General features: G+C 65.1%; 105 protein-coding genes, 3 tRNA genes, 2 rRNA genes and 1 riboswitch (2 of these 111 cut by a window edge). Of the genes, 49 read left to right on the top strand and 61 right to left on the bottom strand.

Features of this window, described 5'->3' with window-relative positions; genetic code table 11:
* The 4 genes from BM118_RS16985 to BM118_RS16970 all read right to left on the bottom strand — a co-directional run.
* Positions 1-736, bottom strand: a 23S ribosomal RNA gene (locus BM118_RS16985) (it extends 2,138 nt beyond the left edge of the window).
* Positions 737-1,126: 390 nt separating this feature from the next.
* A tRNA-Ala gene (locus BM118_RS16980) sits at positions 1,127-1,202 on the bottom strand.
* A gap of 33 nt (positions 1,203-1,235) precedes the next feature.
* A tRNA-Ile gene (locus tag BM118_RS16975) sits at positions 1,236-1,312 on the bottom strand.
* A gap of 226 nt (positions 1,313-1,538) precedes the next feature.
* Positions 1,539-3,027 (bottom strand): 16S ribosomal RNA (locus tag BM118_RS16970).
* The 16S and 23S rRNA genes sit together here with 2 tRNA genes alongside, the layout of an rRNA operon.
* Before the next feature lie 1,002 nt (positions 3,028-4,029).
* Here BM118_RS16970 and BM118_RS16965 point away from each other — a divergent pair.
* The 3 genes from BM118_RS16965 (at position 4,030) to BM118_RS16955 (ending at position 8,238) form a co-directional block, all read left to right on the top strand.
* Positions 4,030-6,093 carry a M23 family metallopeptidase gene (locus BM118_RS16965; RefSeq protein WP_177234383.1) on the top strand — a complete coding sequence of 688 codons (2,064 nt, stop codon included), beginning with the start codon at positions 4,030-4,032 and terminating at the stop codon, positions 6,091-6,093.
* Positions 6,094-6,247: 154 nt separating this feature from the next.
* A complete protein-coding gene (locus BM118_RS16960) occupies positions 6,248-7,879 on the top strand; it encodes an NHL repeat-containing protein (RefSeq protein ID WP_092186663.1) in 1,632 nt (543 codons plus the stop codon).
* 92 nt (positions 7,880-7,971) lie between these two features.
* Positions 7,972-8,238 carry a hypothetical protein gene (locus BM118_RS16955; RefSeq protein ID WP_092186662.1) on the top strand — a complete coding sequence of 89 codons (267 nt, stop codon included), beginning with the start codon at positions 7,972-7,974 and terminating at the stop codon, positions 8,236-8,238.
* Positions 8,239-8,397: 159 nt separating this feature from the next.
* On the opposite strand, the gene clpB is transcribed toward BM118_RS16955, so the two are convergent.
* Positions 8,398-11,046, bottom strand: a complete 2,649-nt coding sequence (gene clpB / locus BM118_RS16950; RefSeq protein WP_092186661.1) for an ATP-dependent chaperone ClpB — start codon at positions 11,044-11,046, stop codon at positions 8,398-8,400.
* Positions 11,047-11,285: 239 nt separating this feature from the next.
* Between clpB and BM118_RS16945 the strand changes: the two genes are divergently transcribed.
* Positions 11,286-12,074, top strand: coding sequence for an MOSC domain-containing protein (locus BM118_RS16945; RefSeq protein WP_092186660.1), 789 nt, complete (start codon positions 11,286-11,288; stop codon positions 12,072-12,074).
* Positions 12,075-12,205: 131 nt separating this feature from the next.
* Here BM118_RS16945 and BM118_RS16940 read toward each other — a convergent pair whose 3' ends face one another.
* Positions 12,206-12,982: a TIGR02594 family protein gene (locus BM118_RS16940; protein WP_092186659.1), complete on the bottom strand. Its 777-nt coding sequence runs from the start codon at positions 12,980-12,982 to the stop codon at positions 12,206-12,208.
* Between the two features lie 236 nt (positions 12,983-13,218).
* On the opposite strand from BM118_RS16940, the gene BM118_RS16935 reads away from it, so the two are divergent.
* On the top strand, positions 13,219-14,082 hold the full coding sequence (locus BM118_RS16935; protein ID WP_092186658.1) for an alpha/beta fold hydrolase: 864 nt from the start codon (positions 13,219-13,221) through the stop codon (positions 14,080-14,082).
* 24 nt (positions 14,083-14,106) lie between these two features.
* On the opposite strand, the gene BM118_RS16930 is transcribed toward BM118_RS16935, so the two are convergent.
* From BM118_RS16930 to metX, 3 genes are all read right to left on the bottom strand, one after another.
* Positions 14,107-15,186, bottom strand: coding sequence for a saccharopine dehydrogenase family protein (locus tag BM118_RS16930; protein ID WP_092186657.1), 1,080 nt, complete (start codon positions 15,184-15,186; stop codon positions 14,107-14,109).
* 147 nt (positions 15,187-15,333) lie between these two features.
* Entirely contained in the window at positions 15,334-15,996 is a 663-nt protein-coding gene (metW, locus tag BM118_RS16925; RefSeq protein ID WP_177234382.1) for a methionine biosynthesis protein MetW, read from the bottom strand.
* A gap of 14 nt (positions 15,997-16,010) precedes the next feature.
* Positions 16,011-17,213, bottom strand: coding sequence for a homoserine O-acetyltransferase MetX (gene metX / locus BM118_RS16920; RefSeq protein WP_092186655.1), 1,203 nt, complete (start codon positions 17,211-17,213; stop codon positions 16,011-16,013).
* A 93-nt stretch (positions 17,214-17,306) separates the two neighbouring features.
* A riboswitch (SAM riboswitch) is annotated at positions 17,307-17,386 on the bottom strand.
* Between the two features lie 215 nt (positions 17,387-17,601).
* Here metX and BM118_RS16915 point away from each other — a divergent pair.
* From BM118_RS16915 to BM118_RS16905, 3 genes are read left to right on the top strand one after another with little or no spacing between them, the layout of a single operon-like run.
* Entirely contained in the window at positions 17,602-18,450 is an 849-nt protein-coding gene (locus BM118_RS16915) for a chorismate mutase (RefSeq protein ID WP_092186654.1), read from the top strand.
* Positions 18,451-18,482: 32 nt separating this feature from the next.
* Positions 18,483-19,580 carry a histidinol-phosphate transaminase gene (hisC, locus tag BM118_RS16910; protein WP_092187038.1) on the top strand — a complete coding sequence of 366 codons (1,098 nt, stop codon included), beginning with the start codon at positions 18,483-18,485 and terminating at the stop codon, positions 19,578-19,580.
* Entirely contained in the window at positions 19,577-20,512 is a 936-nt protein-coding gene (locus tag BM118_RS16905; RefSeq protein ID WP_092186653.1) for a prephenate/arogenate dehydrogenase family protein, read from the top strand. The genes hisC and BM118_RS16905 overlap by 4 nt, the downstream gene beginning before the upstream one ends.
* 118 nt (positions 20,513-20,630) lie before the next feature.
* Here the strand turns inward: BM118_RS16905 and BM118_RS16900 are convergent, their stop codons facing one another.
* The gene (locus BM118_RS16900) at positions 20,631-21,815 is read right to left on the bottom strand and encodes a DUF2125 domain-containing protein (RefSeq protein WP_092186652.1); all 1,185 of its coding nucleotides are present in this window, start codon (positions 21,813-21,815) and stop codon (positions 20,631-20,633) included.
* A gap of 110 nt (positions 21,816-21,925) precedes the next feature.
* On the opposite strand from BM118_RS16900, the gene BM118_RS16895 reads away from it, so the two are divergent.
* On the top strand, positions 21,926-22,537 hold the full coding sequence (locus tag BM118_RS16895) for a gamma-glutamylcyclotransferase (RefSeq protein WP_177234381.1): 612 nt from the start codon (positions 21,926-21,928) through the stop codon (positions 22,535-22,537).
* On the opposite strand, the gene BM118_RS16890 is transcribed toward BM118_RS16895, so the two are convergent.
* The 4 genes from BM118_RS16890 to ftsE form a co-directional block, all read right to left on the bottom strand.
* Positions 22,534-23,307, bottom strand: coding sequence for a lysophospholipid acyltransferase family protein (locus BM118_RS16890; RefSeq protein ID WP_092187037.1), 774 nt, complete (start codon positions 23,305-23,307; stop codon positions 22,534-22,536). The two genes, BM118_RS16895 and BM118_RS16890, sit on opposite strands and share 4 nt — an antisense overlap.
* A 22-nt stretch (positions 23,308-23,329) precedes the next feature.
* Positions 23,330-24,034, bottom strand: coding sequence for a YdcF family protein (locus BM118_RS16885; protein ID WP_092186650.1), 705 nt, complete (start codon positions 24,032-24,034; stop codon positions 23,330-23,332).
* Between the two features lie 141 nt (positions 24,035-24,175).
* Positions 24,176-25,144, bottom strand: coding sequence for a cell division protein FtsX (locus tag BM118_RS16880; RefSeq protein ID WP_092186649.1), 969 nt, complete (start codon positions 25,142-25,144; stop codon positions 24,176-24,178).
* On the bottom strand, positions 25,137-25,796 hold the full coding sequence (gene ftsE / locus BM118_RS16875) for a cell division ATP-binding protein FtsE (protein ID WP_027544305.1): 660 nt from the start codon (positions 25,794-25,796) through the stop codon (positions 25,137-25,139). The genes BM118_RS16880 and ftsE overlap by 8 nt, the downstream gene beginning before the upstream one ends.
* Positions 25,797-25,975: 179 nt before the next feature.
* Between ftsE and BM118_RS16870 the strand changes: the two genes are divergently transcribed.
* Together BM118_RS16870 and BM118_RS16865 are read left to right on the top strand one after the other, a co-directional pair.
* Positions 25,976-26,854, top strand: a complete 879-nt coding sequence (locus BM118_RS16870) for an MJ0042-type zinc finger domain-containing protein (RefSeq protein WP_177234380.1) — start codon at positions 25,976-25,978, stop codon at positions 26,852-26,854.
* 47 nt (positions 26,855-26,901) lie between these two features.
* Positions 26,902-27,276 (top strand): response regulator, encoded by a 375-nt coding sequence (locus tag BM118_RS16865; RefSeq protein ID WP_092186647.1) that lies wholly within the window; start codon positions 26,902-26,904, stop codon positions 27,274-27,276.
* A gap of 282 nt (positions 27,277-27,558) precedes the next feature.
* On the opposite strand, the gene BM118_RS16855 is transcribed toward BM118_RS16865, so the two are convergent.
* Both BM118_RS16855 and BM118_RS16850 read right to left on the bottom strand, forming a co-directional pair.
* Positions 27,559-28,713, bottom strand: a complete 1,155-nt coding sequence (locus tag BM118_RS16855) for a DUF4175 family protein (RefSeq protein ID WP_092186646.1) — start codon at positions 28,711-28,713, stop codon at positions 27,559-27,561.
* Positions 28,701-30,635, bottom strand: a complete 1,935-nt coding sequence (locus BM118_RS16850; RefSeq protein ID WP_092186645.1) for a TIGR02302 family protein — start codon at positions 30,633-30,635, stop codon at positions 28,701-28,703. The genes BM118_RS16855 and BM118_RS16850 overlap by 13 nt, the downstream gene beginning before the upstream one ends.
* A gap of 182 nt (positions 30,636-30,817) precedes the next feature.
* Here BM118_RS16850 and BM118_RS16845 point away from each other — a divergent pair, with 182 nt between their 5' ends.
* A complete protein-coding gene (locus tag BM118_RS16845; protein ID WP_008567285.1) occupies positions 30,818-31,201 on the top strand; it encodes a carboxymuconolactone decarboxylase family protein in 384 nt (127 codons plus the stop codon).
* A 218-nt stretch (positions 31,202-31,419) separates the two neighbouring features.
* Positions 31,420-32,328: an NAD(P)-dependent oxidoreductase gene (locus BM118_RS16840; RefSeq protein ID WP_092187036.1), complete on the top strand. Its 909-nt coding sequence runs from the start codon at positions 31,420-31,422 to the stop codon at positions 32,326-32,328.
* A 171-nt stretch (positions 32,329-32,499) separates the two neighbouring features.
* On the opposite strand, the gene lysA is transcribed toward BM118_RS16840, so the two are convergent.
* The 3 genes from lysA to argH form a co-directional block, all read right to left on the bottom strand.
* A complete protein-coding gene (lysA, locus tag BM118_RS16835) occupies positions 32,500-33,765 on the bottom strand; it encodes a diaminopimelate decarboxylase (protein WP_092186644.1) in 1,266 nt (421 codons plus the stop codon).
* 23 nt (positions 33,766-33,788) lie between these two features.
* On the bottom strand, positions 33,789-34,079 hold the full coding sequence (lptM, locus tag BM118_RS16830; RefSeq protein ID WP_092186643.1) for an LPS translocon maturation chaperone LptM: 291 nt from the start codon (positions 34,077-34,079) through the stop codon (positions 33,789-33,791).
* 93 nt (positions 34,080-34,172) lie between these two features.
* Positions 34,173-35,570, bottom strand: coding sequence for an argininosuccinate lyase (gene argH, locus BM118_RS16825; RefSeq protein WP_092186642.1), 1,398 nt, complete (start codon positions 35,568-35,570; stop codon positions 34,173-34,175).
* 105 nt (positions 35,571-35,675) lie between these two features.
* On the opposite strand from argH, the gene tlpA reads away from it, so the two are divergent.
* Entirely contained in the window at positions 35,676-36,341 is a 666-nt protein-coding gene (gene tlpA / locus BM118_RS16820) for a thiol:disulfide interchange protein TlpA (protein WP_092187035.1), read from the top strand.
* On the opposite strand, the gene BM118_RS16815 is transcribed toward tlpA, so the two are convergent.
* The 6 genes from BM118_RS16815 to BM118_RS16790 form a co-directional block, all read right to left on the bottom strand.
* The gene (locus BM118_RS16815) at positions 36,338-36,532 is read right to left on the bottom strand and encodes a hypothetical protein (protein ID WP_027544315.1); all 195 of its coding nucleotides are present in this window, start codon (positions 36,530-36,532) and stop codon (positions 36,338-36,340) included. The two genes, tlpA and BM118_RS16815, sit on opposite strands and share 4 nt — an antisense overlap.
* A gap of 173 nt (positions 36,533-36,705) precedes the next feature.
* Complete coding sequence (locus BM118_RS16810) at positions 36,706-37,587, bottom strand: 3-hydroxybutyryl-CoA dehydrogenase (RefSeq protein ID WP_092187034.1); 882 nt, start codon at positions 37,585-37,587, stop codon at positions 36,706-36,708.
* 208 nt (positions 37,588-37,795) lie between these two features.
* A complete protein-coding gene (locus BM118_RS16805; protein ID WP_011084196.1) occupies positions 37,796-38,740 on the bottom strand; it encodes an electron transfer flavoprotein subunit alpha/FixB family protein in 945 nt (314 codons plus the stop codon).
* On the bottom strand, positions 38,740-39,489 hold the full coding sequence (locus BM118_RS16800) for an electron transfer flavoprotein subunit beta/FixA family protein (RefSeq protein WP_092186641.1): 750 nt from the start codon (positions 39,487-39,489) through the stop codon (positions 38,740-38,742). Before BM118_RS16800 ends, BM118_RS16805 begins: the two co-directional genes overlap by 1 nt.
* A gap of 126 nt (positions 39,490-39,615) precedes the next feature.
* Positions 39,616-40,188: a cob(I)yrinic acid a,c-diamide adenosyltransferase gene (locus tag BM118_RS16795; protein WP_092186640.1), complete on the bottom strand. Its 573-nt coding sequence runs from the start codon at positions 40,186-40,188 to the stop codon at positions 39,616-39,618.
* Between the two features lie 2 nt (positions 40,189-40,190).
* Positions 40,191-40,385, bottom strand: coding sequence for a twin transmembrane helix small protein (locus tag BM118_RS16790; RefSeq protein WP_092186639.1), 195 nt, complete (start codon positions 40,383-40,385; stop codon positions 40,191-40,193).
* A 332-nt stretch (positions 40,386-40,717) separates the two neighbouring features.
* Here BM118_RS16790 and BM118_RS16785 point away from each other — a divergent pair, with 332 nt between their 5' ends.
* The gene (locus BM118_RS16785; protein ID WP_092186638.1) at positions 40,718-41,611 is read left to right on the top strand and encodes a YihY/virulence factor BrkB family protein; all 894 of its coding nucleotides are present in this window, start codon (positions 40,718-40,720) and stop codon (positions 41,609-41,611) included.
* On the opposite strand, the gene BM118_RS16780 is transcribed toward BM118_RS16785, so the two are convergent.
* Together BM118_RS16780 and gluQRS are read right to left on the bottom strand one after the other, a co-directional pair.
* Positions 41,538-42,812, bottom strand: coding sequence for an ATP-binding protein (locus BM118_RS16780; protein ID WP_092186637.1), 1,275 nt, complete (start codon positions 42,810-42,812; stop codon positions 41,538-41,540). The genes BM118_RS16785 and BM118_RS16780 overlap by 74 nt on opposite strands.
* A gap of 104 nt (positions 42,813-42,916) precedes the next feature.
* Positions 42,917-43,789, bottom strand: a complete 873-nt coding sequence (gene gluQRS, locus BM118_RS16775) for a tRNA glutamyl-Q(34) synthetase GluQRS (protein WP_092186636.1) — start codon at positions 43,787-43,789, stop codon at positions 42,917-42,919.
* 178 nt (positions 43,790-43,967) lie between these two features.
* Here gluQRS and BM118_RS16770 point away from each other — a divergent pair, with 178 nt between their 5' ends.
* Positions 43,968-44,621, top strand: coding sequence for a DNA-3-methyladenine glycosylase family protein (locus BM118_RS16770; protein ID WP_092186635.1), 654 nt, complete (start codon positions 43,968-43,970; stop codon positions 44,619-44,621).
* Here the strand turns inward: BM118_RS16770 and BM118_RS16765 are convergent.
* Positions 44,618-45,505, bottom strand: a complete 888-nt coding sequence (locus BM118_RS16765) for a LysR family transcriptional regulator (RefSeq protein WP_092186634.1) — start codon at positions 45,503-45,505, stop codon at positions 44,618-44,620. The two genes, BM118_RS16770 and BM118_RS16765, sit on opposite strands and share 4 nt — an antisense overlap.
* Before the next feature lie 182 nt (positions 45,506-45,687).
* Between BM118_RS16765 and BM118_RS16760 the strand changes: the two genes are divergently transcribed.
* The 6 genes from BM118_RS16760 to BM118_RS16735 all read left to right on the top strand — a co-directional run bounded on the left by BM118_RS16760 (position 45,688) and on the right by BM118_RS16735 (position 53,556).
* A complete protein-coding gene (locus BM118_RS16760) occupies positions 45,688-46,662 on the top strand; it encodes an NAD(P)H-dependent flavin oxidoreductase (RefSeq protein ID WP_092186633.1) in 975 nt (324 codons plus the stop codon).
* 43 nt (positions 46,663-46,705) lie between these two features.
* Complete coding sequence (locus BM118_RS16755; protein WP_092186632.1) at positions 46,706-47,890, top strand: ABC transporter substrate-binding protein; 1,185 nt, start codon at positions 46,706-46,708, stop codon at positions 47,888-47,890.
* A 24-nt stretch (positions 47,891-47,914) separates the two neighbouring features.
* Positions 47,915-49,423 (top strand): acyl-CoA synthetase, encoded by a 1,509-nt coding sequence (locus BM118_RS16750; protein WP_092186631.1) that lies wholly within the window; start codon positions 47,915-47,917, stop codon positions 49,421-49,423.
* A 100-nt stretch (positions 49,424-49,523) separates the two neighbouring features.
* Complete coding sequence (locus BM118_RS16745; protein WP_092187033.1) at positions 49,524-50,609, top strand: DUF2855 family protein; 1,086 nt, start codon at positions 49,524-49,526, stop codon at positions 50,607-50,609.
* A gap of 78 nt (positions 50,610-50,687) precedes the next feature.
* Positions 50,688-52,454 carry a flavin-containing monooxygenase gene (locus tag BM118_RS16740; RefSeq protein WP_143099480.1) on the top strand — a complete coding sequence of 589 codons (1,767 nt, stop codon included), beginning with the start codon at positions 50,688-50,690 and terminating at the stop codon, positions 52,452-52,454.
* 124 nt (positions 52,455-52,578) lie between these two features.
* Complete coding sequence (locus tag BM118_RS16735) at positions 52,579-53,556, top strand: peptidyl-alpha-hydroxyglycine alpha-amidating lyase family protein (RefSeq protein ID WP_092186630.1); 978 nt, start codon at positions 52,579-52,581, stop codon at positions 53,554-53,556.
* A 136-nt stretch (positions 53,557-53,692) separates the two neighbouring features.
* Here BM118_RS16735 and BM118_RS42330 read toward each other — a convergent pair whose 3' ends face one another.
* Positions 53,693-54,013, bottom strand: coding sequence for a Bug family tripartite tricarboxylate transporter substrate binding protein (locus BM118_RS42330; RefSeq protein ID WP_244550165.1), 321 nt, complete (start codon positions 54,011-54,013; stop codon positions 53,693-53,695).
* Positions 54,010-54,279 carry a type 2 periplasmic-binding domain-containing protein gene (locus BM118_RS42325; RefSeq protein ID WP_244550164.1) on the bottom strand — a complete coding sequence of 90 codons (270 nt, stop codon included), beginning with the start codon at positions 54,277-54,279 and terminating at the stop codon, positions 54,010-54,012. Before BM118_RS42325 ends, BM118_RS42330 begins: the two co-directional genes overlap by 4 nt.
* A 162-nt stretch (positions 54,280-54,441) precedes the next feature.
* On the opposite strand from BM118_RS42325, the gene BM118_RS16720 reads away from it, so the two are divergent.
* Entirely contained in the window at positions 54,442-54,999 is a 558-nt protein-coding gene (locus tag BM118_RS16720) for an HNH endonuclease (protein ID WP_018646514.1), read from the top strand.
* Positions 55,000-55,014: 15 nt separating this feature from the next.
* Here BM118_RS16720 and BM118_RS16715 read toward each other — a convergent pair whose 3' ends face one another.
* Together BM118_RS16715 and BM118_RS16710 are read right to left on the bottom strand one after the other, a co-directional pair.
* Complete coding sequence (locus BM118_RS16715) at positions 55,015-56,478, bottom strand: GH1 family beta-glucosidase (protein WP_092186629.1); 1,464 nt, start codon at positions 56,476-56,478, stop codon at positions 55,015-55,017.
* Between the two features lie 2 nt (positions 56,479-56,480).
* The gene (locus BM118_RS16710; protein WP_092186628.1) at positions 56,481-57,482 is read right to left on the bottom strand and encodes a glycoside hydrolase family 16 protein; all 1,002 of its coding nucleotides are present in this window, start codon (positions 57,480-57,482) and stop codon (positions 56,481-56,483) included.
* 288 nt (positions 57,483-57,770) lie between these two features.
* Between BM118_RS16710 and BM118_RS16705 the strand changes: the two genes are divergently transcribed.
* The 3 genes from BM118_RS16705 to BM118_RS16695 all read left to right on the top strand — a co-directional run bounded on the left by BM118_RS16705 (position 57,771) and on the right by BM118_RS16695 (position 60,909).
* On the top strand, positions 57,771-57,992 hold the full coding sequence (locus tag BM118_RS16705; RefSeq protein ID WP_092186627.1) for a dodecin: 222 nt from the start codon (positions 57,771-57,773) through the stop codon (positions 57,990-57,992).
* 179 nt (positions 57,993-58,171) lie between these two features.
* Positions 58,172-60,076: a sensor domain-containing diguanylate cyclase gene (locus tag BM118_RS16700; RefSeq protein WP_177234379.1), complete on the top strand. Its 1,905-nt coding sequence runs from the start codon at positions 58,172-58,174 to the stop codon at positions 60,074-60,076.
* A 242-nt stretch (positions 60,077-60,318) separates the two neighbouring features.
* Positions 60,319-60,909, top strand: a complete 591-nt coding sequence (locus BM118_RS16695; protein ID WP_092187032.1) for an HAD family hydrolase — start codon at positions 60,319-60,321, stop codon at positions 60,907-60,909.
* Positions 60,910-60,933: 24 nt separating this feature from the next.
* Here BM118_RS16695 and BM118_RS16690 read toward each other — a convergent pair whose 3' ends face one another.
* The 6 genes from BM118_RS16690 to BM118_RS16665 form a co-directional block, all read right to left on the bottom strand.
* Positions 60,934-61,902 (bottom strand): ABC transporter ATP-binding protein, encoded by a 969-nt coding sequence (locus BM118_RS16690; RefSeq protein ID WP_092186625.1) that lies wholly within the window; start codon positions 61,900-61,902, stop codon positions 60,934-60,936.
* Positions 61,899-62,894, bottom strand: coding sequence for an ABC transporter ATP-binding protein (locus tag BM118_RS16685; protein ID WP_092186624.1), 996 nt, complete (start codon positions 62,892-62,894; stop codon positions 61,899-61,901). The genes BM118_RS16690 and BM118_RS16685 overlap by 4 nt, the downstream gene beginning before the upstream one ends.
* Positions 62,894-63,811, bottom strand: a complete 918-nt coding sequence (locus tag BM118_RS16680; protein ID WP_092186623.1) for an ABC transporter permease — start codon at positions 63,809-63,811, stop codon at positions 62,894-62,896. The genes BM118_RS16685 and BM118_RS16680 overlap by 1 nt, the downstream gene beginning before the upstream one ends.
* A complete protein-coding gene (locus BM118_RS16675; protein WP_092186622.1) occupies positions 63,777-64,736 on the bottom strand; it encodes an ABC transporter permease in 960 nt (319 codons plus the stop codon). Before BM118_RS16675 ends, BM118_RS16680 begins: the two co-directional genes overlap by 35 nt.
* Positions 64,737-64,765: 29 nt before the next feature.
* Positions 64,766-66,556 carry a peptide ABC transporter substrate-binding protein gene (locus BM118_RS16670; RefSeq protein ID WP_092186621.1) on the bottom strand — a complete coding sequence of 597 codons (1,791 nt, stop codon included), beginning with the start codon at positions 66,554-66,556 and terminating at the stop codon, positions 64,766-64,768.
* Positions 66,557-66,817: 261 nt separating this feature from the next.
* Complete coding sequence (locus BM118_RS16665) at positions 66,818-68,236, bottom strand: M20 family metallopeptidase (RefSeq protein WP_177234378.1); 1,419 nt, start codon at positions 68,234-68,236, stop codon at positions 66,818-66,820.
* Between the two features lie 288 nt (positions 68,237-68,524).
* Between BM118_RS16665 and BM118_RS16660 the strand changes: the two genes are divergently transcribed.
* The 3 genes from BM118_RS16660 (at position 68,525) to BM118_RS16650 (ending at position 70,884) form a co-directional block, all read left to right on the top strand.
* Entirely contained in the window at positions 68,525-69,496 is a 972-nt protein-coding gene (locus BM118_RS16660; RefSeq protein WP_092186619.1) for a S1C family serine protease, read from the top strand.
* A gap of 28 nt (positions 69,497-69,524) precedes the next feature.
* Positions 69,525-70,595: a carboxylesterase family protein gene (locus BM118_RS16655; protein ID WP_092186618.1), complete on the top strand. Its 1,071-nt coding sequence runs from the start codon at positions 69,525-69,527 to the stop codon at positions 70,593-70,595.
* A gap of 82 nt (positions 70,596-70,677) precedes the next feature.
* Positions 70,678-70,884, top strand: coding sequence for a hypothetical protein (locus tag BM118_RS16650; protein ID WP_092186617.1), 207 nt, complete (start codon positions 70,678-70,680; stop codon positions 70,882-70,884).
* 81 nt (positions 70,885-70,965) lie between these two features.
* On the opposite strand, the gene BM118_RS16645 is transcribed toward BM118_RS16650, so the two are convergent.
* The 5 genes from BM118_RS16645 to BM118_RS16625 all read right to left on the bottom strand — a co-directional run bounded on the left by BM118_RS16645 (position 70,966) and on the right by BM118_RS16625 (position 73,771).
* Positions 70,966-71,628, bottom strand: coding sequence for a DsbA family protein (locus tag BM118_RS16645; protein ID WP_177234377.1), 663 nt, complete (start codon positions 71,626-71,628; stop codon positions 70,966-70,968).
* 87 nt (positions 71,629-71,715) lie between these two features.
* Complete coding sequence (locus BM118_RS16640) at positions 71,716-72,438, bottom strand: LrgB family protein (protein WP_092186615.1); 723 nt, start codon at positions 72,436-72,438, stop codon at positions 71,716-71,718.
* Positions 72,435-72,818: a CidA/LrgA family protein gene (locus tag BM118_RS16635; RefSeq protein ID WP_092186614.1), complete on the bottom strand. Its 384-nt coding sequence runs from the start codon at positions 72,816-72,818 to the stop codon at positions 72,435-72,437. Before BM118_RS16635 ends, BM118_RS16640 begins: the two co-directional genes overlap by 4 nt.
* Positions 72,819-72,862: 44 nt before the next feature.
* Positions 72,863-73,339, bottom strand: coding sequence for a PaaI family thioesterase (locus tag BM118_RS16630; protein ID WP_092186613.1), 477 nt, complete (start codon positions 73,337-73,339; stop codon positions 72,863-72,865).
* A gap of 3 nt (positions 73,340-73,342) precedes the next feature.
* The gene (locus tag BM118_RS16625; RefSeq protein WP_092186612.1) at positions 73,343-73,771 is read right to left on the bottom strand and encodes an acyl-CoA thioesterase; all 429 of its coding nucleotides are present in this window, start codon (positions 73,769-73,771) and stop codon (positions 73,343-73,345) included.
* A gap of 112 nt (positions 73,772-73,883) precedes the next feature.
* On the opposite strand from BM118_RS16625, the gene BM118_RS16620 reads away from it, so the two are divergent.
* Complete coding sequence (locus BM118_RS16620) at positions 73,884-74,432, top strand: TetR/AcrR family transcriptional regulator (protein WP_092186611.1); 549 nt, start codon at positions 73,884-73,886, stop codon at positions 74,430-74,432.
* Between the two features lie 174 nt (positions 74,433-74,606).
* Here the strand turns inward: BM118_RS16620 and BM118_RS16615 are convergent, their stop codons facing one another.
* Positions 74,607-75,104: a hypothetical protein gene (locus BM118_RS16615; protein WP_092186610.1), complete on the bottom strand. Its 498-nt coding sequence runs from the start codon at positions 75,102-75,104 to the stop codon at positions 74,607-74,609.
* A gap of 202 nt (positions 75,105-75,306) precedes the next feature.
* On the opposite strand from BM118_RS16615, the gene BM118_RS16610 reads away from it, so the two are divergent.
* Both BM118_RS16610 and BM118_RS16605 read left to right on the top strand, forming a co-directional pair.
* Complete coding sequence (locus BM118_RS16610) at positions 75,307-75,579, top strand: PsiF family protein (protein ID WP_177234376.1); 273 nt, start codon at positions 75,307-75,309, stop codon at positions 75,577-75,579.
* A 99-nt stretch (positions 75,580-75,678) separates the two neighbouring features.
* Positions 75,679-76,764, top strand: coding sequence for an AbrB family transcriptional regulator (locus BM118_RS16605; protein ID WP_092186609.1), 1,086 nt, complete (start codon positions 75,679-75,681; stop codon positions 76,762-76,764).
* Between the two features lie 146 nt (positions 76,765-76,910).
* On the opposite strand, the gene BM118_RS16600 is transcribed toward BM118_RS16605, so the two are convergent.
* Positions 76,911-77,453, bottom strand: coding sequence for a disulfide bond formation protein B (locus BM118_RS16600; RefSeq protein ID WP_092186608.1), 543 nt, complete (start codon positions 77,451-77,453; stop codon positions 76,911-76,913).
* Positions 77,454-77,609: 156 nt separating this feature from the next.
* On the opposite strand from BM118_RS16600, the gene BM118_RS16595 reads away from it, so the two are divergent.
* The 6 genes from BM118_RS16595 (at position 77,610) to BM118_RS16570 (ending at position 84,264) form a co-directional block, all read left to right on the top strand.
* Positions 77,610-77,694 (top strand) — tRNA-Leu (locus BM118_RS16595).
* Between the two features lie 172 nt (positions 77,695-77,866).
* Complete coding sequence (locus BM118_RS16590; protein ID WP_092186607.1) at positions 77,867-78,169, top strand: hypothetical protein; 303 nt, start codon at positions 77,867-77,869, stop codon at positions 78,167-78,169.
* 159 nt (positions 78,170-78,328) lie between these two features.
* A complete protein-coding gene (locus tag BM118_RS16585) occupies positions 78,329-78,562 on the top strand; it encodes a hypothetical protein (protein WP_092186606.1) in 234 nt (77 codons plus the stop codon).
* A gap of 263 nt (positions 78,563-78,825) precedes the next feature.
* Positions 78,826-81,552 carry a DUF2235 domain-containing protein gene (locus tag BM118_RS16580; RefSeq protein ID WP_177234375.1) on the top strand — a complete coding sequence of 909 codons (2,727 nt, stop codon included), beginning with the start codon at positions 78,826-78,828 and terminating at the stop codon, positions 81,550-81,552.
* Between the two features lie 118 nt (positions 81,553-81,670).
* Positions 81,671-82,342, top strand: coding sequence for a response regulator (locus BM118_RS16575; RefSeq protein WP_177234374.1), 672 nt, complete (start codon positions 81,671-81,673; stop codon positions 82,340-82,342).
* Positions 82,339-84,264 (top strand): sensor histidine kinase, encoded by a 1,926-nt coding sequence (locus tag BM118_RS16570; protein WP_092186603.1) that lies wholly within the window; start codon positions 82,339-82,341, stop codon positions 84,262-84,264. The genes BM118_RS16575 and BM118_RS16570 overlap by 4 nt, the downstream gene beginning before the upstream one ends.
* A gap of 270 nt (positions 84,265-84,534) precedes the next feature.
* On the opposite strand, the gene BM118_RS16565 is transcribed toward BM118_RS16570, so the two are convergent.
* Entirely contained in the window at positions 84,535-84,825 is a 291-nt protein-coding gene (locus tag BM118_RS16565) for a hypothetical protein (RefSeq protein WP_027546962.1), read from the bottom strand.
* A gap of 234 nt (positions 84,826-85,059) precedes the next feature.
* Between BM118_RS16565 and BM118_RS16560 the strand changes: the two genes are divergently transcribed.
* Complete coding sequence (locus BM118_RS16560) at positions 85,060-85,284, top strand: cysteine rich repeat-containing protein (RefSeq protein WP_025575760.1); 225 nt, start codon at positions 85,060-85,062, stop codon at positions 85,282-85,284.
* 182 nt (positions 85,285-85,466) lie between these two features.
* Complete coding sequence (locus tag BM118_RS16555) at positions 85,467-87,047, top strand: GMC family oxidoreductase (protein ID WP_092186602.1); 1,581 nt, start codon at positions 85,467-85,469, stop codon at positions 87,045-87,047.
* Positions 87,048-87,050: 3 nt separating this feature from the next.
* Here BM118_RS16555 and BM118_RS16550 read toward each other — a convergent pair whose 3' ends face one another.
* The 4 genes from BM118_RS16550 to BM118_RS16535 all read right to left on the bottom strand — a co-directional run bounded on the left by BM118_RS16550 (position 87,051) and on the right by BM118_RS16535 (position 90,105).
* Complete coding sequence (locus BM118_RS16550) at positions 87,051-87,737, bottom strand: hypothetical protein (RefSeq protein ID WP_177234373.1); 687 nt, start codon at positions 87,735-87,737, stop codon at positions 87,051-87,053.
* A 139-nt stretch (positions 87,738-87,876) separates the two neighbouring features.
* Positions 87,877-88,596, bottom strand: a complete 720-nt coding sequence (locus tag BM118_RS16545) for a hypothetical protein (protein ID WP_177234372.1) — start codon at positions 88,594-88,596, stop codon at positions 87,877-87,879.
* Positions 88,597-88,733: 137 nt separating this feature from the next.
* Positions 88,734-88,982 carry a hypothetical protein gene (locus tag BM118_RS16540; RefSeq protein ID WP_092186600.1) on the bottom strand — a complete coding sequence of 83 codons (249 nt, stop codon included), beginning with the start codon at positions 88,980-88,982 and terminating at the stop codon, positions 88,734-88,736.
* Between the two features lie 157 nt (positions 88,983-89,139).
* The gene (locus tag BM118_RS16535) at positions 89,140-90,105 is read right to left on the bottom strand and encodes an NAD(P)H-dependent flavin oxidoreductase (protein ID WP_177234371.1); all 966 of its coding nucleotides are present in this window, start codon (positions 90,103-90,105) and stop codon (positions 89,140-89,142) included.
* A 108-nt stretch (positions 90,106-90,213) separates the two neighbouring features.
* Here BM118_RS16535 and BM118_RS16530 point away from each other — a divergent pair, with 108 nt between their 5' ends.
* On the top strand, positions 90,214-91,776 hold the full coding sequence (locus BM118_RS16530; RefSeq protein ID WP_092186598.1) for an AMP-binding protein: 1,563 nt from the start codon (positions 90,214-90,216) through the stop codon (positions 91,774-91,776).
* A 421-nt stretch (positions 91,777-92,197) separates the two neighbouring features.
* Here the strand turns inward: BM118_RS16530 and BM118_RS16525 are convergent, their stop codons facing one another.
* The 7 genes from BM118_RS16525 to BM118_RS16495 all read right to left on the bottom strand — a co-directional run bounded on the left by BM118_RS16525 (position 92,198) and on the right by BM118_RS16495 (position 97,978).
* Complete coding sequence (locus BM118_RS16525) at positions 92,198-92,971, bottom strand: thioesterase family protein (RefSeq protein WP_092186597.1); 774 nt, start codon at positions 92,969-92,971, stop codon at positions 92,198-92,200.
* A 233-nt stretch (positions 92,972-93,204) separates the two neighbouring features.
* Positions 93,205-94,173 (bottom strand): NAD(P)H-dependent flavin oxidoreductase, encoded by a 969-nt coding sequence (locus BM118_RS16520; RefSeq protein WP_092186596.1) that lies wholly within the window; start codon positions 94,171-94,173, stop codon positions 93,205-93,207.
* 256 nt (positions 94,174-94,429) lie between these two features.
* Complete coding sequence (locus tag BM118_RS16515) at positions 94,430-95,830, bottom strand: aspartate ammonia-lyase (RefSeq protein ID WP_092186595.1); 1,401 nt, start codon at positions 95,828-95,830, stop codon at positions 94,430-94,432.
* Between the two features lie 36 nt (positions 95,831-95,866).
* Positions 95,867-96,397 carry a hypothetical protein gene (locus tag BM118_RS16510; protein WP_092186594.1) on the bottom strand — a complete coding sequence of 177 codons (531 nt, stop codon included), beginning with the start codon at positions 96,395-96,397 and terminating at the stop codon, positions 95,867-95,869.
* Positions 96,398-96,444: 47 nt separating this feature from the next.
* Positions 96,445-97,047 carry a YqaA family protein gene (locus BM118_RS16505; RefSeq protein WP_177234370.1) on the bottom strand — a complete coding sequence of 201 codons (603 nt, stop codon included), beginning with the start codon at positions 97,045-97,047 and terminating at the stop codon, positions 96,445-96,447.
* A 45-nt stretch (positions 97,048-97,092) separates the two neighbouring features.
* Positions 97,093-97,497: a phosphoribosyl-ATP diphosphatase gene (gene hisE, locus BM118_RS16500; protein ID WP_092186593.1), complete on the bottom strand. Its 405-nt coding sequence runs from the start codon at positions 97,495-97,497 to the stop codon at positions 97,093-97,095.
* 118 nt (positions 97,498-97,615) lie between these two features.
* Entirely contained in the window at positions 97,616-97,978 is a 363-nt protein-coding gene (locus tag BM118_RS16495) for a hypothetical protein (protein ID WP_092186592.1), read from the bottom strand.
* A gap of 227 nt (positions 97,979-98,205) precedes the next feature.
* Between BM118_RS16495 and BM118_RS16490 the strand changes: the two genes are divergently transcribed.
* The 6 genes from BM118_RS16490 (at position 98,206) to BM118_RS16465 (ending at position 105,841) form a co-directional block, all read left to right on the top strand.
* On the top strand, positions 98,206-99,255 hold the full coding sequence (locus BM118_RS16490; protein ID WP_177234369.1) for an ABC transporter substrate-binding protein: 1,050 nt from the start codon (positions 98,206-98,208) through the stop codon (positions 99,253-99,255).
* Positions 99,256-99,340: 85 nt separating this feature from the next.
* Positions 99,341-101,149, top strand: coding sequence for a glucan ABC transporter ATP-binding protein/ permease (locus BM118_RS16485; protein WP_092187028.1), 1,809 nt, complete (start codon positions 99,341-99,343; stop codon positions 101,147-101,149).
* Between the two features lie 190 nt (positions 101,150-101,339).
* Complete coding sequence (locus BM118_RS16480) at positions 101,340-102,800, top strand: D-alanyl-D-alanine carboxypeptidase family protein (protein ID WP_092186590.1); 1,461 nt, start codon at positions 101,340-101,342, stop codon at positions 102,798-102,800.
* Positions 102,801-102,991: 191 nt separating this feature from the next.
* Positions 102,992-104,677: a long-chain fatty acid--CoA ligase gene (locus BM118_RS16475; protein ID WP_092186589.1), complete on the top strand. Its 1,686-nt coding sequence runs from the start codon at positions 102,992-102,994 to the stop codon at positions 104,675-104,677.
* A gap of 15 nt (positions 104,678-104,692) precedes the next feature.
* Positions 104,693-105,247, top strand: a complete 555-nt coding sequence (locus BM118_RS16470) for a DUF924 family protein (protein WP_092186588.1) — start codon at positions 104,693-104,695, stop codon at positions 105,245-105,247.
* Positions 105,248-105,355: 108 nt separating this feature from the next.
* Positions 105,356-105,841 (top strand): peroxiredoxin, encoded by a 486-nt coding sequence (locus BM118_RS16465; protein ID WP_092186587.1) that lies wholly within the window; start codon positions 105,356-105,358, stop codon positions 105,839-105,841.
* A gap of 179 nt (positions 105,842-106,020) precedes the next feature.
* Here the strand turns inward: BM118_RS16465 and rnhA are convergent, their stop codons facing one another.
* The 3 genes from rnhA to ispH are packed head-to-tail and all read right to left on the bottom strand — an operon-like array spanning position 106,021 to position 108,440.
* Positions 106,021-106,485 carry a ribonuclease HI gene (rnhA, locus tag BM118_RS16460; RefSeq protein ID WP_011084134.1) on the bottom strand — a complete coding sequence of 155 codons (465 nt, stop codon included), beginning with the start codon at positions 106,483-106,485 and terminating at the stop codon, positions 106,021-106,023.
* The gene (locus BM118_RS16455; RefSeq protein WP_092186586.1) at positions 106,482-107,465 is read right to left on the bottom strand and encodes a homoserine kinase; all 984 of its coding nucleotides are present in this window, start codon (positions 107,463-107,465) and stop codon (positions 106,482-106,484) included. Before BM118_RS16455 ends, rnhA begins: the two co-directional genes overlap by 4 nt.
* A 6-nt stretch (positions 107,466-107,471) precedes the next feature.
* Positions 107,472-108,440 carry a 4-hydroxy-3-methylbut-2-enyl diphosphate reductase gene (gene ispH, locus BM118_RS16450; protein WP_011084132.1) on the bottom strand — a complete coding sequence of 323 codons (969 nt, stop codon included), beginning with the start codon at positions 108,438-108,440 and terminating at the stop codon, positions 107,472-107,474.
* A 254-nt stretch (positions 108,441-108,694) separates the two neighbouring features.
* On the opposite strand from ispH, the gene BM118_RS16445 reads away from it, so the two are divergent.
* Together BM118_RS16445 and BM118_RS16440 are read left to right on the top strand one after the other, a co-directional pair.
* Complete coding sequence (locus BM118_RS16445; RefSeq protein WP_027546982.1) at positions 108,695-109,390, top strand: DUF1013 domain-containing protein; 696 nt, start codon at positions 108,695-108,697, stop codon at positions 109,388-109,390.
* 222 nt (positions 109,391-109,612) lie between these two features.
* Positions 109,613-109,798, top strand: coding sequence for a hypothetical protein (locus BM118_RS16440; protein WP_092186585.1), 186 nt, complete (start codon positions 109,613-109,615; stop codon positions 109,796-109,798).
* A 69-nt stretch (positions 109,799-109,867) separates the two neighbouring features.
* On the opposite strand, the gene BM118_RS16435 is transcribed toward BM118_RS16440, so the two are convergent.
* Positions 109,868-110,136 carry the 3' portion of an OmpW/AlkL family protein gene (locus BM118_RS16435; protein WP_092186584.1) on the bottom strand. 478 nt of this gene lie beyond the right edge of the window, so only the last 269 of its 747 coding nucleotides appear in the window; its start codon lies beyond the right edge, outside the window; the stop codon is at positions 109,868-109,870.

The raw sequence follows: 110,136 nt of genomic DNA, 5'->3' as shown, positions 1-110,136 counted from the left end.
ACGCCTTCGCCTATCGGCTTAAGCTTGCTCGTTAAATTAAGTCGCTGGCCCATAATACAAAAGGTACGATGTCACCCAGAACGAATCTTGAGCTCCATCTGTTTGTAGGTGTCCGGTTTCAGGTCTATTTCACTCCCCTCGTCGGGGTGCTTTTCACCTTTCCCTCACGGTACTGGTTCACTATCGGTCGCTGAGGAGTACTTAGGCTTGGAGGGTGGTCCCCCCGCGTTCAGACAGGATTGCACGTGTCCCGCCTTACTCGTGGATACATCATCGCATTACTCGTACGGGGCTATCACCCTCTAAGGCCCAGCTTTCCTGACTGGTTCCGATTGTCTTTGATGTATCACTGGCCTGGTCCGCGTTCGCTCGCCACTACTAACGGAGTCTCTGTTGATGTCCTTTCCTCCAGGTACTTAGATGTTTCAGTTCCCTGGGTTTGCTTGAAACCTCCTATGTATTCAGAAGTCTCATACCTTCTCTTGATAACCGGAAATCCAAAACCTCTTCGATCGAAATCTAAAGGCCTAGGCATCTTCCATTATCTGGTCGAACCCCACACCGATGTCTTTCGACAAAGGTCTTGGAGTTCCGGCTATCGAAGGTGGGTTTCCCCATTCGGAAATCCGCGGATCAAAGCTTCTTCGCAGCTCCCCACGGCTTATCGCAGCGTAGCACGTCCTTCATCGCCTCTCAGCGCCAAGGCATCCACCGAACACCCTTAAGGCACTTGATTGCTCTCATTATCAATGTCCACACACTCGGCAGAATGTTGTCTGCAGAACTGCCTTGCGGCACGCGCCCTCGATGAACGCTATCTGCAGCCGGACAATGATTAGAAAGACCAGCTTGCTTCGTAAGATCGTTCCGATAGCGAGGCGGTCAAGCTTCGCTAAAAGGATCATTTACAACTCGCTCGTCTTTCAAGTTTGACCTTGAAGGACGCGTGAGCGCCGAAATGATCCGGAGATAATGAAGTATCGCGCAGAAATCTTCTGCACGATCCAACTCGGATCGATCTCCTCTTTACGATGTCAGAAATCACGCAGCCTGCTGTCCATCCGGACTAGCAAGTGCGAAGTGATGTTTCGCGGACGACGGTCAAGATCTCGGTGATCAAACCATCTGGTGGAGCCAGACGGGATCGAACCGACGACCTCATGCTTGCAAAGCACGCGCTCTCCCAGCTGAGCTATGGCCCCGTAACCAGAAGACGAATGCTCACTCGATGAAAGTGGTGGGCCTGGGAAGACTTGAACTTCCGACCTCACGCTTATCAAGCGCGCGCTCTAACCAACTGAGCTACAAGCCCCTAACGCTATCCTCTCAAGGACTAGGGTCTTGCGTGCATGCACCGGCGACTAGCGCCGAATGCAATCGCACAGCGCAGCCCCGGCGCGTGTTCGTCCGCGAAGAAAGAGAAACGAAGACGGCGAAATCCCGCCAATGGAGCTCAACGATCTGGCGATCTGTTGGCCCCTGATGTTTCTAAAACGATCCGATAGCTAGCCGAAGCTAAGCTGAAGGATCATCCTTAGAAAGGAGGTGATCCAGCCGCAGGTTCCCCTACGGCTACCTTGTTACGACTTCACCCCAGTCGCTGACCCTACCGTGGCCGGCTGCCTCCATTGCTGGTTAGCGCACCGTCTTCAGGTAAAGCCAACTCCCATGGTGTGACGGGCGGTGTGTACAAGGCCCGGGAACGTATTCACCGTGGCGTGCTGATCCACGATTACTAGCGATTCCAACTTCATGGGCTCGAGTTGCAGAGCCCAATCCGAACTGAGACGGCTTTTTGAGATTTGCGAAGGGTCGCCCCTTAGCATCCCATTGTCACCGCCATTGTAGCACGTGTGTAGCCCAGCCCGTAAGGGCCATGAGGACTTGACGTCATCCCCACCTTCCTCGCGGCTTATCACCGGCAGTCTCCTTAGAGTGCTCAACTAAATGGTAGCAACTAAGGACGGGGGTTGCGCTCGTTGCGGGACTTAACCCAACATCTCACGACACGAGCTGACGACAGCCATGCAGCACCTGTGTTCCAGGCTCCGAAGAGAAGGTCACATCTCTGCGACCGGTCCTGGACATGTCAAGGGCTGGTAAGGTTCTGCGCGTTGCGTCGAATTAAACCACATGCTCCACCGCTTGTGCGGGCCCCCGTCAATTCCTTTGAGTTTTAATCTTGCGACCGTACTCCCCAGGCGGAATGCTTAAAGCGTTAGCTGCGCCACTAGTGAGTAAACCCACTAACGGCTGGCATTCATCGTTTACGGCGTGGACTACCAGGGTATCTAATCCTGTTTGCTCCCCACGCTTTCGTGCCTCAGCGTCAGTATCGGGCCAGTGAGCCGCCTTCGCCACTGGTGTTCTTGCGAATATCTACGAATTTCACCTCTACACTCGCAGTTCCACTCACCTCTCCCGAACTCAAGATCTTCAGTATCAAAGGCAGTTCTGGAGTTGAGCTCCAGGATTTCACCCCTGACTTAAAGACCCGCCTACGCACCCTTTACGCCCAGTGATTCCGAGCAACGCTAGCCCCCTTCGTATTACCGCGGCTGCTGGCACGAAGTTAGCCGGGGCTTATTCTTGCGGTACCGTCATTATCTTCCCGCACAAAAGAGCTTTACAACCCTAGGGCCTTCATCACTCACGCGGCATGGCTGGATCAGGGTTGCCCCCATTGTCCAATATTCCCCACTGCTGCCTCCCGTAGGAGTTTGGGCCGTGTCTCAGTCCCAATGTGGCTGATCATCCTCTCAGACCAGCTACTGATCGTCGCCTTGGTGAGCCATTACCTCACCAACTAGCTAATCAGACGCGGGCCGATCTTTCGGCGATAAATCTTTCCCCGTAAGGGCTTATCCGGTATTAGCACAAGTTTCCCTGTGTTGTTCCGAACCAAAAGGTACGTTCCCACGCGCTACTCACCCGTCTGCCGCTGACGTATTGCTACGCCCGCTCGACTTGCATGTGTTAAGCCTGCCGCCAGCGTTCGCTCTGAGCCAGGATCAAACTCTCAAGTTGGACTTGAACTTTGAACCGGCTGATCACAACGTTTGACGAGGTCCCACCATTTTTCCATCGACCGAAGTCGATGAGCTGCCCGCGATTCACATCGCTGGCAACGATGGTGTTTCCTTTAAAACGTGTACCGCCGAAGTCTTTCGTCCGGTCTCGATCAGAAAAGCCGAAGCTTTTCAGAAGCGAGACCCGCAAGGACTCCGCCGTCCACGTTTCTCTTTCTTCATCTTCACTTGTCAAACAGCCCGGGACCTGAGAGGCCCCAACCTTCCTGAGAGGAAGGGTTCCGACACCCTTACCGACGATGGATGAACTCCAACCGACTGGTGTCGGCTGTTGTGTTCACTCAACAAGGTGAGGAGCATCAGTGGCGCGTTCGCTCGCCTTGGTCAGTGACCCGGCGGCGCCGCGCTCAGTGGTTGGGGTTATAGGCCCCACCTTCCGGGCTGTCAACGCCAATCGTCAACAAATCGTCGCACAGTGGATTGTCGTAAAAATTCCAGCGATTACAGCGCATTAGCGAGGCCGTGAGAGCTTGCCCCGAAGCCGCGCGGCAAAAAATCTCAAAAAAAGTTCGCACCCCGGGGGCCTCCGGAGGGGCTCCGGAAGTGGCTTTGGGCGCCTCCCCGAGCGGCTCCCAGCGCCCACCCCTTCAGGAAACTTTTTCGATATTAGGCGCCGTACTTGAGCCACATTCCCGCGGCGTTCTGATAAGAGACAAGCTTGAATCGCGGGGATGCCAGTGGGGGCTGCCGGCGGTTTAGGTGGGGTCAGAGGAAGGCGATCATACGATGAAGCGTCCTTCTTCAGACATTCGAGAGACATCGAGAGATCTTTTTCCGCTTAGCTGTTCGTAATTTCGGCCGGCCCATCATCGGGGCCTTCTGACCGCGGACGCCTGTGCGGCTTGCCGTTTCCTGCGATGCCCCTGCAAGAGGGCGGCCAGGACAGGGCTCGAAACCGGGCTGGTATGGGCCTCTTGGGTCGTTGATTGGGGGACTTGGGTTGAACCACAGGACGTCACGCGGCGCTTATGGGCGTGAGACCGGGATCATCGATCTCGGCCACGAGCCGCCGCTTTCCGTCGATGGTTCCGAAGCTGCCGTCATCGATCGCCGTCGTGTTTCGGTACAATGGTTCAGCGGGACAATTCTGACCGGACTTTGCGGCGCAGCCCTGATCGGCGGCGCCGTTTTCGCTTCGCTCGACGGCGAGATGACCTTCGCCAAGGTGCCGGAGCGGGTCGAAGGCGCGCTGCGTGGTGCATTTGGCGCAGCTGATCGCGCCGCCACGCTGCACAAGAGCGACCGCCTGCCGCCGCCGAGCGAATCCACGGCCTCGCGCAACATCGTGCGCGTCTCCACGGTGGCCCGCGTCGGCAATCGCGACGTGATGCGGGTGCGCCCCTTCGTCCGCATCGCCGGCAATCTGTCGATGACGACGAGCGACCTGTCGGCGAAGATTCCACCGTTCAACGCCCAGCGCCTGCTCACCGACGTCGGCTCCGATCCGAAGACCGCCGCCGACGATCCCAACAACCCCGAAGCGGTCGAACCCGACGCCGAGGTCTCCTTCGTCACCAAGGACCTGTCGCCGGTGCTGCCGAAGGCCAAGATTTCCGCGGTGGTGGCGCTCGACGACATCCTGATGCGGGTCCGCGATGCCGCCAACTGGCGCGGCAATGGCGGGGTGCGCTACGCCTCGCTCGCCAACGCTACCGCCGACGTTTCCGGCGCAACCGGCGCGTCCGACGTCAAGATGGCCTACGCCACCGAAGTGTCGCCGTCCGATCCCTATGCCGGCTTCGAGACGCGCGTGGTGCCGGAAAACGTCACGCTGCTGCCGAAGACCAAGGAGCAGATCACCGGCGGCAATCCCAACGGCGAGCGCGTCCATCTGGTCAAGAAGGGCGACAGCGTCACCTCCGTCCTGCGCGATCTCGGCGCGACGGCCGACGAGATCAAGGCGATCGCCGCGACGCTCGGCCCGCGCGGCCGCGACGGCGGCCTGAAGGAAGGCGAGAAGCTCCGCATCCTGATGGCGCCCGCAAGCCCCGGCGCCCGGCTCCAGCCCTATCGCGTCGTGGTTGCAAACGACACCATGGTCGAGGCAATCGCGGCGCTGTCCGACCTCGGCAAATACGTCGCGGTCGACGTCTCCAGCATGAACACCGTCGCTGACGCCACGGCCAACGCCAACAGCGACGATGACGACGACGATGACGGCACCGGCGTGCGGCTCTACCAGAGCATCTACGAGACCGCGATGCGCAACAAAGTGCCGATGCCGGTCATCGACGACATGATCAAGATCTACTCCTACGACGTCGATTTCCAGCGCAAGGTGCAGCCGGGCGATTCCTTCGACGTGTTCTACGCCGGCGAGGACGAGGGCGTGACGTCGAGCGAAAAGAACGACGTGCTGTTCGCTTCGCTCACGGTCGGCGGCGAGACCAAGAAATACTACCGCTACCAAAGCCCTGACGACGGCGTGGTCGATTACTACGACGAGAGCGGCAAGAGCGCGAAGAAGTTCCTGGTCAGGAAACCCGTCAACAACGCGATCATGCGCTCCGGCTTCGGCGGCCGCCGCCACCCGATCCTCGGCTACGTGAAGATGCACACCGGCGTCGACTGGGCCACCGCCTACGGCACGCCGATCTTCGCCTCCGGCAACGGCGTGATCGAAAAGGCCGGCCCCGAAGGCGGCTACGGCAAGTATATCCGCATCAAGCATAACAACGGCTACGAGACCGCCTACGGCCACATGTCGGCCTTCGCCAAGGGCATGGAGATCGGCAAGAAGGTGCGGCAGGGCCAGGTGATCGGCTTCGTCGGTTCGACCGGCGCGTCGACCGGACCGCACGTCCATTACGAAATCCTGGTCAACGGCCGCTTCGTCGATCCGCTGCGCGTGAAACTGCCGCGCGGCCGCTCGCTGGAAGGCCCGATGCTCGCCGGCTTCGAGAAAGAGCGCGACCGGCTCGACGGCATGATGAGCGGCCGGGGCGGCGCCATCGCCCGTATCTCGGATGCGACCGGCGGACCGTTGCAGGTCACCAACCGGTAAGCCGAAAACCGGCCGACATCGACCGGATACCTTCATCAACACGGCTGAATGGGACGCTCTCGGAGCGATCTGCTTTACGGCGTCACAACGTCAAGTTTCGTTTGCCAAAGCCGCATGACGGGCGAATACTTTCCAAAAAATGGGAGGTCACGCCATGAACAACAGGCTTGCCTGCGCAGCCGTCGTTGCTGCGATCGTCTGCACCACGAGCGCATCGGCCCAGACAGTCCCGGAGACTTGGGAGGTCACGAAACTCGTCCCCGGTTCGGCGTTCCATGGCGTGCATGGGCTCGGGGTCGACAAGGCCGGCCATCTGTTTGCCGGCAGCGTCGCCGGCGCCATGCTCTACGAAGTGGACATCGCCGGTGGTACCGCCAAGGTTGCAATCCCGGCTCCGATCGGAATGGCCGACGACATCGCATTCGCGCCCGACGGCACCATGGCATGGACCGGCTTCTTGGCCGGCGATCTCTATTCGCGCAAGGGCGACGGCCCGATCAAGAAGCTCGCCTCCGGCCTTCCCGGCATCAATTCGCTGGCCTTCCGCAAGGACGGCAGGCTCTACGCCACGACGGTTTTCCTCGGCGACACGCTCTACGAGATCGACGTCGAAGGCGTCAAACCGCCGCGTCAGATCATGGAGAAGATGGGCGGCCTCAACGGCTTCGAGTTCGGTCCCGACGATAAGCTCTACGGTCCCCTCTGGTTCAAGGGACAGGTCGCCAAGGTTGACGTCGACAAGGCCGAGCTGACTGTCGTCGCCGACGGCTTCAAGGTCCCGGCCGCGGTGAATTTCGATTCCAAGGGCAATCTCTGGGTGGTCGACACCGCGCTCGGCCAGCTCGTTCGGGTCGATCCCAAGTCGGGCGCCAAGACCATGGTGGCACAGCTGAAGCCGTCGCTGGACAACCTCGCGATCGACGACAAGGACCGCATCTACGTCTCCAACATGGCCGACAACGGCATCCAGGAAGTCGATCCGGCGACCGGCAAAGCCAGGCAAATCATCATCGGCAAGCTCGCGCTGCCCGGCGGCCTCGGCGTCACCTCGGAAAATGGCAAGGATACGATCCACATCGCCGACGTGTTCGCCTACCGCACGGTGGACGGTGCGACCGGCGAGGTCACCGAGAAGGCGCGCATGCATGCCGCCGGCGTCACGCTCGAATATCCGATGAGCGCGACGGCGAAGGGCAACGACGTGGTCCTGTCGAGCTGGTTCACCGGCACGGTGCAGGTGATCGACGGCAAGACCGGCGCGACGCGCGACATGCTGCATGGCTTCCAGGCGCCGCATGATGCGATCGTGCTCGATGACGGCAGCATCCTGGTGGCCGAGCTCGGCACCAAGTCGCTGGTCCGCGTCAGCGGCGAACACAGCAAGGATCGCACCACGCTGATCGGCGGCCTCGAGGGCCCGGTCGGCCTCGTCGGCGGATCGCGTGGCGAGGTCTATGTCACCGAAGCCTTTGCGGGTGTCGTATCCAAGATCGAGGGCAACGGCGAAAAGACCGTGGTCGCCAAGGAGCTGAAAATGCCCGAGGGCATCGCACGCACCCGCGACGGCAAGCTGATCGTAGCGGAAGTCGGCGCCAGGCGATTGATCGAGATCGCCCCGGAGAGCGGCAAGATCACCGAGATCGCGGCCGACCTCCCGATCGGCCTGACGGGCGCCCCCGGCGGCCTGCCGACCCACGTCCCGACGGGCGTGGCGGTCGGCGCCTCAGGCGTGATCTACTTCTCGTCCGACATCGAGAATGCGATCTACAAGGTGGCGAAGAAGTAGCGTCCGCCGAGCAAGGTTCGGCAGCGATGGAACCGGGACACGGCTTCCCGGTTACACGCTGACGGGAAGCCGACCAGCAGGAGGATCGCCCCATGACGCGGCTCTCACGCGACGATGTCATCAAGGCCGTGGATCGGGCCGACGACGTCACCATCGCCCAGATCATCGGAACCGGCGCGACCGTCGAGGAACTCGCAGAAGCCCAGGCCTGGCTCGCCAATGACGAGCCGATGATCAACGACCTACGTCCGCTGGCGCAAGGCCGCGTGCGCGAGCTTGTCGACATCCTGTCGGAGCTCGAGCAGGAGGACGACGAGCAAGGCCCGGCCGCCCCCGGCTCGGCGTCCGCAATCAGCTAGGAGCGATCAGCTTAGGTATATACCTGAGCACCCACCTCTCCCCACCGGGACGATGGTGAGCATCTCGACTCCGACAAACCAGCCGACTGACCAAAATAAATCGTCCCGGAGAGGACGGACCTCTCCGGGACGATCTTGCCTGGCGGCGAGCGCCAATGATCAGTTCAGCTTCCGCTTCGTCACGGGCGCCTCGAACTGCGCGATCTCCGCGGTTTGCGGTGCCTTGCCGTTGAAGGTCAGCACGTTGCCTTCGGACGAGATCGCGACGTTGTCGCCGTCCCTGACGTCGCCGGCCAGGATCATCTCGGCGAGCGGATCCTGGAGGTAGCGCTGGATCACCCGCTTCAGCGGCCGTGCGCCATAGGCGGGATCCCAACCCTTGGCCGCGAGCCAGTCGCGGGCTGCAGCATCGAGCGTCAGCACGATCTTGCGATCGGTCAGGAGCTTCTGGAGCCGCGCGAACTGGATCTCGACGATCCGGCCCATCTCGCTCCTCTGCAAACGATGGAACAGGATGATCTCGTCGACGCGGTTGAGGAATTCGGGACGGAAATGTCCCCGCACCATTCCCATCACCTGCTCGCGGACGGCCGAGGTGTCTTCGCCCTCGGGTTGATTCACCAGGAACTCCGAACCGAGGTTCGAGGTCATGATGATCAGCGTGTTGCGGAAATCGACGGTACGGCCCTGGCCATCGGTCAGGCGGCCGTCGTCGAGCACCTGCAACAGGACGTTGAAGACGTCAGGATGCGCCTTCTCGATCTCGTCGAACAGCACGACCTGGTAGGGCCGGCGCCGCACCGCTTCGGTGAGCGCGCCGCCCTCGTCATAGCCGACATAGCCCGGAGGCGCGCCGATCAGCCGCGAGACCGAATGCTTCTCCATGTACTCGGACATGTCGAGGCGGACCATCGCGGTCTCGTCGTTGAACAGGTACTCCGCCAAGGCTTTGGTCAGCTCGGTCTTGCCGACGCCGGTCGGTCCCAGGAACATGAACGAGCCGGTCGGGCGGTTCGGGTCCTGCAAGCCCGCGCGCGAGCGGCGCACGGCGGTTGCGACCGCACGCACGGCCTCGGCCTGGCCGACGACGCGGGTGCCGAGCTGCTCCTCCATCTTCAGGAGCTTCTCCTTCTCGCCTTCCAGCATCTTGTCGACGGGCACGCCGGTCCAGCGCGAGACCACCTGCGCGATGTGGTTGGCGGTGACCGCCTCCTCCATCATCTCGCCGGAGTTCTGCGTTGTATTGTCCTTGGCCTCGATGTCGGCAAGCTTCTTCTCGAGCTCCGGGATCCGGCCATAGGCCAGCTCGCCGGCCTTCTGAAATTCGCCGCGCCGCTGGGCGTTGGCAAGCTCGACGCGCAAGCTGTCGAGCTCGGCCTTCAGCTTCTGGGCATCGGAGAGCTTGTTCTTCTCCGCGCTCCAGCGCGCCGTCAGCGCCGCAGACTTCTCCTCGAGCTCGGCAAGGTCCTTCTCCAGCGTCTGGAGCCGGGTCTTGGAGCCGACATCGCTTTCCTTCTTCAGCGCCTCCTGCTCGATCTTGAGCCGGATGATCTCGCGATCCAGCGAATCCAGCTCTTCCGGCTTGGAATCGACCTGCATCTTCAGCCGCGCCGCGGCCTCGTCCATGAGGTCGATCGCCTTGTCCGGCAGGAAGCGGTCGGTGATGTAGCGGTTGGACAGCGTCGTGGCGGCCACGAGCGCGGAATCGGTGATCCGCACGCCATGGTGCTGCTCGTACTTGTCCTTCAGTCCGCGCAGGATCGAGATGGTGTCCTCGACCGAGGGCTCGCTGACGAAGATCGGCTGGAAGCGCCGCGCCAGCGCCGCATCCTTCTCGACGTGCTTCTGGTACTCGTCGAGCGTGGTCGCGCCGATGCAGTGCAGCTCGCCGCGCGCGAGCGCCGGCTTCAGCAGGTTCGATGCGTCCATCGCGCCGTCGCCCTTGCCGGCGCCGATCAGCGTGTGCATCTCGTCGATGAACAGGATGAAGGTGCCCTCGCTCCCGGTCACTTCCTGGAGCACGGCCTTCAGCCGCTCCTCGAACTCGCCGCGGTATTTCGCGCCGGCAATCAGCGCACCGAGATCGAGCGAGAGCAGCTTCTTGTCCTTCAGGCTCTCCGGCACGTCGCCATTGACGATGCGCAGCGCGAGGCCTTCGGCGATGGCGGTCTTGCCGACGCCGGGCTCGCCGATCAGGACGGGATTGTTCTTGGTCCGGCGCGAGAGCACTTGAATGGTACGGCGGATCTCCTCGTCGCGGCCGATGACCGGGTCGAGCTTGCCGTCGCGCGCCGCCTGGGTCAGGTCGCGGGCATATTTCTTCAGCGCGTCATAGGCGTTCTCGGCGGTCGCCGAGTCGGCCGTGCGGCCCTTGCGCAGCGCCTCGATGGCCGCGTTGAGGTTTTGCGGGGTGACACCGCCCTTGTTGAGGATCACGCCGGCCTCGCTGGTCTTCTCCAGCGTGAGGCCGAGCAGCAGCCGCTCGACGGTGACAAAACTGTCGCCGGCCTTCTCGCCGGCCTTTTCAGCGGCATCGAAGGTGCGGGCCAGCTCGGGCGCCAGATAGATCTGCCCGCCGCCGCCAGAGACCTTCGGCACCTTGTTCAGGGCGTCCTCGGTCGCCTTCAGAATTGCGCGGGAATTGCCGCCGGCACGGTCGATCAGACCGGCAGCGAGCCCCTCATTGTCGTCCAGGAGGACTTTCAGGACGTGCAGGGTCGAAAACTGCTGGTGCCCCTCGCGCATCGCAAGCGACTGCGCCGACTGGATGAAGCCCCTGGATCGTTCGGTATACTTCTCAATGTTCATCTTTTCTGTCCCTCGGCCTGCCCATGGAGCCCTCTAAGGCACTCCACACGGCATCTTCATTGGGTTTACAATTACCGCATTGACGTTTCTCAACCGGTAACGGTCGTCATTTACCGACGCTGCCGCCGGCCTGAGGCAGATGTGGGAAGCAGCTCGCGGGAGCGAAAGAGGCGAGTTCACAATTTCGTGCGCTGTTTGGCCGGCTTGGCGCCAGGAGGTCGAATCCCCTAAGTAGCGGCATGACAGCCAGCCAGACCGCCGAAATCACCGATCTCTACCGCTACCCGATCAAGGGCCTGACGCCGGAGCGCCTGTCCCGCGTCGCCTTGCGGCGAGGGGAGACCCTGCCTGCCGACCGCCGCTACGCCATCGAGAACGGCCCGAGCGGGTTCGATCCCGAGGCGCCGGCCTGGAAGCCAAAAATCCAGTTTCTGATGCTGGCGCGCAATGAGCGGCTGGCTTCCCTCGACAGCCGGTTCGAGGACGCGACCAACCGCCTGACCATCCGCAAGGACGGCCAGATCGTCGCCAGCGGCGATCTGGAGACCGCCGCCGGGCGCGCCGCCATCGAGCGCTACTTCAGCGAGAACTTTCAGCCCGAGCTGAAGGGCCCGCCCAAGGTTCTGTCGGGCCGCGACCACAGCTTTTCCGACGTCGCCCGCAAGGTCGTGTCCATCATCAATCTCGACAGTGTCCGCGCGATCGAGGCCATGCTCGGTGGCACCGCCGTCCACCCCCTGCGCTTCCGCGCCAATCTCTACGTGAAGGGCTGGCCGGCCTGGTCCGAGCTCGACCTCGTCGGCCAGACGCTCGCGATCGGTCAGGCCCGGCTGCAAGTGGTCAAGCGCATCGTCCGTTGCCCGGCCACCAATGTCGATCCGCAGACCGCACAGCGCGACCTCGAAATCCCGCCGACGCTCTCGCGCCATCTCGGCCACATGGATTGCGGCATCTATGCCGAGGTGATCGCCGGCGGCGAGATCGGCGTGGGCGATGCGGTCGCGGTGGAAGAGCCGAAGCTGGTGTGAGCTTCGTAGGGTGGGTTAGCCGAAGGCGTAACCCACCACTTCTGTCACCACAGAAACCAAAGAGGTGGGTTACGCCCGCGGACCGCGCTTCGCGCGACCGCGAGCTAACCCACCCTACGCAGCTGTCACCTTCAGTTCGGCATCACATACGCATAGATGCGGCCGCGCGAGACCGGGGCCTCGCGGACGCGGTTGCCGTTGTTGCCGGAGATCATGATCGGATTGCCCTGCGCGTCGACGCCGGTGATGATTCCGACGTGGCCGCCCCGGCCGCCGCGCGACATCACCGCGATGGCACCGACCTGCGGGCCGGAGACACGCGTGCCGTAACGCGCGAACGAATTCGCCATGTCCGAGCCGGTGCCATGGTGGCCGGTTTTCTCAAGCACCATGTTCATGAAGCGCGCGCACCACAGGCTGCCGCGCCCGGTCGGGTTGCCGCCGAGATAGCGGCGCGCCTCGGACACGAGGCCCGATCCGCCGCCGAAACCGCCGCTCATACCCATGTTGCCGGCTTCGCCAGTGCTGCTCTTGTTGACAGCGTAGCTGATGTTGGCAGCGCGGCTCACTTTGCCAGCGCGGCGCATGTTTCCGCCGATGCCCATGTCACCGCCGCCCACGTAGCGCATGTCACCCATGCCGCCGCTGTTGGCGTTCGGATCATAACTGGCCTGGGTGTTCATGAATCCGCCGGCCTGCAGCTGCGCCGCGCTGCGCTCGAAGCGCGAGCTGCGGGCCTGGTGCCGATAGTGATGATATCTGCTGGCGTGATGCACGTAAGCGTGCCGCTCTGCGCTATGACGATGTGGCCGTGCCGAGGCCGGAGAAACAAACGCGGCGACCGCCGCAAAGAAGAGCGCCAGCGCGACAACACAACGCGACAGGCGAGACGCAAACAACTCGAACATTAGTCATCCTTCGTTGACACCCCCACTTCCCAGCCGGCCCGTGCGCGGCCGACATCCGCCGGGCCGTAAAGCTTCCGGATGTGGCGAGAACAAGACGCCGCGCATCGGCGCGAATTAACGCTTCGGGGAGTTGTTGCGATGATTTTGTGTCGATGCAGGTCTGTTGCCGCCGCATTGCGGACAACAGCATTAACTGCAATTCTCGAAACCACGGCTTGAAGAGAGGGAAACGGTTAATGCCCCACGCCACGACCAGGGACGACGTCCGCATCTATTTCGAGGAAGCGGGCCACGGAACGCCGATCATCTTCCTGCACGAATTCGCGGCCGACTACACCAATTGGGAGCCGCAGATGCGTTACTTCTCGCGCGGCCACCGCTGTATCACCTATTCGGCGCGCGGCTACACGCCGTCGGACGTGCCTGAGGGCGAGGTCTACACCTACACGCATTTCTACACCGACGCGCTCGCGGTGCTCGATCATCTCAAGATCGATCGTGCGCATCTCGTCGGGCTCTCGATGGGCGCTTATTCATCGCTTCAGATCGGACTGAACGCGCCGCAGCGTGCGCTGTCGATGACGCTCGCCGGCGTCGGCTCAGGCTCGGAGATCGAGACTCTCGACGCCTGGCGCAAGCAATGCCGCGCCAATGCCGAGCAGTTCGAGACGCTCGGCTCCACGGAGGTGGCAAAAGTCACGCGCGAGGCGCCGAGCCGGATTCCCTTCCTGGTCAAGGACCCGCGCGGCCACGCCGATTTCTACGCCGCGCTGGCGCGGCACGATGCCAGGGGATCGGCGAGCACCATGCGCGGCTTCCAGGGCGGCCGTCCCTCTATCTACACGATGACGAACGCGATCCGGGGCGCCGCAACGCCGGCGCTGGTCATCTGCGGCGACGAGGACGATCCCTGCGTCGGGCCGAGCCTGTTCTTGAAGAAGCATCTTCCGGCCGCGGGCCTCGCGATGTTTCCGAAGTCGGGGCACGTGCTCAATCTCGAGGAGCCCGCGCTGTTCAACGAGACCGTGGAGCGGTTTGTCACACTGGTGGAAGCGGGAAGATGGCCGGCACGCGATCCGAGGTCGCTGCCGGCCGGCTAGGCGCGCCCCCTTGATCGGCGCGCATCAGCCCGTTGGAAACTCAACGCGCAACCCGTTCTTGGCCAGCCTCGCGAAGAACGGACCGGGCTCGATGACCTGCTCCGGCATCCACGCGCCGGGTTCGGGCACCCTTCTTTCGATCAAGGCACGCGCCACTCCGGAAGCACCGGCGGCGGCCGCATCAGCCTGGGTACGGCCATGGAGGATCGCGCACTGTGTCGATCCATTGTGCGTCACATCCACGCGCAGCGCGAAGCGCGCTCCATCGCGCGAGGGGCGGTCGCGCCGTGTCTGCGCGATGCGGTGACGGATCGAATCGATCGACAGCAGGCGTCGGGCACCGGTTTTCGAGAGAACCGCGAGCAAGCCAGCGAGCCAGGACGGCTCGATTGCGAGCCGCGTGCGCACCGAATTCGCGCCCATGGTTCGCGGATAAAGAACCTGGTCCGAGAATGGGAAGAGATAGGCGGAATGGACGCCAACGGGTGGCCCGAAGTCGACGGCACGGGGCTCGCTGAACGGCGAGGCGCGGACATCCCGTCCGTCGACTCTGATATCGAACGGCATCGTCAGCTCTTGCAGAAAATAGTCGAATGAGGCCGGTCCGCTGACGTCGTTCGCGCCGAGCAGCAGCGCGGTCTCGATGTCATCGCAGCCTCCCAGCCTGTCTGCGAGGGCGCGTACAATCACACTGGAGATGCCGGGGACGATTCCGGTTCCGAGAACGACGCGGGCTCCCGCGGCCCGAGCGGCCGCATCAATGCTCTCATAGGCCGCACCACGCCCAAGCTCGGTCAGATGCGGCGTGATGTCCGTGTATGCGAGGCCGCGAGCGATCGACGCATGCAACACCGTGCGGCCAGGCTGATCGATGCAGCTGATCACGGCGGTCACGCCTTTCAGCGCTGCGGCGATCGATTGAGGATCGAGAATATCGATCGCGCGGCCGCGAACGCCATGTCCGATCTCGACGGCACACGCGTTGGCACGCGTCAGATTGCGGCCACCGACCACGATCCGTTCCGGATAGTCCGGAGCGAGGTCCAGCGCGATGCGGCGACCAACGACGCCATAGCCGCCAATGATGAGAATGTCCTGATGCATGCCCGTTCGACCCACCCACGCCGAACAAGCCTAATGCCCGGTGCCTTGGGAAGGTTGACCTGCGTCAACGGCAAAGCCTCGCGGTCACGCGGATGCGTGCGTCCGCAGCCGGGCTCGACGTCGTGCCGTCCCGGAATGACGGAGGGATTACTTCCCTCCGCCGCGTGTCAGCAGAAACACCCCCTGCTCGCCGAACATGTTCCACACCCACCAGGGCAGGTTCAGCGGCACCGGGCGGCCATAGAGATCGAGCGCCACCGAGCGTTCCATCTTGACGTTGATCTCGTCGCAGAGCTCGACGAAATCCTTGATGGTGCAGAAGTGGATGTTGGCGGTGTCGTACCAGGTCGCCGGCAGGTTCTCGGTGCGCGGCATGTGGCCGCCGATCAGGAGTTGGAGCCGCATCTTCCAGAAGCCGAAGTTCGGGAACGACACGATGGCGCGGCGACCGATGCGCAGCAGATTCTCCAGCACCACACGCGGCTGCCGCGTCGCCTGGAGCGTCTGCGACAGGATCACGTAGTCGAAGGCATCATCGGGATAGTTCACGAGGTCGGTATCGGCGTCGCCCTGCACCACCGCGAGGCCCTTGGCGACGCACCGGTTGACGCCCTCGCGCGACAATTCGATGCCGCGGCCGTCGATGCCGCGGGTCTCCAGAAGCTGGAGCAGGTCGCCGTCGCCGCAGCCGACATCGAGCACCTTCGAGCCCGGCTTGACCATTTCGGCAACGAGCAGATGGTCGGCGCGAAAATGACCTGATCGCTCCGAGTCAAGGCCGCCCAGCGGCAGCACTTCCTGCACTGACATCCTGGCCACCCTCGTTAGCTGTTCTTGCCGTTGAGTCCGCGCGCCTTGCCTGCCGATTCCAGGAAGGCGCGGGCGATGTCGAAGAATTCGGGCACGTCGAGCAGGAAGGCGTCATGGCCGCGATCGGTCTCGATCTCGGCAAACGACACCCGCGCGCTCGACGCATTCAGCGCATGCACCAGCGCGCGCGATTCCGAGGTCGGAAACAGCCAGTCGCTGGTGAAGGAGACCACGCAGAAGCGCGTCTTGATGCCGGTGAACGCCTTCGCCAGCACGCCGCCATGGTCGCCGGCGATGTCGAAATAGTCCATCGCGCGCGTCAGATAGAGATAGGAGTTGGCGTCGAAGCGCTCGACAAAGGACGAGCCCTGGTAGCGCAGATAGGACTCGACCTGGAAGTCGGCGTCGAACGAGAAGGTCGGCAGATCGCGGTCCTGCATGCGCCGGCCGAACTTGCGATGCAGCGCGGCGTCGGAGAGATAGGTGATGTGCGCCGCCATCCGTGCAACCGCGAGCCCACGATGCGGATGGATGCCGTGATCGGCATAGCCGCCATTGTGCCAGTCGGGATCGGCCATCACGGCCTGGCGGCCGAGCTCGTGAAAGGCGATGTTCTGCGCCGAGTGCCGCGTCGAGCAGGCAATCGCCAGTGCGGAATACACGCGCTTGGGGTAGGCCGCCGTCCATTGCAGCACTTGCATGCCGCCCATCGAGCCGCCGACCACAGCGAATAGCGTGTCGATGCCGAGCCGGTCGATCAGCATCGCCTGCGCGCGAACCATGTCGGGGATGGTGATGACCGGGAAATCCAGGCCCCACACCTTGCCGGTCGCAGGATTGATCGAGGCAGGCCCGGTCGAGCCCATGCAGCCACCGATGACATTGGCGCAGATGATGAAGTATTGGCTCGGATCGAGCGGACGGCCCGCACCGACCAACGTTTCCCACCAACCGGGCTTGCCGGTGACGGGGTGCACATTGGCGACATGCTGGTCGCCGGTCAGCGCATGGCAGATCAGGATGGCGTTGGAACGATCGGCGTTCAGCTCGCCATAGGTCTGGTAGGCGATCTGGAACGGGGTGAGATCTATGCCGCAGTCGAGCCGCAGCGGCTGGTCGGCGCCGAAATGCACGACCTGCGAGCTCGGATGATCCACCTCATGCGACCGTTCATCGGCACTGATCGCGGGACTCGGAAGCGATGTGACGCCAACCATCTCTGACCATCGACCTCGTTTGCGATCGGACTTCAGACCGCCACTGACATCAGGCCATAAAAAACCCGGCCTGAACGATAGGTTCGGCCGGGATCGGAAGCGTCCCCGGCCTGTTTAGCGAGTTTTTTAACGTGGCTGCAAGCCGGCCGGCTCAAATGACCACGGAACAGGCAAAACTTAGCGGCTTGGACGGTTTTCGTCAAGATACGGTCCGGATTAACCAAATTCGTCCTGTCGCGTCGGCCGAAAGGGCCCAATTTCCCTTTGCATTTCTCTTTGCTTTCGCCGCTCCGACTGCCTAATCAAGACATCGACCGCAGCGGGTCCGACCTTACTGATCTACTTGGCCGACCCGCATTGGAACGCCTCTCAACAGCACTTGCCAGATATGTCCCAACGTCCGCCCGCGCCACCATCGCTGCAGGAATTGCGCAAGGAGATCGACGCGATCGACGAGGGCATGCATCGCCTCCTGATGCAGCGCGGCGACATCATCGACCGCCTGATCCAGGTGAAGCAGACCCAGGAGGTCGGCTCTGCGTTCCGGCCGGCGCGCGAGGCCGACATGATGCGGCGGATCGTGGAGCGCCATCGCGGCATCCTGCCGCTCGACACGGTCGAGAGCATCTGGCGCGTCATCATCGCGACGTTCACTTACGTGCAGGCACCGTTCGCGGTGCATGCCGACATCTCGGTGAGCGAGCCCGCGATGCGCGATTCCGTGCGATTCCATTTCGGCTTCACCGTGCCTTACGTCGCGCATTTCAGCGCGCAGGCGGCGGTCGAGGCGGTGGCGAAATCCAAGGGCGATCTGGCGCTGGTCTCGGCGACTTCCAGCCGCACCCCGTGGTGGCTGGAGCTGGAAGCCGAAGGCGCACCGAAGATCATCGCGCGGATGCCTTTCGTCGAGCGCGCCGACCATCCGGCCGCGCTGCCCGTGTTCGCGATCTCGCGCGTCGCCGACAGCGCCCTGGTGACGGAGGTGGAGACCTTCAGCGTGCGTGTCTCGGGGTGGAATGCCGAGATCGCGCGGGCGCTGTCGCCGCTCGCCGACATCGTGGCGGTGCCCGATACCGCCTTCGACGGCGCGGCGCTGCTGGTCTCGGTCACGGGCGCGAGCAGCATCGACAAGATCAAGGCTGCCCTGATCGAGGCGGGGGCCTCGGTGCGCTCCACGGCCCTCGTCGGCAGCCACGCAACGCGCTATACGGTGCCCCCGACCGGGTCGAAATCGTAAGTCACGAGCCGCCTGCCATTCCGGAGTTGAAGATGTCCCGCCCCGTGCCGAACCCCGGCATTCTCGATATTGCGCCTTACACGCCCGGCAAGAGCCCGGTGCCGGAACCGGGCCGCAAGGTGTTCAAGCTCTCGGCCAACGAGACGCCGTTCGGTCCCTCGCGCAAGGCGATCGAGGCCTTCAAGAACGTGGCTGATCATCTGGAAGACTATCCGGAAGGCACCTCCCGCGTGCTGCGCGAGGCGATCGGCCGCAGCTTCGGCCTCGACCCCAACCGCATCATCTGCGGCGCGGGCTCGGACGAGATCCTCAACCTGCTCGCCCACACCTATCTCAGCCAGGGCGACGAGGCGATTTCGACCACGCACGGCTTCCTGGTCTATCCGATCGCGACCATGGCGGTCGGCGCCAGGAACGTGATCGCACAGGAGACCAACTTCACCTGCAACGTCGACGCCATCCTCAAGGCTGTGACGCCGAAGACGAAGCTGGTGTGGCTCGCCAATCCGAACAACCCGACCGGCACCTATATTCCGTTCGACGAGGTTAAGCGCCTGCGCGCCGGCCTGCCCTCGCACGTGCTGCTGGTGCTGGACGCCGCCTATTCCGACTACGTTTCCCGTAACGACTACGAAATGGGGATCGAGCTCGTCGCCACCACCGAGAACACCGTGGTGACCCACACCTTCTCCAAGATCCACGGCCTCGCCGCGCTGCGCATCGGCTGGATGTTCGGCCCCGAGCACATCATCGACGCGATCAACCGCATCCGCGGTCCGTTCAACGTGTCGACGCCGGCGATGTATGCCGCGGTCGCCGCGATCGAGGACACCGCGCATCAGGCGATGTCGAAGCAGTTCACCGAGACCTGGCGCAACTGGCTCACCGAGGAGATCGGCAAGCTCGGGCTGAAGGTGACGCCGAGCGTCGCCAATTTCGTGCTGATCCACTTCCCGACCGACAAGGGCAGGACCTCGGACGAGGCCGATGCCTTCCTGACCAAGCGGGGCCTCGTGCTGCGGGCACTGAAGAACTACGGCCTGCCGCATTCACTGCGCATGACCATCGGCACCGAGGAGGCCAACCGCCTCGTCGTCGACGGTTTGCGCGACTTCATGGCCGGCAAATGAGCGTACAGCCGCATTTCCAGCGCGTCGCCCTGATCGGCTTCGGCCTGATCGGCGGCTCGATCGCGCGCGCTGCGAAGCTCCAGGGCCTGGCCGGCGAGATCGTCACCACCGCGCGCTCGGAGAAGACGCGCGCCCGCGTGCTCGAGCTCGGCATCGTCGACCAGGTCGTGGCGACGAATGTGGAGGCCGTGAAGGATGCCGATCTCGTCATCCTCTGCATTCCCGTCGGCGCCTGCGGACCGGTGGCGCAGGAGATCGCCGCGCATCTGAAGCCCGGCGCGATCGTCTCCGACGTCGGCTCCGTGAAGGGCGCGATCGTCAGGGACATGGCGCCGCATCTGCCGAAGACCGTTCATTTCGTGCCGGCACACCCCGTGGCCGGCACCGAGCACTCGGGCCCGGACTCCGGCTTCGCCGAGCTCTTCATCAACCGCTGGTGCATCCTCACCCCACCGGAAGGCGTCGACGCGTCGGCCACCGATCGCTTGCGCGCCTTCTGGGCGGCGATGGGTGCCAAGGTCGAGGTGATGACGCCGGATCACCATGATCTCGTGCTCGCGATCACCAGCCATCTGCCGCATCTGATCGCCTACACCATCGTCGGCACCGCCGACGAGCTGCAGCAAGTGACGGAATCGGAAGTGATCAAGTTCTCTGCCGGCGGCTTCCGCGATTTCACCCGCATCGCAGCGTCCGACCCGACGATGTGGCGCGACGTCTTCCTCGCCAACAAGGAGGCCGTGCTGGAGATGCTCGGCACCTTCACCGAGGATCTGGCAAAACTCACCCGCGCGATCCGGCGCGGCGACGGCGAGGCGCTGTTCGACCACTTCACCCGTACCCGCGCCATCCGTCGCGGCATCGTCGAGATCGGCCAGGATTCGGCGGCGCCCGACTTCGGCCGGCCGCATGCGGCGCTGAAGAAGCCGTAGCTCCTGTCATTCCGGGGCGCCCGAAGGGCGAGCCCGGAATCCATTGGGCCACGGCGCACGCGGTGAAATGGATTCCGGGTTCGATGCTACGCATCGCCGCGGAATGACGAGAGAGGTTTTAATACAGCGGCGGGATCTGGCCGACCTTGACCGGGCCGAGCAGCACGGCGCCGTCCACGAATTTCAGCGGGAAGCTGCGGGCCTTCTTGCCTTCCAGCGTGCTCTCGGTGCCGATCGAATTGATGCCGGCGGCAACGCCGGCATTGGCGTTCTGCTTGATGACCTTGCCGAGGCCGGGGACGGCGCGATCGAGCGCGCCGAACAGATTGTTGAGATCCTGCGACTTCACGCCGGGTGCGACGCGGTCGAGGGTTGCCTGCGGCACGCCCTCTTCCAGCATCTTCTCGATGCCGAGCGCCGGGATCACCCGCTCGAGGCCCGTCACCGTCATCTGCAATTCGCCGTCGAGTCGGCCATTGGCCGAGAGTCCGAGCGTGCCGGCTGCGACCGCGATCATCTCGCCCTGCTGGATCCGCGACTGCACGATCTCGATATGGCCGCCGGCGGCCTGGATCTCGCGGAAGCGCTGCGGCCAAGGTTTTGGCGTGAGGTCGGAGAGGCCGGTGACCTTGGCGCGCGTGTCCGCCTCGAACGGCTCGGCAAGCAAGGGGTGCACGCCCTGGATGCTGCCCTGCGCGACATGGAGCACGGTCTCGATCACGGGATGATCGGACGGCGATCCGTCCGCGAGGCGCCCGTGCAACTCGACCTGCTTGGCGCGCGCGAGCGGCACCTGCACGCTGCCGTCGAGCCGGTTGATGACGGGATCGTCGAACACGATGGAGGCGCGGTCGGGCACCGCCGGCAGGCCGACCACGCTGCTACGGCCCTTGCTCCAGTTCACCACGAAGGTGTTTTGCGTAACGCCGTCGGTGAGGGTTGCCGGCGCGGAGAATTCGGCGATGACGCGCTTGGGATCGTAGACCTGGGCGACGACCAGGATGTTGTCGAGCTTGGCCGTGAACGGCGTCTTGCTCGCGTTCTGCGAGACCAGGGCGACGCTGGCACCGGAACACTGGACCTCGAAGCGGAACGGGAAGCCCGCGATCGAGCGCTTGGCGCAATCATAGATGCGGCCGGACTTGGCCTCCTGCGCGCGCCAGGCGTCCGCGGCGATCTCGGCCTGCGAAGCGGCATAGAACCAGAAGCAGCTCCACGCGACGGCGAGGATCAGGAGGAGAATGGGTGCGATGAAAAGGCCCCAACGGGGGCGGCGGCCTGCGGCAACGGTCAGATTGGACATGCGGCGACCCTTTGACCTCAGATGATGGCAAATGTAAGCGAGGTTCGGCTGCGACGAAAGGCGGAGAATTCACTTCGCTTGGAGGCGCGGTTCTGGTAGCCGTGCCCGCCATGTCGGAAATCACCCTCCCCTCCGTCACGACAGCCAAGGGCGACCTCTGGGTGTTCGGCTATGGCTCGCTGATGTGGCGGCCGGGCTTCGAATTTAGGGAGCGCGTCCCGGCGCGGCTGGTCGGCGAGCATCGTGCGCTCTGCGTCTATTCCTTCGTGCATCGCGGCACGCCGGAGAAGCCGGGCCTGGTGCTCGGGCTCGATCGCGGCGGCGCCTGTCGCGGTATCGCCTTCCGCGTCGCCGAAAAGGACCGCGCCGACGTCGTCGCCTATTTGCGGGAACGCGAGCAGGTGACGTCGGTCTATCGCGAGGTGATGCGTTCGGTGTGGCTGGAGAACGATGCGCGGCAGCGCGTCTCCGCACTCGCTTATGTCGTCGACCGCGGCCATGCGCAATATGCCGGCCGGCTGTCGCTCGCCGATCAACATCGCCACGTGCTCCAGGGTCACGGCCAGTCCGGGGCCAACCGCGACTACGTGACCGCGACGGTGAAGGCGATCGAGGCCGAAGGCTTTCGCGACGCGCAACTGCATCAGCTCGCGACCATGCTGCATGGGGAAGCGCATTCCCTGCACGCGCCGGCTCCGAGCGAAGACCGCGAAAGTCGCTAGCTGCCGGTCGGCGCGTAGCTCGGTGCCGAACCGATCAATTGCTCCTGCTCCTTGCGGCCCGCTTCGACGAGGCGGCCGGTCGCCTCTTCGATCGCCGTTTGCACGCGGGAGAGATACTCGTCCTTCGGCAGGCCCGCCGGCAGCGGATCGAGAAACTCCACCACCAGCGTGCCGGGATAGCGCATGAAGGTGCGGCGCGGCCAGAACAGGCCGGAATTGAGCGCGATCGGCAGACACGGCACGCCGCAGGACGAATAGATCTGCGCAAAGCCGGTCTTGTAGTCGGGGGGCGCGCCCGGCGCGCGGCGCGTGCCCTCCGGAAAGATCACGAGCTGGCGGCCGCTGCGCACCGCCGCGCGCGCCCGCCGCGTCATGTCCAGCAGCGCCTTCACGCCGGCCTTGCGATCGATCGCGATCATCCCGGTCTTGACCAGGAACTGACCGAACACCGGAATCTGCATGAGCTGGCGCTTGAGGATGAAGATCGGGCGGTCGAAGAACCCCGGCAACACGAAGGTTTCCCAGAACGATTGATGCTTTGCCACGATCACCAGCGGCCCCTTCGGGATCTTCTCCTGCCCGCGGAATTCCACCTTGATGTTGCAGATCACCCGCATCAGGACCAGCGTCGCCTTCGCCCACCATTCCGCGACCGTCAGCATGGCGCGCGGCGGCATCGCAAAGGTCGGCAGCGCCACGATCGCGAGACACACCAGCACGGCATAGAACAGCACGTTGAACAGGAGCGAGCGCAGGAAAATCAAGAACATCGACGATCCGATCAATTGCCGATCAATTGGCCTGTGCAGTGGCGGGCCGCTTCGGCTGCATCCCGGGAGGCTGCTCCGATACTTCGGGCGAAAGGTCAATCCCGAAATCCTCCAGCCGCACCCTGAGTTCGGCCGCAATGTACTTGACATATTCCGACAGCAGCAGCCGCAAGGTGGACGCCGAGGCCCACCACGGCTCCTCGCGCCATTTGTCGCCGACCACGGCGAACGGGATCAGAATCGTCTGCGGCATCGCGTGCGAGAATTCCACCAGCGCGCGCGGCATGTGATAATTCGAGGTCACCACGATCAGCGATTTGAAGCGGCGCGCCTGCGCCCAGCGGCGCGCCTCCGCCGCATTGCCGCGGGTCGAGAGCGCGGTGCGGTCGAGGTCGACGCAGCAGGTCATGAAGGACTGGTTCTCCGGCAGGGTCCGCGAGATGTCGCTTGCGGTCGAGGTCGGATGCACGCCGGAAATCAGCAGCCGCCTGCCGTAACCGGCAGCCAGCAGCTCCATCGCATCCGACACCCGCGAGGAGCCGCCGGTCAAGACCACGATGCCGTCTGCCTTGCGGTCCGGCACGATCTCGGCGCCACGCAATTGCGACAGGAACGCGATGAAGCCCGCCGCCGCGCCGACGAAGGCGAACGCGATCGTCGACACCACGGCTGCGCGCAGCCAGCCACGCGGCAATTTCGGCGATCGATCGTCGGTCGGCGAGGTCATGCGATGTCGGTAATCCCTTCCCCGGATGATTTTAAAACGTTTTGAGGCGAAGTGGAGTCCGGTTTCTTCACCCTCTCCCACAAGGGAAGAAGGGAAAGCAGCGAGCCCGCGGCAAGCATTTCACTCAACCATACACTTCACTCAATCCACATCATTCAGCGTCGCGAACAGCGTCTGGCGCGAGGCGACGGCGGTGATGGCGCCGATCAGGACTGCCTGCACCGCGAGCACGACATAGCCGGAGGGCCGCAGCGAGAAGGTGCCGAGCAGGGCGGCGAACTGGTCGCCGACGGGCGTCCCCGAAAACCAGCCGGCGATCGACTCGGAGAAGCCGAACACCAGCATGGCGGCGCCGCCGCCGATCACGCCGCCCTCCAGGCCCAGCCTGAGGAAATGGCGCAGGAAGCGGTTGGCGATGTAGCGATCGCCGGCGCCGACGAAATGCAGGACCTCCACGATCGGGCGGTTCGCCGCCATGGCGCCGCGGGTGGCGAACGACACCGAGATGATGGTCGCGATGATGACGAGCGCGAGGATGCCGAGACCAGCGAGCACGGTGGCATTGGTCATCGAGCGCATCCGCTCGATCCAGGCGCGGTGATCGTCGACGCTGGCGCTTGGCGCCACTTGCGTCACGCGGGCGCGCAAGGCGACGAGATCGAGCGCCGTGCCGGGCTGCACGCGCGCGATGATCATGCGCGGCACCGGCAGATCGTCCATCGACAGGCCGGTGCCGAGCCAGGGCTCGAGCAGCTTGCCGCTCTCGTCCTTGGTGAACGGCTTGACCTCGACGATGCCGGCCTGGGCGCGCATCGCTTCGGTCACCGCGGCGGTGTCGCGCTCGAGGTCGCGCCCGGACTGCGGGCGAATCTGGATGGTGATCTCGCTCGCGACATCCGACTGCCATTCGGCGGCGGAGGCGCTGACCAGCAGCACCGTACCGGTGGTCATCGAGGCGAGGAAGGTCATGATGGCGACGACGGCAACCAGCGCGCGGCCGTGGATCGAGGCGCGCGGCACGATCGGCGACATGTTGCGCGCCTTGGCCGGAAGCTGCGGACGCTCCTGTCCGAGATCGACCAGCACGCCGCGATCGTCGGTCCTACTCATAGACGTGCAGCCGTCCCTGATGCAGCACCAGCCGCCGCGCCTCGTACTGGTCCATCAGGCCGATGTCGTGGGTCGCGATGATGACGGCGGTGCCGGATTTGTTGAGCTCGATGAAAAGGCGCAGCAGGCGGCGGCCGAGCGTCGGATCGACGCTGCCGGTCGGCTCGTCCGCGAGCAGAAGCTGCGGCCGCGAGATCACCGCGCGCGCGATCGCCGCACGCTGCTTCTCGCCGCCGGACAGGATCGGCGGCAGCGCGTCCATGCGCTCGCCGAGTCCGACCCAGCGCAGGAGGTCGATGACCTCCTTGCGATAGCTCGACTCGCTGCGGCCCATGACGCGGAACGGCAGCGCGACGTTCTCGTAGGTCGTCATGTGATCGAGCAGGCGGAAATCCTGGAGCACGATGCCGATGCGCTTGCGCAGGTCAGCGATCTCGTCCTTGCCGAGCTGCGAAATGTCGTGGCCGAACAGGTTGACGAGGCCGCGCGTCGGCCGGTGCGACAGGAACAGCAGGCGCAAGAGCGAGGTCTTGCCGGCGCCGGACGGGCCGGTGAGAAACTGGAAGGAGTGCGCCGGGATCTGGAAATTGAGGTCGCGCAGGATCTCCGGCCCCAGACCGTAACGCAATCCGACATTTTCGAACCGAACCAAGCTCAGCTCCGTTCGAGAGGGGGCGATGGCCGCGACGCGACGCTCCGCCACACGCGATCAACGGTTTTTGCGACCGTTATGGTTTCCGGTTCGTTAACGGTCGCCCTGTAGCATCCTGGACGCCCGGGTCTCCGCGACCCTGGCATCGTCAAGACTCGTTCATGCATCAAGGCTCGTCCATGCATATCGTCTGCCCCCATTGTACGACATCCTACGCCATCAAGCTTGCAAGCCTGGGGGCGAACGGGCGGACAGTCCGCTGCTCCCGGTGCAAGCAGACCTGGGTCGCCTATGCCGAGGATGCCATCGAGGAGGCGTCCGTCCCGGCCATGGCCGCAGCCAGCCAGGCCGACGACCAGTCCGACCTCGCCGAGCAGTGGAACTCCTACGCCAAGGACGACGGCGCCACCGACACGCCTGTCGTCGACAGCCCTTCCATCGCCAGCGACTGGCCGGACGAGGACGCCAAGGAAGCCGAGGACGAATGGTCGGCGGCGGCCCGGGAGGCCGAGGATGAGGTCGCCGGCGCGCAGCACCAGTCCTGGTTCCGCGGCCTGTTCAGCCGGCGCGGGGCACGGGTGAGGCGTCAAGCCCCCACCGCGGCGCCGCGAAAGTCCCATTTCGGCCTGCCGACCGCCTGCGCCGCCATGGGCGCGCTGGTGCTGGCCCTGATCGTCTGGCGCGGCGACATGGTGCGGCTGCTGCCGCAGACCGCAGCCTTCTACAAGATGGTCGGCCTCGACGTTAACCTGCGCGGGCTGGCCTTCAAGGACGTCAAACTCTCCAGCGAGACCGTTGACGGTAAGCAGGTGCTGGTGATCGAGGGCGTCATCGTCGGCGAGGGCAAGAAGCCGCTCGACATCCCGCGGCTGCGCTTTGCGGTGCGCGACGCGCAAGGCGCTGAGATCTATGCTTGGAATACGGTGCTGGAGCAGACCGTGCTGCGGCCCGGCGAGCGGGCCTTCTTCCGCTCGCGCCTGGCCTCTCCTCCGCCGGAGGGCCGCAATATCGACGTTCGCTTCTTCAACCGGCGCGACATTGCCGGCGGCAGCGCGTAATCAGGCTCGCAAGGTCCGCACGGGAGATTGGTCCCAAGGTTGGTCCCATGCCAAAAATCTTGATCGCCGACGACGAGGATTCGATGCGCCAGCTGGTGGCGCGCGCCATCGCCATGGACGGGCACCAGACCGTGACCGCACAGGACGGCGCCGAGGCGCTGGAGATCCTGACCCGCGAGGACGGCGCATTCGACTTGCTGCTCACCGACATCCAGATGCCGGTCATGGACGGCATCGCGCTGGCGCTATCCGCCGCGCGCGATTTCCCCGACCTGACCATTCTGCTGATGACCGGATTTGCCGACCAGCGCGAGCGCGCCTCGAACCTCAACGCGCTGGTGCATGACGTCGTGACCAAACCGTTCTCGGTCGCCGACATCCGCACCGCAGTGGCGGACGCGCTGGCGGCGAAGAAGGGGTAGCGGCGGTCACTTCAGCGCTTGTCGCCCGCATGAGCGAAGCGACATGCGGGGAGAGTCGTCCCGGATGTCGCTTCGCTCATCCAGGCTACGGCACTGCCGTTACGCGATTATCGTCCTGCATACACGGTGTCGTCCTGGCGAAGGCCAGGACCCATACCGCGAGGTCTATCTTCCAGGAATCGATAGCCGTACCGGGCGACGAGTCTTCGCCAAACCGCTCCTTGGGGTAATGGGTCCTGGCTTTCGCCAGGACGACATTGGGGAGATAGTTGGGGTATCGCCTCAAAAATCCTTCAGCAGCCGCTCGATATAATCGAGCTCGATCTGCGGACGCGAGGTATCGCCCAGGCGGCGGCGGAGTTCTTCGAGGATGCGGCGGACGCGCTGGGCGTCGATCTCGCCGGGGATCTTGACCGTGTAGTCGTCGCCGTACTCGCGGCCGTGAAGCGGACGACCGAGCGGATCGGTCTGATTGCCGCCGCTCTGCTGGCGGCCGGCCCGGTTGCCCGGACCATCGCCCTGCCCGTCACCATCGCCCTGCTGCATCGCCTCGGCCATCTTCTGCGCGCCCTTGCGCAAGGCTTCGAGAGCCTTGCCCTGCGAGTCCACGGCACCATCCGCATTGCCCTCGCCGAGCTTTGATCCGGCATCGCCCATGGCACCGTCGGCGGTGTCCAGGCTGCCGTCATCATCGCCTTGGTCACCGTCCTGATCGCCATCCTGGCCGGGCTGTCCCTGATCGCCCTGCTGACCTTTCTGCCCCTGTTGCCCTTTCTGGCCCTTTTGTCCCTTCTGCGTGAGGCCGCGCTTGGCGAGCTCGTCCTGCAACTTCTTCAGCCGGTCGCGCAGCGCCTGCTGGTCCTGCTGGAGGTCCGACATCGACTGGTCGCCCTGCGGCTTGCCGCGCGAGCGGTCACGCCGGGAATCCTGGCCCTGCTTGTAGGTCTTGTCGCGCAATTGCTGCTGCTTGCGGATCATGTCGCTGAGCTCGTTGAGCGCCTGCTCCATGTCGCTGTCGCCGGATTGGCCGGGCTGCGCCATCTGGAGATTTTCCATGATCTGCGCCAGCTGCTCGAGCATGCGCTGCGCCGCCTCGCGATTGCCTTCGCGCGCCGCCTTCTCGATCTGCTTCAGGAGATCGTCCAGATCCCGCTGCGTGATGACGGAGCGATCGCGATTGGAGGACTGGTTTCTTTCCGTCGCGCGCTTGTACTCCTCGAGCTTCTGAATGGCGTCGGATTGGTTGCTCAGGCTGCGCCCGGACTCCTTCTGCCGGAGGTTATCGCCGGCATCCTGCATCGCCTTTTCCGCGCTATCGAGCAGCGCATCGGGATCCTGATCCTGCTGGGCAGCGACGGACGGGAGGCCTCCCAACAGGAAGGCGAGGCAGGCGATCGACATCGCCTTCAAGACTGGCACGCGTGCTAGCTTCCGCATTTCCGGTCCCGCGTAAACTGGTTGGCCCCGTCGTCCCCCGCCTTGGCCCGGTTGCTCGCCGACTTGCGATAGGCCTGAAGCTGCTGGCGCAAAGCGTCCTGCTGCTGCGCCAGCTCCTCGAGCTGGTCGGGCGTCGCGTGCTGGGTCTTTTGTCGCAGCTCGACGGCCTTGTCGAGGATGAGCTGGACCTCCGCCGGGAACGGCTGCCGGGGTCCCAGCGGATTTTGCTCGGCGCGCCGGGCGAGGTCGCGCACCTTGCCGGCCATGGCCTCGCGGAGCTTTTGCGTCAGCACCCGGATCTCGTCCTCGCTGGCACCGCGTTCCAGCGCCCGCTTGAGCGCATCCTGCGCCGAGCGCAGCGCGGCGTTGACGCTGCCGGCGACACCGTCGTCCTCGATGGTGACCGCGAACGCCCACATGCTCGCCACCACGTCACGCATCGCGTCGTCGGTGCGGGCCGCCTCGAGCTGGAGCGCCAAGCTGCGCAGACCGAGGTAGCAGCCGGCATCCGGGGTGAACAATTCGGGCGCGATCATCAGCGCGTCGAGCGCGGCGTAGACGTCGGAATTCTTGTTGGCGTCGAGCGCGAGGATGCGGCGCTGCTCGATCAGCGCGCGCGCGAGCGGGTTCGTGAACAGCCGCTCGGGCAGGCGCATGTTGAAGGGTTCGCTTCGGGCCTCGTTGCCGGCCTCGTCCTTGGCGGTGAGCCTCAGCGTGACGTCGGCGCCGGCATAGGGATCCTCGCTGAGGTCCTTCACCGTCTGGCCGACGCCGTTGCGGGTGCGCGCATTCGGCAGCACCAGCGGGAATTGCGGCGGCTGGAACAGCGGCCGTGCGGCAGCCTTGGTATCGGCGTCCTTGCTGCCATCTTTGGCATCGGCGGAGCGCAGGCCAAATTGCGCTTCGGCGCCGGTGACGCCGTAATCGTCCTCGATCTTGTAGGAGAGCTGAAGCGCACCGCGCGCCTGGCGCTCCGGATCCTTGGCCAGCGCGATCGTCGGCGGGCGGTCCGGCGTTACCGCAAACGCCCATTGCGGCTGGCCGGAGGGGGCGCGGACATGCGCGGTGCCGTCGCCGGTGATGGCGAAATGCTTCTCGTTGGTGCCCTTGGGCGTGGCTTCGGTGGGGGCGACCTCCTTGAGGCCGCCGGAGACCGCGACATCCAGGCTGCCGCCGGAGGAGCGCACGATCAGGGTCGAGCCGGCGGGAACGGCGAGCGGGCCGCCGGCGGGCAGCGCCGCGGCCTCCTTGTTGGCGGCCGACAGGATCACCGGCGGCTTGCCGGTATAGAGCGGCGGCGTGACCCAGGCATCGACGCGAACGTTGGTCGGCGCCAGCACGCCGTTCCAGTCGAAGGCCGCGCCGAGCCGCATCGCGCGCTCGTTGCCGGCGGCGAAGAAGGTCGCAACCAGCATCACCATGACCAGCGCACGCAGCGCCCAGGGATCGTGGAGAGCGAGCCGCGGGCGCGGCAGACCGGCACGGATGCGCTTGAGCGAGGCCAGCGTACGCTCGCGCTGCGCCTGCCACAGCGCCTTCGCGACCGGGTCCTGCGAGGTCAGCGTGTCCGTGAGCGTGGTGGCCGGGCGGTGACGGATGCCGGAGCCGCGGTCGAGCCGGCGCAAAGCTTCCTCGCGGCTCGGCCAGCGGAAGCGAACCAGCGGGAACAGGGCGGCAATCGCGACGCCGGCGAAAACGACGAGACCAATGGCGCGGGCAAGGAACGGCAGCGCCAGCCAGAGACCGGCCCAGGACAACGCCAGGAACAGGCCGACGACGGTCAGAAGCCGCGCCAGATTCGGCCAGGCACGCTCCCACGCGATGGCATATCTGGCCCGATCGAGGGCCTGCGCCAGCTTCAGCCGCGACAGAGCGTCGCCATCGCGGATCGGGTCTGACGGGTCGGGGGTGACGCCGTTCAATCAGCTCTCCAGGTTGCCCGGTAAAGAAGAGCGTATCACAACGGCAGCACTGAGGCATCCGTTCCTGTACGGGAGAGCCCCCTTTTCCCGCATAACACGAGGACGTGACTGGCCCGCCGCAACCCCGTAATTTCCGCGCCGCCATCCAAGGGACAAGCAAAAAGGGAAACGAAGGAAACGCCATGGACAAGAAGATGCACGACAAGGGCCTGGAAGTCCGCAAAGCGGTGCTGGGGGAAGCCTATGTCAACAACGCCCTGAAGAACGTCGACGATTTCAACCGCCCGTTCCAGGAGATGCTCAACGAATATTGCTGGGGCACGGTGTGGGGCCGCGAGGAGCTGCCGCGCAAGACCCGCAGCATGCTCAACATCGCGATGATCGCGATCCTCAACCGCCAGCACGAATTCCGCGCGCATCTGAAGGGCGCGCTCACCAACGGCGTCACCCGCGACGAAATCCGCGAGATCCTGATGCAGGTCGCGATCTATGGCGGCATGCCGGCCGCAGTCGACAGTTTCCGCATCGCGCGCGAGGTGTTCGCGGAGATCGACGGGAAGGCGTGAGGGGGCGCATGGGTGAGGGAGGCAATGTCGCTCACCCACGTCGTCCTGGCGAAAGCCAGGACCCATAACCACCGCCGGACGCGGTTACGGGGACTCGGAGTTACCACTTCGCGCCACGACTTCTCCTTGGGTAATGGGTCCTGGCTTTCGCCAGGACGACACCGAGGATGGGGGCGCGCAGATCAATGAACAACAAAGACGAAAAACAAGGAAACACCATGGATATCGGATTCATCGGCCTCGGAAACATGGGTTTCCCGATGGCGCGGCGGCTGGTCGAGGCGGGCCACAAGCTCGTCGTGTTCGACACGCGCAAGGAGGTCGTCGACAAGCTGATCGCGCGCGGCGCGACGCCAGCGACATCACCGAAGGACGTGGCCGATCAGGTCGAGACCGTGATGGCGAGCCTGCCCTCGCTGCAAGCTTCGCTTGAAGTTGCAACGGGGACGAATGGCGTGATCGAGGGCAAGCGCGTCAAGCGCTTCATCGATCTGTCCACCGTCGGCTCGGCGATGGCTTCGAAGATTCACGGCCTGCTCGCCAAGCGCGGCATCGTGCAGATCGACTGCCCCGTCTCCGGCGGCGTCGGCGGCGCCGAGAAGGGCACGCTGGCGGTGATGGTGTCGGGGCCGAAGGCGGAGTTCGAGCTGCTGAAGCCCGCGCTCGATGTGATCGGAAAGGTGTTCTTCATCGGCGAGAAGCCGGGCGCAGCCCAGACCATGAAGCTCGCCAACAATTTCCTCTCGGCCACCGCGATCGTGGCGACATCGGAAGCGGTCGTCATGGGTGTGAAGGCCGGGCTCGATCCCGCCGTGATGATCGACGTCATCAATGCCGGCTCGGGCATGAACACCGCGAGCCGCGACAAGTTTCCGCGCGCGGTGCTGCCGCGCACGTTCGATTTCGGCTTCGCCACGGGGCTGATGGTGAAGGACGTCCGCCTCGCGCTGGAGGAAATGAAGCAGCTCGGCCTGTCGATGGAGGTCGCGGACGCCGTCGGGCGCCTGTGGGAGACCGTGATCAGCGCGGAAGGCGCCGAGTCCGATTTCACCGCGGCGATCAAGCCGATCGAGAAGAAGGCGGGGGTTGTGGTTGGTGGGAAGACGGGTGGTTTGGCGGGAAAGTAGCGCGCCCTTCTCCGCCGTCGTCCCGGCGAAGGCCGGGACCCATACCGCGGAATCTATCGATTGTGGGCGGTAGGAGTACCGAACGACGAGTCTTCGTCAAACCACTCCCTGGGGTTATGGGTCCCGGCCTTCGCCGGGACGACACCGAAATTGTTGAGCCGCTGTCGCGCCTCACAGCCACGGCGCCGGCGTGTCCATGGCGATGAGCTGCTCGACCTCGATGCGCGGGCGCACCACGGCGTACTGGTCGCCCTTCACCAGCACCTCGGGCACCAGTGCACGCGTGTTGTAGGTGCCGGCCTGCACCGCGCCATAGGCTCCGGCGGTCATGATGGCGAGGAGATCGCCCGCCTTCGGCGTCGGCAGCGTGCGGTCGAGCGCGAGATAATCGCCGGTCTCGCAGACCGGGCCGACGACATCGGCCACCATCGTCGCCGCATCGCTGGCCGGCTGCGTCACCGGCAGGATGTCGTGATGGGCTTCATACAGCGTCGGGCGGATCAGATCGTTCATCGCGGCGTCGATGATGACGAAATTCTTGCCGTCGCCGTGCTTCACATAGATCACCTTGGCGACCAGGATGCCAGCATTGCCGACGATCATGCGGCCCGGCTCGAACATCAGCGTGCAGCCGAGATTATGGCTGACGCGCTTGACCATGGCGGCATAGGCATCGGGCGCCGGGGGCGCCTCGCGGTCCATGTAATAGGGAATGCCGAGGCCACCGCCGAAATCGACATGAGAGATGTCGTGGCCGTCGGAACGCAGCGTCTGCACGAATTCGGAGAGAATGCGAAACGCCGTCTCCATCTTGGACAGGTCGGTGATCTGGCTGCCGATATGCACGTCGGTGCCGGTCACCTGGATCCCGGGCATCTTCGCCGCGCGCGCATAGACCTCGCGCGCATGCGCGATCGGGATGCCGAACTTGTTCTCGGACTTGCCGGTGGAGATCTTGGCATGCGTGCCGGCGTCGACATCGGGATTGACGCGCACGGAAATCCGCGCGGTCTTGCCCATCTCGGTCGCAAGGCGCGACAACAGCTCGAGCTCCGGCTCGGATTCGACGTTGAGGCAGAGGATGTCGGCGGCGAGCGCAGCGCGCAGCTCTTCTTCCGTCTTGCCGACGCCGGAGAACAGGATCTTGCGGGCGGGGATACCCGCGGCCAGCGCACGCTTCAACTCACCGCCGGAGACCACGTCGGCGCCGGCGCCAAGCTTGGCGAGCGTGCGCAGCACCGACTGGTTGGAGTTCGCCTTCATGGCGTAGCAGACCAGCACCTTCTCGCCGGCGAAAGCATCAGCGAAGACGCGGTAATGCCGCTCCAGCGTTGCGGTCGAATAGCAATAGAACGGCGTGCCGACGGTTGCGGCCAGCTCGGACAGGTTCACCGCCTCGGCGTGCAGCACGCCGTTGCGGTAGTCAAAATGGTTCATGGCGTTGGCTCAGTTGCCCCAGCCTATCTGCTGGGTTTGTCGTCCAGGAGCGGGTCGAGAATAAACGGTTTCTTCCTGCCCTTGGACGCCGCGGGGGCGGCATCGGCCCCGTAGGTGGGGTTGAACACGCTCGGCGTCTTCTGGGCTTCGGTCTCGGTGTCGGTCGGCGCAGCACCGTTGGCCGCGGGCACGTTGGAGGCGGTTGGCGGCAAATCCAGCGGGCCCTTGCGGCCACAGCCGGCAAGCGCGAGCGCCGTCAGGCTCAAGACAATGATGGCCCACCCCGAGCCGGCCGGGCGAAACTTTGACGTCACGACGAAATCCCCACTACGCGGGCCGCACCATACAGAGATTGGCGCACTCTGGCGAGAGCCGGATGACCATGAAACATAAGCGAAATTTTGCCCTCAGCCCAATTTTCGCTCTTTTTCCAGCCGCTTCAGCCAGGCCTTGGCCTGGGAGGCTACGTTCTTCGGCGCGGTGCCGCCAAAGCTGGTCCGGCTCTTCACCGACGATTCGACCGAGAGCACGCCGAGCACGTCCTTGGTGATCCTGGGCTCGATCGCCTGCATCTCCTTCAGCGGCAGCTCGTGCAGCGCCACGCCGCCCTCGGCGGCCTTGGCCACGATGCGGCCGGTGACGTGGTGGGCCTCGCGGAACGGCATCTTCAGCGTCCGCACCAGCCAGTCGGCAAGATCGGTCGCGGTGGCGTAGCCCTCGCCGGCAGCAAGCCTCATCTTCGCTTCATCGGGCACGAGGTCGCGGACCATGCCGGTCATGGCGCGGATCGCGAGCGACAGCGCGGCAAAGCCCTCCATCGCGCCCTGCTTGTCCTCCTGCATGTCCTTTTGATAGGCGAGCGGCAGGCCCTTCATCACGATCAGGAGACCGTTGAGCGCGCCGATGACGCGGCCGGTCTTGGCGCGCACGAGCTCGGCGGCATCCGGGTTGCGCTTCTGCGGCATGATCGAGGAGCCGGTGGTGAACTTGTCGCTGAGCCGGATCAGGCCCACCAGCGGCGAGGTCCAGATCACGATCTCCTCGGCAAAGCGCGACATGTGCACGGCGCAGATCGAGGCCGCCGACAACGTCTCCAGCACGAAGTCGCGGTCGGAGACCGCGTCGAGCGAGTTCGCCATCGGCCGGTCGAAGGCAAGCGCCTTTGCGGTCGCGTGCCGATCGATCGGGAACGAGGTGCCGGCGAGCGCGGCGGCGCCGAGCGGCGATTCGTTGAGCCGCTTGCGCGCGTCCTGGAAACGGCCGCGGTCGCGCCCGGCCATCTCGACATAGGCGAGCAGGTGATGGCCGAAGGTCACGGGCTGCGCGGTCTGCAGATGCGTGAAGCCGGGCATCACGGTGCCGGCATGCTCCAATGCGCGCTCGACCAGCGCCTGCTGAAACGCGGCGAGCGCCGCATCGGTCTCGTCGATGACGTCGCGGACGAACAGACGGAAGTCGGTGGCGACCTGGTCGTTGCGCGAGCGCGCGGTGTGCAGCCGGCCGGCGGCGGGGCCGATCAGCTCGGACAGGCGGCTCTCGACATTCATGTGAATGTCCTCGAGCGCGCGCTTGAACGTGAAGCCGCCCTTGCCGATCTCTGACAAAATCGTGTCTAGACCCTTGCCGATATTTTTCGCATCAGAGGCCGTGATGATGCCCTGCGTGGCAAGCATCGCGGCGTGGGCCTTGGACGCGGCAATGTCCTGGGCAAAGAGGTGACGATCGACGTCGATGGAGACGTTGATCTCTTCCATGATCTCATCGGGACGTTCCGAGAACCGGCCGCCCCACATCTTGTTGCTCATGATCCCCTGCTCACGCCTTGCTTGTCGCTGGCCACGTTTGCTGGCCGCCGCCAGCCGTATTAAGAGGCCCCTGATAGCCATATCTGCGACCGGATGACAAACGATATGCTCGACACGAAGCCCTCCGCCACGCGCCGGATCCCCCTCGTCATCGCCACCGTGGCGATCGGCGGGCTGGCCGGCTTCGCTGCGCTGTACGGACTGGGCCTGAGCCGGGCGCCTACAGGCGATCCGGCCTGCCGGGCGGCGGTGGCTACGGCGCAGAAAATCGCCCCGCTCGCCCATGGCGAGGTGGCGGCGCTGACCATGGCGAGCGCGCCCTTGAAGCTGCCCGACCTCGCTTTCGAGGACGCCGACGGCAAGCCGAAAAAGCTGTCCGATTTCCGCGGCAAGACGCTGCTGGTGAACCTCTGGGCCACCTGGTGCGTGCCGTGTCGGAAGGAAATGCCGGCACTGGACGAGCTCCAGGGCAAGCTTTCGGGCCCGAATTTCGAGGTGGTGGCGATCAATATCGATACCCGCGACCCCGAGAAGCCCAAGACCTTCCTGAAAGAGGCCAACCTGACCCGGCTCGGCTATTTCAACGATCAGAAAGCCAAGGTTTTCCAGGATCTTAAGGCCATAGGCCGGGCCTTGGGCATGCCGACCTCGGTGCTGGTCGACCCGCAGGGTTGCGAGATCGCGACGATCGCGGGGCCGGCGGAATGGGCGAGCGAGGACGCGCTCAAGCTGATCCGGGCTGCGACGGGCAAGGCCGCCGCGTCGCTTTAAGCGGTGACGTTCAGATTATTGCCGACACCCGCGCCGACATTGGCGAGCGAGGGCTGGCCGGCGCCCATCAGCGTCAGGACGGTGGATTTCTCCATATCCATGTTCTGCTTGGTCAGCGTCGCCGCAATATTCGACTGCAAGGCGCCTTGCTGAGCGGCCAGCATGGTGCTGACCATTGCCATCATGTCCATTACGCGAACCCTCGTACCGGGCGCAGCCTAGGCGCGAGCGGTTAACGCGACATGAATTGTCACGGAGCAGTAGGGTGGGCAAAGCGAAGCGTGCCCACCAATCAGGAACCTGGTTGCGGAGAGATGGCGGGCACGGCGCGTCGCGCCTTTACCCACCCTGCGGCGTTGCGGCCTTATCGCGTCGGAACCGGCTTGGCGCCGCGGTAGTCGTAGAAGCCGCGCTGGGTCTTGCGGCCGAGCCAGCCGGCCTCGACGTATTTCACCAAGAGCGGGCACGGGCGATATTTGGAATCGGCGAGGCCCTCGTGCAGCACCTGCATGATCGACAGGCAGGTATCGAGGCCGATGAAATCGGCAAGCTCGAGCGGACCCATCGGATGGTGCGCCCCGAGCTTCATCGCCGCGTCGATCGCCTCGACATTGCCGACGCCTTCGTACAGCGTGTAGATCGCCTCGTTGATCATCGGCAGCAGGATGCGGTTGACGATGAAGGCCGGGAAATCCTCGGAGACCGCGACCTGCTTGCCGAGCTTGGCGACGAATTCCTTGGACGCCTCGAAGGTCGCATCGTCGGTGGCGATGCCGCGGATCAGCTCCACCAGCTCCATCAGCGGCACCGGATTCATGAAGTGAATGCCGATGAAGCGCTCGGGCCGGTCGGTGGCGGCGGCAAGGCGTGTGATCGAGATCGAGGACGTATCCGAGGCGACGATCGCCTCGGGCTTCAACACGGCGCAGAGCTCGTGGAAGATCTTGCGCTTGACCTCCTCCTTCTCGACCGCGGTCTCGATCACGAGATCGCAGTCGGCGAGGTCGTCGAGCTTCTCGGCGGCCACGATGCGGGACAGCGCCTTGGTCTTGGCCTCCTCGGTGACGACCTTCTTGGAGACCTGGCGGGCCAGATTGCCGTTGATGGTGGCCATGCCCGACTTGAGGCGGTCGGCCGAAACGTCGTTGAGCACCACGTCGTAGCCAGCCAGCGCCGCAACATGCGCGATGCCATTGCCCATCTGACCCGCGCCGATCACGCCGACCTTCTTGATCACTGCCGCCATAATGTCATCCACCGGAACGGCGCGCATATCGCGCCTGTCTATCCCCCAAGCCGGGAGGTCTGATTTGATCAGAACCGTGATTTAATCAGAACCTTGGCTCGAAACCTAGATTGGATCGCTCCCCCGGCGCGCCCCGCGCCAAAGAAAACGCCTCAAAAATGAAACACCGGCCGGAGTTTATACCTCCGGCCGGTGTTTTGAACGTCTTTTACTTGCCAAGCTTGCCGAGTTCGGCCGTCAGCTCCGGAACCGCCTGGTAGAGGTCGGCGACCAGGCCGTAATCGGCGACCTGGAAGATCGGCGCGTCCTCGTCCTTGTTGATCGCGACGATCACCTTGGAGTCCTTCATGCCGGCCAGATGCTGGATAGCGCCGGAAATGCCCACCGCGACATAGAGCTCGGGGGCGACGACCTTGCCGGTCTGGCCGACCTGCCAGTCGTTCGGCGCATAGCCGGCGTCCACCGCCGCGCGCGAGGCACCGACGCCCGCGCCGAGCTTGTCGGCGAGCGGCTCGATGTATTTGGCGAAATTCTCACGGCTCTGCATGGCACGGCCACCGGAGACGATGATCTTCGCCGAGGTCAGCTCGGGACGGTCGCTCTTGGCGACCTCCTCGCCGACGAAGGACGACAGGCCCGGATCGGCCGCAGCCTGAACGCTCTCGACCGGCGCGCTGCCGCCTTCGCCCGCCGCGGCGAAGGTGGAGGTCCGCACCGTGATGACCTTCTTGGCGTCCTTCGACTTCACCGTCTGGATGGCGTTGCCGGCATAGATCGGACGCTCATAGGTATCGGGGGCGACCACCTTGATGATCTCGGAGACCTGCATGACGTCGAGCAGGGCTGCGACACGCGGCATCACGTTCTTGAAGCGCGAGGTCGCGGGCGCGACGATCGCATCATAGGACGGGGCCAGCGAGACGATCAGCGCGGCCAGCGGCTCGGCAAGATCGTGCGCGTAAAGCGCGCCATCGGCGAGCAGCACCTTCTTCACGCCTGCGAGCTTGGCGGCGGCGTCCGCCGCGGCCTTGGCACCCTCGCCGGCCACCAGCACCTCGACGTCCGCACCGAGCGCGGCGGCCGCGGTCAGGGCCTTGTTGGTCGCATCCTTCAACGACGCGTTGTCGTGTTCGGCAATCAGAAGCGTCGTCATCAGAGCACCCCGGCTTCGTTCTTGAGTTTCGACACCAGCTCGGCGACGTCCTTGACCTTGACGCCCGGCTTGCGGCCCGCCGGCTCGGTCGTCTTGAGAACCTCGAGGCGCGCGGTGACGTCGACGCCGTAATCGGCGACGGTCTTGTCCGCGATCGGCTTCTTCTTGGCCTTCATGATGTTGGGCAGCGAGGCGTAGCGCGGCTCGTTGAGACGCAGGTCGGTGGTGACGATCGCCGGTCCCTTCAGCTTGACGGTCTGCAAGCCCCCGTCGACTTCGCGGGTGACCTTGAAGTCGGAGCCGTCGACCTCGAGCTTCGAGGCGAACGTCGCCTGCGACCAGCCGAGCAGAGCGGCCAGCATCTGGCCGGTCTGATTGCTGTCGTCGTCGATCGCCTGTTTGCCGAGGATGATCAGGCCCGGCTGCTCTTCCTCAGCGATCTTCTTCAGAATCTTGGCGACGGCGAGCGGCTCGACGGCGCCCTCGGCCTTCACCAGGATGCCGCGATCGGCGCCCATGGCAAGACCGGTGCGGATCGTCTCCGACGCCTGCGCAGGTCCGATGGAAACCACCACGACCTCGGTGGCCTTGCCACCTTCCTTCAGGCGCAGCGCTTCCTCGACCGCGATTTCGTCGAACGGGTTCATCGACATCTTGACGTTGGCGAGTTCAACGCCCGATCCATCGCCCTTGACGCGGACCTTGACGTTGTAATCGACCACCCGCTTTACCGGCACTAAGACCTTCATCGATCCTCTTTCACTCAATTTGGGAGGGGGGTTATCAACTGGCGCGGAACCTAAAGGCCTGACCGGGCCCGGTCAACGCGCGAAGGGGCCAAATTTTAGACCTTAGAAATGCGCCGCTCTAATGGGTCAGCGATTCTGGCCCGGAACCCAGAGCACGTCGCCGGCGCCGTTATGGTTAGCGGCGCGACTGGCCACGAACAGGAAGTCCGACAGGCGATTCATATACTGGATGCCAGCGGCGCCGACCGGCTCGCCCGGCTGGGCCGCCAGTTCCACAATCACGCGTTCCGCCCTGCGGCATATCGTGCGTGCGACATGGAGGTAGGCGGCGGCGGGCGTGCCGCCGGGCAGCACGAAGGAGGTGAGCGGCGCGAGCTTGTCGTTGAGCGCGTCGATGTCGTGTTCGAGTCGCTCGACCTGGCTTGCCACCACCCGCAGCCGTTCCGCCTTGCCTTCCCGCTCCGGCACCGCGAGGTCGGCGCCGAGATCGAACAGATCGTTCTGGATGCGGCCGAGCATCGCATCGAGCTCGGGCGTATCACGGGTGTGGAGACGCACGACGCCGATCGCGGCATTGGTCTCGTCCACCGTGCCATAGGCTTCGATGCGCAGATCGTATTTCGGACGGCGTTCGCCCGAGCCGAGCGCCGTCGTGCCGTCGTCACCAGTCTTCGTATAGATGCGATTCAGTGCAACCATGTTTACCGCCCCATCGCCCAGACCGCGATCATGGCAATGACGATCGCCACGAACTGCAGCAGCACGCGCCAACGCATCAGCTTCTGCGAGGTGTCGGGCGAGCCGCCGCGCATCATGTTGACGAGACCGAGCAGCAGCACCAACGCCACGGCGCCGGCTGCCGCCGGCAGGATGAAAGTACTCAGGATAGATGCCATCGGGGGTAGATAACACCGTGCGCGCCGGTCCGCCATCTCCCCACCCGTCATTCCGGGGCGCGCCAACGGGTCCGCAACGCGGCCCGGTGGCGCGAGCCCGGAATCCATCAAGCAGCGTCACGCGCGGTGAAATGGATTCCGGGCTCGATGCGCCGGGTCGCGCTTTGCGCGGTCCCGTCACATCGCCCCGGAATGACGACTGGGTTGGTTGGCGATCTGGCTTTTAGGCCAATAATATCAGAAGCTGGCTGGATGATTTCCGATTTGCGTCCATCGCAAACCTTCTTCGTCTCTCCCCGCAAGGGGGGAAAGGGAGCAGTACAGGGCCAGCCGTGAAAGCCATCCGCTACATCTACGTCGTCGTGATGGATGCGTTCTACACGTTCCTGGCCGATGACGGCTGGGCGATCGCGAGCCACATCGCGCTGTCGACACTGATGGCGCTGTTCCCGTTCCTGATCGTGCTGACCTCGCTCGCCGGCTTCTTCGGTTCCAAGGAGCTCGCCGACCAGGCCGCCAGCCTGATGCTCGAGGTCTGGCCCAAGCAGGTCTCCGACAGCCTTTCCGGCGAGATCCACGACGTGCTGACCACGACCCGCACCGGCGTGCTGACCATCGGCGCGGCGCTGTCGGTTTATTTCGCCTCGAACGGCGTCGAGGCGCTCCGCGTCGCGCTCAACCGCGCCTACGCGGTGGTGGAGATGCGGCGCTGGTATTGGCTGCGGCTGGAATCGATCGGCTATACGCTGGTTGCGGCCGTCACCGCGCTCGCCATGGCGTTCCTGATCGTGCTCGGCCCGCTCATCATCGAGGCGACGCGGCGCCACATCCCGCTGTTCGTCGAGTCCAACGAGAGCATCCTCACCTGGCTGCGCTACGGCATCACCATCGGCGCGCTGGTGGTGGCGCTGATCATCCTGCATGCGTGGCTGCCGGCGGGGCGGCGCAGCTTCCTCCAGATCCTGCCCGGCATCGTCTTCACCGTGGTGGCGTCGCTGATCTCGGGCATCGTGTTCGGGCAATATCTGGCGCGCTTCGCCAACAATTACGTGACGATGTATGCGGGGCTGGCCTCGGTGATCATCGCGCTGGTGTTTCTGTATTTCATCGCCGCGATCTTCGTCTACGGCGGCGAGCTCAACGCCGCGATCATCAAGTCGCGGCTACCTCACGGCGTGTCGCTTCAAGCAGCGCAGTCGCTAAAGCACGCGGAGACACGGGCTTGACCAGGAAGGCGTCGGCGCCCGCCTCGCGCGAGGCCGCCTCGTCCTCGCCACGCCCGGAGACGCCGATGATGGGGATTCGAGCGAGCGGCGCCGGCATGGTGCGGATCCGCCGGATGGCCTCGACGCCGTCGATGCCCGGCAGCACCATGTCCATCAGCACCGCGTCGAAGGCCCCCTGCGCGAGCCGGTTCACCGCATCCTCGCCGCGTCCGATGAACTCGGCATGATGGCCGAGCTCGGTCAGAATGGTGTTGAGCACGACGCGGCCGAACGGATTGTCCTCGACGCTGAGCACGCGCAGCGCGGCCGCCGCATCGGCCTCGGCCTCGCCCTTCGCCTTGCGGGACCTGGCCGGTCCCGCCGCGTCCAGCGACACCGTCAATGTGAAGGTGGCGCCGCCGCCGCGGCGCGGTGCGACCGAGATGTCGCCGCCCATCGCGCGCGCCAGCTGCTTCACCGAGGATAGTCCGAGCCCGGCGCCACCGAAGCGCGAGGCGATGGTGACATTGGCCTGGGTGAACGGGCGGAACAGCCGCTTGATCTCGGCCATGGTCAGGCCGATGCCGCTGTCGGACACCGCGAAGGCGACGCCAACCCTGCCCTTCGTCTTGTCTTTTTTCTTGCCTTTGGCCGGACGCCAGGGCGCGACCACGAGCGCCACGCCGCCCTGGTCGGTGAACTTCACCGCATTGTCGATGAGGTTCTCAAGTGCGGCGCGCAGGCGGACGGGATCGCCGACCACCAGCCCCGGCAGCTTTTCGGAGAGCTCGACCTGGGCCTGGAGGCCCTTGGCCGCGGCGCGCCCGGCCAGCGAATCGCCCGCGCTGCGGGCCAGCGCCCGCAGGTCGAACAGGTCCTGCCGCAGCGCGCTGCCGTTCTTTCCAGATCCCTTGCCGGACCGGGCAGCGTCCACGAACAGGGTGGCAAGGCTCGCCAGATGCTCGGCGCCGGCCTTGATGGTGTCAGCCCAGCGTCGTTCCCGCTCCCCGAGATCCGAGGTCGCGAGCAGGTCGCTGATCGCAAGAATGCCGGTCAGGGGGGTGCGGACCTCATGGGCAAAGGCGGCAAGCGCCGCCTGGACCACGTCCGGCGTGACCGCCTTGGTGCTGCGCTTGCGCACCTTTCCGGCCGCCCCGGACCGCCTCCGAGGCAGTCGCCTGGACGTCCGCGTGGTGCGCGCTGCCCGCGTTTTCGCCGCCATAATTCCCCTTCGAAGTATCCCCTTCGAACCCCGGGCCGTCCAATAAGCATGGCACGGCGGAACACCCGGAGTCACGGCGGTGTTTGGCTAAACCCCAGAGAAACTTAACCTAATCCCACCAGACGGCGGATGCTGGCGGGCGATGCACCAGCGTCGCACAACTCCCGCAGACCGGTCGAGCGGGTCGATTTCGACAGCTTCCGCCCGGCTTCGTCCCGAATCAGGCCGTGGTGGCGATAGGCGGGTTCCGGCAGGCCAAGCAGGGTTTGCAGCAGGCGGTGGACGGAGGTGGCGTGAAACAGGTCCTGGCCACGCACCACCTCGCTGATCCCCTGGAGGGCGTCGTCGACGACCACGGACAAATGGTAGCTGGTCGGCGTCTCCTTGCGGGCCAGGATCACGTCTCCCCAGGCCTCGGGCCGCGCGGGAACAACGCCCCGCTCGCCATCGGGCCCCTCGCCCAGCTCATGCCAGGCCAGGCCGGCAACGCGCCGGCAGGCAGCCGCCATGTCGAGCCGGAGCGCATAAGGCGCGCCGGATGTGATCAGCCGTGCCCGCTCGCCGGCGGACAGCGACTTGGCGTCTCCGGGGTAAAGCGGCGCGCCATCGGGATCGCGCGGCCACGGCCCGTGGGCCTCGCGCGCGGCGACCAGCTTTGCGATCTCGGCGCGGCTTTCGAAGGCGGGATAGACGAGGCCGAGTGCAGAGAGCTTGTCCAGCGCGGCGCGGTAATCGGAAAGATGCTCCGACTGCCGCCGCACCGGTGTTTCCCAGGCAATGCCGAACCAGGCGAGGTCTTCGTAGATTGCCGCTTCATACTCAGGCCGGCAGCGCGTCGCGTCGATGTCCTCGATCCGCAGCAACAGCCGCCCGCCAGCCTCGCGCGCGCGGTCGAAGTTGAGCAGCGCCGAATAGGCATGGCCGAGATGCAGGAAGCCGTTCGGGCTCGGAGCAAATCGGAAAACGGGTGGCGACATATGACAGGATCTCGTCATGGCCGGGCTTGACCCGGCCATCCATCTTCCATGACTCTGTTACGATTGGAGATGGATGCGCGGGTCCCGCCTGCGCCGAAGGCTTCGGCGAGCTTCTCGGTATTGGGCCGGCGTAGCTTTAGCAGAGACGGCAAGCCCGCGCATGACGAGTTAGGCCACAATGACCATCCACCTCGAAACCCAGTCCGATCTCGAAGAGGCCGTCCAGGCGCTGGTGAAGCGCGACCCGCGGCTCAAGCCCGTGCTTGCTGCTGCGGGCATGCCGGCCTTGCGGCGACGCGAACCGGGCTTCACCGGGCTCGCGCATATCGTCTGCGGGCAGCAGCTCTCGACCGCGAGCGCCGCGGCGATCTGGGGGCGGCTGTCCGCCGCCTTCGATCCGTTCGATCATGAGGCAGTACGCCGCGCGCGCACCGACCGGCTGGGACGACTTGGCCTGTCCGCCGCCAAGATCAAGACGCTGAAGCACCTTGCGCGCGAGATCAGGGCGGAGCGGCTGAACCTCGACGTGCTCGCCGAGGAAGATGCCGACGCCGCGCATCACACGCTGATCTCGCTGCCCGGCATCGGACCGTGGACGGCGGACGTCTATCTCCTGTTTTGCCTCGGCCATGGCGATGCCTGGCCGGCCGGCGACCTCGCGGTGCAGGAGGGCATCAAGATCGGTCTCGGCCTCGAGGCACGGCCGACGGAGAAGCAGATGGCGCCGCTCGCCGAGCCCTGGCGTCCGCTGCGCGGCGCGGCGGCGCATCTGTGGTGGAGCTATTACCGCGCGGTGAAGAAGCGCGAGGGCGTTCTGGCCGGATCAAACTAGCCCCGCAGTCGCTCGCGATCGGCGCGGGCGCATTCGGCCACGAAGTCGACGACGGCGCGCACCGCAGACAGCTCCACCAGGTCGGGATGGGCGAGCAGCCAGAGATCGGCGATGCTGACGAGCTTCTGCGGTGCGACGCGCACCAGTTCCGGATAGCTCTCCGCGACGAAGCAGGACAGCGCGGAGATTCCAATCCCGGCACGGACCGCGGCCAGCATGTCGCCCTGCGACGAGCAGCGCATCACGACGGTGCCCTGACGCGTGATCGTATCACTCCAGCGCGCCAGCTGCGCGTTCGAACCCTGATCGGCAAAGCCGATGACGCTGTGCCCCTTCCACTCACCGCTCCGCTCCGGCAGGGAGCGGCCGGCGGCATAGTTGCGCGAGGCGTAGAAGCCGGTGCCGAGACGGCCGATCTTGCGACCAACCAGATTTTCCTCGCCGCTGTCGACCGGTCGCAGCACGACGTCGGCCTCCCGGCGGCGCACGCTGGCCGGAAACGGATGGGTGATGATCTCGAGCCGGATGTGATCGTGCTCGTCGAGGAAGGATCGCAGCCGCGGCATCAGCCAATGCGAGGCCAGTGTCGCCCCGATCGACAGCTTGACCGTGCCGCGCGCCTTGCGCCCTCCGGCGCCAACCGCGGCCTCGGCCCGGAGTGCGGCGGCCGCCATCGCCTCGGCATGCTCGCGCAGCGTCCGGCCATCGGCGGTGAGCACCAATCCATCCGCGGCACGCGCCAGCAGTTTGGTGCCGAGCTGCGCCTCCAGCGCCGCGATCTTGCGGCTGACGGTCGGGTGGCTGGCGTGCAGCCGCCGCGCCGCGGCGGTGAAGCTGCCGGTATCGGCGACCGCGACGAAGGTTTTGCAGAGGTCCCAATCCATCGCCGCCTCCGTTCAATTATGAATATCAGCTTGTTCAATATTGAACGATCCCCTCCCCGCCGTCCAATCTATAGTGGGGTCAAACCGCCGGGCGGAGACACTCAGCCGGCGCGACAAATCGACATGGAAGCGCTCATCATCGGCCGAAAGAACCGGCGGATGCGCGTTATCAGGAGGACCCGATGGCACTGCCCGCTCTGCTCAAAAACAATCTGGAGCTGCCCGTCGTCGGCTCGCCACTCTTCCTCGTCTCCGGACCGGAGCTGGTGATCGCCCAGTGCAAGGCGGGCGTCGTCGGCTCGTTCCCCGCACTCAACGCCCGTCCGGTCGAGAAGCTCGACGAGTGGCTGAGCCGCATCGAGGACGAGCTCGGCGAATACAAATCGCGCAATCCCGGCAAGAAGGTCGCACCCTACGCCGTCAACCAGATCTGCCACGCCTCCAACGACCGGTTGATGAGGGACATGGAGACCTGCGTGAAGCACAGGACGCCCATCATCATCACCTCGCTGCGGCCGCCGGCCGAGATCGTCGAAGCTGCGCACTCCTATGGCGGGCTGGTGTTCCACGACGTCATCAACGTCAAGCACGCGCGCAAGGCCGCGGAGCAAGGCGTCGACGGGCTGATCCTGGTGTGCGCCGGTGCCGGCGGCCATGCCGGCACGCTGTCGCCGTTCGCGCTGGTGCGCGAGGTCAAGCAATGGTTCAAGGGCACCATCCTGTTGTCGGGTGCGATCGGCGACGGCTTCGGCGTCGCCTCCGCCGTGACGCTCGGCGCCGATCTCGCCTATATCGGCACCCGCTTCATCGCGACCGCCGAGGCCAACGCCGCCGATGACTACAAGAGTGCGCTGGTGCAGCATGCGGCGCACGACATCGTCTACACGAACCTGTTCACCGGCGTGCACGGCAACTATCTGGGCCCGTCGATCGCCGCCGCCGGGCTCGATCCGGACAATCTGCCGGTTGCCGACAAGACGAAGATGAACTTCGGCTCCGGCGGCAATATGAAATCGAAGGCGTGGCGCGACATCTGGGGCTCGGGCCAGGGCATCGGCCAGATCACCGACGCGCCGCCAGTCGCCGAGCTCGTCGACAGGATGAAAGCGGAGTTCGACCAGGCTCGTCAGGATTTCCTGATGCGTGCCAGCGCCTGACATCTCGGACTAACAAGACTGACAAGAAGAACGGGAGGACATCATGAAACTGGCAGCCGCACTGCTCGGCCTGTCGTTGCTGACGCTCGCGACCGGGACCGCCCGCGCCGAAGGCAGCAACGAGATCCGCATCGGCCAGACCCTGCCCTATAGCGGCCCGGCCTCCGGCTTCGGCGCGATCGGACGGACCCAGGAGGCTTTCTTCGAGAAGGTCAATGCCGAAGGCGGCATCAACGGCCGCAACGTCAAGTTCATCACGCTGGACGACGCCTACTCGCCGCCGAAGACGGTCGAGCAGACCCGCAAGCTGGTGGAGCAGGACGAGGTGCTGATGATGTTCGGCTCGCTCGGCACCGCCACCAACAGCGCCGTGCAGCGTTACCTCAACGGCAAGAAGGTGCCGCAACTGTTCGTACTCTCCGGCGCGACGAAATGGGCCGATCCGCAGAAATATCCGTGGACCATGCCCGGCATGGCCGCCTACGAATCCGAGGGCGTGGTCTATGCCAAGCACGTGCTGCGCACCAAGCCCGGCGCGAAGATCGCCATCCTGTCCCAGAACGACGATTTCGGCCGCGACTATGTTGCGGGCTTCAAGCGCGCGCTGGGCGACAAGGCCGCGAGCATGATCATCGCGGAGCAGACCTACGAGACCAGTGCGCCGACGATCAGCTCGCAGCTCTTCACCCTGAAGGCATCGGGCGCCGACGTGCTGTTCGGCGTCGTGCTCGGCAAATTCACCTCGCAGATGGTCAAGGGCGTCGCCGAGATCGGCTGGAAGCCCGAACTGTTCTTCGTGCCGACGTCGGCCTCGTCGATCTCGTTCCTCGAGCCGGCAGGGCTCGACAACGCCATCGGCCTGATCTCGTCGAGCAACCAGAAGGACACGATGGACCCGCAATGGGCCAGCGATCCCGGCGTGAAGGACTATTTTGCCTTCATGAAGCAATACATGCCGACTGCGGATCTCTCCAACTCCAACTACGCAGCCGGCTACCACTATGCCACGCTACTGATGACGGTGCTGAAGGCATGCAAGGATGATTTCAGCCGCGACAACATCATGCGCCAGGCGGCCTCACTGAAAGAAGTGAAGCTCCCGCTGCTGCTGCCGGGCATGTCTGTGACGACCGGCCCCGACGACTATCTGCCGTTCCAGCAGCTTCAGCTCCGCCGCTTCAACGGCAAGAGCTGGGTCGGGTTCGGCGACGTGCTGGATGATCGCTAGACTCGAGCTGAACAGGGACACGCCATGATCATCAGCGGTGAACGCCGGATTGGCTATGACGAGATCCAGGCGCGCATCAGGCGGGCGGCCAGCGGGCTTCGCGAGCTCGGCCTCGCCGAGGGCGCTCCGGTGGCCATGATGCTGCGCAACGATTTTGCGCTGTTCGAGGTGGTTGCGGCCTCCGCCGCACTGGGCAGTCCGGTGGTGCCGATCAACTGGCATCTCAAGGCCGACGAGGTCCGCTACATCCTGACCGACAGCGGCGCAAAAATCCTGGTCTGCCACGCCGACCTGCTGCCGCAGATTCGCGCCGGCCTGCCGGCCGACGTCCGCCTCCTCGTCGTTGCAACACCGCCCGAGCTCGCAACGACCTTCGCGATTGCCCCCGATCTGACCGAGGTCCCGGCGGGACTGACCGATTGGGACCGCTGGCGCGACGGCCATCCGGAAAGGCAGGAGCCGCCTCGCCGGGCCGCAGCGATGATCTACACTTCGGGGACCACGGGCATGCCGAAGGGCGTGCGGCGGATGCCGATGCAGCCCGAACAGGCGGCCGCCTCCGAGCGCGTCGGTGCGATCGCCTATGGCATCAAGCCGCGCGACAACCAGGTCGTGCTGATCAACGGCCCGATGTATCACTCGGCACCGCACTCCTACGGCATGCTGGCGTTCCGCAGCGGCTGCACCATCGTCCTCCAGGCCCGGTTCGACGCCGAAGAGCTGTTGGCGCTGATCGAGCGCCGCCGCGTCACGCATATTCACATGGTGCCGACCATGTTCGTCCGGCTGCTGCGGCTGCCCGAGGCCGTGAGACAGCGCTACGATCTCTCGTCGCTCCGCTTCGTCGTGCACGGCGCCGCGCCCTGCCCGCCCGAGATCAAGCGGGCCATGATCGATTGGTGGGGACCGGTCATCAACGAATATTTCGGCTCGACCGAGACCGGGATTCCGGTATGGCACTCGGCCGAAGAAGCTCTGAAGAAACCAGGGACGGTCGGCCGCGCCATCGACGGCGGCATCGTCAAGATTTTTCGCGACGACGGCAGCCTCTGCGGCGCTGGTGAGGTCGGCGAGATCTACATGCGCCAGACGGCCGTCCCCGATTTCGACTATCACGGCAAGGCGCGGGCCGAGGCGGGGCGTGACGGTCTCGTCAGCGTCGGCGACGTCGGCTATCTCGACGAAGACGGCTATCTGTTCCTGTGCGACCGCAAGCGCGACATGGTGATCTCAGGCGGCGTCAACATCTATCCCGCCGAGATCGAGAACGTGCTGATCACGATGCCCGGCGTGCGCGACTGCGCCGTGTTCGGCATCCCCGACGCCGAATTTGGCGAGCGGCTGTGCGCCTGCATCGAGCCGGAGACGGGCGCGCAGCTCTCAGCTGCCGCGGTGCACGCTTTTCTGCGCGAGCGATTGGCAAACTTCAAGGTGCCGAGGGAGGTCCAGTTTCTGGATGCGCTGCCGCGGGAGGCAACGGGGAAGATCTTCAAGCGGAAGCTGCGCGATCCCTACTGGGCGAACCACACCTAGCGGGACCTGGACAAACAGCGTTTAAAACTATGTTGAGGTTGCAAACGCGGCGCGCATGGTCGATGAGATGCCGGTGCGGATCAGAGCCGGGATCGACATCATGACAGCCACCGACTTCATCGTTGCACGGGACGATCTCGAAACCTGCAAGACGATCGCGACCGAGCTTCCCGCGGCGGATGCGCTGCCGCAGGATGCGCTGCTGGTGAAGGTCGAGCGCTTCGCGCTCACCGCCAACAACATCACCTATGCCGTGATGGGCGACGAGCTGAAATACTGGCAGATCTTTCCGGCGCCGCACGGCTTCGGCAACATTCCGGTGTGGGGTTTTGGCGAGGTGATCGCCTCGAAACATCCGAACATCCCGGCAGGCGAGCGCCTGTTCGGCTACTTTCCGATAGCGACGCATCTGGTCATCGAGGCGACCGACGTCAGCAAGCGCGGCTTGCGCGACGGAGCTGCGCATCGGCAAGGCGTGGCGCCGGTCTACAATCTCTACTCCCGCGTCACCGGCGATCCCGCCTATGCCGGCCGGCAGGGCGACTATCAGGCACTGCTGCGACCGCTGTTCATGCTGTCGTTCCTGGTCGACGACTTCCTCGCCGAGAACGACGATTTCGGCGCGCGGACCGTGCTGCTGTCGAGCGCCTCGAGCAAGACCGCGTTCGGCCTTGCGCATCTGTTGCACACACGCGGCCGCAAGGTGATCGGCCTGACCTCAGCCGGCAATACCGGCTTCGTGACGTCGCTCGGATGTTACGACGAGGTCGTCACCTATGACCGCGTGACGTCCTTGCCATCGAATGCGCCGGTCGCCTTCGTCGACATGGCCGGCAGCAGCGCCCTGCGCGCCGAACTGCACCGGCATTTTGGCGACCAGATGAAATGCTCGGTGCGCGTCGGATTGACGCATCGCGCCACCGATGCCGACGAAGGCGCCCTGCCCGGCGCAAAACCGCGCTGGTTCTTCGCGCCCGACCACATTCGCAAGCGGGCGAAGGATTGGGGCCCGGGCGGCATCGAGCAGCGCTTTGGCGCGGCATGGTCGGGCTTTGCGCCGCGGCTGGAGCGATGCCTGAGTGTGGTCGAGAGCCGCGGACCCGAGGCGGTGCGGCAGGTCTATCTCGACACACTGAAGGGCCGCATTCCGCCGGAGCAGGGCCACATGCTCTCACTGCTCGGTTAAGACGCTTTCGACGGCCTGAGAACCGGTATAGCGTTTGACCTCAGAGGAAACGCCGCGAAGACGGCCACGAGGTCGCGAATGCTGGACAGGACGAAGGATATTTCCGTCGCCGCGCAGGCCTGGCTCGATGAATTCGCGGGCGCGCTGGGCAAGCCAGACCCCGCCGCCGCGCTGGACCGCCTCTTCCTCGCCGACAGCTTTTGGCGCGACGTGCTGGCGCTGAGCTGGAACTTGCAAACGCTGGCCGGTCGCAGCGCTATCGCGCAGGCGTTCGCCGCGCTCGCGTCCAGGGCTGCGCCGGCCCAGTTCGAGATCGCACCGAACCGTGCGCCACCGCGCTGGGTGACGCGCGCCGGCATCGGCAGCATCGAAGCCATCTTCAATTTCGAAACCGCGCTCGGCCGCGGCAGCGGCATCCTGCGGCTCGTGCCTGATAGCACCGACGGCGACCGGTTGAAGGCGTGGACGCTGCTGACCGCGCTCGACGAGCTCAAAGGCTTCGAGGAACAGCTCGGCACGTCGCGGCCGCGCGGCCAGGCCTATTCGCGCGATTTCCGCGGGCCGAACTGGCTCGACCAGCGCAACGCATCGCGCGACTACGCCGATCGCGACCCGGCCGTGCTGGTGGTCGGCGGCGGCCAGGCCGGGCTCGCCATCGCGGCACGGCTGAAGCAGCTGAAGGTCGATACCTTGATCGTCGATCGCAAGACGCGGATCGGCGACAATTGGCGCAAGCGCTATCACGCGCTCACCCTGCACAACCAGGTGCAGGTCAATCACCTGCCCTACATGCCGTTCCCGCCGAGCTGGCCGGTCTATATCCCCAAGGACAAGCTCGCGAACTGGTTCGAGGCTTACGTCGATGCCATGGAGCTGAACTTCTGGACCGGCACCGAGTTCGAGGGCGGCGCCTACGACGAGGCGAACGGCCACTGGACCGTCACGCTGCGCCGCGCCGACGGCGGCAAGCGCACCATGCATCCACGCCATGTGGTGATGGCGACCGGCGTCAGCGGCATCGCCAATGTTCCTGACATTCCGACCCTCGCCAATTTCAAGGGCACGCTGGTGCATTCCAGCCGCTACGAGGACGGCGAGAACTGGGCAGGCAAGCGCGCCATTGTCATCGGCACCGGCAACAGCGGCCACGACATCGCGCAGGACCTCCACTCCAGCGGCGCCGAGGTGACGCTGGTGCAGCGCTCGCCGACGCTGGTCACCAATATCGAGCCGTCGGCGCAGCTCGCCTACGCGACCTACAATGAGGGCACGCTCGAGGACAACGATCTGATCGCGACCTCGATGCCGACGCCGCTCGCGAAGAAGACCCATGTGATGCTGACGGAGCAGTCGAAGGGGCTCGACAAGGAGCTGCTCGACGGCCTCTCGCACGTCGGCTTCAAGCTCGACTTCGGCGAGGCCGGCACCGGCTGGCAGTTCAAATACCTCACCCGCGGCGGCGGCTATTACTTCAACGTCGGCTGCTCCAACCTCATCGTCGAGGGCGCGATCAAGCTGAAGCAGTTTTCCGACATTGAGGGTTTTACCGCCGAGGGCGCGCGGATGAAGGACGGCACGACCATTCCGGCCGACCTGATCGTGCTCTCGACCGGCTACAAACCGCAGGAATATCTGGTGCGAAAGCTGTTCGGCGATGGCGTCGCCGACCGCGTCGGCCCGGTCTGGGGATTTGGCGAAGGCTTCGAGCTGCGCAACATGTATGTGCGCACAAAGCAGCCCGGCCTGTGGTTCATCGCCGGCAGCCTCGCGCAGTGCCGGATCAACTCGAAATATCTCGCGCTCCAGATCAAGGCCCTCGAAGAAGGGATTTTGGGGCGGACGTAGACACAGCCGTCATTCCGGGGTGCGCGCAGCGCGAACCCGGAATCCATTTATCCCCAGATATGCCGTACGATAGATTCCGGGCTCGCGACTTCGTCGCGCCCCGGAATGACAACAGGAGAAATCAATGCCAGCCATCCTCGGCACCGGCGAGCACCGCTATCGCGTCGTCGAAAATTTTGCGAAACTTCCCGATGGCTGGACGCTGACCGACGTTGCCTCCGTTGCGGTCGACAGCAAGGACCGCGTCTACGTCTTCAACCGCGGCGCCCATCCTATGGTGGTGCTGGATCGCGAGGGTAATTTCCTGCGCAGTTTTGGCGATGGCCTGTTCTCGCGCGCGCACGGCCTGCACATCGATGCCGACGACAATCTCTACTGCACCGACGACGGCGACCATACCGTGCGCAAATGCACCACCGACGGCAAGGTGCTGCTGACGATCGGAATCCCCGCAAAGCCGGCGCCGTTCATGAGCGGCGAGCCGTTCCACCGCTGCACCCACACGGCGCTGTCGCCGAAGGGCGAGATCTACGTCTCCGACGGCTACGGCAATGCGCGCGTGCACAAGTTCACGCCCGACGGCAAGCTGATCAAGAGCTGGGGCGAGCCGGGCACCGACCCCGGCCAGTTCAACATCGTGCACAACATCGCCACCGATTCCGATGGCTGGGTCTACGTCGCCGACCGCGAGAACCATCGCGTGCAGGTGTTCAATGGCGAGGGAAAATACGAGACGCAGTGGAACAACCTGCACCGGCCCTGCGCGCTGTGCTGCTGCGGCGGGGCTAGGAGCCCGACCTTCGTGATCGGCGAGCTCGGCCCCGGCCTCGATATCAACCGCAATGTGCCCAATCTCGGCCCGCGGCTGTCGATCGTCGATGCGCAAGGCAGACGCATCGCGCGGCTCGGCGGCGAAGAAGGGCCCGGCGTTGCGAGTGGCAAATTCCTCGCGCCGCACGGCATCGCACTGGATTCGAAGGGCGACATCTATGTCGGCGAGGTCGGCGTCACCAACTGGACGACGAGTTTTCCGGACCAGGAGATGCCGGCCGTGGTGCGCGCGACACGGTGCTTGCAGAAATTGGAGCGGGTGCGGGAGTAGCTACCCGTCGTTCTGGAGGTGCGCGTTGTTGAAGGTCCGCTTCCTCCCCAACGTCGTCCTGGCGAAAGCCAGGACCCATTACCCCAGGGAGTGGTTTGGCGAAGTCTGGTGGTCGTGCGGTACTGAGACTTGTCGATCACGGATGGATTCCGCGGTATGGGTCCTGGCTTTCGCCAGGACGACAGCGGAGGGTGTGGCCACGCCGACTGATATGTCGGCCGTCTGTACGTCGGCCGGCGCCGACCAACGCCTTGAAGTTCGACGCCGGCTCGATCATCGCGTCGATATGGCCGGCGACGAGGTCCTGCATCGCCGGGCCGTTGCCGCGATAGGGCACGAACTGGAATTGCGTACCGGTCTCCTTCTGGAGCGCGATGCCGGCGAGATGGCCGGTCGCGCCGACACCGGCGATGCCGACCGAGGCCTTGTCCGGATTGGCCTTCAGCCACGCGATCAATTGTTTGAGATCGTCCGCCGGCAGATTCTTGCGCGGCCGACGCCGAGCGAGCCAGCCGCACCGCCGACATTCTCGATCACGACCGGCTGCTTCAGCACGGCGTTGAGCTGTTCGCCGAGGAACCGCGCCAGGGTGTCGGTCGCCCCGCCCGCCGGGAACGGTATGATCATGGTGACGGGGCGCGCCGGATAATCCTCGGCCGCAGCAGACCAGATCGGCGCCGCGCCGAACACGGCCAGGAGCAACGCGGCGGGCCAGCCTCGCATGGACCCTCCCCGAATCGCGGCGTTTTTGAGCGTTTTGCCACCCCGCCGCCGCATTGCCTGCGCCTGAATAAGTCGCTCAACGGGCTTCACAATCCCGTCACGCTGCATGTAGTATGTCAGTACATGCTGCTTCGCAGCGTACATGGAGGCCGGGAGCGTTACTTGAACGCACATGTCTCGCAAGGCAGTTGGCCGGTGTTGGTGCTGAATGCGGACTTCCGGCCGCTGAGTTACTACCCACTGTCTCTGTGGTCGTGGCAGGACGCGATCAAGGCGGTGTTCCTCGACCGCGTCAACATCGTTGCGCATTACGATCAGGCGGTTCGAAGTCCCACGCTGGAGATGCAGCTGCCGAGCGTGGTCTCGCTCAAATCCTTCGTCAAGCCGACCACCCACCCCGCCTTCACCCGTTTCAACGTCTTCCTCCGCGACCGCTTCAATTGCCAATATTGCGGCTCGCCCGAAGACCTCACCTTCGATCACATCATCCCGCGCAGCAAAGGCGGCCAGACCACCTGGGAGAACGTGGTCGCGGCGTGCTCGCCCTGTAACCTACGCAAGGGCAACCTTACGCCGGCGCAGGCGAAGATGTTTCCGCGCCAGAGCGCCTTCGCACCGACCGTGCACCAGCTCCACCGCAACGGCCGCCTGTTCCCGCCGAACTATCTGCACGACAGCTGGCTGGACTATCTCTACTGGGATACCGAGCTGGATCCGTAGGATCGGCGCATCCACTCACACCCCGATCGCGTTCCGCGCCACCACGTCGCGATAGAACGCGGCACTCAGCTTCGGCACCCTCGCCTGCGTCTCGAAATCGACCCGGTACAGGCCGAAGCGTTTCCCGTAGCCGAAGATCCACTCGAAATTGTCCATCAGGCTCCACAGGAAGTAGCCGCGGATCGGCACGCCCTCCGCGACGGCGCGCTGCATCTGGGTCAGGTAGTTGCGCAGGAACATGATGCGGTCGAGGTCGTAGACCTGGCCGTCGGCGGAGATCTTGTCTTCCGACGAGGTACCGTTCTCGCTGATGTAGATGGTCTCGATGTTCCAGATCTTCGCGGCGAGGCGCGGCGCCCAGTAGATCACTTCGGGGCCGACCCGCAGCCATTCCGAATTCATGTGCGGGAACGAGGTGGGGAACGGCAGCACGTGGAAGCCGGGCGCGCGGTCCGAAGCGGTGACATAGAACTGCGGTGCGTAGATGTTGAGGCCGACGAAGTCGTTCGGCGTGCCGATGATCTTCAACTCCTCAGGCGTGAATTTCGGCGCATCCGCGCCGGCATAGGCGAGGAAGCCGTCGGTATACTTGCCCTCCAGCACCACGCCGAGGAAGCCGGCATTGAGCTCGCGCGTCGCGATCTCGGCGGCACGGATGTTTTCCGGCGTTGCGATCGCCGGCACGCAGGCCGCGATATTCTCGGCTGCGCCGACCCTTGTGCCGGCGCGCCCTGAGGCGCGGATCGCCTGCACGGCAAGCCCGTGCGCCAGCGCGACGTGATGACGCGCCTGGTTGAGCTGCGCGGCCGGCAGCTTCAGGCCCGGCGCGTCGATGCCCCAGCCGTAGCCGAAATTCACGAAGCGCCCGACCTCGTTCACGGTGAAGATGGTCTTGACCCGATCGGTCAAGCGCGCGGCGACGTAGGCGGCGTAATCGGCAAAGGCCTTCGAGGTGTCGCTCGACTGCCAGCCGCCGACGCGATCCTGGAGCGCCTGCGGCAGGTCCCAGTGATAGAGCGTGGCGTAGGGCTCGATGCCGTTTGCGAGCAGCTCGTCGACCAGGCGATTGTAGAAATCGAGCCCCCTGGGATGGGGCTGACCCGCCCCATCGGGAAACACCCGCGGCCATGCGATCGAGAAACGGTAGGCCTTGACGCCGAGCGCCTTGATCAGCGCGACGTCCTCCTTGTAGCGGTGATAATGCTCGTTGGCGCGGTCGCCGGTGGAGCCGTCCTCGATCTTGCCGGGCGTGTGGCTGAAAATATCCCAGATCGATTTGCCGCGGCCGTCCTCGTTGACGGCGCCTTCGATCTGGTAGGACGAGGTCGCGGTGCCCCACAAGAAATCCTTCGGGAAGGGCGCGCCGCGCTCGGCCGATGCCGGCGTTTCGCTCTCCGCAGCGCCGGCGCCCGTCGCCGCTCCCAGCGCGGCAAGGCCCGCGAGCTTGGCAAGATGACGCCGCGAGAAATCCGCTGACATATCTATCTCCGCGCCTGCTCCATCTCGATCTGATAGGCGGAAATCCGGTCGATCTCGAATGCGACGGCTGGCGGAGATTCCGCATCGACGGGACCGACGCCGATAAAGAACTTCGATCCGATCGCGAGATTGACGATCATGTACATGGGGTCGTCGAAGCCGATCGGCACCTTGATGTCGGACACCGGCTTGCGGTCGATGAAATAGACCAGGCGATCCTCCTCCCACAGCACACCATAATTGTGGAATGCGCTCGAAGCGTCGCCGACCGCGAAGTCGAAGCCGCAGGACTGGATCTTCTGGGTCGACGGAATCCGCCAATGCGTCGTCATCACGAGATCGCCCGGCCGCTCGCCCCGGCCTTCCAACACGTCGACCTCCGGCGGCCAGCCGCCGTCGTCCGCCAGCATCCAGAACGCCGGCCACACCGCATGGCCGACCGGGAGCTTGGCGCGGATTTCGAAATAGCCGTGCTTCTGCGCGAACGTGCCCTGCGTCGTCAGGATCCCGGAGATGTACTCGTTGTTGAACAGAACGGACTTCAATACCGGCGGCGTGCGGCGCGCGACGATCGAGAGCACGCCGTCCTTCACCTTGAACGGATCGAGCCCGAGCGGCGCCGCGGCGCGCCCCGAGTAGCGCGGATCGACATAGATCTGCTGCTCGCCATTGGCGCTAGTCTTGCGCTTGAAGTCGGAGCCGTCGCCGCCCCAGTAGCGCGCCTCCGGCCACGCCGCGCCGCCGGCATAGTGCGGCACCCAGCGTCCGCCCGACAGCGGATGCTCGTCGAAGTCCTCGTTGAACGTCCGCCGCAGCGGCAGGAAGATCAGCGAGGCAGGATTGACCGTTTCGAGCTTGCGGCATTCGATCATGGACGGATCGGTCGTCACTTGCAGCGACATAGTGCCGGGCGCGTCGTCGAGATCGTCCCGCACCGCACCCAGCACAGGCACGGCGGACAGACTGATTGCGACCAGAGCGCTCCTCGTCCAACGGCCGATCATCACTGCACATCGACGGTATAGGGAAACGGACCGAGGCTAACGCGCCCGCATTGGAGCGAGCAAGAGCGGCCATGCGGCGGCGGACGAATTTGGGGGTCCCGCCCGCACGCGCGAGCCATATTTTCGTGCACTTGCACAAACTGGACACCGCCACGGACCGCGTTCAGCAGGTGAACGCGGCCGATCGCCGGAGACGGAACCCGAGGCCCCGGCATCCGTTCAAGGTGGAGGCCGGATGTATCGCGACAGACCTATCCGGGCCCGTCACAGCACAAGGGGAGACGCGCCATGCCCACAGCCGAGAAGGATCACGTCTACAAGATCCTGGAACTGGTCGGATCATCCGAATCTTCGATCGAGGATGCGATCAAGAACGCGGTCAGCCGCGCCGCCAAGACCATCCGCGAGATGAAATGGTTCGAGGTGGTGCAGACGCGCGGCCACATCGAGAGCAACGCCGTGCGCCACTACCAGGTGACGCTACGCGTCGGGTTTACACTGGAAGAGTGAGGCAGCGACGCCAGGCGAATCCGGCGTGAGGTCAGCGTGGTTAACATCCTCCGACGATAACCCGTCGAAACATCGAGGACTGGTTCCGGCCGAATACGGGATTCACACAATCAGCGCGGATGACGCAACAGGCCGTTAAGGCCAAAGTGAGAGGTTTGCACCGAAATGGAGCAAGCCTGATGAGTACGGGCCGCGACCTCGGAAAGATGCGTCTTCCGCTCTGGGCGGCGGGTTTCGTCATGCTGACTTGCCTGGCCATCCTGGGCTTGAGCGGCTGGCGCGAATGGGAAACGCGCAATGCCGAGCTCAGAAACGCCGAAGTCGACGTGACCAATCTCGCGCATTCGCTGGTTCAGCATGCGGACGACACGTTCGAGCTCGTGGATACACTCCTGGTCGGGCTGGTCCATCGGCTCGAGCTCGATGGAACGGGTCCGGACACGATCGCAAAGCTCCAGGCCTATCTGCCGACCCGCAAATCTTCGGACCGCATCCGCGGTATCTTCGTCTATGACGCGACCGGCCGGTGGCTTGCCACAACCGAGCGCGTCGACTTCTCCAAGCTCAACAACAGCGACCGCGAATATTTCCAGCATCATCGGGACTCGACGGATCCGGGCACGCTGATCGGACGCCCCGTCAAGAGCCGCGCCGGGGGCCAATGGATCATCACCGCGTCCCGCCGGATCAACGATGCCGACGGCGGTTTCGCCGGCGTTGCCCTGCTCACGATCGACGTCAGCTACTTCGTCAAGTTCTACGAGCGCTTCAACTTCGGCCCGAACGGCTCGGCCTCGCTGCTCAACAATAGCGGCATCATGCTGGCGCGCAGCCGCGACGAGAGCGGCGCCTTCGTCGGCCGCGACCTGTCCAACGCGCCGTTGTTCAAGGGATGGGATAGCCGGCCGGCCGCGGCCGTCTACTATTTCACGTCGCCGCTCGATGGCGTGCAGCGGTTGAGCTACTACCAGCGCAGCAGCCGCTATCCCCTGATGGTGCTGGCGAGCAAGTCGCAGGACGACGTGCTGGCTCCCTGGCGACGCGCGGCGGCCATACGCATGACCTTCGTCTTTGGCCTCGTCCTGCTGATTGCCGTGATCGGCTACTACCTGGTCCGTCAGCTCTCGCAGCGACAGCGCATGGCACACGCCCTGGTCGCCCAGGAAGCTCATTTCCGCCTGTTGGCCGAGCAGTCCAGCGACATGGTGACCCGGATCGGGCTCGACAACCGGCTGATCTACGTTTCTCCGTCATGCGCGCGTATCATCGGCTGGTCGTCCGACGAACTGCTGGGCACGTCGGCCGTGGCCGGGGTTCACGCGGAGGACATGGAACGGGTCGAACAGGCGATTGCCGCGCTGAAGAACGGCGAGGCCGAGGAGGCGAGGTTCATCTATCGCCAGCGCCATCGCGACAAGGGCGAGATCTGGGCCGAGTCGGCCCTGCACGTGACGCGGGCCTCCGACAGCGGCGAGATCGACGGCGTCGTCGCGGTCGTGCGCGACATGACCGAGCAGAAGGACCTCCAGGACAAGCTCTCCTCGCTTGCAACGACCGATGGCCTGACCGGGCTCGCCAACCGGCGCGCATTCGACGAGCGACTTGCGGACGAATGGGGACGCGCCCGGCGCGATGGCACCCAACTCTCGCTCCTGCTGATCGACGTCGATCATTTCAAGGCGTTCAACGACCATTACGGACATTTGGCCGGCGACGGCTGCCTGCGCGCGCTGGGGCGGATCCTGTCCGCTCATGCCCGGCGGCCGGCCGACGTCGCCGCGCGCTACGGCGGCGAGGAGTTCGCCGTGCTGCTGCCGAACACCGATGCGGACGGCTGCGCCAGGGTCGGCGAGGAGATTCGCGGCGCGTTGCGCGACCTCGCCATGCTGCACGCGCAGAATCCGCCCTCACGGCTCGTCACGGTGAGCGTGGGCGCCGCGACGGCGTTTCCATCCGAGACCACGACCGACTCCAGCGCGCTGGTGGCGGCCGCCGACCGCGCGCTCTATGCCGCAAAGGAAAGCGGCCGCGACCGGCTGATCGTATCGGGACAGGTCGTGCCCTGGCCCGCGAAGAGCGCGTGACACAGTCGCCAACCTGGCAGGCGTAGCGAACGCTTGCCCTTGCCGGTGTAGCTGCGGGTCACGTTCGAGAACTCGCCTTCGAAACGCGCCGCCACCGACCAGGCCAGCATCGCAGCGATCGGCCCTTGCGCACCCGGATTTGTCGCCCGCGTTCGGGCGGGATATGACTCCGTCGCGGCCGGAGGTTCGGCCAATCCGAGAGTGCTGCTGTGACTGATGGGATCAAGCTCGTCCTCTTCGACATGGACAATGTCCTCTGCAACTACGACAGGGGACTGCGTGTCGCATGTCTGGCAAAGCTCGCGGGATCGACCAGCGAGCTCGTCCACGAGGCGATCTGGGACAGCGGCTTCGAATCGCTCGGCGATTCCGGCGCTCTCGATGCTGCGGATTATCTGCGAGGCTTCGGCGAGCGCATGGGCTATCCGCTGTCGCTCGACGAGTGGGTGGAGGCGCGGCGCCGCTCGATGCAGGCCGATCGCGCGATGCTGGAGATTGCCCGACGTCTGCGCGAAACCGTCGATATTGCCGTCCTGACCAACAATACCACGCTGGTCGCCGACCACATCGACACGCTGCTGCCGGACTTGCGGCCGCTGTTCGGCTCCCGGATCTACACCTCGGCCCAGTTCAAGACGGCAAAGCCGGACCCGCGCTGCTATCGCCTCTGCCTGACCGAACTCAACGTGATGCCGGGGACCGTGCTGTTCGTCGACGATCTCCCGGCCAATGTTGCCGGCGCGCGCGAGGCGGGCCTGTTCGCGCATCACCACACGTCGGTGCAGGCTTTCAGGCAGGCCCTCTCGGCGCACGGCCTGCTTCAGGACGAATGAATTCGCGTCCTGCTTTGCTCGGCGTCAGGCCAGATGGCACGCCACGAAATGGCCGCCCGCCCCCTCCTTAAGCTCCGGCGCGCTTTCCGCGCAGCGCGGCTGGGCGATCGGACAGCGGGTGTGGAAGTGGCAGCCTGACGGCGGCTTCATCGGGCTCGGCACGTCGCCCTTGAGGCGGATGCGCTCACGCTTGAGCTTGGGATCGGGCACCGGCACCGCTGATAACAGCGCCCTGGTGTAGGGATGCTGCGGGTTGCGGTAGAGGTCGCTGGCTTTCGCCAGCTCGACGATGCGGCCGAGATACATCACCGCGACGCGGTCGGAGATGTGCTCGACCACCGAGAGGTCGTGCGCAACGAAGAGATAAGTGAGGTTCAGCTCGGCCTGGAGGTCTTCCAGCAGATTGATGACCTGGGCCTGGATCGACACGTCGAGCGCGGAGACCGGCTCGTCGCAGACGATCAGCTTCGGCTCGACCGCGAGCGCGCGCGCGATCACGATGCGCTGGCGCTGGCCGCCGGAGAATTCGTGCGGGTAGCGGCGCATGTGCTCGGCCTTGAGCCCGACCTTGACCAGCAGGCTTGCGACGCGCTCCTCCCGCTCTTTGGCCGATGAGCCGAGCTTATGGATGATGAGCGCCTCGCCGAGAATCGCACCCACCGTCATGCGCGGATTGAGCGAGGCAAACGGATCCTGGAACACGAGCTGCATGTTCCGCCGCATCGCGCGCAGATCGTTGCCACCGAGCTGGCGCACGTCCTGACCGTCGAACACGACTTCGCCGTCGGTCGGCTCGATCAGGCGCAGCACGCAGCGCCCCGTCGTCGACTTGCCGCAGCCGGATTCACCGACGAGACCGAGCGTCTCGCCGCGATTGACCGAGAAGGACACGCCGTCGACCGCATAGACGCTGCCGACCTGGCGCGACAGCAAGCCGCCAAGAACCGGGAAATGTTTCTTCAGACCGCTGACGCGGAGCAAGGGTTCGCTCATGACGCCGCTCCCAACTGCGTATCCCCCAAGTGACAGGCCATGCGGTGGCCGGGCGAGACCTCGCGGAGCAGCGGCTCCTTCTCGGTGCAGACATTCATGGCAAACTTGCAGCGCGGCGCGAAGCGGCAGCCGACCGGCGGATTGATCAGGATCGGCACCGAGCCGCCGATCGCCTCCAGCCGCGCCTTGTGCTCGCTGTCGAGGTCGATGCGCGGGATCGAGCGGATCAACCCTTGGGTATAGGGATGGCGGGGATCGGCGAAGAGATCGTCGACGCTCGCCTCCTCCACCACCTTGCCGGCATACATCACGACGACGCGCTGCGCGGTCTCGGCGACGACGCCCATGGCATGGGTGATCAGCATCACCGCCATGCCGAAGCGTTCCTTCATGTCCTGGAGCAGGTCGAGGATCTGCGCCTGGATAGTGACGTCGAGCGCGGTGGTGGGCTCGTCGGCGATGATCAGCTTCGGCTTGCAGGCGAGCGCCATCGCGATCATCACGCGCTGGCGCATGCCGCCGGAGAACTGGTGCGGGTAGTTGTGCACGCGGCCTTCGGCGTTGGGGATCTGCACCAGCTTCAGCATCTCGATGGTGCGCTCGAGCGCCTGCTTCTTCGTCACGGCTTCATGACGGCGCAGGCTCTCGGCGATCTGCTCGCCGACGGTGAGCACGGGGTTGAGCGATGTCATCGGCTCCTGGAAGATGAAGCCGATCTCCTTGGCGCGGATCTCGTCGAGCTGATTGCTCGTCAGCGGCACGAGATCGCGGCCTTCGAAGATGATCTGGCCGGCCGCGATGCGGCCGGGCGGCATCGCGATCAGTTTCAGGATCGACATCGCCGTCACGGTCTTGCCGCAGCCGGACTCGCCGACGACGCAGAGCGTCTCGCCGCGGTTGATGGAGATGTCGACGCCGTCGACGGCCTGCAAGATGCCGTCGTCGGTGGAGAAATGGGTTTTCAGGCCCTTGATCTCGAGCAGCGGCGCCATCAGATCACCCGTCGCGCATCGAGCGCGTCACGCAAGCCGTCGCCGATGAAGTTGATGGCGACCACGGCGATGAAGATCGCGCCGCCCGGAAACAGCGCCCAGTGCGGGCCGATGTCGAGGAAGTCCTTGGCGTCGTACAGCAGCCGCCCCCAGGTCGGGGTATCGGGCGGGAAGCCGAGGCCGAGGAACGACAGCGTCGATTCGGCGATGATGGCGGCGGCAACGTCGATGGTGCCGGCGATGATCACCGGACCGAGCGCGTTGGGCAGGATGTGGCGCACCACCTGCCGCACCGGGCTGGCGCCGAGCGCGCGCGCGGCTTCGACGAACTCCTTTTCGCGGATCGACAGGAACTGCGCGCGCACGAGGCGGGCGACCGGCATCCAGCGCAGGCCCCCGATCACGAGCACGATCAGGATGAAGATGCCGCCCTCGGGGCCGAACGCGGCCTTGAGCCCGTCGCGGAACAGATAGATCAGCAGCAGCAGCAGCGGCAGCTGCGGCAGCGACAGGAAGAGATCGGTAAGCCACATCAACCCGTGACCGAGCGCACCGCGCGACATGCCGGCAAGCGCACCGATCAGCACGCCGACGAACACCGAGACCAGCATCGCGGCGAGGCCGACCGCGAGCGAGATGCGCCCGCCGTAGATCATGCGGGCGAGGATGTCCTGCCCGAGATCGTCGGTGCCGAAGGGATGGGCGAGCGAGGGCCCCTGCATGCCCGCCACGATGTCGATGTCGTCGATCTTGACCCGCCAGACGAAGGGGCCGGCGACCACCGCCAGCACCAGAATGAGGAGCAGGAACGCACTGACCACGGCAAGCTTGTGGCGGCTATAGCGCCGCCACGTCTCGCGCCAGGGCGAGTAGACGCGCCGCTCAGCGGAGGGAGATGCGAGGGTCAAGCCAGCCATACAGGACGTCCGCGATGAGATTGAACAGGACCACAAGGCACGCGAAGACGAAGGTAACGGCCATCACCACCGGCGTGTCGTTGGAAAGGATGGAGGAGATCAGCAACGAGCCGATGCCGGGGATGCGGAAGATCTGCTCGGTGACGATGGCGCCGCCGAACACCGCCGGCATCTGGAGCGCGATCAGCGTGACGACCGGGATCATCGCATTGCGCATCACATGCTTGACGATGACCTTGGCCTGCCCGAGTCCCTTGGCGCGCGCCGTGGTGACGTAGTCGAGCCGGATCACGTCCAACATCGCCGAGCGCACGAAGCGCGTCATCGACGCCGCCTGGAACAGGCCGAGCACCGCCACCGGCATGATCGCCTGCCGGATCATCTCCAGCACCCAGCGGATGCCGGTGGCCTTGATGTCGCTGGAATAGACGAAGGGCAGCCAGTCCAGCGTGACCGAGAAGATCAGGATGAACAGGATGCCGGTGAAGAAGGTGGGCAGCGAGAAACCGACGAAGGCCAGTACGTTGGCGATCTGGTCAAACAGCGAATACGGCTTGGTCGCCGCGTAGACGCCGACCGGAATCGCGATCAGGAGCGCCAGGATCTGCGCCGAGCCGATCACATAGAGCGTCGCCGGCAGGCGCTGGAGGATGAGCGTATCGACGTCCATCCGGCTGACGAAGGAAAAACCCCAATCGCCATGCGCCATGGCGGAGAGCCAGTGCAGGTAGCGCAGATAGATCGGATCGTCGAGGCCGAACTTCGCCCGAAGCGCGGCAGCGACTTCGGGCGGTACGTTCGGATTGGTCGCCAGTTCCGAAAAGGGATCGCCGGGGGCGAGCGCCAGCACGACGAACAGCACGAGCGAAATGCCGAGCAGGCTCGGAATGGCGATCAGCAGGCGACGCAGGACATATTGACTCATAGGGAAAGACCCCGCCTAGGCCCGCGCGATCATGCCTCCCGGTACCAGTCGAACAGGTTGTCGGTCTCGTTCGCCCAACCGCTGACCACGCAAACCAGGTTGTTGGCAGCGGCCTCCACCTTGAGGCGATGCTGCACCGGGATGAACACAGTGTCGCCGATCAGGATATCGTTGGCCTTGATGTAGAGCGAAGCGCGCTTGACGGGATCCATCTCCCCTTCCGCGGCCAGGATCGTGGCGTCATACTCCTTGTTGACGTAGCGCGGGAAATTCTGCCCCTGCCACTTGTTCTCCTTGGTCGCCACGTTCGCCGACATATAGCGCCGCATGTGCTGGGACGGATCCGGCTGGCTCATCGGGATCTGGAACATCTCCATGTCGGCATAGAACTTCGGGTAGATGTCGGGATTGCCGGCGTCGGAGGAGAAGAACACCGAGGCGACGACCGATTTCAGCTCGACGTCGATGCCCGCCTTCTGGCAGGCCTGCTTGACGATGGCCTGGGTCTTCTGGCGCGGGCCATTGATCGAGGTCTGGTACAGAAGCTTCAGCTTCTTGCCGTCCTTCTCGCGGATGCCGTCCGCACCAGGTTTCCAGCCGGCGTCATCCAGCATCTTCGACGCCTTCTCGATGCTGAATTCCCAGCTCGTGTTCTTGGAGACGAACTTTTCGGGGCCGTTGAGGAAGTTCGCCGTGGTGCGGCCTGCGCGGCCGTAGATCACCTTCTTCACCGCTTCACGATCGACCAGCAGCGCCAGCGCCTTGCGCACGGCGGGATCGGAGAACAGCGGGTGCTTCGTCTTCATCGAAGAGCGCTCGCCATCGACCTCGGTGTTCGGGTCGGTGAAATTCAGCGCGATGAACTCGGTGTCTCCGCCCACGGCGTAGATGGCCTTGCCCTTGCCGCCCTTCTCCAGGCGCAGCAGCACGTCGTCTTCCACCTGGATGTTATAGCCGAAATCGTATTCGCCGGTCTGGATCACCGCACGCGCCGCCGAGACGGCGTCGCCGCCGCCCTTCATTTCGAGCGTGTCGAAATACGGGCGGTTCGGCATGTGATAGTCGGGATTGAGCTCACCACGGACGAGATCGCCCGGCTTGAACTCGAGGAATTTGTACGGGCCGGTGCCGACCGGCGAGAGGTTGTTCGGCGCCTCACGCGACTTGGCGCCCTTGTAATCCGCGAACAGATGTTTGGGGATGATGGAGTTCGGCGCCCCGACGAAAGCATCGGCCCAGAACGGCGTCGGCTTGTTGAAGAGGATGCGGACGGTGAGGTCATCCACCTTCTCAACGACGATGTCGCGATAGGTCGCAATCGTGACCGCGGAGGTCGCGGGATCCTTGGAGTATTCCCAGTTGAACACGACGTCGTCGGCGCTGAACGGCTTGCCGTCATGCCATTTGACGCCGGGCTTGAGCTTCCAAGTCACCGACTTGCCGTCGGCGGCGAGGCCGCCGTTCTGGATCGATGGGATTTCGGCGGCCAGAACCAGCTTCATGTTGCCGTCCGGATCCCAACAGGCAAGCGGCTCGTAGAACAGGCGCGAACCGTCCTGGTCCTTGGTGCCGGTGGCGAAATGCGGATTGAGCAGGGTCGGCCCCTGCCACCACAACAGCTTCAGCGCACCGCCGCCGCCGCGCTTGGTCGGCTTGTAGGTCGAAACGCCCTCCGCCATGGCGACGCCGCCCAGCGCGAGGATCTGGTTGGCCAGCGGGGCAGTCAGACCGACAGCGGCGAGACGCTGGATGAAGGCACGGCGATCCATCCGTCCGTCCTTCACCTGGCCGATCATCGAACGCAGTTCTTTATCCAGCATGGTTGTCCCCCGTCTGGTTCCCGAATGGATGCAGGCGGCCGCGATGCGACCGCCGGGTTTTGTCTGGCCGTAGATGGCACACTGAATAGGCCGCCCGTCAACTGCGACCGTGTGTATGCAAACAGTGTTCTGGCTGTCCGTTGGGCAAAACTGCGTTCCGCAGCCCAAGCGTTCGGCAATCCGGCGTCAAAACACGCCGAAATCCACGTTGCACTGCGAAAAATTTGTTCGCCGGATCAGACGAAGTATCGAGACGAAATTCTACACCACGGACATAGTCAGTGGCGGCGCGACGTGGTCCGGCAGCGGACAGACATAAGGCGTCTTGGCTGTCCGCCTCACAAGGTCGGCTTTCGCGGCCTTGATCAGCTCCGGTTCCGTCAGCGCCTTGATGCCGATACCCGCCATCGCCTTGGCCGCCTGCACCATGGCCTTGTGGGCATGCGGGCTCTTACCCTGCGCCACCACCTGCCAGGTGTGGAACGGAGTGCCGATTGCAACCGTTGGTGCGTGAACCTGCACCGTCGGGACCACCCAGCTCACATCGCCGACGTCGGTCGAGCCGACCAGCGGGTTGCGCTTGGCATCGAGCGGCACCAGGAAGTCGGCCAGCGGCCGATCGGTCGGCTCCATCCCGATCGCGTAGTAGACCGAGGCGATGTCCTTGTCGCTCAGCGTCGATCGGATCTGGGTGGCAAACCCCTTGTCCGTGTCGTCGAAATGCGGCGGTCCGAGCTCTTCCATGACCCGATGCAGCGCCTGCTCCAGCGGCGTATTCGGCAGAATGTTGGAGACCGCGGAGATGATCTTCATCTCCACCTTGGTCTCGGTCATCAGCGCCGCGCCCTCTGCGATCTTGCTCACGCGTCCGACCAGCTCGTTCATGCCGGGCAGGTCGCGCGCGCGGATCGAGTAGCGCACGCGCGCATGCGCCTGCACCACGTTGGGCGCAATGCCGCCTGTGTCGAGCAGCGCGTAGTGCACCCGCGCGTCGCTCGGCATGTGCTCGCGCATGTAGTTCACGCCGACATTCATCAGCTCCACCGCATCGAGCGCGGAACGGCCGAGATGCGGCGAGGCCGCGGCGTGCGAGGTGCGGCCGGTGAAGATGAAGTCGGCCCGCGTGTTGGCGAGCGACGGCGTCACCGCCACTTCCCAGAAGCTGTGCGGATGCCAGGTGATGGCGATGTCGGCGTCTTCGAACGCACCGGAGCGCACCATGAACGCCTTTGCCGCGCCGCCTTCTTCTGCCGGACAGCCGTAGTAGCGCACGCGGCCCGGTACCTTGTTCTCGGCGAGCCAGTCCTTCACCGCGGTCGCGGCGAGCAGCGCCGCGGAACCGAGCAGATTGTGACCGCAGCCATGGCCGTGGCCGCCGGTCTCGACGGGACGGTGTTCCGCCACGCCCGCCTCCTGGCTGAGGCCAGGCAGCGCGTCATATTCCCCCATGAAGGCGATGACCGGTCCGCCCTCGCCCCATTCGCCGATCAGCGCGGTCGGGATGCCGGCGACGTTCTCGGTGATACGGAAGCCCTGATGGCGCAGCTCGGCGAGATGCTCGGCGGCGGACCGCGCCTCGGTGTAACAAACCTCCGGCATGCCCCAGACCTTGTCGCTGAGGTCGATGAAACGCGCCTTGATCGTGTCGACGCCACGCCAGATGTCGCTGCGGTTATCCATGCTTCGGTCCGTGATCTCTTGGTCAAACGAAGCGGCAATGGTTAGCAGCTTCAATGCACGGCGCCTAGCACCTCGCCGGACAGCAGCCATGCGGCGGATGCCGGATCGAAGGCCCGCCGGCCGCCGACCGCGCGCGAAACGATCCCGCCTCTTTCGAAGATTTCACACCGCGTTCTGCGGAATAGTTGAGGAACGAGGCTTTCAAGACGGCCTTCTCCGGCCTAAATTATGCGTGCTTCGCGCGTCGTCCCGCTAGCCACGGCGGAGCCACTCAGCCAGGAGAACTCCATGCCCGCCCTGACCGAATGGAGAGTGCCGCCGGCCAATCAGCCGCGTGCGAGCGATTACGGTTTCGATCTCGACCGCGCGCTCGCGTCCGTCGTCGGCCTGCACGCCATCATTCCGCCCGACGCGTTCAGCGCCGAGACGCTGGGCACCGAGCGCGCCGGCAACGGCGTCGTGATCGACGACGGGCTGGTGCTGACCATCGGCTATCTCATCACCGAGGCGGAATCGGTGTGGCTGCACCTCGCAGACGGGCGCGTCGTCGAAGGACATGCCCTGGGTTTTGATTCCGTCACCGGCTTCGGCCTCGTGCAGGCGCTGGGTGAGCTCGACGTCGACCCCTTGCCGCTCGGAAACTCGGCGGAGACCCGGGTCGGCGACCGCGTCGTGGTCGGCGGCGCCGGCGGCCGCACGCGATCGGTTGCGAGCCAGATCGTGGCCAAGCAGGAATTCACCGGCTACTGGGAATATCTGCTGGATGAGGCTGTCTTCACCTATCCCGCGCACCCGAACTGGGGCGGCACCGGTTTGCTCAACGAGCGCGGCGAGTTGATCGGCATCGGCTCGCTTCAGCTCGAGCGCGAACGCGACGGCAAGGCCGAGCACGTCAACATGATCGTGCCGATAGACCTGTTGAAGCCGATCCTGGAGGATCTGCGCAAGTTCGGCCGCGTCAACAAGCCGTCGCGGCCCTGGCTCGGACTCTATTCGACCGAGATCGACAACCGCGTGGTGGTGATCGGAATCTCCGCCAATGGTCCGGCCGCCCGCGCCGAGCTCAAGACCGGCGACGTCATCCTCGCCGTGGACGGCGAGAAGATCACGAGCCAGACCGCCTTCTACAAGAAGATGTGGGCGCTCGGCGCCGCCGGCGTCGACGTGCCGCTCACCGTGCATCATGAAGGCGTCACCTTCGACGTCTCGGTGACCTCGACCGACCGCTTCAAGCTGTTGAAGGCGCCGAAGCTGCACTGACCGGCCGAACTGAAGCAAGGAAGCGGCGATGACCGAGGCCGTCGTTGACGACATCGTGGCCGTACTGCCGCCGCTGCTCGATGCGCTGGAGGCGCTCGGCTTCTTCGCCCGCAACCTGCATCCGCCGGGCTTCGCCTCCGTGATGAACGCGATCGGTGCGCCGGACGACGCGCTGCAAGCGGCGCGCGCCGCGATCGGCGCCTGGCCTGAACAATTCGCCGGCTTGCGCAACCGGCTCGATGGTGCCTGCAACGAGACGCTCGCCGCCTTTGCCGGCATTCGCGAGGTCGAGCGCGGCAACGGCGATCTCGTCGCCGTCTTCCGCGCACTGCGCCACGTGCCGCGCGCGCTGGAGGCGCTTTATCCGCTTGCAGTGCAGTTTCCGCCGGTAAGCAGCTTCTTCCTCAACGCCGCGAGGCGCGAGGATGAGAACCTGCTGGCACGGCTCGAGGCCGGCGCGGGCGAGCACACCGGCATCTTCCACGATCGCAACGAGCCCGGCAGCCGCGGCGGCTTCTCGGTCTATGTCCCCGAATATTACACGCCCGATCGCGCCATGCCGCTGGTGATGGCGCTGCATGGCGGCAGCGGCAATGGCCGTGGCTTCCTGTGGAGCTGGTTACGCGATGCCCGCAGCCTGGGTGCGATCCTGGTGGCGCCGACCGCGACCGGTCAAACCTGGGCGCTGATGGGCGACGACGCCGACACGCCCAACCTCATGCGCATCCTCGAGACCGTGCGCAGCCGCTGGACCATCGACGGCTCGCGCATGCTGCTGACCGGCATGAGCGACGGAGGCACCTTCTGCTACGTCAGCGGGCTCGATGGCGCCTCGCCCTTTACGCATCTCGCGCCGGTGGCGGCGACCTTCCACCCGCTGATGGCGGAGATGGCGGATGCTGCGCGCCTGCAGCGCCTGCCGATCTTCATCACCCACGGCAAGCTCGACTGGATGTTTCCGGTGCAGACCGCGCGGCAGACGCAAGCGGCGCTCTCCGCCGCCGGCGCCGACGTCATTTATCGCGAGATCGACGATCTCAGCCACACCTATCCGCGCGAGATCAATGCGAAGCTGCTGGAGTGGCTGAACGGAGAATGAACAACCTCTCCTTAGATGCGCCGCATCGCCGCGGAACCATCGCGCCGTGCCGACGTTATCGGCGCGACACCGGAGGTTCGCTATGAAGACTTTTTTCGGAATGATTTTGGGCGCCCTGCTTCTCGCGGGCGGCGTCTATGTCTATGATTCCATGCCGACCTCATCCGTCGCCAATGGCGAGGTCGCGACCACCAATCGCACCATCGTGAACTGGGATGTCGCCAAGGCCGACTGGGATGCGCTGCGCGATCGCGCGCACAAGGATTGGGTCCGCATCTCGTCGAAGTAACGTTGCTGACATCATGAACAAGGCGCCGTCGCGGTCCGCGGCGGCGCCTTTGTGTTGGCCGTGTCAGTTGCGGCGAGCGCCTTAGTTCATCTTGGCCTTGCGCGCATCGGCGATGACCTGCTCGAACTCGGTCATGCTGAGCACGCCGGGCACGCGGTACTTGCCGACGATGAACGAAGGAGTGCCGCGGAAGCCGAAGGCTTCGGCCTGCTCGTTGTTGCGCTTGAGGATGGCGTCGATGTCCTTGGCGTGGTCGGTGAGATCGCGTTTCAACCGGTCCATGTCGACGCCGGCAGCAGCCAGAAGCTCATTGATGCGCGGCTCGGTCAGGCGGGAGCTGACGCCCATCATGGCGTCATGGGCCTGATGGTACTTGTCCTGGAATTTGGCCGCGAGCGCGATCCGCGCCGCCGTGACCGACACCGGCCCGAGGATCGGCCAGTCCTTCATCACCAGCCTCACCTTGCCGTCGTCCTGGACGACCTGGCGCAGCTCGGGCTCGAGCTTGCGGCAATAGGGGCAATTGTAGTCGGACCATTCGACGATGGTGATATTGCCGTCGGGATTGCCGGCGACGGGCGTGTCCGGATCGCGCAGCACCTTGGTTTCGGTCAGCACCTCGTCATCGCCTGTGGCGGCCAGCACCGAGGTGATGCCGCCCGCGGCGAGCGCGCCCGCCCCGATCAGCGTCAGCGCCGCACGCCGCGTCGGTACCAAGAGGCCCTTATTCCTGAATCCGGTCATATCTCGTCCCATTTCGGTCCCATCGCAGCAAATACGGTTGGAGACCGGGAAGTGTTACGCTTCATATAGAGTGTCGCAGCGGCGATGTCATCGCACCAGCAGCGTGACCGCCAGCGGGACCAGGAACGAGGTCACCAAAGCGTTCAGGCTCATGGCGATGCCGGAAAAGACGCCGGCGATCTCGTCGACCTGGAACGCGCGCGCGGTGCCGATGCCGTGCGCGGCGAGGCCGGCGGCAAATCCGCGCGCGCGGAAATCCGTGACGCCGGTGTGGTTCATCAGCGGCGTCACGATGATCGCGCCCATGATGCCGGTGAGGATCACCGCGACCGCCGCCAGCGAAGGATCGGCGTGCAGGGATTCGGCGATGCCCATGGCAACGCCGGCCGTGACCGATTTCGGCGCCAGCGACAGCACGACGTCGCGCGGCAGCCCGGCGAGCTCGGCCAGCAGCACGACCGACACCACCGCCGTGACCGAGCCGGCCACGAGCGCCACCAGCATCGGCACGATGGACGACACCACGCGCTTGCGGTTCTCGTAGAGCGGCACGGCGAGCGCGACGGTGGCGGGCCCCAGCAGGAAGTGCACGAACTGCGCACCGGCAAAATAGGTGGTGTAGGAGGTGCCGGTGACGAGCAGGAACGCACCGATGATCCACGTCGCATGCAGCACGGGATTGGCGAGCGGATGACGCCGGCTCGCCAGCGACACCGCATCCGTGCTCGCATAGACCAGCAGGGTCACGGTCAGCCACAGCAGCGGCGACTGCGAGAGATAGACCCAGAGCGAGAACGGGTTGTCCTTCATCGCACGTCCTGTTGCTTCAGGAGGCGGCTGACGAGGCGGAAGGTCAGCACCGTCGCGAGCAACGTCACCACCACCGAGAGCGCGAGCACGAGGATGATGGCGATGCCGTGGGATGCGAGCAAATCGAGCTTCTGCACCACGCCGACGCCGGCCGGCACGAACAGCAGCGACAGATGTGCGAGTAGACCCTTGCTTGCCGTCTCCACACCGTCATTGCGCAGCGGCCCGCGCGCGAGCAGCGAAAAACGGTCGCGGGAAAGCAGCAGGATCAAGAGCAGCAGCAGGCCGAGCACAGGTCCCGGCAATGGCAGGCCGAGACCGCGCACGACCACCTCGCCGATCAACTGGCAGAGCAGAATGAGACCGAGACTCGCGAGCATGACCGTCGCATCAAGGAATGCGCCGGCAGGCTTGTCAATCGCCGCTATGCACCGGGCGCACGCACTTCGGGCGAGACCGCAACGCGGGGCAGCATCGCCATCAGCGTCCCGGTCATGGTGGCGATCAGCGTGGTCTTGCCCTCGTGCTCGGCAAAGGCCCTGGCCTCGCAGAAGGTCAGCGTACGGCCGGGCTTGACCACCTCGGCCTTGAAGACGAAGCGCGCGCCGCGGGCGGGCGCGAGAAGCGTGGTCTTGAACTCGACGGTCAGGATATCGGCCTTGTGCGGCATCAGGGTGAAGGCGGCAACGCCGCAGGCATTGTCGAGCCCGGCCGTGATGATGCCGGCATGGACAAATCCGTTCTGCTGCGTGAATTTAGCCGAGTGCAGCATCGCCAGCTCGACCTCGCCCGGCGCAAGGCGGACGATCGTGATGCCAAGCGTGCGCATCGCCGGCTGACCGTCGAACATGGCAATGGCCGCGGCGCGATAGCCCGGGTTCTTCGGCTCGAACGCGGTCATGGCTCAAGCCTCGGCCGGTTCGGCAAGATGCCTCAAAGCGGCGGCGCGGACGGCGTCGGTGAACGGCGCGGACTTTCGCAGCTCACGATCCATGTGCACGCCGGTGATCTCGCAGAACGCGGCAATCTCGCCGGTCTCGGCGTTCGTCATGTCGTGCCGGAAGCGGATCGACCTGTCGCGAACCTCGAGCAGGTGGCTGCGGATCTCAACGATGTCGCCGGCCAGCAGCTCGCGCTTGTAGGTGATGTTCTGCTGTACGGCGGCCATGCCGCGACCGGAGCTGCGCAAATAGCTCGGCGTCAGCCCAAGGCGGGCGAACAGATTCCAGTTGGCCTCGTCGAATTTGCCGACATACCACATGATGTTCATGTGGCCGACATGATCGCATTGCCACGGATAGACCGTGCCGCGATAGGTTGCCTCCTGCTCCATCGCAATTTCTCCCTGCGCTTTTCCCGCCTCTTGATTGTTGATACGGTAGCGTATCAGGGCCTTGCCGCGTTAGCAATACGGCACCGTATCAAGAACCGGATGGGCTTTCTTCATGAGCGACGGCAAGGGCGATGTCTGGGTCGAGGCAGGATTTACCGAGCTCGCCCGCTCGGGGGTCGAGGGGGTGCGGGTCGAGGTGCTCGCCAAGAACCTCGGCGTCACCAAGGGCGGCTTCTACCGCCGCTTCGCCGACCGCGCCGCGTTGCTCGAGGCCATGCTGGAGCGCTGGCGCGAGGGGCGCGCGGCGGCGATCGCGCAGCAAACGAGCCTCGACGGGCAGGCGCCCCGCGAACGGCTGAGGGCGGTGATCCAGCTCTATTCCGAGCGGCTCAACCCGGAAGGCATGGCGATCGAGCTCGCAATCCGGCAATGGGCCCGTTCGGACGAGAACGCCGCGACGGCGGTGGCGAGCGTGGATGCGGCGCGGCTCAAGCACGTCGCCGAGCTCTATCGCGCGACCGGCCTCGAGGCCGAGGAGGCCGAGGCGCAGGCCTTCCTGTTCTACTGCTTCATCTTCGGCCAGAGCCTGCTGTTCGTCGAGCGCGGCCCGCGCAAGCGCTCGCAGCTCGTGGCGAAATCGGCCGAGAAGCTGCTGGCCTAAAGCGCGATGCGATCAGGACGAATCGCCATCGCGCTTTAGATCATTGTTTGAGCGTGATCTCCGCGCAAACGCGTTCCGCGTTTGTCGCGAGGGAAAACCGCGACCGCATTTTTCCGGATCATGCTTCAGGCGAAATGGCCGGAGCCTTGCTCCGGCCACCGCGTCAAGTCGAGCTCAGGCGGCGCCCTTCAGCTTCTTGTTGCATTCGCTGTAATAGCCGCCGCCTTTCTCGATCCACTTCATGCCGCCATTGCCGTTGGTGGTCTTGTTGGCGTTGTACTGGTCGACGCAGGTGTGCAGGCGGGCCTTGCCAGCAGTTTCCTTGGCGTATTTCGGATCGATCGCGTTCGGATAGATCGCGGGACCGGCCGGCAATGTCGGCGCCGGAGCGGCAGCGGGGGCTGCCTCCTTCTTCGCCTGCTTCGGCTCTGCCGGAGCGGCGGGCGCAGCCGGAGCAGCCGCGGTCGGCGCAGCGGCAGGCGTCGCGTCGGCGCCGCACTGGGCCTTGCGGAAGTCATTCCACTTCATGGTGCCGAGCGAGCCGTCCTTCTTGGCCGCCTGATATTTCGCGCTGCACTCCTGCGAGGTCAGCGCCTGCGCCGGTGCGGTGGCCACCAATGCCGCAACACCCGATGCCACAATCGCACACAACAATTTTGTCTGAATGGTCATCCCTTTGGTCTCCTCCTTGGTCTTCCCCGACGGAAGTGAAACGAGGATTGCTATCCTAGCGTGCCAGTCGCTTGCGACAAGGATACGATGGCTTTCGCCGCCAAAATATAGTGATCCCGTCGCTCGGCTCATTCATGTCGCGTTCAGCAACGCGAGCCGACGTTCCAGCCCTTCGCCATTTTCCCAGGAAGAGTGCAACACCATGACCCTCGCCTCCCGCCTCGCCGCCGTCGCCCTCGCCTCCCTGCTCGCCACCGGCACCGCCTTCGCGCAGACCGCCGCGCCGGCAGCCAAGACCGACACCGCTGCCACCGCCGACAAGAAGGCGCCGAAGGAGCGCTCGGCCGAGTCGCTGGAATGCTCCAAGCAGGCGGATGCCAAGGGCCTGCATGGCAAGGAGCGCAAGAAATTCCGCTCCGAGTGCATCAAGAGCGCGAAGGCCGGCACCGCCGCCCCGGCCGCCGACAAGAAGTAAGTCCGTCATAATCCTCCACGAGCCCCGGCGAGAGGCGCACGCATTGCGGCATGACGAGCCTGCAATTGTGCGCCCCCCGCTGATTTGCCATAAGGCGGCGTGAAGCAAATCACCGCCTCCCTGCCGTTCGAATGGCCGAGCCGTGCCAAGATCTTGAGCACGGTGGAGACACTCGTCATCGGCACTGCCGGCGGCCTCGTGTTTCTCGTCGCCAATCTCCCCGGTGGGCTGATCTCGGGCTCGATGATCGCGGTCGGCATCGCCGCGATCGCCGGCCGGCAGCTGACGCTGCCGCCGATCCTGACCCAGACCGTGCTGGTGCTGCTCGGCATCTCGCTGGGCTCGGTTGTCTCGCGCCACCTGATCCAGCAGGTCAGCGCCTATCCTTTGACCATCGGCCTGCTCGCACTCGCGACCTTCTGCTCGACCTTCGGCTCGAGCTATTACCTCCAGCGCGTTCATGGCTGGGATCGCACCTCGGCCTTTCTTGCCGGCAGCCCCGGCGCGCTGTCGCAGATCACGATTTTGGCGGTCGAGCGCGGCGCCGACCTGCCGGGCATCGCGGTGGTGCAGACCATGCGCGTCATCATCCTCACCGCCGCGCTGCCGATGGTGCTGGCGCTTGCGGGCGTGTCGTCTTCTGCTGCGCCGTCCCTGACGACGGCCATTGCCTCGCCGCTCGACCTCGTGGAGCTGATTGCGGCCTCGCTGGCCGCGGCGCTCGTCCTGCGGCTGATCAAGTTTCCGGCGAGCTGGATGTTCGGCGCGATGATCGCCTCCAGCGTGCTGCATGGTGCCGGCTGGGTCGAGGGCGGCCTGCCGAACTGGGTGCGCGGCGTGGCGCTGATCGGCATCGGCGCCCTGATCGGCAGCCGTTTCGCGCGGATGCGGATCAAGACCCTCGCCGGCCACATCAACGCGGCGCTGGGGTCGTTTACCGTGGCCATCGCCGTCTCCGCGATCTTCGTCGGCATCGTCGCCCTCACCACGCAGGTGAAGTTCTCGGACGTCGTCGTCGCCTTCGCGCCGGGCGCGATGGACGCCATGCTGGCCTTGGCCCTGACGCTGCACATCGACCCGATCTTCGTCGGCGCCCATCATCTGTCGCGCTTCGTGTTCGTGACGATCGCGACGCCCGGCATCGTGCACCTGTTCGGCCGCACGCAGGACGACGTGGACGATTGACGAGGTGCAGCCGCCGTAAACTCTCGAAGGGTGGGCAAAGCTGCCGTAGGGTGGGCAAAGCGAAGCGTGCCCACCAGCGACTGGTGCGGGTCGATGAACGATGGGCACGGCGCGCGAAGAGCGCGCCTTTGCCCACCCTACGGTAGTTACGTCCGCTTCGCCGTCCGCACAAATCCCCACGCCGCGATGGCGGCTATCAGCAGCGAGATCAGCACGTTGTAGCCGGCGAGCGAAAGGCCGAGGAAGCGCCACTGCACCTCGTCGCAACGCACCACCTTCACGGTGTCGAGCTTCGACAGGAGATCGGCGGCATTGCCGAGATTGACGACGGGGCCGGAGCAGTCGGTCGGTCCCTTCCAAAAACCCCATTCGACGCCGGAGTGGTAGGTGCCGAGCCCGGCATTGGCGAGCGTCGCGAGCGCCAGAATCGCAAGCCCCGCGAGCAGCAATGGCCGCGGCGCGCCGCTCCTCGCCGCAAGCGCGGTGAGCGCGCCGAGCGGGATCGCGAGGTAGTAGGCGTAACGCTGCTCCAGGCAGAGCGGACAGGGCAGGATCTCCAGCACGAGCTGGAAGAACCAGGCGCCCGCGATCGTGGCTGCCGCAATCAGCGTGACGAGAAGCGAGGCGGTCAGCGCGGGGCCCGCGGCCGTCGGCTTGAACGCAGGTATTGCGGCACTGTGGGTCGTCACGGCAGCCTCGTCCGGTGGGTCGCTTTCCTTAGCCTCTAGCCCCGGCCCAAGCGGCTGTCGAGAACGGCCGGGATCACTTTGGCGCGGGTTGACCCTGCCCCGTCCATGGCTATAGTCCGCCCGCTTCGCGACGCCCGCACTGGGGGCCGACCGAGGGCCCCTGTGGCGGAACTGGTAGACGCGCTCGACTCAAAATCGAGTTCCGCAAGGAGTGCTGGTTCGATTCCGGCCAGGGGCACCACGCTTCGCCCTTCGGGCTTCGCGTGGCGCAGCCATGCGAGACCGAAGGGTGAAGCGTGTCCGGCGAAGCCTCTTGGCGAAGACGGACTGGATCAACGTAGCTCAATCTCTTCTCATCCTCCCGACCCTGCTTTATAAACCGGTAGCTTCTTCCGTCATTCGAAGAGGCTCACATGAACGACCTGCACACGTGGCTTTCGCAGCAGCACCACGGTTTGCGCACCTTCCGGACATTTCAGCAGAAGCTCGAGACGCTCGGCCGGGACGATCCCGCCCAGCGCGGCCTGTGCCGCCTGTTGAGCGGTCTCGTCGGCAGCTATGTCGAGGCCTTTGACGAGGCCCCGCTGCCGGTCGAGCTCGCCGACGGCGCCTATCACCGTCTGCTGGCGCTGGTTGCAAGCATCGACCTGAACGCCGACGCCGACCGGCGGCTCGCCGACATCAACCGGGTTGCGGAGAGCCGGCTCTGGCAGTGACGCGAAAGTGCCGCGTGCAATCGACGTCGGCCTCCCCGACGCTCTGTGCCGGCAGCAGGCCGCGTGCGTGCCGGTACGAACGACCGTCGAGGCGTTCGACTTCGCCAGGTCAATACCTATATCCTGCAGCAGCGCATGGTGTTGCAGCGAGCAGCTTTGATGGCCAGGAGACGCACGACGGAAGCCGACGCCGACGACCTCCCCCGCTATTTCGTCTGGGTCCGGGGCCTCGAAGGCCCCGAGCCGCAGAAATGGACCGCGATGGATTTCGGCATCGGTGACTGGAAGCGGCCGCTCGTGCTGGCCTATCTGGAGTTGCCGGAAGGCGAGCGGCGCCTGCCATTGTCGGCGCTGGCGCGGCGCTACCCGCCGCCGCGGGTGGAGACATTGTAGGTTTGCAGGGTGGTTCGGCGAAGCCGTAACCCCCACTTCCCTGTCCGCTAGCCGTCCGGAACGCCGGCCAGCACAACCGATTGCTTTTCGCGACCGTCATTCCGCGGCGTCCGACCGCAGCGAGACTGCACGTTCCAGCTTGCTACCTCAGCGGGATTGTGTGCAGAATACACCTTATTTTCTGACGCAATCATTGATTGAATCCGAGGAGTGCTGCGCGGCCCGGGCCTGAAGCGCTCCTCGTGAAATTGCCGGAGAAGCCCATGCCACATCATGATGGCGAGCGGAACGCTGATATTGCCGGATCGGAACACCCACTTAGCGATATGAATGCCGGCGGGACGGCCGGCTCCGCCTCCTCCAAACGCAAGCTGGTGCTGTTCGCCGACGGCACGGGCAACGCGTTCACCACCCAGGAATCCAGCGTCTGGCGTCTCTACGAGGCGCTCGACCACACCCAGCCGGACCAGATCACCCACTACATCAAGGGCGTGGGCACCGCCGGCTGGGCACCACTCGCAGCGCTCGACGGCGCCACCGGCATCGGCGTGCCCAGCAACGTCCGCAAGCTCTACCGCTTCCTGTGCTGGAACTGGCGCCCTGGCGACGAGATCTACATCTTCGGCTTCAGCCGCGGCGCCTTCACCGCGCGTACGCTGGCGTCCATGATCGCGAGCCAGGGCCTCGTGCCGGCGGAGATCGAAGGCACGCCGGTGTCGCATGAGGAGATGGAGCGCAACGCCATGGCCGCGTGGCGGGAATACCGCCGCGACACCGTGCCATTGAAGAAGAGCTTGCCGACGATCTGGATCGCGCGCTTCATCCGCGATCTCCTGCTCTATCTCTATCATACGATCTGCGGGCACCGTTCCTACGCCGATGTCCGGGCGGCGATGAACGGTCGCAAGGACGTCGACATCGAATTCATGGGACTGTTCGACACGGTCGAGGCCTTCGGCGTCCCGATCGAGGAGCTGCGCGTCGCGATCGACTGGGCGATCTGGCCGATCTCGTTTCGCAATCACCGGCCCTCGCGCAAGGTGAAGCACATCTGTCATGCGCTGGCGCTGGACGACGAGCGCACCACCTTCCATCCGCTGCGGATCGACCAGAGCCACCTGGCGGCCGACCAGACGGTCAAGGAGGTGTGGTTCACGGGCGTGCATTCCGACATCGGCGGCGGCTATCCGGATTCCACGCTGTCCTTCGTGCCGCTGGTCTGGATGACCGATCAGCTCGACGGCAGGCTCCGTTTCCAGGACGGCGAGATCGAGCACTTCAGGGAATACCAATCGGCGATCGGACCGAAGCACGATTCGCGCAGCGGCGCCGCCGTGCTCTACCGTTACGGACCACGCCCGGTCCTCGCCGGTGAAGTCAATGGCGGGCTGCCGGTGGTGCACTTCGCCGTCATCGAACGCATGCTGTTCGGCTGCGACGACTACGCGCCGATCATGCTGCCGGCGGACGCGCTGGCGCTGATGCCGGACGGCAGCAAGCTGAACCTCGTCGAGGACAGTACCCGCGAGGAGATGAAGCAGGCTTATCTCGCGAAAGCCAAGGGCCCGCGGCGCGAGAAGGAGGCCGAGGACTTCACCCACATGAACACGCCCAGCGCCGAAATGGCCAGGCTCACGCGCGACACCGTGTGGTGGCGGCGCGTCGCCTATTTCTCGCTGCTGGTCATGGTCGGCGTGATCGCGATCTGGCCGTGGATCGCCCGCAGCCTGATCGGGGTGTCGAAGGACAACGGCCTGCAAGGCACGGTGGTGCTGCACATCATCGCCACCATCGACTGGCTCGTTGGCGCCGTGCTGGGTCCGCTCGCCAATCTCGTCAGGAACGTCCTGCCATCCTATGCGGCGCCGTGGCTCGACATCACGCTGTATTACCCGTTCGCCACCTCGATCGTCCTGGCCATCACGTACCTGATCTGGCGCAGGAGCACGGTGCTGCGCGACACCATCCAGGAACGCGCGCGGCTGGCCTGGAGCAGGCCACGTCGCATGGCAAGCCAGCGGCATGTCGACGAGCCCGGCATGCTGCTCCGCTTCGCCCGATGGATGCGGCTGAATGCGGGGCCGGCCCGCTGGATTTTCGCCAGGTTCGTGCTGCCCGGCGCCTTCCTGCTCATCATCTTCTATTCCGCACTGCTGATTGGAGCGACCAGCATCTTCACGGCGCGCGTTGCGACCGGCAATATCTGCACGACGTCCGGGCCGGAGGCCGGAACGCCGGTGCCCGACGAGCCGATCGATGCGCGCGGCCGTTTCGCGACAAAGGAGTTTTGCTGGTGGAGCGGCCTCGCGGTCGAGAAGGGCCGCAAATACCGCGTCTGGGTTGAGATCGAGGATCCCTGGTTCGACCGCACCATCATGAGCGGCACAAACGGCTTCACGACCTATTTCACGCCTCACTACCTCGCCCTGCCGACACTCCGTCAGTTCGGCGCCGCCTGGTTCCAGCCCGTGGTACGCGTCGGCACGAAGGGAATGAGCGACATTCCGCTGCAGGCCGTCAACGTCATGCCGGCCGACGAATTGCCGCGCCGGATGAATCCGACCATTCCGTTCGAGGACGATGCGGACAAGCGCAAGGGCAGGTATCCGACCCAGCTCGACAAGACGAAGGAGTTCGAGGCACTTCCCGACAACAATCCGCTCAAGCTCGCTGTCGGCAAGCTCGGACCTTTCGAGCCGGTGCCGAAGGATCCCACGGCGCGCACGATCTGGGAGAACCAGAAACTGTCGGGACGGCTGGTGGCGGAATTCGTCGCGCCCGACGCCGGCGATCTGTTCTTCTACGTCAACGACGCCGTGCAGATTTACCCACCACTGCTGCCGGCACCGTTGCGGCCGGCGAAGCTCGACGCGGTCCAGGGGCCCTATGAGCAGTTCTACAAGAACAATGCCGGCACCGCGCGTATCGTCGTGCAGCGACTGCCGAGCCCGCCCATGCCGACGGATAAACCGGCCGCGACGAAGCAGTAGGTCCCCGCGTCCCGGACGCCGCCTCATCGCCGCCCCCATGATTATGGGTGTCGCGACGTCCGCGCCGCGGTTAAGCTGACCTCGCGCCGCGGGGGACACGCGGTGCGGGACGATGGACATGAGCGAACAGGGCGAGACGGGTGAAGCCATCACCATCCTCCTCGTCGAGGATGACGCGCCGACCTGCTGGCGGCTCCAGGATGCGCTGGTCAAGGCCGGCTACGAGGTGCGCAGCGCCGGCACGCTGGGAGAGGCCCGCTCAGCGCTGGGCGAGGCGGCACCGCGCGTGCTGCTCACCGATCTCAGGCTTCCCGACGGCCACGGCGTGGAGCTGATCCGCGAGGTCCGGCAGCGCTTTCCCGATACCGAGATCATGGTGATCTCGGCGCTCGGCGACGAGGAGAGCGTGATCTCCGCGATCACGGTCGGCGCCACCGGCTACCTCCTCAAGGACGCCTTCCCAACCGATATCGCCACCACCGTGCGCGATCTGGTCGCCGGCCATTCGCCGATCTCGGCCTCGATCGCCCGCTTCATCGTGCGGCGAACGCAAAATTCGGCGGAGCCGCCGCCGGGCCCCGCACTCAACACCGCAAGGCTGACCCCGCGCGAGATCGACATCCTCTGGGGCATCGCCAAGGGTTTCAGCTATGCCGAGATCGCGAGCCATCTCGGCCTGTCCAGGCAGACCGTGCCCGGGCACATCAAGAACATCTATCGCAAGCTCGAGGTCCACACGCGCAGCGAAGCGGTGTTCGAGGCGGTGCAGCAGGGCCTGATCAAGCTGTGAGCGAAATCGCGGCGAAGGCACCGGTCAAACCCGCACGGCGCCGGCTGCTGGCCGCGCGCCTCGTGCCTTACCTGCTGCTCCAGGCGTTGATCGTGATCGCCACCATCCTCGGGCTGCGGCTGCTCCAGCCGAGCGACCCCGATGATTTTGCCTTGAGCGGATTTTCGCTGCGGGAGGACGGCACGAGCCGTCCCGTGACGCTGCCGCATTTCACCTCGTCGCGTTACTCGCTCCAGGACCCGCCGCTCTATTCGGGCACCTTCGTCTTCAAGCCCGATGCGGAAAACACGGCCTGGTCGGTCTTTCTGCCACGCTTCAGCAATGGCGTGGAGGTCGCGGTCAACGGCGTCGCGATCCTGGACTCCAGGCGCGATCCCACCGCCAACCGGCCCGACCGCAACACGCCGGAGATCACAGTGATCCCGTCATCGCTGCTGCGCGACGGCAGCAACGACATCACCGTGCGGCTGTTGGTGTGGGGTCCGCTGCGAGGCTTCCTCGACACCGTCTATGTCGGACCGGACGAAAGCCTGCGGGGAGCTTACGAGACGCGCACGCTGCTGTTCGTGACGCTGCCCGTGGTGTTCTCGGCCTGGCAATCGTTGCTGGCGGTGATCCTCGCCATCATGTGGCTGATGCGACGCCACGAGCCGGTCTATGGCGTACTGGCGGCGGGAATGCTGGTCGGCGCGATGCAGGCCTTCGCGCCGGCGCCGCTACCGCCCGCGCCCTATCCACGGCTGGCCGCCATCCTGCTGGCGTCCGCGCCGATCGAGAGCGCGCTGGTCGTGACGTTCGCAGTGCTGTTCTTCGGCTGGCGCTGGCCGCGCTACGGGCTGCTGTTGTTCGTGCCGGGGCTCGTCATCCTGCTGGTCGGGCTCTTTGCGGGCCAGCCGATCCCGCGCATCACCTTCCTGTTCCTCGGCGTGCCGACCGTGGGCGTGTGCCTGATGCTGCTCGTCGTCATCCTGACGTGGGCGGTGATCAGGCGGCAGGACGCGGCGAGCTTTACCTTCGGCTGCGCCGTGACCATCGTGCTGACCTGCTGGTTTCACGACATGCTCTCGGCGTTCGAGTTCGTGCGGGACGATCGCACCTTCGTCACGCGGCTGTCCTATTCGGCGATGCTGGTCGCGATCGGCGCCGGGCTGACCTGGCGCTTCGCCCGCGCGCTGAACCAGGTCGACAGCTTCGCCGGCCAGCTCGTGACACGCGTGCGCGAGGCCGAGGAGCGGCTGAAGGCAAGCTTTGCCCGCGAGGAGGCGCGCGCCCGTGCCGCCGCGCTCGCCAACGAGCGCACGCGGCTGATGCGCGACCTGCATGACGGCCTCGGCGGCCAGCTCATCAGCATCGTCGCGCTGTCCGAGCGCGGCCATGAGGGCGCGACGATCACGGACGCCGCCCGCGCGGCACTGAAGGATCTCCGTCTCGTCATCGACTCCATGGACGACATCGGCGGCGACCTCATGCTCGCGCTCGGCTCCTGGCGCGAGCGCGCGGCGATGCAATTGCGGCCGCACGAGATCGCGCTCGACTGGCGCGTGGCGACGCCGCAGGGCCTGCCGCTGCATCCCGAGTTGAGGCCATGGCACGTGATCCAGATCGTGCGCATCCTCGACGAGGCCGTGACCAATGCGGTCAAGCACGCGCACGCCGGCAATATCGCGGTCACCATCGAGACGCTTGACGCGAACCAGGGGCCGTACGGCGTGATCAGCGTGACCGACGACGGCCGTGGTTTTGCGCTGGCCGGCGATTGCGCAGCCGCGGGCACGAGCCAGACCGCACGGGGCCTGCGCAACATGAGAAGCCGCGCGGCGCGCTGCGGCGCGGTGCTCGATCTGAGCTCGGATGCCTCGGGCACGCGGGTACGGCTGCAATTGCCGCAGATCTTTCCCGACAGCGACGCCGCTGCCGGCTGAAAAGCCCCCTCCCCGAACGTGTGGGACGCGCGGAGAGAGGGAACGGGCCGGATGTTTTTCATGCGGAGGACGGGGGGGGTTCGTCCGCAAGTCATCCCTTCGCCCGAAGTCTTTCCTCTCCCTCTCCCCGCTTGCGGGGAGAGGGTCGGGGTGAGGGGGCGTCTCCGCAAGGACGGCGACAGTTGGACGCGTGGAGAGTCCCCCTCACCCGAATTCGAGCTACGCTCGAATTCGACCTCTCCCCGCAAGCGGAGCGAGGTGAAGAAAAGCTCAGCGGATGCCGACGCGATTGACCGGACCGCCGCGATTCATCGGCGTCCCGGCACGTACGCCGACACCGGGCGCACCGACGCCGGGCGTCGCGACCGCAGCCGCCGCGACCGGGGCTCCCGGCGCGACCACCACCGCCGCCGTCGGCCGCACCACGCAGCCCTTGGGCACGCCGACCGTCTTGCAATAGACCACCGCCTGCGCCGGGCTCGTGCCCAGCGACACCATCGCAGCACCCGCCAGCGCCATGATCGTCAGCCCGGCGCTCAGCGCTCCCGCTCTTTTCGACATCTTGCTCTCCTGCTTCCCGTTCGGCGTCCCGGTGCAATCACCGGGTTTCGCAGCCGACGTGCAGTCTGAATGGCAAAAGACGGCGCACGGATACATGCCATGAAGATGGGGGTACCGAGGCCAGAAGCGCGAGCCGATGCCATGAACATGGCATGGACCGGCACCAAGCCTTCGCGAGATGGTCCGCCCGCTTGATCCCAAACGGGACCACCGACAATCCCAAAGAGGTGCTTTATGAAGATTTCGGTTCTTGCCGCGCTGCTGCTCGCCGCCACCGCCCTGCCCGCCGCGGCACAATCCGGTCCGACGCTGCAGGAGCAGATGGCCTGCCGCGGCGACGCCAGCAAATTCTGCGCCGAACATGTCGGCAAGCCGCCGCAGATGAACGCCTGCCTGCGCGAGAACAAGTCGAAGCTTTCGGACGGCTGCCGCAAGGTCGTGGAGTCGCACGGGGGGTGAGCTAGCGGTCATTCCGGGGCGCTCCAACGGAGCGAACTCGGAATCCATCTCGCCACGTTCTCTGCGGATAAATGGATTCCGGGCCTGCCTGCTGCGCACGCATCCCGGAATGACGAGGCGCGTCCAGAGCACAAATCTTGCAAGCACTCCGCAGCGGAAGTTTCTGCGCGGAGTGCCCTTCAATGTACGACACGATCATCATAGGCGCCGGTTCGGCCGGCTGCGTGCTGGCCAACCGGCTGTCGGCCGATCCACATCGCAAGGTATTGGTGCTGGAGGCAGGCCGGGCGGCGCCGCTCGCGTCCGACATTCCGTCGGACTGGCCGACGATGTTCAACACGGCGGTCGATTGGAGCTACTATACCGAGCCGCAGGCGGGCTGCCGCGGCCGGCGCATCTTCTGGCCGCGCGGCAAGATGGTCGGCGGCTCCGGCGCAATCAATGCGATGATCTATATCCGCGGCCTGCCCTCCGATTACGACGGCTGGGAGAAGGCGGGATGCGCAGGCTGGGCGTGGCGCGACGTGCTGCCGAAATTCATCGCCTTCGAGAACAATGCGCGCTTCACCGACGACCGGTTGCACGGCACAAGCGGGCCGCTGTACGTCGCCGACGTTCCCCATGTCGACCCGAATGAATTGAAATGGCTGGAGGCGGCGCAGGCCGCAGGGCTTCCGCACAATCCCGATTTCAACGGCGCCACCCAGGAAGGCGCTGGCTTCTTCCAGTTCGTCATCAGGGACGGTGAACGTTTCGGCACCGGCAAGGCCTATCTGCGCCCGGCGCTGACGCGCGCCAATCTCACGCTGAAGACAAGCGTGCGCGTGACCCGCATCATCATCGAGCGTTCCCGCGCGATCGGCGTCGAATATCTCGAGAACGGGCAGCCGAAGAGCGCCTTCGCGACCAGCGAGGTGGTGCTCGCCTCCGGCGCCATCGGCTCGGCGCAACAACTCCTGCTGTCGGGCGTAGGTCCTGCCGACGAATTGAAGGCGGCCGGCGTGGACGTCGTGCACGAGCTGGCAGGCGTCGGCAGAGATCTCCAGGACCATATCAACATTCCCATCACCTTCTATACGAAGGAGAAGATCGGCGTCGGCGCCTGGACGGAGGAAAATCTGGCCGCGAGCCTTGCCGAGTGGGAAACCAGCCGCAGCGGTCCGCGCACCTCGCCCTGGGTCGCCGCCGGCGCGCATGTGCGTAGCCGCCCCGATGTCGAGCCCGACCTCCAGCTCTACGGCGCGATCAGCCCGCACCGCGACTATGTCCGCTTCCTGTCGTCCAGGCCGGGCATCACCCTGCATGCGACGTTGCAGCGGCCGAACAGCCGCGGCCGGATCACGCTGCGCTCGGCCGATCCGATCGAACATCCCGCGATCGACCCCTGCTATTTCGCGTCGGATGCGAGCGGCAGCGACATCGCGACCATGATCGAAGGCGTGCGCATCAACCGCCGCATCGCCACGCAATCGCCGCTGAAGGAGATGATCGAGGGCGAGATCACGCCGAGCGCGGAAGCCGCGAGCGATGCCGAGATCGCCGACTATATCCGCGGCCATTGCACCACGCTCTATCACGCCGCCTCGACCTGCCGGATGGGCACGGACGATCTCGCCGTCGTCGATCCGCAGCGGTTGCAGGTGCGCGGCATTGACGGCTTGCATATCGCCGATGCCTCGGTGATCCCGATCATGGTCTCCGGCAACATCCAGACGCCGACGATCCTGATTGCCGAGAGCGCAGCGGCCGCGATCCTGGGTTAGGCGCTAGTCGTCGTCGGGGCCAAACAGCCTGATCTGCGGGAAGCCGCTGCGCGGCCGGCCCGCGTAGTCGCGTGCATGTGAGTCTTCGCGAATGTTGCGGGCCACGTCGTCCCAATCGGTCCGGTCGCGCATGCCGCGTGGATCGCGGGAGTCATAGCGGTGACGCTCGGACCAACGCTCGCGGCGATCCATCCGGCGCCGTTCGGACGCGGCGCGCTTCACGTCAGAATCCCTCGCCTTGGCATAGGCGTTGTCAGGTGACGGGGGCGGCTCTGTCGAAGCCTGCTGCTCGACGGGCTTTGCAGCTTGCGATGGCGGTGCCGGCTTCGGCGGCTCGACTGCGGCCGCTTGCGATGGCTGCGGCGCAGGCGGTTCGGCGTTCGCCCGAGCGGCCTGCGTGTCGTCGGGCTTTGTCTCAGGCTTCGCGTCGTCCCGCGCCTGCGCGGGCGCGTCGATCGTGGTGCCGAAGGCTTGCGAGCCGGTGAGATATTGCACGCGCTCCGACGGCGCATTGCTCTGGGCCGGCGCGGTCGCGGCTTCGGCGCGCTGCGCCATCTTGCTGTTATCCGGCCCCTGCTTGGGCGCGACCGGATTCATGATGTTGCCGGCGACGATGCCGCCCCCGAGACCAATGGCGATGGCCGCGACGATGGTTCCGGCACCGACGAAATAGGCTGTCGAGGCGCGCATTGGTCCACTCCCTCTTTTGGAGCGGGCAACGCCTGGAGATTGCCGGATGTTCCTGATATCGGCGGTTCCCCAAAGTGCGATGGCTCGCCATCGCGCCTTAGCTCATTGTTTGAGCATGACCCTTTCGGGAAACCGCGCGTCAGATCTGCTGCGCGACCTTCTCCAGCCCAATGATGCGGGCGAGCTTGCGCACTTCCTCTTTCTGGTCGTCACGCAGCTGGAACAGGAGCGGCATCGCGGCCGACTTCAACTGCTGGACCTCGTCGCAATTCGGATCGATCTGCGCACCGGGCGGCGCGTTCGGATTCGACAGCTTGTTCGCCTGGATCCTGCGGACGACGTTGCGCAGCGCAGTCTCGACCGAAGGCCAGTAATATTCCTGCGACGACGACAGCTTCAGACGATCCTTGATGCCCGAGATCTGAACGTCGGAGAGCAGCGAATAGGACTTCTGCGGCTGCGGCTTGGCGACGACTTTCGGCTTGGCCGGCACTTCGACAGCAGGAACTTCCGCCGCGGGCGCCTCGTTCACGTTCGCCGATGAACCTGTCTTGGGCATCTGAAAATCGGACGGAGTGGCGGCGGCAAAGGCCTGGCGCAGCGGCTCGGTCAAAACCGGCGCCTGCGCAAGCCTGTCGGCGGGCACCTGGACCGGCTCGAACGCGGCCGAGGCCAGCGCCAGGGTCGGAACCAGACGGTCGGCCTTGGCGGCGCGGTTGGTCGCGAGCGGCTTCGGTGGAACCTGGGTGATCATCTCGGCGCTGACGCTGGGCACGCTGTCGCGTCCGAGAATGGCGGTGGTGGCGGCGCCGAGGACGAGAAAACAGGTCAGAACAACGATGGTGATGGCTTTGGACAAACGTCTCTCCGGGGGGAGGGGCCGGTTCACGATGTTGTCAACGGTGCCCGGGAAAAAGGAACGAATTAAGGCTTGAGTGTGCCTTTGAGGCGACAATCACCATGCCTGTGGCGACACGGCTAAAAAGCCGAGTAAAATCAGGCCGCTAGCGCCAGATCGTAGGCATCCTGGATGTCCGCCACGATCTCGGAGGCCTCCCACACCGCGCGCGGTTCGACCGATTGCAGCGTCACCGTCCAGTTGCCGCCCCGGCGGGTGCGGGGGACGCTGACGATATCGAAGCGCACGTTGCGGCACAGAGGGTGGCGGGCCAGCGCATGGGCCACGCGGACGCGGATTTCGTCCAGCGAAGCCGCCGTCTTGGAGTTGAGAAAATCGAAGTCCATCGCCTGTCCCTCTCGGTCCTGCCTGGCGGCCTTGAGGGGGATTCTTGGCGGGCGATGGTTAATCTGCCGTTAAGTGAGGGGGATGGAGCTATGCAGGATTAACTGTGACGGGGGCTGGAAGTCTCCGCATCGTCATGGCCGGGCATGACGAAGCCACCTACCGCCCACCCGCCGCGCGATATTCCGCGACCGTCCGCGCAACGAGATCGCCGACGGCGAGCACATCGGTCACGCCGGACGTCGAGTGCCCGCCGCTCCAGATATCGCGCCAGCGTTTTGGCCGGTTCTCCCGCGCGGTAACGTCGATGTCCTTGGCGATGTCGATCGCTCCACGCGCCGGCAGGTCGTCGGGATCAAGCCCAGCGGCCACGATCGACGGCTTCAGCATGCTGGTCTGAAGTCCCGTGAACGCGGTGGTCAACAGGATGTCGTCGGCGCAGCTCTCGACCAGCATCCGTTTGTAACGATCATCCGCCATGCTCTCGCGCGTCGCGATGAACTTCGTGCCCATATAGCCGAGATCGCAGCCGAGCACTTCCGCGGCATGCAGCGCGCGGCCATCGCTGATGCCACCCGCGAGCACGATGATGCCGTCGTAGAATGCGCGCACCGCGCGGACGAAGGCGAACGGATTGAGCCAGCCGGTCTGCCCGCCCGCGCCGGCAGTGAGCAGCACGAGCCCATCGGCACCTGCTTCCGCCGCACGTTCGGCGTGGCGGATCGAGGCGACATCCGCCAGCACCAGCGCACCGGCGTCATGCAGCGGCTTCAACACCGGCGCAGGCGAGCCGACCGAGGTGATGACGATCTCCGGCCTGTGTCGCAGCAGCACGGCGAGGTCCTGCTCCAGCCGCGCATTGGAGCGGTGCACGATCAGGTTTGGACAGAGCGGCGCGGCCTTGCGGCCGGCGTGATCTTCATGCTGCCGCAGCCGCGCGTCGATGTCGGTGAGCCATTCGTCGAATTGTTCCGTGCTACGGCAATTCGCGCTCGGAAAGCTGCCGATCACGCCGTTGCCGCAGGCCGCGACCATGAGCTCGACGCCCGACACCAGAAACATCGGCGCGGCGATCAGCGGCAGAGCGAGGCGATCGCGGAAACGTTGCAGTCGATCTGACGTCACGCATGCCTCCCTCGCGCGGGCTTTGCCGTTCCATCCCGCATTCCCTGTGCTAGCGTTACAGCCAACATTGGCACGCCAGAAGCCGATGACAAAGCAACGAGGAAACATATGTCCGATCCGCTCCACGCATCGCCACCGACTTGTGCGCAGACGCTGCAGGCGCTGGCGCGCTATCCGAGCCGAGCCGCTTTCGCCTGGCCCGGCGGATCGCTGAGCTATCGGGGCACCATCGACCTGATCGGACGCATCCAGGGCGTGTTCATGCGGCTTGGATTGCAGCCCGGCGCACGCGTCGCCTTCCTCACCGCGAACCGCGCCGACACCTGGTGCGCGGGTGTCGCGGCGCAATTATCGAGGCTTTGCATCACCTGGCTGCATCCACTGGGATCACGCGGAGACCAGCTGTTCCAGCTCGAGGATTCCGAGGCCGAGGTGCTGGTGGTCGATGCGGCCGCATTCCGCGATCGCGGCGGCGAGCTTGCCGCGAGTGCGAGCCGCCTCAAGGCGGTCTTCACCATGGGACCGGCCGACTATGGCGTCGATCTGTTGCAGGCGATCGAGATCGAAGGCCATGCCAGCGCGCATTGCTTCGCCGGCCCTGACGATCTCTCCACGCTGAACTATACCGGCGGCACGACCGGCAAATCCAAGGGCGCGCTGCGCTACCATCGCGAAAATGCCGGGGCCGCCGCCGCGATCCTCGCCGACTTCGAAATCCCGGAAGGTGCGCGCTATCTCACGGTCGCCCCGATCAGCCATGTCGCCGGCACCAAAGTGCTGCCGACCCTGATGCGCGGCGGCACCGTGCACATGCTGAAGGGTTTCGATCCCGAGGCCGTGCTGGCGACGATCGCGCGCGAGCGCATCAACTTCACGCTGTTCGTTCCGACCATGATCTACGTGCTGCTCGACCATCCCGCGCTGAGCAGGACCGACCTCTCCTCGCTCGAGCTCGTGCTCTACGGCGCCTCCGCGATGTCGCCGAGCCGGCTGATCGAGGGCATCGAACGGATCGGGCCGGTGTTCTCGCAGCTCTACGGCCAGACCGAATGCTATCCGATCTCGGTGCTGCGCAAGAAGGACCATGATCCCAGGACGCCGGAGTTGTTCCTGTCCTGCGGCTTCCCGATCGCGGCCTGCGAGGTCAGGATCCTCGACGACAACGACCAGGAGGTGAAGACGGGCGAGGCCGGCGAGATCTGCGTGCGCGCCCCGCATGTCATGGCGGAATACTGGAAGCGGCCTGACGTCACGGCCGAGACGCTGAAGAACGGCTGGGTCCACACCGGCGACATCGCGCGCAAGGACGAGCGCGGCTACATGTTCATCCTCGACCGCAAGAAGGACATGATCGTCTCCGGCGGCTTCAACATCTTTCCGCGCGAGGTCGAGGACGTGCTGTCTCAGCACGCAGATGTCGCGATGGTCGCGGTCGTCGGCATCCCTGACGAGAAATGGGGCGAAGCCGTCACCGCCATCGTCGTGCCGCGCGAAGGCGCAAAGCCCGACCCGGACGAGCTGATCAATTTCGTGAAGACGCGAAAGGGGTCGGCGCATGCGCCAAAGCAGATCCAGTTCGTCAAGCAATTGCCGATGACCGGCGTCGGCAAGGTCGACAAGAAGGTGCTGCGCGCGGGATTTTGGAGCGGGCGGGACCGGATGGTGGGGTAGTCATCTCGATCTGCAACTTGTGGCAGGCAGCGCCGTACAGGCTCCCGCGCCCGACCCCGGGATTTTACGGTGTCGCTGTGACCGGCGAACAACAGCGCGCAAGGGACTTTGCAGGCACGCCGTCCGCGCGATTGCGGGCGAATCAACGAATCAACTAGACCGCTGATGGGGCTGGGAAGCGGAGTATCAAATGAGAGTCGCTTCCTTGGAAAGTGCGGTGGCCGCGATCACGTTGATCACAGCCATTATTGTCCTGCTGTGGGAGATCAAGATCGTCTACGGCAGTTGAACTGGCAGGACGCTGGCGTCGAACAGAGACCTCCGGACAAGAAGAGGCTCGCGACCAGGGCATCCCTTCCGCGGCGGCGGAAGTCTGCCGTTCAATCGGCTCAAGGAGCGATCACGGCGCTTGCCGTCACGCTCACCGCTTCTCGATCACCAGGCTCTGCACCGCGCGGCCGAAATAGCCCTGCCGGTCCGCCAGCCGTGACATCGCGAGCCCCGCGCCGTCGGGGCCGATCCAGGAGTCGCCATCCAGCAAAATCCACTCGCCGACCGGCTGGCGCGCAAAGCTCACGGTGAGATCGGCGTTGATGTAGGTCCAGGCGCGGAAGTCGAGCGTCGAGGCGGTGCCGTTGGAAAAGTCGGCGGCGACCATTGCGCGCATGGCCTGCGAGATCGCTTCGCCCTCGATCAGAGGATGGTCGACGCGAAACCAGATCGCGCCGGCACCGGCCTGGCCGAAGCGGCCGCGCGCGGCGCGCATCGAGACCGAGCGCACGAACGGACTGGTCGCGGCATGACCGTCCTCGACCAGTGAATCCTCCGGCGACGGCAAGGTGACCGGCAGCTCCTTGACGTCGTCCGGCAGCGCCAGCGCCTGCGTCTTGATCTTGAGCACCGTGGCGCCCACGACCTGCACGCCGTCGGCGAGCAGCTTGATTTCGCAGAGCTGAATCTTGCGGCCCTCGCGCAAAATCTCGGTCTCGATCGTGAGCGGCGCCACCGGCACCGGGCGCATCAGATCGATGGTGACGCGCGCGATCGCCATCGGCACCGGTGTCGGGATGCGTTCGGCCGCCCACGTCACCAGCGACGCCGGCGCCGAGCCGTGCTGCATGCGCCGGTCCCACGGGCCGGCGGCGTCAGGGCTGGTGACGACGCTGTTGCCGTCGACGCGGTAGATCGGGGGCATGGTGCAGATCTCTGTTGGCTGAAGCGTTCCAATGTCGTCCTGGCGAAAGCCAGGACCCATTACCACAGGGAGAAGTTGTAGCGCGTAACTCTCAACTCCAAGTCTTCGCCAAACTACTCCCTGTGGTTATGGGTCCTGGATCTGCGCTCCGCTCCAGACAACGCTACGCGTTGTCGGAGCTGCGCTTGTCCAGGACGACGGAGGAAAGATACGCGTGCTGCAATCGCCGCCGATCACAACGGCGGATCGATCGCCTCGTCGTATTCCTTCTTGAAGCGCGCGATCAGGTCGGCGGCGGGGACGATGCCGTCGATGCTGCCGATGCCCTGGCCCGAGCCCCAGATCTCCTTCCACGCTTTCGGTTTGGCGCGCTCGCCGGAGGCGTCGGTGCCGAAATTCATCTTGGACGGATCGGACGTCGGCAGGTTCTCCGGATCCATGCCGGCGGCGAGGATCGAGGGCTTCAGGTAATTGCCGTGCACGCCGGTGAAGAGGTTGGAATAGACGATGTCGTCGGCTGTCGCGCCCGCGATCATCTCCTTGTACTTGTCGACCGCATTGGCTTCCTTGGTCGCGATGAAGGCTGAACCGATATAGGCGAAATCGGCGCCGAGGATGCGCGCGGCGCGGATCGCCTTGCCGTTGCCGATCGCGCCCGACAGCGCGATCGGGCCGTCGAACCACTTGCGCGTTTCGGCGACGAAGGCGAGCGGCGAGATGGTGCCGGCGTGGCCGCCGGCGCCGGCCGCGACCAGGATCAGGCCGTCGGCGCCCTTCTCGATCGCCTTGTGCGCGAATTTCTGGTTAATCACGTCGTGGAAGATGATGCCGCCCCAACCGTGCACGGCCTGGTTCAGCTCCTCGCGCGCGCCGAGCGAGGAGATGATCACCGGCACCTTGTACTTGGCGCAGAGCTGCATGTCGTGATCGAGCCGGTTGTTCGACTTGTGCACGATCTGGTTGACCGCGAACGGCGCCGACGGCCTGTCGGGATGCGCGCGGTCATAGGCCGCGAGCTCTTCGGTGATCCGCGCCAGCCATTCGTCGAGCAGCTCGGGCGGGCGCGCGTTCAGCGCCGGAAACGAGCCGACCACACCCGCCTTGCACTGCGCGATCACGAGATCGGGCACCGAGATGATGAAGAGCGGCGAGCCGATCACGGGGATCGACAGGCGCCCTTTGAACAAGGCAGGCATGGACATCGCGAAACGATCCTCTATTGGCGGTCAAATCGAAGTTGGGAGCCATACCAACAAGGCAATCTTTCCACTGTCAAGTATTGCGTTTTGGCGCCGTGGCGGATGCCGTTACCGCAATTCCAAACCGCGGAATTCCTTCCTCTTCCGTCATTCCGGGGCGCGCCGATAGGCGCGAGCCCGGAATCCATCGGACCTCAGCACGCGTGGCGAAATGGATTCCGGGTTCGCGCTTCGCGCGCCCCGGAATGACGACGTGAAATCACCCCATCAAATCCGGATTGATCAGCCGCTCGAACGAGAACATCTCGTCCCACTTCTCCTGCGTCAGCAGCTTGCGCTCGATCACCACGATCTGGTGCAGCGACTTGCCGCTCTTGTAGCCCTCGCGCGCGATCTCGGCGCATTGCTTGTAGCCGAGCAGCGGTTTCAGCACGGTGACAATGCCGAGCGAGTTCAGCACCATGTTGCGGGTGTGCTCCTCGTTGGCGGTGATGCCGACGATGCAGTTCTCGCGCAGGCTGTTGACCGCGCGCTCCATGGTGCGGATCGAGAAGAACAGCGCGAACGAGATCACCGGCTCCATCACGTTGAGCTGGAGCTGGCCGGCGGAAGCGGCGAGCGTCACCGTGGTGTCGAGCCCGATGACGAGGAAGCTGGTCTGGTTGACGACCTCGGGGATCACGGGATTGACCTTGCCCGGCATGATCGAGGAGCCCGGCTGGAGCTGCGGCAGGTTGATCTCGTTGAAGCCGGCGCGCGGGCCCGAAGCCAGCAAGCGGATGTCGTTGCAGATCTTGGTGAGCTTGCTCGCGGTGCGCTTGAGCACGCCGGAGAGCTGCACATAGGCACCGGTGTCCGAGGTCGCCTCGACTAGGTCGCCGGCGAGAATGAAGTCGACGCCGGTCAGCGCGCTCAGATGCCGAACCGCGAGCTTGGGATAACCGTGCGCCGCGGTGACGGAGGTGCCGATCGCGGTTGCGCCGAGATTGATCTCGCGCAGCAGCGCCCGTGCCTCGGAGATACGTTCGACCTCCTCGCCCATGGTGGTGCCCCAGCCGCGGAATTCGGCGCCGAGCGACATCGGCACGGCGTCCTGAAGATGCGTACGGCCCATCTTCAGCACGCGATCGAACTCCCGTCCCTTGGCGAAGAACGCCTCCTGGAGCTGGCGCAGCGCCGTCATGTAGCTCTCGAGCCGCAGGATCAGCGCCAGCCGAAAGGCGGTCGGATAGGTGTCGTTGGTCGACTGGCCGTAGTTCACATGATCGTTCGGGCTGACGTGCTGGTAGTCGCCCTTCTTGAAGCCCAGGGATTCCAGCGCGAGATTGGCGATCACCTCGTTGGCGTTCATGTTGGTCGAGGTGCCGGCGCCGCCCTGGATGAAGTCGGTGACGAACTGATCCATCATGTCGCCGGCGATCACGCGATCGCAGCCGGTAATGATCGCATCGGCCACCTTGGCGTCGATCGCGCCGAGATCGCGATTGGCCATCGCCGCGGCCTTCTTCACGTAACCCAGCGCCTTCACGAAATAAGGCTCCTGGTTCATCGGAATGCCGGTGATGTGGAAGTTCTCCTTCCCGCGGATGGTCTGGACGCCGTAGTAGATATCGTCGGCGATCTCACGCTGTCCGAGGAAATCCTGCTCCGTACGGCTCATGGGCGCTCCTTGTTGCTCGCGCGCGGCGTCGTCACGTCAGTTCTGGCATAGCGCGCTGGTCACGAAAGTATCGGTGCGGCAGTCGTCCGGTTTGCGTTGCCTGCCCGGGATGAGAACCTTGGCCGAGCATTTCTCGGCGGAGTCGGCGTTGAGGCTCTTGCCTTCCCTGTAGCCCCTGCCCTGGCAGAGCTGGTCGGCGGCCTGCTTGCAGTCCGGCGCGCCGTTCGACGAGACCGGACAGGCCACACGCCCCGAGACCATGGTCGAGGGTTTGGCCAGCCGCGACAGGTCATCCATGGTCTCGCTCGGGCTTTTGATCGGCGGCAGGATCGAGGGCAGCTTGTCGAACAGCTTGCCCATTTCGTTGATCAGCCCGGGATTTTCCTCGCGCGCCGGCGGGGCAGGCGTTGACGGCGGCGGCGCAGCCTGCGGTCCCTGCTCCTGGAGGCCGAGCGACGGCGGCGCGGATTGCGGCCATCCAGTCCCGCCGGCACCCAGCAGGAGCAGCAGCACTGATGAAGTCAGCGTCCCGAGCCGCACGGCCGGATTGCCGGATCGAAGCATCATGACGGCAACCGTAGCCGAAGCCGGTGGAGCGGCAAAGTACTGCGGCTCTAGATCAGCTTGACCGCCACCACGAAGCCCAGCACCAGCACCGCGGCACCGATCGCCACCCACAGACCGAGATGCTTCTCGATCCGGACCCGGATCCAGTCGCCATAGCGGTTGAGCAGGATGGCGACGATGAAGAAGCGGCCGCCGCGGGCGACGATCGAGCACAGGATGAACAGGAGGAGATTATAGCCGGCAAAGCCCGAGGTGATGGTGACGAGCTTGTAGGGGATCGGCGTCAGCCCCTTGAGCAGGATGATCACCGCCCCCCACTCCGCATAGGAGGCGCGGAAGGCCTCGACCTTGTCGCCGAGGCCATAGACCTGGATCAGCCAGTGACCAACCGAGTCGAACAGCAGTGCCCCGATGGCGTAGCCGAGAAGGCCGCCGAGCACCGAGGTCGCGGTGCAGACCGCCGCGTAGACCCAGGCGCGCTGCGGGCGCGCCAGTGACATCGGGATCAGCATCACATCCGGCGGGACCGGAAAGAAGGAACTTTCGGCAAAAGCCACGGCCCCCATGATCCAGAGCGCATAGGGCTTGTGGGCGGCGTCAATGCACCAGTCGTAGATACGTTTCAGCATGGCGCCGCGATGAAGCACCATGGGACGGATTTGTCCATGCCGAGATTGAGGCGAATTGTGACGGTTCTAGTGGCGCTTGCGTGCGGAACGGCCTTCGAGCGCGACAATTGGCCGCCGCGCGGCGACGCGCGGTGACGCAACTTTGGGCAGCTTCATCGTCGACTTCGGCAGCTTCTCGGCGATGCCGAGCATGTCTTCCCGCCGCGTCATCTCGCGCCAGACGTCCTCGGGGCGCACGCCGGCCGAAGCCCAGAGCACGGTGAGATTGTAGAGCAGGTCGGCGCTTTCCCGGATCACGGCATCGGTGTCGCCGTTGACGGCATCGATGACGACTTCAATGGCCTCTTCGGCCAGCTTCTTCGCCATCTTGGAGGGGCCACGCTGAAACAGCCGGGCGGTGCGCGATATTGCCGGATCAAGGTCCCTGGCCGCGAGCACAGCCAGATATAGCCGCTCAAGCGAATCACTCATGGTACTCAAAACTACTCTAAACCAATGTCGAGCGCGTTAACGCCCGGCAATAAAAGCAAAAAACAGGCCGGCGCGGCAAGTGCGACGGCCTGTTCGTCGATGACGTATTACCGATCGGTTAATAGCAGCCGTAGCCGGAATAGCCGTGGGCGCAGACCTTGGTGTAGCCGCCATAGCGCTCCTGGTAGCCCGAGCCGTAATAATAGGGACCATAGCCGGGGCCGCTGTAGTAGACCGGGCCGCTTTCGTAATAGTAACCCGGGCCCGGATCATAGGCGTAGGCATCGCGGCTGGCTGCGATCGCAAGGCCGGTCGCGGCCAGACCGAACATCGCGGCAGCAGCAGCGGCGCCACCGCCACCATGATGCCAGTGACGACCGCCCGCGTAGGAGGCGGTGGGTGCAACGGCCGTCAGAGCCACCACGGCGGCGGTGGCAAGAACGGCCTTGCGGCCGGCGAATTTCGAAAAGCTGTCGAACATCTCCTGGACCCTCCTTGGGACCTCGAATGGCGCCTGCAGACAGGCTCATGTCTTTCAAACACCCACGTCCCATGTTGGGTTCCCCAACCCCAACACAAGCTGAACGGGGTTGCGTAATCATGACGCAACCCCTGCTCATCCACCGTTCATGTTGGCGCGCGCACGCTCAGCGCGGGCCGGCGCTGCGAGCGTCACGAAACCACAACAATGCGGGACCGGCGCAGCTGATGTCTGGATTCAAGACGACCACTTTTCGTTGCCTGCTGGCTCTCTCGATCTCGTTTGCGACACTGACCGCACGCGACGTCACGGCGGCCGAGACCGCCGCGCCCTCCGTCGCGATCCACTTCACCTTCGACCGCCCGATCGATGCGAGCATGGCGCCGTTCTTCCTCGCCGCGAAGGACGGCAAATTCGGCGCCGAGCATCTCAACGTCTCCTTCAACACCGCGCCCGGATCGCCGGAGACGCTCGCGCGCGTCGCCAAGGGCGACAGCGAACTCGCGCTGGTCGACATCAACGAGCTGATCCGATTTCGCGACAAGGACGATGCGGCGCCGCTCAAGGCGGTGTTCGTGCTGTTCAACCGTGCGCCCTACGCGATCGTCGCGCGCAGGAGCCGCGGCATCCACCTGTTGCCCGATCTCGACGGCAAGACCGTCGGCGTCGCCGACAGCGATCTGTCGATGCGGCTGTGGCCGGCGCTGGCGCAGCAGAACGGCATCAGCACGTCGCGCGTGAAATTCCACAAGATAAGTGCCGCGGTGCGCGAGCCGATCCTGTCCGCGGGGCAAGTCGATGCCGTCGCCGGCTTCAGCTATCTCTCGGCGGTGAACCTGCGCGACCGCGGCGTGCCCGGCGACGATCTCGTCGTGCTGCGTTACGCCGACTATGGCTGCGAAGCCTATGGCTTTGCCGTGGTGGCCAACCCCACTTTCGCCGCGGCGAAGCCGGACGCGCTGAAGGGATTTGTTCGCGCCTTGATCGCCGGTATCAACGCGACAGTCAAAGAGCCCGCCCGTGCGGCGGCCGAGGCCACAAGCCGTATCGACGACGGCGACCACGACCTCGAACTGGAGCGCCTGCGCACCGTGCTCGTCGACAACATCCTGACCGACGAGGTCAGGCGCAACGGCCTCGGCGGCATCGACCCGGCGCGGCTGGACCGATCGATCGACCAGATCGCCCAGGACTTCAAATTCCGCAAGCGGCCGGCCGCGAGCGACATCTTCGACGACCGGTTCCTGCCGCCGGTCGCAGGGCGGCTGATCAATTGAGCAAAACCGGTAGCTTCCGCTGTATCTCGCGGGCGATCCCTGCTTAGAATACGGGCCCCGTTATCCGCCCGAGTTGCTGGTCCGCATGTCCATTTTCAGCCTTTACACCCGCGTTCTCGCGCTGCTCGGCAAGGAGGCGCGGCTGGGCTGGCTGCTGGCGTTTGCCAATCTCCTGCTCGCCGCCTCGCAATTCGCCGAGCCCGTACTGTTCGGCCGCATCGTCGACGTGCTCTCCGGCAAGCCGGTCGCCGGTTCGAACTCGGCATGGCCGTTCCTGCTTGCCTGGGTCGCGTTCGGGCTGTTCACCATCGCATGCAGCGCGCTCGTTGCGCTGCAAGCCGACCGGCTGTCCCACCGCCAGCGCCAGGCGGTGCTGACCGATTATTTCGAGCACATCCTGCAACTGCCTCTGACCTTCCACTCCGGCACCCATTCGGGCCGGCTGATGAAGGTGATGCTCAACGGCACCGATGCGCTGTGGCGGCTGTGGCTCGGCTTCTTCCGCGAGCACTTTGCCGCCATCCTCTCGGTCGTGGTGCTGCTGCCGCTGTCGCTCTATCTGAACTGGCGGCTCGCGATTCTCTTGTTCGTGCTCTGCGTCGTCTTCACGGCGCTGACGACATTCGTCGTGCGCAAGACCTTCGGCATGCAGATGGAGGTCGAGGAGCACTACAGCGAGCTCTCGGCGCGCGCTTCCGATGCGCTCGGCAACGTCGCACTGGTGCAGAGTTTCGTCCGCGTCGAATCCGAGGTGAAGGGACTGCGCTCCGTCGCCGACGACCTGCTGGCCGCACAGATGCCGGTGCTGTCCTGGTGGGCGCTCGTCACCGTCATCACGCGCGCCTCCACCACCATCACGGTGCTCGCGATCTTCTCGCTCGGCATCGCCCTGCACGACCAGGGGCTGACCTCGGTGGGCGAGATCGTGATGTTCGTGAGCTTTGCCACGCTCTTGATCCAGAAGCTCGAGCAGGTCGTGAGCTTCATCAACAACGTGTTCATGGAAGCGCCGCGCCTGCGCGAGTTCTTTGGCGTGCTCGATGCCGTGCCGGCGGTCCACGACCGTCCCGACGCGATCGATGCCGGACGCCTGTCCGGCCTCGTCGAGTTCAACGACGTCACCTTCTCCTATGACGGCAAGCGGCCCGCGGTCGAGGATCTCTCCTTCACCGCGCTGCCCGGCCAGACCATCGCGCTGGTCGGCCCGACCGGCGCCGGCAAGTCCACCGCGATTGCGCTCTTGCATCGCGCCTTCGATCCGCAATCCGGCTTCATCAGGATCGACGGCATGGACGTGCGCGGCGTCACGCTGACCTCGCTGCGGCGGAACATCGGCGTCGTGTTCCAGGAAGCGCTCTTGTTCAACCGCTCGATCGCGGAGAATTTGCGCGTCGGCAAGCCGGACGCGACCGAAGCCGAGATGCGCAAGGCGGCCGAGCGCGCGCAGGCGCTCGAATTCATCGAGCGCAGCGGCGGGTTCGAGACCAATGCCGGCGAGCGCGGCCGCATGCTCTCCGGCGGCGAGCGGCAGCGGCTGTCGATCGCGCGTGCGCTGCTGAAGGACCCGCCGATCCTGATCCTGGACGAGGCGACCAGTGCGCTCGACGCCCTCACCGAGGCCAAGGTGAACGCCGCTCTCGACGAAGTGATGAGGGGCCGCACCACCTTCGTGATCGCCCACCGCCTCTCCACCATCCGCAACGCCACGCGGATCCTGGTGTTCGAGAACGGGCGCGTGATCGAAAGCGGAACTTTCGATGAACTCGTGGCCAAAGGCGGCCATTTTGCCGAGCTCGCCAGGGCCCAGTTCATGGTGCAGGAACAATCACAAACGAATACACGGGCCGGCGTGACGGCGGCCGAGACTATTGCGACTGCGGCCAAATCCCCATAGCAAGTCCCGGTAGGACCGCCGAAATTCGGCCTATTTCATTGCGGAATACCGCGCCGAAACCCCTATTCTCGACGCAAGAGCCGGTATAGGTTTGCGACGCCGCAAGCGGCGGCGCCGGAATTCAAAACCCGAAACTCAGATCACGAGAACCGTCCGGAACCGGCGGATCTCCAAGGACCGGAATCGGATAGTGCACGCCTTTCGCCCGCTGCTTCGCAAATCCCTGTTCAACCTGTTCGCCGCGGCCCTCGCATGTGCCGCGCTGCTCGCGCCACGCGCGGCAAGCGCCGAAGCGCTGCTGCTGATCGAAGCCGACAGCGGCAAGGTGTTGCAGGCGGATAACGCGACCATTCCCTGGTATCCGGCCTCCGTCACCAAGATCATGACCGCCTATGTCACGTTGAAGGCGGTGAAGGACGGCAGGCTCACGCTCGACACGCTGCTCACGGTATCGCCGACGGCGGCGTCGCAGTCGCCCTCGAAAATGGGGTTCCGTCCGGGAACACAGCTCACCGTCGACAACGCGCTGAAGATGATGATGGTCAAGTCGGCGAACGACATGGCCGTGGTGCTCGCCGAAGGCGTCGGCGGTTCGATCGACGGCTTCTCCGCGATGATGAACGATACCGCCAGGAAGCTCGGCATGACGCAGACGAGCTACGTCAATCCGAACGGCCTGCCCGCCGACGGCCAGATCACGTCCGCGCGGGATCTCGGCATTCTCGCGCGCTCGTTCCTGCGCGACCTGCCGGAATACGAATACTTCGTGCATATCCCGGCGATCCGCTTCGGCAAGCGCATCACGGGGAATTTCAACAAGCTGATCGGCCGCTATCCCGGCGCCGACGGTTTCAAGACCGGCTTCATCTGCGCTTCGGGCTACAACCTCGTCGCCTCGGCCACGCGCAACGGCCGCCGGCTGATCGCCGTTGTGCTCGGCGCCAATTCCGGAACGGCGCGCGCGGTGAAAGCGGCGCAGCTGCTGGAGCGCGGCTTCAGCCAGGACAATCTGTCGTGGCTGCGTCCCTCGCTCGGCACCGTCGAAAACCTCGTGCCGGTCGACGCCTCGCCGCCGAACCTGCGCGACGACATGTGCGGCGGCCATCGCAAGCGGCCGGCGAGCGACGACGACGATGCGCTGATCGCGGCCAACGGCGGCACGACCGGATCGGCCACCGGCGGCGAAGCCCAGGTGACCTTCTTCACCGCCGGGCTCCAGCCGCCCCTGATGAAGGCCTCCGAGCTGATGGCCTCGGCGCCGGCAGCGGCCGAGCCCGTGCTGGTCTATACCGGCCCGACCCGCACCGGGACCGCCCTGATCGCTGCGGTCGCAGCCGATGCCGACCAGCAGGCCACGCCGAAGGCGCGTGGCAAGAAGTCGCGTGTCGCCAAGAAACCCGACGCAGCCGACAAGCCGGCCGATAAGCCGAAGGACACCAAGACGGCGGCAGCGAAGCCAGGCGCCAAGGGTGATGCGAAGGGTGACGCAAAGGCTGACACCAAGACCGCGGCCAAACCCGCCGGCACCAAGCATGCCGCGGCGAAGCCCGACGCGGCGGCGAAACCCGCAGCAAGTGGCGATCAGGCGGCGAAGCCCGCCAAGCCCAAGGCGGCGACCAAGCCTCCGGCCAAGCCGGCCAACAACAGTTAACGCCCCTCGGAATTGAACCGCAGCCGCACTTCGCACCTGCGGCAGAGCGGCTTGCGACGATTCCAGTAGCCACTTTCCGACCTTTGCCCTAAGCCTCGACGGCTTGCCACCCGTTCCGGCAGGCTCGATACTGGCGGCAATGAGGCAAGCCCGAGACACAACGGGCTCTGGTGCAAGAGAGGGGAGTTTCCATGGAGCGCATCTGGCTTAAGCAATATCCGCCCGGCGTGCCCGCCGATATCGAGCCGACACAATACGCATCGCTGGTCGACCTTCTGGAGGAGAGCTTCGCCAAGTTCGCCGACCGCAAGGCGTTCATCTGCATGGACAAGTCGATCAGCTACCGCGACCTCGACCAGATGTCGGTTGCGCTGGCCGCCTATCTGCAAGGCCGCGGGCTCCAGCGTGGCGCGCGGGTCGCCATCATGATGCCGAACGTGCTGCAATATCCGGTCGCCACCGCCGCGGTGCTGCGGGCCGGCTTTGCGGTCGTCAACGTCAATCCGCTCTACACGCCGCGCGAGCTCGAGCATCAGCTCAAGGATTCCGGCGCCGAAGCCGTCATCGTGCTGGAGAATTTTGCCCACACCGTCGAGCAGGTGATCGCGAAGACGTCGGTGAAGCACGTCATCGTCGCCAGCATGGGCGACCTGCTCGGCTTCAAGGGCGTGATCGTCAACCTCGTCGTCCGCCGCGTCAAGAAAATGGTACCGGCCTGGTCGCTGCCGGGCTCGGTGTCCTTCAACGACGCCCTGTCGGCCGGCCGCGGCATGACGTTCAACAAGCCAAAGCTATCGCCGGGCGACGTCGCCTTCCTGCAATATACCGGCGGCACCACCGGCGTCTCCAAGGGTGCGACGCTGCTCCACCGCAACATCGTCGCCAACGTCTTGCAGAACGATGCCTGGCTCCAGCCGGCGCTTGCGGCGCCCCCGCATGTCGATCAGCTCATGATCGTCTGCGCGCTGCCGCTCTATCACATCTTCGCGCTGACGGCCTGCTACCTGCTCGCGGTACGCGCCGGCGGCTGCAATCTCCTGATCCCCAATCCGCGCGACATCGCCGGTTTCGTCAAGGAGCTGGCGAAGTACCAGGTCAACAGCTTCCCGGCCGTCAACACCCTCTACAACGGCCTGATGCACCATCCCGACTTCAAGAAGCTCGACTTCTCCAAGCTGAAGATCTCCAACGGCGGCGGCATGGCCGTGCAGCGGCCCGTGGCCGAGCAGTGGAAGGCGGTGACCGGCTGCTTCATCGCCGAAGGCTATGGCCTGTCGGAGACCTCGCCGACGCTGACCTGCAATCCGGCGACCACGAACGATTTCTCCGGCTCGATCGGCATCCCCGTGCCCTCGACCTATATTTCCATCCGCGACGACGACGGCAACGAAGTGCCGCTCGGCCAGGCGGGCGAGATCTGCGCCAAGGGCCCGCAGGTGATGTCGGGTTACTGGAACAGGCCGGAAGAGACCGCCAAGGTGATGACCGCGGACGGCTATTTCCGCACCGGCGACATCGGCGTGATGGACGAGAAGGGCTACACCAAGATCGTAGACCGCAAGAAGGACATGATCCTGGTCTCCGGCTTCAACGTCTATCCGAACGAGATCGAGGAAGTGATCGCGAGCCATCCGGGCGTGCTCGAATGCGCCGTGATCGGCATTCCCGATTCCAAGTCGGGCGAAGCGGTGAAGGCCTTCGTGGTGAAGAAGGACCAAAACCTCACCGCCGAGGCCGTGATCAAGTTCTGTCACGAGCAGCTCACCGGCTACAAGGTGCCCAAGCACATCGAATTCCGCACCGACCTGCCGAAGACCAATGTCGGCAAGATCCTGCGCCGGCAGCTCCGCGACGAGAAGAAGGCAGAGGCAGCGTAAGGCTGCCTTTGAACCATGACTGACGTCGGCGACATCGAGCCGGCCGGCATTCTCGCCTTCTGGCGCGAGGCCGGCCGCGAGCGCTGGTACAAGCACAGCGACGCTTTCGACGCGGAGGTCAGGCGCCGCTTTCTCGCCCTCTGGCAGAAGGCGGCCGCCGGCGAACTGGGGTCATGGGAGGCAAGCGACGACGGCGCACTCGCGCTCGTCATCGTGCTCGATCAGTTCCCCCGCAACATGTTTCGCGGCGATCCCAGGACGTTCTCCAGCGATACGCTGGCGCGCGATGTTGCCCGCCGTGCCATCGATCGGGGCGCGGATCGCAGGATCGATCCTGGCCTGCTCGAATTCCTTTACATGCCCTTCATGCATTCCGAACACCTGCCCGACCAGCTGCACTGCATTGCGCTGTTTCAGGACGCCGACAATGCCGAGAACCTGAAATACGCGCGGGAGCACGCCGACATCATCCGCCGGTTCGGCCGCTTCCCCCACCGCAACCGGGTCCTCGGACGCCCGACCACCGAGGAAGAGCAGGCCTTCCTCGACAATGGCGGCTTTTCCGGCTGATGACATCAAGGTGAAGGGCGGCAACCTTCGCCGCTTTCCCTGCCGGCAATATTGTGCAGGCCCGCCGCACGGTCTAAAAAGCGGGATCGATTTTCAGGGAGACTGACGATGGCGATCCAGACTGGCGACAAGCTGCCCGAGGCGAAATTCCGCGTGATGACGGCGGAAGGCCCGCAGGTGAAGACCACCGACGATATCTTCAAGGGCAAGAAGGTGGCGCTGTTCGCGGTGCCCGGCGCCTACACCGGCACCTGCCACAAGATGCACCTGCCGAGCATCTTCCTCAACGCCTACGCCATCAAGGACAAGGGCGTCGACACCATCGCCATCATCTCCGTCAACGACGCCTTCGTCATGAACGCCTGGAAGCGCGACACCGACCAGCGCGACGAGGCCATCTTCCTCGCCGACGGCAACGCTGACTTCACCAAGGCAATCGGCATGGAGCTGGACGCCTCCGCCAACGGCCTCGGCATCCGCTCCAAGCGCTATTCGATGCTGATCGAGGACGGCGTGGTCAAGAAGCTGAACCTCGAAGCGATGCCCGGCAAGGTCGAGGTCTCAGGCGGCGATACGCTGCTGGGGCAGCTGTAAGGCAGCCCGGCGCTCTGCCACACTCTCGGTGTCGTCCCGGCGAAGGCCGGGACCCATAACCACAGGGTGGAATTGTCGCGCGAGCTGGCAACCGCGAGTCTTCGCCAAACCCAATCCTGTGGTTATGGATCCCGGCCTTCGCCGGGATGACGGCGGAGAGTGGGTGCGATGCGCCCTCGCTACTCCGCCACCCTCTGCTGCAACCTCGCCTTCACGATCCCGTCCCGCGCCAGCTGATCCGCACGTTCGTTTTCGGGGTGGCCGGCGTGGCCCTTGACCCAGTGCCAGCGGACCTGATGCGCCTTCAGCGCGGCATCGAGACGCTGCCATAGCTCGACATTCTTGACCGGCTTCTTGTCGGCAGTGCGCCAGCCGTTGCGCTTCCAGCCGTGGATCCAGCCGGTGATACCCTGCCGGACATACTGGCTGTCGGTGTAGAGATCGACGGTGCACGGCTTCTTCAGCGCTTCGAGCGCGGAGATCGCCGCCATCAGCTCCATCTGGTTGTTGGTGGTGTGACGCTCGCCGCCGTTCAGCTCCTTCTCCTTGTCGCCGAACTTCAGGATCGCGCCCCAGCCGCCGGGCCCGGGATTTCCCGAGCAGGCGCCGTCGGTATAGATCGTGACAACGGGAAGCTCGCTCACGCGACCAATCCTGACGGCATCAGCCCGTAGTCGCGCACGCTCGAAACGCTCTGGTGGAAGCGCAGCTTGCGGACATATTCCAGCGGATCCTTCGGCCTCACCAGCGCACCGGGCGGCACGTTGAGCCAGTCGACCAGCCGCGTCAGCAGGAAACGGATCGCGGCGCCGCGCGCGAGCAGCGGCAGCGCGGCCTCTTCCGCCTCCGAGAGCTTGCGCACGCGGCCATAGGCATTGAGGAAGGCGCGCGCCTTGGTGACGTTGAAGGAGTGATCCGGCTCGAAGCACCAGGCGTTGAGGCAGATCGCGACGTCATAGGCCAGCATGTCGTTGCAGGCGAAGGTGAAGTCGATGATCCCCGAGAGCTTGTCGCCGAGGAAAAAGACGTTGTCGTTGAAGAGGTCGGCGTGGATCACGCCCTCGGGCAGATTGGTCGGCCACACCCCGCTGGCGAGATATTCGAGCTCGGTTGCGAGAAACGCCCGCAGGTCCGGCTGCACCTCGTCGGCGCGGCTTGCGGCCGCATCGAACAACGGTCGCCAGCCCGCGACCGAGAGCGCGTTCGCGCGCCTGATCGCGAAATTGGCGCCGGCCAGATGCATCCTGGCCAGCCCCTCGCCGACGCCGGCGCAATGGGCCGCGTTCGGCTTGCGCGGCCAGACGCCTTCGAGAAAGGTGATGATCGCGGCGGGACGGCCCGACAGCTCGCGCAGCGCCTCGCCGTCTCGTCCCTTCACCGGCAGCGGACAATTGACGCCGTGCTCGGCGAGATGCGTCATCAGCGCGAGGAAGAACGGCAGATCGTTCTTCGCCACGCGCTTCTCGTAGAGCGTGAGGATGAACGAGCCCTTGGTGGTGTGCAGCAGAAAGTTGGAATTCTCGACGCCCTCGGCGATGCCCTTGTAGGAGAGCAAGTCGCCTAGATCGTATTGGCTCAGGAAATCCGCAAGCTCGTCGGCGGCGACGTCGGTGTAGACCGCCATAGAGGTCTACTCGGCGGCAGCTTCGGGGCGCACCTGGCGCGGCAGCGGGAAGAACTCGTTCTCTTCCGCGGCCGAGACCGTCTCCACGTGCAGCGTGAAGCGCTCGGCGAACGCGTCCATGATCTCCTCGACGATCACTTCCGGCGCCGAGGCGCCCGCGGTGATGCCGAGGCTGGTGATGTTTTCGAACCGCTTCCAGTCGAGGTCGGCGGCGCGCTGCGCCAGCACCGCGATCGGGCAGCCCTCACGCTCGGCGACCTCGCGCAGGCGCTGCGAGTTCGACGAGTTCGGCGCGCCGACCACGATCAGGGCGTCCACCACCGGCGCCACCTTCTTCACCGCGAGCTGGCGGTTGGTGGTGGCGTAGCAGATGTCTTCCTTATGCGGCCCGTTGATGTTCGGGAAACGCTCCTTGAGCAGCGCGACGATCTCCGCGGTGTCGTCGATCGACAGCGTGGTCTGGGTCACGAAGGCGAGGTTGTTGGGGTCCTTCGGGGTGATGGTCTTGGCGTCCTCGGCGGTCTCGATCAGGGTGACGGCGCCAACCGGGAGCTGGCCGAGCGTGCCGACCACCTCGGGGTGGTGGGAATGGCCGATCAGGAAGATCTCGCGGCCGCGCTTGAAGTGGATCGCGGCCTCGCGGTGGACCTTGGTCACCAGCGGGCAGGTCGCGTCCAGCGAGAACAGATTGCGGGACTGGGCGTCGGCGGGAACCGATTTCGGCACGCCATGGGCCGAGAACACCACCGGCGCGGTGGTGCTTTCCGGGATTTCGGCCAGCTCCTCGACGAAGATGGCGCCCTTCTTCTTCAACCCGTCGACGACGTATTTATTGTGCACAATCTCATGGCGAACATAGACGGGAGCACCGTATTTATCGAGCGCCCGTTCCACGGTGTCGATCGCCCGGACCACCCCGGCGCAGAAGCCGCGGGGAGAACAAAGCACGATCTTGAGGTCTGGTTTTGCTGACATTGGGCGATCTCGGGACCGAATCACCTCGCCAAATGGGGCGGGAAGCGGTCGATGGATGAATAGGGCTTAGGTACGGGCTTACGGCGACTTCAGAGGGAATTGGGCCCCCTTTCGGGCGCTGTCAAGGCACTATCTATAGCAGAACCATTGCGTGGCTCCCCCCTCCGGGCTTATATAGCGCGAATTCCCAGTCATCGCTGATGACCACCGGCTTCGCCTCCAGAGGGGTGGGCGAAGCACAAAGGAGATTTGCCATGAGCAACGCACCTCTGATGCCCAAGGCGACCGCCGTCTGGCTGCTCGACAACACCGCGCTGACCTTCGACCAGGTCGCCGATTTCACCAAGATGCATCCCCTCGAGGTGCGCGCGATCGCCGACGGCGACGCCGCCCAGGGCATCAAGGGCATGGATCCCCTCTCCAACGGCCAGCTCACCCGCGAGGAGATCGAGAAGGGCGAAAAGAACCCGGATTACCGCCTCCGCCTCCAGGAGAGCAAGGTGGTGCTGCCGCCGCAGCCCAAGCGCAAGGGCCCGCGCTACACCCCGGTCTCGCGCCGCCACGAGCGCCCGAGCGCCATCCTCTGGCTGCTGCGCAACCACGCCGAGCTCAAGGACGCCCAGATCATGCGCCTGGTCGGCACCACCAAGAGCACGATCGCGAGCGTGCGCGACCGCACCCACTGGAACACCTCCTCGCTGACCCCGATCGATCCGGTCACCCTCGGCCTCTGCTCGCAGATCGAGCTCGATTTCGAGGTGGCCCGCGCGGCCAAGGAAAAGCCGATCGACGCAGCCTATGGCGGCGCGACCCTGCTGCCGGCCTCGGAGACCACCAAGAAGGACGAGTTCGAGCCGGCCGAGCGATCGAGCGATGACCTCAATGTCGACGCCGTGTTCGCCAAGCTGAAGACCCTCGGCGGCAAGAAGCAGGACGACGGGGAGGAGTAATTCTCCGTCCTCCGATTTACCGTCGAACTGGATTTGAACGCGGCGGGCCACCCCGCCGCGTTTTAGTTTGGGCGGGCGCGCGTGTGTCGAAACCTGCCTGGCGGCGTCGCGGAGGCCGAGGCAAGAGGTGCATAATCTCAACAGCCAGCCGGCGAGGCGTACGCAGCCGCCGTCGGGAACGATGCGTCCGATGTCGCATTGTTCCCGCGCGGAGGATCAGAGATGCAAGTCAACGAAGAACGCTTTGCCTTGATGCTTGGTCGCGCGGCGCTGTCGGTCTGGGGTGAGATGCCCCGGGACATTCAGGAATCGCTGTTCGAGATCGCCGTACAAGGGCGCCCCGAGGATCGCGACCCGCTCGCGAAGCTCCTGCACGATCGGCATCCCCGCACCGTGCATTCGGACTGACCGAATGCAGGATTGGTCGAGCGGATCGACGCCGCGCCGGGGCCCCCGCCCGGCGCCGCGAGGGCGGCATCAGAACTTGTAGGTGACGCCGGCGCCGACCAGCCACGGGTCGATATGCGCGGTCCCGGTGACGGGCAGGCCGCTGACGGTCGCGCTGTAATCCGGCCGCAGCCAGAGCTTCTTGACGTCGACGTTGAGACCCCAGTGCCGGTCGAGCATGTAGTCGAAGCCGAACTGCACCGCCCCACCCCAGGCATTGCTGACGTGCAGGCTCGTGGTGGTGGCGACGATCGCGGGCGGGCCGACGATGGCGGCCGGCGCATTGGCGGCGGAATTGT

The sequence above is a fragment of the Bradyrhizobium sp. cf659 genome, assembly GCF_900113725.1.
GTDB lineage: Bacteria > Pseudomonadota > Alphaproteobacteria > Rhizobiales > Xanthobacteraceae > Bradyrhizobium.
The sequence above is the reverse complement of the archived record's forward strand: the minus strand, read 5'-3'. Positions and strand labels throughout refer to the sequence as shown.

Excerpts from the sequence above, each read along its gene's own strand:
- BM118_RS16960 (WP_092186663.1), top strand. The coding sequence starts at position 6,248 with ATGAACAACAGGCTTGCCTGCGCAGCCGTCGTTGCTGCGATCGTCTGC.
- metW (WP_177234382.1), bottom strand. The coding sequence starts at position 15,996 with ATGTCAGTGCAGGAAGTGCTGCCGCTGGGCGGCCTTGACTCGGAGCGA.
- BM118_RS16580 (WP_177234375.1), top strand. The coding sequence starts at position 78,826 with ATGCCACATCATGATGGCGAGCGGAACGCTGATATTGCCGGATCGGAA.
- metX (WP_092186655.1), bottom strand. The coding sequence starts at position 17,213 with ATGGTTGGCGTCACATCGCTTCCGAGTCCCGCGATCAGTGCCGATGAA.
- gluQRS (WP_092186636.1), bottom strand. The coding sequence starts at position 43,789 with ATGTCGCCACCCGTTTTCCGATTTGCTCCGAGCCCGAACGGCTTCCTG.
- BM118_RS16765 (WP_092186634.1), bottom strand. The coding sequence starts at position 45,505 with ATGGATTGGGACCTCTGCAAAACCTTCGTCGCGGTCGCCGATACCGGC.
- BM118_RS16635 (WP_092186614.1), bottom strand. The coding sequence starts at position 72,818 with ATGCTCGCGAGTCTCGGTCTCATTCTGCTCTGCCAGTTGATCGGCGAG.
- BM118_RS16795 (WP_092186640.1), bottom strand. The coding sequence starts at position 40,188 with ATGGTTGCACTGAATCGCATCTATACGAAGACTGGTGACGACGGCACG.
- BM118_RS16525 (WP_092186597.1), bottom strand. The coding sequence starts at position 92,971 with ATGCCCCCGATCTACCGCGTCGACGGCAACAGCGTCGTCACCAGCCCT.
- BM118_RS16510 (WP_092186594.1), bottom strand. The coding sequence starts at position 96,397 with ATGATGCTTCGATCCGGCAATCCGGCCGTGCGGCTCGGGACGCTGACT.
- BM118_RS16715 (WP_092186629.1), bottom strand. The coding sequence starts at position 56,478 with ATGTCAGCGGATTTCTCGCGGCGTCATCTTGCCAAGCTCGCGGGCCTT.
- BM118_RS16495 (WP_092186592.1), bottom strand. The coding sequence starts at position 97,978 with ATGTTCGACAGCTTTTCGAAATTCGCCGGCCGCAAGGCCGTTCTTGCC.
- BM118_RS16750 (WP_092186631.1), top strand. The coding sequence starts at position 47,915 with ATGATCATCAGCGGTGAACGCCGGATTGGCTATGACGAGATCCAGGCG.
- BM118_RS16550 (WP_177234373.1), bottom strand. The coding sequence starts at position 87,737 with ATGCGCGCCTCGACAGCCTATTTCGTCGGTGCCGGAACCATCGTCGCG.
- BM118_RS16900 (WP_092186652.1), bottom strand. The coding sequence starts at position 21,815 with ATGTCCAATCTGACCGTTGCCGCAGGCCGCCGCCCCCGTTGGGGCCTT.
- BM118_RS16940 (WP_092186659.1), bottom strand. The coding sequence starts at position 12,982 with ATGTTCGAGTTGTTTGCGTCTCGCCTGTCGCGTTGTGTTGTCGCGCTG.
- BM118_RS16685 (WP_092186624.1), bottom strand. The coding sequence starts at position 62,894 with ATGGCGCCGCTGCTCGAGATCAAGGGCCTGAAAACCCATTTCTCCACC.
- BM118_RS16800 (WP_092186641.1), bottom strand. The coding sequence starts at position 39,489 with ATGAAGGTCTTAGTGCCGGTAAAGCGGGTGGTCGATTACAACGTCAAG.
- BM118_RS16895 (WP_177234381.1), top strand. The coding sequence starts at position 21,926 with ATGTCGGAAATCACCCTCCCCTCCGTCACGACAGCCAAGGGCGACCTC.
- argH (WP_092186642.1), bottom strand. The coding sequence starts at position 35,570 with ATGAGCAACAAGATGTGGGGCGGCCGGTTCTCGGAACGTCCCGATGAG.
- BM118_RS16780 (WP_092186637.1), bottom strand. The coding sequence starts at position 42,812 with ATGGCGGCGAAAACGCGGGCAGCGCGCACCACGCGGACGTCCAGGCGA.
- BM118_RS16935 (WP_092186658.1), top strand. The coding sequence starts at position 13,219 with ATGCCCCACGCCACGACCAGGGACGACGTCCGCATCTATTTCGAGGAA.
- BM118_RS16505 (WP_177234370.1), bottom strand. The coding sequence starts at position 97,047 with ATGGTGCTTCATCGCGGCGCCATGCTGAAACGTATCTACGACTGGTGC.
- BM118_RS16955 (WP_092186662.1), top strand. The coding sequence starts at position 7,972 with ATGACGCGGCTCTCACGCGACGATGTCATCAAGGCCGTGGATCGGGCC.
- hisC (WP_092187038.1), top strand. The coding sequence starts at position 18,483 with ATGTCCCGCCCCGTGCCGAACCCCGGCATTCTCGATATTGCGCCTTAC.
- BM118_RS16735 (WP_092186630.1), top strand. The coding sequence starts at position 52,579 with ATGCCAGCCATCCTCGGCACCGGCGAGCACCGCTATCGCGTCGTCGAA.
- BM118_RS16705 (WP_092186627.1), top strand. The coding sequence starts at position 57,771 with ATGCCCACAGCCGAGAAGGATCACGTCTACAAGATCCTGGAACTGGTC.
- BM118_RS16615 (WP_092186610.1), bottom strand. The coding sequence starts at position 75,104 with ATGACCATTCAGACAAAATTGTTGTGTGCGATTGTGGCATCGGGTGTT.
- lysA (WP_092186644.1), bottom strand. The coding sequence starts at position 33,765 with ATGAACCATTTTGACTACCGCAACGGCGTGCTGCACGCCGAGGCGGTG.
- BM118_RS16880 (WP_092186649.1), bottom strand. The coding sequence starts at position 25,144 with ATGAGTAGGACCGACGATCGCGGCGTGCTGGTCGATCTCGGACAGGAG.
- BM118_RS42325 (WP_244550164.1), bottom strand. The coding sequence starts at position 54,279 with ATGCGAGGCTGGCCCGCCGCGTTGCTCCTGGCCGTGTTCGGCGCGGCG.
- BM118_RS16465 (WP_092186587.1), top strand. The coding sequence starts at position 105,356 with ATGGCGATCCAGACTGGCGACAAGCTGCCCGAGGCGAAATTCCGCGTG.
- BM118_RS16515 (WP_092186595.1), bottom strand. The coding sequence starts at position 95,830 with ATGAGCCGTACGGAGCAGGATTTCCTCGGACAGCGTGAGATCGCCGAC.
- BM118_RS16560 (WP_025575760.1), top strand. The coding sequence starts at position 85,060 with ATGAAGATTTCGGTTCTTGCCGCGCTGCTGCTCGCCGCCACCGCCCTG.
- BM118_RS16475 (WP_092186589.1), top strand. The coding sequence starts at position 102,992 with ATGGAGCGCATCTGGCTTAAGCAATATCCGCCCGGCGTGCCCGCCGAT.
- BM118_RS16770 (WP_092186635.1), top strand. The coding sequence starts at position 43,968 with ATGACCATCCACCTCGAAACCCAGTCCGATCTCGAAGAGGCCGTCCAG.
- BM118_RS16845 (WP_008567285.1), top strand. The coding sequence starts at position 30,818 with ATGGACAAGAAGATGCACGACAAGGGCCTGGAAGTCCGCAAAGCGGTG.
- BM118_RS16840 (WP_092187036.1), top strand. The coding sequence starts at position 31,420 with ATGGATATCGGATTCATCGGCCTCGGAAACATGGGTTTCCCGATGGCG.
- BM118_RS16675 (WP_092186622.1), bottom strand. The coding sequence starts at position 64,736 with ATGAGTCAATATGTCCTGCGTCGCCTGCTGATCGCCATTCCGAGCCTG.
- BM118_RS16440 (WP_092186585.1), top strand. The coding sequence starts at position 109,613 with ATGCAAGTCAACGAAGAACGCTTTGCCTTGATGCTTGGTCGCGCGGCG.
- BM118_RS16915 (WP_092186654.1), top strand. The coding sequence starts at position 17,602 with ATGTCCCAACGTCCGCCCGCGCCACCATCGCTGCAGGAATTGCGCAAG.
- BM118_RS16805 (WP_011084196.1), bottom strand. The coding sequence starts at position 38,740 with ATGACGACGCTTCTGATTGCCGAACACGACAACGCGTCGTTGAAGGAT.
- BM118_RS16520 (WP_092186596.1), bottom strand. The coding sequence starts at position 94,173 with ATGTCCATGCCTGCCTTGTTCAAAGGGCGCCTGTCGATCCCCGTGATC.
- BM118_RS16790 (WP_092186639.1), bottom strand. The coding sequence starts at position 40,385 with ATGGCATCTATCCTGAGTACTTTCATCCTGCCGGCGGCAGCCGGCGCC.
- BM118_RS16890 (WP_092187037.1), bottom strand. The coding sequence starts at position 23,307 with ATGTTCTTGATTTTCCTGCGCTCGCTCCTGTTCAACGTGCTGTTCTAT.
- BM118_RS16660 (WP_092186619.1), top strand. The coding sequence starts at position 68,525 with ATGCCCGCCCTGACCGAATGGAGAGTGCCGCCGGCCAATCAGCCGCGT.
- BM118_RS16630 (WP_092186613.1), bottom strand. The coding sequence starts at position 73,339 with ATGACCGCGTTCGAGCCGAAGAACCCGGGCTATCGCGCCGCGGCCATT.
- BM118_RS16855 (WP_092186646.1), bottom strand. The coding sequence starts at position 28,713 with ATGCGGAAGCTAGCACGCGTGCCAGTCTTGAAGGCGATGTCGATCGCC.
- BM118_RS16655 (WP_092186618.1), top strand. The coding sequence starts at position 69,525 with ATGACCGAGGCCGTCGTTGACGACATCGTGGCCGTACTGCCGCCGCTG.
- BM118_RS16760 (WP_092186633.1), top strand. The coding sequence starts at position 45,688 with ATGGCACTGCCCGCTCTGCTCAAAAACAATCTGGAGCTGCCCGTCGTC.
- BM118_RS16590 (WP_092186607.1), top strand. The coding sequence starts at position 77,867 with ATGAACGACCTGCACACGTGGCTTTCGCAGCAGCACCACGGTTTGCGC.
- clpB (WP_092186661.1), bottom strand. The coding sequence starts at position 11,046 with ATGAACATTGAGAAGTATACCGAACGATCCAGGGGCTTCATCCAGTCG.
- BM118_RS16680 (WP_092186623.1), bottom strand. The coding sequence starts at position 63,811 with ATGGCTGGCTTGACCCTCGCATCTCCCTCCGCTGAGCGGCGCGTCTAC.
- BM118_RS16575 (WP_177234374.1), top strand. The coding sequence starts at position 81,671 with ATGAGCGAACAGGGCGAGACGGGTGAAGCCATCACCATCCTCCTCGTC.
- BM118_RS16745 (WP_092187033.1), top strand. The coding sequence starts at position 49,524 with ATGACAGCCACCGACTTCATCGTTGCACGGGACGATCTCGAAACCTGC.
- ispH (WP_011084132.1), bottom strand. The coding sequence starts at position 108,440 with ATGTCAGCAAAACCAGACCTCAAGATCGTGCTTTGTTCTCCCCGCGGC.
- BM118_RS16445 (WP_027546982.1), top strand. The coding sequence starts at position 108,695 with ATGAGCAACGCACCTCTGATGCCCAAGGCGACCGCCGTCTGGCTGCTC.
- BM118_RS16815 (WP_027544315.1), bottom strand. The coding sequence starts at position 36,532 with ATGGACATGATGGCAATGGTCAGCACCATGCTGGCCGCTCAGCAAGGC.
- BM118_RS16905 (WP_092186653.1), top strand. The coding sequence starts at position 19,577 with ATGAGCGTACAGCCGCATTTCCAGCGCGTCGCCCTGATCGGCTTCGGC.
- BM118_RS16470 (WP_092186588.1), top strand. The coding sequence starts at position 104,693 with ATGACTGACGTCGGCGACATCGAGCCGGCCGGCATTCTCGCCTTCTGG.
- BM118_RS16945 (WP_092186660.1), top strand. The coding sequence starts at position 11,286 with ATGACAGCCAGCCAGACCGCCGAAATCACCGATCTCTACCGCTACCCG.
- BM118_RS16885 (WP_092186650.1), bottom strand. The coding sequence starts at position 24,034 with ATGACCTCGCCGACCGACGATCGATCGCCGAAATTGCCGCGTGGCTGG.
- BM118_RS16690 (WP_092186625.1), bottom strand. The coding sequence starts at position 61,902 with ATGAGCGAACCCTTGCTCCGCGTCAGCGGTCTGAAGAAACATTTCCCG.
- BM118_RS16710 (WP_092186628.1), bottom strand. The coding sequence starts at position 57,482 with ATGATCGGCCGTTGGACGAGGAGCGCTCTGGTCGCAATCAGTCTGTCC.
- BM118_RS16930 (WP_092186657.1), bottom strand. The coding sequence starts at position 15,186 with ATGCATCAGGACATTCTCATCATTGGCGGCTATGGCGTCGTTGGTCGC.
- BM118_RS16695 (WP_092187032.1), top strand. The coding sequence starts at position 60,319 with ATGGACAATGTCCTCTGCAACTACGACAGGGGACTGCGTGTCGCATGT.
- BM118_RS16485 (WP_092187028.1), top strand. The coding sequence starts at position 99,341 with ATGTCCATTTTCAGCCTTTACACCCGCGTTCTCGCGCTGCTCGGCAAG.
- BM118_RS16870 (WP_177234380.1), top strand. The coding sequence starts at position 25,976 with ATGCATATCGTCTGCCCCCATTGTACGACATCCTACGCCATCAAGCTT.
- BM118_RS16640 (WP_092186615.1), bottom strand. The coding sequence starts at position 72,438 with ATGAAGGACAACCCGTTCTCGCTCTGGGTCTATCTCTCGCAGTCGCCG.
- BM118_RS16865 (WP_092186647.1), top strand. The coding sequence starts at position 26,902 with ATGCCAAAAATCTTGATCGCCGACGACGAGGATTCGATGCGCCAGCTG.
- BM118_RS16455 (WP_092186586.1), bottom strand. The coding sequence starts at position 107,465 with ATGGCGGTCTACACCGACGTCGCCGCCGACGAGCTTGCGGATTTCCTG.
- BM118_RS16810 (WP_092187034.1), bottom strand. The coding sequence starts at position 37,587 with ATGGCGGCAGTGATCAAGAAGGTCGGCGTGATCGGCGCGGGTCAGATG.
- BM118_RS16700 (WP_177234379.1), top strand. The coding sequence starts at position 58,172 with ATGAGTACGGGCCGCGACCTCGGAAAGATGCGTCTTCCGCTCTGGGCG.
- BM118_RS16540 (WP_092186600.1), bottom strand. The coding sequence starts at position 88,982 with ATGGACTTCGATTTTCTCAACTCCAAGACGGCGGCTTCGCTGGACGAA.
- BM118_RS16665 (WP_177234378.1), bottom strand. The coding sequence starts at position 68,236 with ATGGATAACCGCAGCGACATCTGGCGTGGCGTCGACACGATCAAGGCG.
- BM118_RS16490 (WP_177234369.1), top strand. The coding sequence starts at position 98,206 with ATGTCTGGATTCAAGACGACCACTTTTCGTTGCCTGCTGGCTCTCTCG.
- BM118_RS16755 (WP_092186632.1), top strand. The coding sequence starts at position 46,706 with ATGAAACTGGCAGCCGCACTGCTCGGCCTGTCGTTGCTGACGCTCGCG.
- BM118_RS16565 (WP_027546962.1), bottom strand. The coding sequence starts at position 84,825 with ATGTCGAAAAGAGCGGGAGCGCTGAGCGCCGGGCTGACGATCATGGCG.
- BM118_RS16645 (WP_177234377.1), bottom strand. The coding sequence starts at position 71,628 with ATGACCGGATTCAGGAATAAGGGCCTCTTGGTACCGACGCGGCGTGCG.
- BM118_RS16625 (WP_092186612.1), bottom strand. The coding sequence starts at position 73,771 with ATGGAGCAGGAGGCAACCTATCGCGGCACGGTCTATCCGTGGCAATGC.
- BM118_RS16530 (WP_092186598.1), top strand. The coding sequence starts at position 90,214 with ATGTCCGATCCGCTCCACGCATCGCCACCGACTTGTGCGCAGACGCTG.
- BM118_RS16740 (WP_143099480.1), top strand. The coding sequence starts at position 50,688 with ATGCTGGACAGGACGAAGGATATTTCCGTCGCCGCGCAGGCCTGGCTC.
- BM118_RS16585 (WP_092186606.1), top strand. The coding sequence starts at position 78,329 with ATGGCCAGGAGACGCACGACGGAAGCCGACGCCGACGACCTCCCCCGC.
- BM118_RS16650 (WP_092186617.1), top strand. The coding sequence starts at position 70,678 with ATGAAGACTTTTTTCGGAATGATTTTGGGCGCCCTGCTTCTCGCGGGC.
- BM118_RS16620 (WP_092186611.1), top strand. The coding sequence starts at position 73,884 with ATGAGCGACGGCAAGGGCGATGTCTGGGTCGAGGCAGGATTTACCGAG.
- BM118_RS16555 (WP_092186602.1), top strand. The coding sequence starts at position 85,467 with ATGTACGACACGATCATCATAGGCGCCGGTTCGGCCGGCTGCGTGCTG.
- BM118_RS16670 (WP_092186621.1), bottom strand. The coding sequence starts at position 66,556 with ATGCTGGATAAAGAACTGCGTTCGATGATCGGCCAGGTGAAGGACGGA.
- hisE (WP_092186593.1), bottom strand. The coding sequence starts at position 97,497 with ATGAGTGATTCGCTTGAGCGGCTATATCTGGCTGTGCTCGCGGCCAGG.
- tlpA (WP_092187035.1), top strand. The coding sequence starts at position 35,676 with ATGCTCGACACGAAGCCCTCCGCCACGCGCCGGATCCCCCTCGTCATC.
- BM118_RS16610 (WP_177234376.1), top strand. The coding sequence starts at position 75,307 with ATGACCCTCGCCTCCCGCCTCGCCGCCGTCGCCCTCGCCTCCCTGCTC.